Annotated in this window: 101 protein-coding genes (2 of these 101 only partly in view); 53 read left to right on the forward strand and 48 right to left on the reverse strand. The window is 72.6% G+C overall.

What is annotated here, in order from left to right:
* On the forward strand, positions 1–162 hold the end of the coding sequence (locus ACGF5T_RS01655) for an acyltransferase (protein ID WP_366768662.1). The gene continues 927 nt to the left of window position 1, outside the view; only the last 162 of its 1,089 coding nucleotides appear in the window; its start codon lies beyond the left edge, outside the window; it ends in the stop codon at positions 160–162.
* Positions 163–246: 84 nt separating this feature from the next.
* Here the strand turns inward: ACGF5T_RS01655 and ACGF5T_RS01660 are convergent, their stop codons facing one another.
* The 6 genes from ACGF5T_RS01660 to ACGF5T_RS01685 all read right to left on the reverse strand — a co-directional run bounded on the left by ACGF5T_RS01660 (position 247) and on the right by ACGF5T_RS01685 (position 8,830).
* Entirely contained in the window at positions 247–1,602 is a 1,356-nt protein-coding gene (locus ACGF5T_RS01660; RefSeq protein WP_356602015.1) for a polysialyltransferase family glycosyltransferase, read from the reverse strand.
* 3 nt (positions 1,603–1,605) lie between these two features.
* Positions 1,606–2,571: a glycosyltransferase family 2 protein gene (locus ACGF5T_RS01665; RefSeq protein ID WP_356602017.1), complete on the reverse strand. Its 966-nt coding sequence runs from the start codon at positions 2,569–2,571 to the stop codon at positions 1,606–1,608.
* A gap of 153 nt (positions 2,572–2,724) precedes the next feature.
* Positions 2,725–5,073: a polysaccharide pyruvyl transferase family protein gene (locus ACGF5T_RS01670; protein WP_366768661.1), complete on the reverse strand. Its 2,349-nt coding sequence runs from the start codon at positions 5,071–5,073 to the stop codon at positions 2,725–2,727.
* On the reverse strand, positions 5,070–6,335 hold the full coding sequence (locus ACGF5T_RS01675) for a hypothetical protein (protein ID WP_361012547.1): 1,266 nt from the start codon (positions 6,333–6,335) through the stop codon (positions 5,070–5,072). The genes ACGF5T_RS01670 and ACGF5T_RS01675 overlap by 4 nt, the downstream gene beginning before the upstream one ends.
* A 153-nt stretch (positions 6,336–6,488) precedes the next feature.
* Complete coding sequence (locus ACGF5T_RS01680; protein ID WP_366768660.1) at positions 6,489–7,844, reverse strand: polysialyltransferase family glycosyltransferase; 1,356 nt, start codon at positions 7,842–7,844, stop codon at positions 6,489–6,491.
* Positions 7,841–8,830, reverse strand: a complete 990-nt coding sequence (locus ACGF5T_RS01685; protein ID WP_366768659.1) for a glycosyltransferase family 2 protein — start codon at positions 8,828–8,830, stop codon at positions 7,841–7,843. The genes ACGF5T_RS01680 and ACGF5T_RS01685 overlap by 4 nt, the downstream gene beginning before the upstream one ends.
* Positions 8,831–9,028: 198 nt before the next feature.
* Between ACGF5T_RS01685 and ACGF5T_RS01690 the strand changes: the two genes are divergently transcribed.
* The 13 genes from ACGF5T_RS01690 (at position 9,029) to ACGF5T_RS01750 (ending at position 24,833) form a co-directional block, all read left to right on the forward strand.
* Entirely contained in the window at positions 9,029–10,372 is a 1,344-nt protein-coding gene (locus tag ACGF5T_RS01690; protein WP_356602027.1) for a DUF6716 putative glycosyltransferase, read from the forward strand.
* A 128-nt stretch (positions 10,373–10,500) separates the two neighbouring features.
* A complete protein-coding gene (locus ACGF5T_RS01695) occupies positions 10,501–11,778 on the forward strand; it encodes an N-acylneuraminate cytidylyltransferase (RefSeq protein ID WP_366768658.1) in 1,278 nt (425 codons plus the stop codon).
* Positions 11,779–11,792: 14 nt separating this feature from the next.
* Entirely contained in the window at positions 11,793–12,731 is a 939-nt protein-coding gene (locus tag ACGF5T_RS01700; protein WP_356602031.1) for an N-acetylneuraminate synthase family protein, read from the forward strand.
* A gap of 40 nt (positions 12,732–12,771) precedes the next feature.
* Positions 12,772–13,839: a hypothetical protein gene (locus tag ACGF5T_RS01705; RefSeq protein WP_366768657.1), complete on the forward strand. Its 1,068-nt coding sequence runs from the start codon at positions 12,772–12,774 to the stop codon at positions 13,837–13,839.
* Positions 13,840–14,084: 245 nt separating this feature from the next.
* The gene (locus ACGF5T_RS01710; RefSeq protein ID WP_356602965.1) at positions 14,085–15,320 is read left to right on the forward strand and encodes a M20 family metallopeptidase; all 1,236 of its coding nucleotides are present in this window, start codon (positions 14,085–14,087) and stop codon (positions 15,318–15,320) included.
* Between the two features lie 262 nt (positions 15,321–15,582).
* Positions 15,583–16,632 carry a BMP family ABC transporter substrate-binding protein gene (locus tag ACGF5T_RS01715; RefSeq protein WP_356602035.1) on the forward strand — a complete coding sequence of 350 codons (1,050 nt, stop codon included), beginning with the start codon at positions 15,583–15,585 and terminating at the stop codon, positions 16,630–16,632.
* Positions 16,633–17,216: 584 nt separating this feature from the next.
* Positions 17,217–18,266 (forward strand): BMP family ABC transporter substrate-binding protein, encoded by a 1,050-nt coding sequence (locus ACGF5T_RS01720; RefSeq protein WP_356602037.1) that lies wholly within the window; start codon positions 17,217–17,219, stop codon positions 18,264–18,266.
* A 225-nt stretch (positions 18,267–18,491) separates the two neighbouring features.
* Positions 18,492–20,057, forward strand: a complete 1,566-nt coding sequence (locus ACGF5T_RS01725) for an ABC transporter ATP-binding protein (protein ID WP_366768656.1) — start codon at positions 18,492–18,494, stop codon at positions 20,055–20,057.
* The gene (locus ACGF5T_RS01730; protein WP_356602041.1) at positions 20,057–21,178 is read left to right on the forward strand and encodes an ABC transporter permease; all 1,122 of its coding nucleotides are present in this window, start codon (positions 20,057–20,059) and stop codon (positions 21,176–21,178) included. Before ACGF5T_RS01725 ends, ACGF5T_RS01730 begins: the two co-directional genes overlap by 1 nt.
* Positions 21,175–22,440 (forward strand): ABC transporter permease, encoded by a 1,266-nt coding sequence (locus tag ACGF5T_RS01735; protein ID WP_356602043.1) that lies wholly within the window; start codon positions 21,175–21,177, stop codon positions 22,438–22,440. Before ACGF5T_RS01730 ends, ACGF5T_RS01735 begins: the two co-directional genes overlap by 4 nt.
* Positions 22,437–22,829, forward strand: a complete 393-nt coding sequence (locus ACGF5T_RS01740; protein ID WP_356602045.1) for a cytidine deaminase — start codon at positions 22,437–22,439, stop codon at positions 22,827–22,829. Before ACGF5T_RS01735 ends, ACGF5T_RS01740 begins: the two co-directional genes overlap by 4 nt.
* Before the next feature lie 45 nt (positions 22,830–22,874).
* Complete coding sequence (locus tag ACGF5T_RS01745; RefSeq protein WP_356602967.1) at positions 22,875–24,152, forward strand: thymidine phosphorylase; 1,278 nt, start codon at positions 22,875–22,877, stop codon at positions 24,150–24,152.
* Positions 24,153–24,248: 96 nt separating this feature from the next.
* Positions 24,249–24,833: a Uma2 family endonuclease gene (locus ACGF5T_RS01750; protein ID WP_366768655.1), complete on the forward strand. Its 585-nt coding sequence runs from the start codon at positions 24,249–24,251 to the stop codon at positions 24,831–24,833.
* 1 nt (position 24,834) lies between these two features.
* Here ACGF5T_RS01750 and ACGF5T_RS01755 read toward each other — a convergent pair whose 3' ends face one another.
* Positions 24,835–25,755, reverse strand: coding sequence for an AEC family transporter (locus tag ACGF5T_RS01755; protein ID WP_366768664.1), 921 nt, complete (start codon positions 25,753–25,755; stop codon positions 24,835–24,837).
* Between the two features lie 129 nt (positions 25,756–25,884).
* On the opposite strand from ACGF5T_RS01755, the gene ACGF5T_RS01760 reads away from it, so the two are divergent.
* The gene (locus tag ACGF5T_RS01760) at positions 25,885–26,271 is read left to right on the forward strand and encodes an STAS domain-containing protein (protein ID WP_366768654.1); all 387 of its coding nucleotides are present in this window, start codon (positions 25,885–25,887) and stop codon (positions 26,269–26,271) included.
* Here the strand turns inward: ACGF5T_RS01760 and ACGF5T_RS01765 are convergent.
* Both ACGF5T_RS01765 and ACGF5T_RS01770 read right to left on the reverse strand, forming a co-directional pair.
* A complete protein-coding gene (locus tag ACGF5T_RS01765) occupies positions 26,155–27,168 on the reverse strand; it encodes a sigma-70 family RNA polymerase sigma factor (RefSeq protein WP_366768653.1) in 1,014 nt (337 codons plus the stop codon). The genes ACGF5T_RS01760 and ACGF5T_RS01765 overlap by 117 nt on opposite strands.
* Positions 27,169–27,309: 141 nt before the next feature.
* On the reverse strand, positions 27,310–28,611 hold the full coding sequence (locus ACGF5T_RS01770; RefSeq protein ID WP_356602053.1) for an MFS transporter: 1,302 nt from the start codon (positions 28,609–28,611) through the stop codon (positions 27,310–27,312).
* A gap of 63 nt (positions 28,612–28,674) precedes the next feature.
* Between ACGF5T_RS01770 and ACGF5T_RS01775 the strand changes: the two genes are divergently transcribed.
* Complete coding sequence (locus ACGF5T_RS01775; protein ID WP_356602055.1) at positions 28,675–29,628, forward strand: LysR family transcriptional regulator; 954 nt, start codon at positions 28,675–28,677, stop codon at positions 29,626–29,628.
* Positions 29,629–29,691: 63 nt separating this feature from the next.
* On the opposite strand, the gene ACGF5T_RS01780 is transcribed toward ACGF5T_RS01775, so the two are convergent.
* Positions 29,692–30,453 (reverse strand): alpha/beta hydrolase, encoded by a 762-nt coding sequence (locus ACGF5T_RS01780; protein WP_361012520.1) that lies wholly within the window; start codon positions 30,451–30,453, stop codon positions 29,692–29,694.
* Positions 30,454–30,602: 149 nt separating this feature from the next.
* Between ACGF5T_RS01780 and ACGF5T_RS01785 the strand changes: the two genes are divergently transcribed.
* Positions 30,603–31,760, forward strand: a complete 1,158-nt coding sequence (locus ACGF5T_RS01785) for an adenosine deaminase (protein WP_366768652.1) — start codon at positions 30,603–30,605, stop codon at positions 31,758–31,760.
* 138 nt (positions 31,761–31,898) lie between these two features.
* The gene (locus tag ACGF5T_RS01790) at positions 31,899–32,267 is read left to right on the forward strand and encodes an ATP-binding protein (protein WP_356602061.1); all 369 of its coding nucleotides are present in this window, start codon (positions 31,899–31,901) and stop codon (positions 32,265–32,267) included.
* Between the two features lie 132 nt (positions 32,268–32,399).
* Here the strand turns inward: ACGF5T_RS01790 and ACGF5T_RS01795 are convergent, their stop codons facing one another.
* From ACGF5T_RS01795 to afsQ1, 5 genes are all read right to left on the reverse strand, one after another.
* Complete coding sequence (locus ACGF5T_RS01795; RefSeq protein ID WP_053136142.1) at positions 32,400–32,603, reverse strand: PspC domain-containing protein; 204 nt, start codon at positions 32,601–32,603, stop codon at positions 32,400–32,402.
* A gap of 93 nt (positions 32,604–32,696) precedes the next feature.
* Complete coding sequence (locus ACGF5T_RS01800) at positions 32,697–33,248, reverse strand: VanZ family protein (protein WP_366768651.1); 552 nt, start codon at positions 33,246–33,248, stop codon at positions 32,697–32,699.
* A gap of 115 nt (positions 33,249–33,363) precedes the next feature.
* Positions 33,364–33,975 carry a hypothetical protein gene (locus ACGF5T_RS01805; protein WP_366768650.1) on the reverse strand — a complete coding sequence of 204 codons (612 nt, stop codon included), beginning with the start codon at positions 33,973–33,975 and terminating at the stop codon, positions 33,364–33,366.
* The gene (locus ACGF5T_RS01810) at positions 33,975–35,558 is read right to left on the reverse strand and encodes a HAMP domain-containing sensor histidine kinase (protein ID WP_356602067.1); all 1,584 of its coding nucleotides are present in this window, start codon (positions 35,556–35,558) and stop codon (positions 33,975–33,977) included. Before ACGF5T_RS01810 ends, ACGF5T_RS01805 begins: the two co-directional genes overlap by 1 nt.
* Positions 35,555–36,232 (reverse strand): two-component system response regulator AfsQ1, encoded by a 678-nt coding sequence (gene afsQ1, locus ACGF5T_RS01815; RefSeq protein WP_053136154.1) that lies wholly within the window; start codon positions 36,230–36,232, stop codon positions 35,555–35,557. Before afsQ1 ends, ACGF5T_RS01810 begins: the two co-directional genes overlap by 4 nt.
* 270 nt (positions 36,233–36,502) lie before the next feature.
* Here afsQ1 and ACGF5T_RS01820 point away from each other — a divergent pair, with 270 nt between their 5' ends.
* Positions 36,503–37,249 carry a SigE family RNA polymerase sigma factor gene (locus ACGF5T_RS01820; RefSeq protein ID WP_356602069.1) on the forward strand — a complete coding sequence of 249 codons (747 nt, stop codon included), beginning with the start codon at positions 36,503–36,505 and terminating at the stop codon, positions 37,247–37,249.
* Positions 37,250–37,488: 239 nt separating this feature from the next.
* Here ACGF5T_RS01820 and ACGF5T_RS01825 read toward each other — a convergent pair whose 3' ends face one another.
* A complete protein-coding gene (locus tag ACGF5T_RS01825; protein ID WP_383641799.1) occupies positions 37,489–38,091 on the reverse strand; it encodes a uridine kinase in 603 nt (200 codons plus the stop codon).
* Between the two features lie 192 nt (positions 38,092–38,283).
* On the opposite strand from ACGF5T_RS01825, the gene ACGF5T_RS01830 reads away from it, so the two are divergent.
* On the forward strand, positions 38,284–38,697 hold the full coding sequence (locus ACGF5T_RS01830; RefSeq protein WP_356602073.1) for a hypothetical protein: 414 nt from the start codon (positions 38,284–38,286) through the stop codon (positions 38,695–38,697).
* A gap of 100 nt (positions 38,698–38,797) precedes the next feature.
* Here the strand turns inward: ACGF5T_RS01830 and ACGF5T_RS01835 are convergent, their stop codons facing one another.
* The 3 genes from ACGF5T_RS01835 to deoC are packed head-to-tail and all read right to left on the reverse strand — an operon-like array spanning position 38,798 to position 42,118.
* A complete protein-coding gene (locus ACGF5T_RS01835; protein ID WP_366768649.1) occupies positions 38,798–39,712 on the reverse strand; it encodes an aldehyde dehydrogenase family protein in 915 nt (304 codons plus the stop codon).
* Entirely contained in the window at positions 39,705–41,141 is a 1,437-nt protein-coding gene (locus ACGF5T_RS01840) for an aldehyde dehydrogenase family protein (protein WP_366768648.1), read from the reverse strand. Before ACGF5T_RS01840 ends, ACGF5T_RS01835 begins: the two co-directional genes overlap by 8 nt.
* Before the next feature lie 5 nt (positions 41,142–41,146).
* Positions 41,147–42,118, reverse strand: a complete 972-nt coding sequence (gene deoC, locus ACGF5T_RS01845) for a deoxyribose-phosphate aldolase (RefSeq protein ID WP_392886551.1) — start codon at positions 42,116–42,118, stop codon at positions 41,147–41,149.
* Positions 42,119–42,225: 107 nt separating this feature from the next.
* Between deoC and ACGF5T_RS01850 the strand changes: the two genes are divergently transcribed.
* On the forward strand, positions 42,226–42,921 hold the full coding sequence (locus ACGF5T_RS01850) for a PH domain-containing protein (RefSeq protein ID WP_366768646.1): 696 nt from the start codon (positions 42,226–42,228) through the stop codon (positions 42,919–42,921).
* 55 nt (positions 42,922–42,976) lie between these two features.
* On the opposite strand, the gene ACGF5T_RS01855 is transcribed toward ACGF5T_RS01850, so the two are convergent.
* From ACGF5T_RS01855 to ACGF5T_RS01870, 4 genes are all read right to left on the reverse strand, one after another.
* Positions 42,977–44,218 carry a hypothetical protein gene (locus ACGF5T_RS01855; RefSeq protein WP_366768645.1) on the reverse strand — a complete coding sequence of 414 codons (1,242 nt, stop codon included), beginning with the start codon at positions 44,216–44,218 and terminating at the stop codon, positions 42,977–42,979.
* Between the two features lie 283 nt (positions 44,219–44,501).
* Positions 44,502–46,133, reverse strand: a complete 1,632-nt coding sequence (locus ACGF5T_RS01860) for a phospho-sugar mutase (protein ID WP_366768644.1) — start codon at positions 46,131–46,133, stop codon at positions 44,502–44,504.
* A 437-nt stretch (positions 46,134–46,570) separates the two neighbouring features.
* Positions 46,571–47,395: a purine-nucleoside phosphorylase gene (locus ACGF5T_RS01865; RefSeq protein ID WP_356612952.1), complete on the reverse strand. Its 825-nt coding sequence runs from the start codon at positions 47,393–47,395 to the stop codon at positions 46,571–46,573.
* A 92-nt stretch (positions 47,396–47,487) separates the two neighbouring features.
* On the reverse strand, positions 47,488–47,925 hold the full coding sequence (locus ACGF5T_RS01870) for a gamma-glutamylcyclotransferase (protein WP_356612950.1): 438 nt from the start codon (positions 47,923–47,925) through the stop codon (positions 47,488–47,490).
* Positions 47,926–48,009: 84 nt separating this feature from the next.
* On the opposite strand from ACGF5T_RS01870, the gene ACGF5T_RS01875 reads away from it, so the two are divergent.
* Both ACGF5T_RS01875 and ACGF5T_RS01880 read left to right on the forward strand, forming a co-directional pair.
* Positions 48,010–49,458, forward strand: a complete 1,449-nt coding sequence (locus ACGF5T_RS01875; protein ID WP_356612948.1) for an NAD(P)H-quinone dehydrogenase — start codon at positions 48,010–48,012, stop codon at positions 49,456–49,458.
* A 218-nt stretch (positions 49,459–49,676) separates the two neighbouring features.
* A complete protein-coding gene (locus ACGF5T_RS01880; RefSeq protein ID WP_356612947.1) occupies positions 49,677–50,669 on the forward strand; it encodes a DeoR/GlpR family DNA-binding transcription regulator in 993 nt (330 codons plus the stop codon).
* A gap of 97 nt (positions 50,670–50,766) precedes the next feature.
* Here ACGF5T_RS01880 and ACGF5T_RS01885 read toward each other — a convergent pair whose 3' ends face one another.
* Positions 50,767–52,539 (reverse strand): acetyl/propionyl/methylcrotonyl-CoA carboxylase subunit alpha, encoded by a 1,773-nt coding sequence (locus ACGF5T_RS01885; protein ID WP_392886559.1) that lies wholly within the window; start codon positions 52,537–52,539, stop codon positions 50,767–50,769.
* Between the two features lie 374 nt (positions 52,540–52,913).
* On the opposite strand from ACGF5T_RS01885, the gene ACGF5T_RS01890 reads away from it, so the two are divergent.
* Positions 52,914–53,408: a hypothetical protein gene (locus tag ACGF5T_RS01890; protein ID WP_366766028.1), complete on the forward strand. Its 495-nt coding sequence runs from the start codon at positions 52,914–52,916 to the stop codon at positions 53,406–53,408.
* On the opposite strand, the gene ACGF5T_RS01895 is transcribed toward ACGF5T_RS01890, so the two are convergent.
* The 4 genes from ACGF5T_RS01895 to ACGF5T_RS01910 all read right to left on the reverse strand — a co-directional run bounded on the left by ACGF5T_RS01895 (position 53,377) and on the right by ACGF5T_RS01910 (position 56,157).
* Entirely contained in the window at positions 53,377–54,000 is a 624-nt protein-coding gene (locus ACGF5T_RS01895; protein ID WP_356603991.1) for a nucleoside triphosphate pyrophosphatase, read from the reverse strand. The genes ACGF5T_RS01890 and ACGF5T_RS01895 overlap by 32 nt on opposite strands.
* 40 nt (positions 54,001–54,040) lie before the next feature.
* On the reverse strand, positions 54,041–54,169 hold the full coding sequence (mmpB, locus tag ACGF5T_RS01900) for a morphogenic membrane protein MmpB (RefSeq protein WP_356603993.1): 129 nt from the start codon (positions 54,167–54,169) through the stop codon (positions 54,041–54,043).
* A gap of 167 nt (positions 54,170–54,336) precedes the next feature.
* Complete coding sequence (locus tag ACGF5T_RS01905) at positions 54,337–54,546, reverse strand: acyl-CoA carboxylase epsilon subunit (protein WP_356603995.1); 210 nt, start codon at positions 54,544–54,546, stop codon at positions 54,337–54,339.
* Between the two features lie 18 nt (positions 54,547–54,564).
* Complete coding sequence (locus ACGF5T_RS01910; RefSeq protein ID WP_356603997.1) at positions 54,565–56,157, reverse strand: acyl-CoA carboxylase subunit beta; 1,593 nt, start codon at positions 56,155–56,157, stop codon at positions 54,565–54,567.
* 110 nt (positions 56,158–56,267) lie between these two features.
* Between ACGF5T_RS01910 and ACGF5T_RS01915 the strand changes: the two genes are divergently transcribed.
* Together ACGF5T_RS01915 and ACGF5T_RS01920 are read left to right on the forward strand one after the other, a co-directional pair.
* Positions 56,268–57,134 carry a biotin--[acetyl-CoA-carboxylase] ligase gene (locus ACGF5T_RS01915; protein ID WP_366766029.1) on the forward strand — a complete coding sequence of 289 codons (867 nt, stop codon included), beginning with the start codon at positions 56,268–56,270 and terminating at the stop codon, positions 57,132–57,134.
* Between the two features lie 126 nt (positions 57,135–57,260).
* Positions 57,261–58,403 carry an adenylate/guanylate cyclase domain-containing protein gene (locus ACGF5T_RS01920; RefSeq protein ID WP_366766030.1) on the forward strand — a complete coding sequence of 381 codons (1,143 nt, stop codon included), beginning with the start codon at positions 57,261–57,263 and terminating at the stop codon, positions 58,401–58,403.
* A gap of 33 nt (positions 58,404–58,436) precedes the next feature.
* Here the strand turns inward: ACGF5T_RS01920 and ACGF5T_RS01925 are convergent, their stop codons facing one another.
* The gene (locus tag ACGF5T_RS01925) at positions 58,437–59,135 is read right to left on the reverse strand and encodes a hypothetical protein (RefSeq protein ID WP_366766031.1); all 699 of its coding nucleotides are present in this window, start codon (positions 59,133–59,135) and stop codon (positions 58,437–58,439) included.
* Positions 59,136–59,346: 211 nt separating this feature from the next.
* Between ACGF5T_RS01925 and ACGF5T_RS01930 the strand changes: the two genes are divergently transcribed.
* The 3 genes from ACGF5T_RS01930 (at position 59,347) to hutH (ending at position 63,059) form a co-directional block, all read left to right on the forward strand.
* Positions 59,347–60,147, forward strand: coding sequence for an enoyl-CoA hydratase-related protein (locus ACGF5T_RS01930; RefSeq protein WP_356604005.1), 801 nt, complete (start codon positions 59,347–59,349; stop codon positions 60,145–60,147).
* A gap of 101 nt (positions 60,148–60,248) precedes the next feature.
* Positions 60,249–61,397 (forward strand): diguanylate cyclase domain-containing protein, encoded by a 1,149-nt coding sequence (locus ACGF5T_RS01935; protein ID WP_356604007.1) that lies wholly within the window; start codon positions 60,249–60,251, stop codon positions 61,395–61,397.
* A 93-nt stretch (positions 61,398–61,490) separates the two neighbouring features.
* Complete coding sequence (hutH, locus tag ACGF5T_RS01940) at positions 61,491–63,059, forward strand: histidine ammonia-lyase (protein WP_356604714.1); 1,569 nt, start codon at positions 61,491–61,493, stop codon at positions 63,057–63,059.
* A 119-nt stretch (positions 63,060–63,178) separates the two neighbouring features.
* On the opposite strand, the gene ACGF5T_RS01945 is transcribed toward hutH, so the two are convergent.
* Complete coding sequence (locus ACGF5T_RS01945) at positions 63,179–63,496, reverse strand: hypothetical protein (RefSeq protein WP_356604009.1); 318 nt, start codon at positions 63,494–63,496, stop codon at positions 63,179–63,181.
* Between the two features lie 109 nt (positions 63,497–63,605).
* Here ACGF5T_RS01945 and ACGF5T_RS01950 point away from each other — a divergent pair, with 109 nt between their 5' ends.
* The 3 genes from ACGF5T_RS01950 to ACGF5T_RS01960 all read left to right on the forward strand — a co-directional run bounded on the left by ACGF5T_RS01950 (position 63,606) and on the right by ACGF5T_RS01960 (position 69,194).
* A complete protein-coding gene (locus tag ACGF5T_RS01950) occupies positions 63,606–63,959 on the forward strand; it encodes a hypothetical protein (protein WP_356604011.1) in 354 nt (117 codons plus the stop codon).
* Positions 63,960–64,191: 232 nt separating this feature from the next.
* Complete coding sequence (locus ACGF5T_RS01955; RefSeq protein ID WP_356604013.1) at positions 64,192–65,436, forward strand: Ig-like domain-containing protein; 1,245 nt, start codon at positions 64,192–64,194, stop codon at positions 65,434–65,436.
* 386 nt (positions 65,437–65,822) lie between these two features.
* A complete protein-coding gene (locus ACGF5T_RS01960) occupies positions 65,823–69,194 on the forward strand; it encodes a S8 family serine peptidase (protein WP_366766032.1) in 3,372 nt (1,123 codons plus the stop codon).
* A gap of 70 nt (positions 69,195–69,264) precedes the next feature.
* Here the strand turns inward: ACGF5T_RS01960 and ACGF5T_RS01965 are convergent, their stop codons facing one another.
* The gene (locus tag ACGF5T_RS01965) at positions 69,265–70,140 is read right to left on the reverse strand and encodes a helix-turn-helix transcriptional regulator (protein ID WP_356604017.1); all 876 of its coding nucleotides are present in this window, start codon (positions 70,138–70,140) and stop codon (positions 69,265–69,267) included.
* Positions 70,141–70,323: 183 nt separating this feature from the next.
* Here ACGF5T_RS01965 and ACGF5T_RS01970 point away from each other — a divergent pair, with 183 nt between their 5' ends.
* Both ACGF5T_RS01970 and ACGF5T_RS01975 read left to right on the forward strand, forming a co-directional pair.
* Entirely contained in the window at positions 70,324–71,364 is a 1,041-nt protein-coding gene (locus ACGF5T_RS01970; protein WP_356604019.1) for an NAD(P)-dependent alcohol dehydrogenase, read from the forward strand.
* A 158-nt stretch (positions 71,365–71,522) separates the two neighbouring features.
* Complete coding sequence (locus ACGF5T_RS01975; RefSeq protein WP_366766033.1) at positions 71,523–72,338, forward strand: NAD(P)H-binding protein; 816 nt, start codon at positions 71,523–71,525, stop codon at positions 72,336–72,338.
* 9 nt (positions 72,339–72,347) lie between these two features.
* Here ACGF5T_RS01975 and ACGF5T_RS01980 read toward each other — a convergent pair whose 3' ends face one another.
* Positions 72,348–73,367 (reverse strand): aldo/keto reductase, encoded by a 1,020-nt coding sequence (locus ACGF5T_RS01980; RefSeq protein ID WP_366766034.1) that lies wholly within the window; start codon positions 73,365–73,367, stop codon positions 72,348–72,350.
* Positions 73,368–73,632: 265 nt separating this feature from the next.
* Between ACGF5T_RS01980 and ACGF5T_RS01985 the strand changes: the two genes are divergently transcribed.
* A complete protein-coding gene (locus tag ACGF5T_RS01985; RefSeq protein WP_356604716.1) occupies positions 73,633–74,226 on the forward strand; it encodes a TetR/AcrR family transcriptional regulator in 594 nt (197 codons plus the stop codon).
* A 117-nt stretch (positions 74,227–74,343) separates the two neighbouring features.
* On the opposite strand, the gene ACGF5T_RS01990 is transcribed toward ACGF5T_RS01985, so the two are convergent.
* A complete protein-coding gene (locus tag ACGF5T_RS01990) occupies positions 74,344–75,348 on the reverse strand; it encodes a MerR family transcriptional regulator (protein WP_361017670.1) in 1,005 nt (334 codons plus the stop codon).
* Positions 75,349–75,351: 3 nt separating this feature from the next.
* Positions 75,352–76,020 (reverse strand): HEAT repeat domain-containing protein, encoded by a 669-nt coding sequence (locus tag ACGF5T_RS01995; RefSeq protein ID WP_361017672.1) that lies wholly within the window; start codon positions 76,018–76,020, stop codon positions 75,352–75,354.
* Between the two features lie 191 nt (positions 76,021–76,211).
* On the opposite strand from ACGF5T_RS01995, the gene msrA reads away from it, so the two are divergent.
* Positions 76,212–76,724, forward strand: a complete 513-nt coding sequence (msrA, locus tag ACGF5T_RS02000) for a peptide-methionine (S)-S-oxide reductase MsrA (RefSeq protein WP_356604029.1) — start codon at positions 76,212–76,214, stop codon at positions 76,722–76,724.
* Positions 76,725–76,776: 52 nt separating this feature from the next.
* Here msrA and ACGF5T_RS02005 read toward each other — a convergent pair whose 3' ends face one another.
* Positions 76,777–77,895: a hypothetical protein gene (locus ACGF5T_RS02005; protein ID WP_356604031.1), complete on the reverse strand. Its 1,119-nt coding sequence runs from the start codon at positions 77,893–77,895 to the stop codon at positions 76,777–76,779.
* A 97-nt stretch (positions 77,896–77,992) separates the two neighbouring features.
* Here ACGF5T_RS02005 and ACGF5T_RS02010 point away from each other — a divergent pair, with 97 nt between their 5' ends.
* Entirely contained in the window at positions 77,993–79,147 is a 1,155-nt protein-coding gene (locus ACGF5T_RS02010) for a cystathionine gamma-synthase (RefSeq protein ID WP_361017675.1), read from the forward strand.
* Positions 79,148–79,166: 19 nt separating this feature from the next.
* Here ACGF5T_RS02010 and ACGF5T_RS02015 read toward each other — a convergent pair whose 3' ends face one another.
* From ACGF5T_RS02015 to ACGF5T_RS02025, 3 genes are all read right to left on the reverse strand, one after another.
* A complete protein-coding gene (locus tag ACGF5T_RS02015; RefSeq protein WP_356604037.1) occupies positions 79,167–79,424 on the reverse strand; it encodes a hypothetical protein in 258 nt (85 codons plus the stop codon).
* A 39-nt stretch (positions 79,425–79,463) separates the two neighbouring features.
* A complete protein-coding gene (locus tag ACGF5T_RS02020; RefSeq protein ID WP_366766035.1) occupies positions 79,464–79,973 on the reverse strand; it encodes a sigma factor-like helix-turn-helix DNA-binding protein in 510 nt (169 codons plus the stop codon).
* A gap of 197 nt (positions 79,974–80,170) precedes the next feature.
* Positions 80,171–80,677 carry a MarR family transcriptional regulator gene (locus ACGF5T_RS02025; RefSeq protein ID WP_366766167.1) on the reverse strand — a complete coding sequence of 169 codons (507 nt, stop codon included), beginning with the start codon at positions 80,675–80,677 and terminating at the stop codon, positions 80,171–80,173.
* Between the two features lie 162 nt (positions 80,678–80,839).
* On the opposite strand from ACGF5T_RS02025, the gene ilvA reads away from it, so the two are divergent.
* The 3 genes from ilvA to ACGF5T_RS02040 all read left to right on the forward strand — a co-directional run bounded on the left by ilvA (position 80,840) and on the right by ACGF5T_RS02040 (position 84,131).
* Entirely contained in the window at positions 80,840–82,069 is a 1,230-nt protein-coding gene (ilvA, locus tag ACGF5T_RS02030) for a threonine ammonia-lyase (protein WP_366766037.1), read from the forward strand.
* 188 nt (positions 82,070–82,257) lie between these two features.
* On the forward strand, positions 82,258–83,274 hold the full coding sequence (locus tag ACGF5T_RS02035) for an ATP-binding cassette domain-containing protein (protein WP_361017748.1): 1,017 nt from the start codon (positions 82,258–82,260) through the stop codon (positions 83,272–83,274).
* Positions 83,271–84,131, forward strand: a complete 861-nt coding sequence (locus tag ACGF5T_RS02040; RefSeq protein ID WP_366766038.1) for an ABC transporter permease — start codon at positions 83,271–83,273, stop codon at positions 84,129–84,131. Before ACGF5T_RS02035 ends, ACGF5T_RS02040 begins: the two co-directional genes overlap by 4 nt.
* Before the next feature lie 85 nt (positions 84,132–84,216).
* Here the strand turns inward: ACGF5T_RS02040 and greA are convergent, their stop codons facing one another.
* Complete coding sequence (gene greA, locus ACGF5T_RS02045) at positions 84,217–84,714, reverse strand: transcription elongation factor GreA (RefSeq protein WP_356604045.1); 498 nt, start codon at positions 84,712–84,714, stop codon at positions 84,217–84,219.
* A gap of 193 nt (positions 84,715–84,907) precedes the next feature.
* Positions 84,908–85,306 carry a DUF4307 domain-containing protein gene (locus tag ACGF5T_RS02050; RefSeq protein ID WP_356604047.1) on the reverse strand — a complete coding sequence of 133 codons (399 nt, stop codon included), beginning with the start codon at positions 85,304–85,306 and terminating at the stop codon, positions 84,908–84,910.
* A 179-nt stretch (positions 85,307–85,485) separates the two neighbouring features.
* Between ACGF5T_RS02050 and mca the strand changes: the two genes are divergently transcribed.
* Both mca and ACGF5T_RS02060 read left to right on the forward strand, forming a co-directional pair.
* Positions 85,486–86,367: a mycothiol conjugate amidase Mca gene (gene mca / locus ACGF5T_RS02055; protein ID WP_356604049.1), complete on the forward strand. Its 882-nt coding sequence runs from the start codon at positions 85,486–85,488 to the stop codon at positions 86,365–86,367.
* Positions 86,360–86,596 carry a hypothetical protein gene (locus ACGF5T_RS02060; RefSeq protein ID WP_356604051.1) on the forward strand — a complete coding sequence of 79 codons (237 nt, stop codon included), beginning with the start codon at positions 86,360–86,362 and terminating at the stop codon, positions 86,594–86,596. Before mca ends, ACGF5T_RS02060 begins: the two co-directional genes overlap by 8 nt.
* Positions 86,597–86,749: 153 nt before the next feature.
* On the opposite strand, the gene ACGF5T_RS02065 is transcribed toward ACGF5T_RS02060, so the two are convergent.
* Entirely contained in the window at positions 86,750–89,953 is a 3,204-nt protein-coding gene (locus ACGF5T_RS02065) for a tetratricopeptide repeat protein (RefSeq protein WP_366766039.1), read from the reverse strand.
* A gap of 158 nt (positions 89,954–90,111) precedes the next feature.
* Between ACGF5T_RS02065 and ACGF5T_RS02070 the strand changes: the two genes are divergently transcribed.
* The 5 genes from ACGF5T_RS02070 (at position 90,112) to ACGF5T_RS02090 (ending at position 98,845) form a co-directional block, all read left to right on the forward strand.
* Positions 90,112–92,142 carry a thioredoxin domain-containing protein gene (locus ACGF5T_RS02070; RefSeq protein ID WP_356604053.1) on the forward strand — a complete coding sequence of 677 codons (2,031 nt, stop codon included), beginning with the start codon at positions 90,112–90,114 and terminating at the stop codon, positions 92,140–92,142.
* 205 nt (positions 92,143–92,347) lie between these two features.
* Positions 92,348–93,610, forward strand: a complete 1,263-nt coding sequence (locus ACGF5T_RS02075; RefSeq protein WP_356604055.1) for a glycosyltransferase — start codon at positions 92,348–92,350, stop codon at positions 93,608–93,610.
* Positions 93,607–95,256: a phospholipid carrier-dependent glycosyltransferase gene (locus ACGF5T_RS02080; RefSeq protein ID WP_356604057.1), complete on the forward strand. Its 1,650-nt coding sequence runs from the start codon at positions 93,607–93,609 to the stop codon at positions 95,254–95,256. The genes ACGF5T_RS02075 and ACGF5T_RS02080 overlap by 4 nt, the downstream gene beginning before the upstream one ends.
* The gene (locus ACGF5T_RS02085) at positions 95,253–96,434 is read left to right on the forward strand and encodes a glycosyltransferase (RefSeq protein WP_361017687.1); all 1,182 of its coding nucleotides are present in this window, start codon (positions 95,253–95,255) and stop codon (positions 96,432–96,434) included. The genes ACGF5T_RS02080 and ACGF5T_RS02085 overlap by 4 nt, the downstream gene beginning before the upstream one ends.
* Entirely contained in the window at positions 96,431–98,845 is a 2,415-nt protein-coding gene (locus ACGF5T_RS02090) for a galactose oxidase-like domain-containing protein (RefSeq protein WP_366766041.1), read from the forward strand. The genes ACGF5T_RS02085 and ACGF5T_RS02090 overlap by 4 nt, the downstream gene beginning before the upstream one ends.
* On the opposite strand, the gene ACGF5T_RS02095 is transcribed toward ACGF5T_RS02090, so the two are convergent.
* From ACGF5T_RS02095 to ACGF5T_RS02105, 3 genes are read right to left on the reverse strand one after another with little or no spacing between them, the layout of a single operon-like run.
* Positions 98,842–99,573, reverse strand: a complete 732-nt coding sequence (locus ACGF5T_RS02095; protein WP_366766042.1) for a Mut7-C RNAse domain-containing protein — start codon at positions 99,571–99,573, stop codon at positions 98,842–98,844. The genes ACGF5T_RS02090 and ACGF5T_RS02095 overlap by 4 nt on opposite strands.
* A 33-nt stretch (positions 99,574–99,606) precedes the next feature.
* On the reverse strand, positions 99,607–100,242 hold the full coding sequence (locus tag ACGF5T_RS02100; RefSeq protein WP_356604065.1) for a TetR family transcriptional regulator: 636 nt from the start codon (positions 100,240–100,242) through the stop codon (positions 99,607–99,609).
* Between the two features lie 43 nt (positions 100,243–100,285).
* Positions 100,286–100,990 carry a hemolysin III family protein gene (locus ACGF5T_RS02105; protein WP_356604067.1) on the reverse strand — a complete coding sequence of 235 codons (705 nt, stop codon included), beginning with the start codon at positions 100,988–100,990 and terminating at the stop codon, positions 100,286–100,288.
* Positions 100,991–101,276: 286 nt separating this feature from the next.
* Between ACGF5T_RS02105 and ACGF5T_RS02110 the strand changes: the two genes are divergently transcribed.
* Both ACGF5T_RS02110 and ACGF5T_RS02115 read left to right on the forward strand, forming a co-directional pair.
* Complete coding sequence (locus ACGF5T_RS02110; RefSeq protein ID WP_356604069.1) at positions 101,277–103,106, forward strand: phosphoenolpyruvate carboxykinase (GTP); 1,830 nt, start codon at positions 101,277–101,279, stop codon at positions 103,104–103,106.
* Between the two features lie 373 nt (positions 103,107–103,479).
* Positions 103,480–105,222: an Ig-like domain repeat protein gene (locus ACGF5T_RS02115; RefSeq protein WP_366766043.1), complete on the forward strand. Its 1,743-nt coding sequence runs from the start codon at positions 103,480–103,482 to the stop codon at positions 105,220–105,222.
* A 136-nt stretch (positions 105,223–105,358) separates the two neighbouring features.
* Here the strand turns inward: ACGF5T_RS02115 and ACGF5T_RS02120 are convergent, their stop codons facing one another.
* The 4 genes from ACGF5T_RS02120 to ACGF5T_RS02135 all read right to left on the reverse strand — a co-directional run bounded on the left by ACGF5T_RS02120 (position 105,359) and on the right by ACGF5T_RS02135 (position 110,113).
* Positions 105,359–105,781, reverse strand: coding sequence for a hypothetical protein (locus ACGF5T_RS02120; RefSeq protein WP_356604073.1), 423 nt, complete (start codon positions 105,779–105,781; stop codon positions 105,359–105,361).
* Positions 105,782–105,869: 88 nt separating this feature from the next.
* Positions 105,870–107,081, reverse strand: a complete 1,212-nt coding sequence (locus ACGF5T_RS02125; protein ID WP_366766044.1) for a pyridoxal phosphate-dependent aminotransferase — start codon at positions 107,079–107,081, stop codon at positions 105,870–105,872.
* A gap of 121 nt (positions 107,082–107,202) precedes the next feature.
* Positions 107,203–108,813: a D-aminoacylase gene (locus ACGF5T_RS02130; protein ID WP_366766045.1), complete on the reverse strand. Its 1,611-nt coding sequence runs from the start codon at positions 108,811–108,813 to the stop codon at positions 107,203–107,205.
* 10 nt (positions 108,814–108,823) lie between these two features.
* Entirely contained in the window at positions 108,824–110,113 is a 1,290-nt protein-coding gene (locus ACGF5T_RS02135; protein WP_366766046.1) for an amino acid deaminase, read from the reverse strand.
* A gap of 187 nt (positions 110,114–110,300) precedes the next feature.
* Here ACGF5T_RS02135 and ACGF5T_RS02140 point away from each other — a divergent pair, with 187 nt between their 5' ends.
* The 4 genes from ACGF5T_RS02140 to ACGF5T_RS02155 form a co-directional block, all read left to right on the forward strand.
* Positions 110,301–111,422 (forward strand): sugar kinase, encoded by a 1,122-nt coding sequence (locus ACGF5T_RS02140; protein ID WP_366766047.1) that lies wholly within the window; start codon positions 110,301–110,303, stop codon positions 111,420–111,422.
* Positions 111,419–112,204 carry an IclR family transcriptional regulator gene (locus ACGF5T_RS02145; protein ID WP_356604082.1) on the forward strand — a complete coding sequence of 262 codons (786 nt, stop codon included), beginning with the start codon at positions 111,419–111,421 and terminating at the stop codon, positions 112,202–112,204. Before ACGF5T_RS02140 ends, ACGF5T_RS02145 begins: the two co-directional genes overlap by 4 nt.
* Positions 112,201–112,611, forward strand: coding sequence for a RidA family protein (locus tag ACGF5T_RS02150; RefSeq protein ID WP_053136351.1), 411 nt, complete (start codon positions 112,201–112,203; stop codon positions 112,609–112,611). Before ACGF5T_RS02145 ends, ACGF5T_RS02150 begins: the two co-directional genes overlap by 4 nt.
* Positions 112,612–112,743: 132 nt before the next feature.
* Positions 112,744–113,083, forward strand: partial view of a gluconate:H+ symporter gene (locus ACGF5T_RS02155; RefSeq protein ID WP_366766048.1) — the beginning only. It continues 1,148 nt past the right edge of the window; only the first 340 of its 1,488 coding nucleotides appear in the window; it begins with the start codon at positions 112,744–112,746; the stop codon falls past the right edge of the window.

Here is a 113,083-nt window from a genome sequence, read left to right on the forward strand (position 1 = left end):
CTGCTGTTCCTGGAGGCTCTCGCCCCGCGCGTGGTGTCGGCGGACGCCGGCTGGCCGGGTGCCGTCGGCGCGCTCGCGGGGCTGACGGTGGCCACGGTGGTGCTGTCCTTCGCCGCCGCCCTGCTGTGGACGCGGCTGCGGCTGGGCCGCTGGCTGGGTTGAGCCCGGAGGGAAACGCCGGAGCCCCCCTTCCGCCGTGCGGCGGAAGGGGGGCTCCGTTGCCGTCGGCCGCGGCCCGCGCCCGGGTCACTTCCTCCCGGCGCCGCGCCGCACCGCCCTGCGCACCACGCGCCGGGCTCGCCGCACCTGGAGCTTCGCGCGCAGCTGCGGGCGGCTGCCGGGCAGGCCCAGCTCGGTGAGGCGCAGCTCCGGGAAGTAGTAGCCGGGGACGCCCGCCAGGTTGGCCCGCAGCCAGGCCTCCGTCGGCTCGCGCAGCTCGGCGTACGTCTTGGGCTGCATGCAGAACCCGATCGCCCGCACCAGCGGCGACAGCGACGCGGGGGCCGCCTCCACCCGCGCCGGGGCCCGACCGGTCTCGAGGTCGGGCACCAGGTGGTCGACGACGGCCAGCGGCACGCGGTTGCTGTTGGGGTACGGCTTGAGCCGCTCCGTCACCAGCGCGGTCCCCACCCGGGCGATGGGGACGTCGTAGTAGGCCGAGGCGGTCACCATCGCCGTGGAGAAGCAGCCGACGACCAGTTCGGGGGCGCAGTGGTGGTACAGCGTCTCGGCCAGCAGGGGAGCGTCCAGCACGGTGAGCCGGACGCCCGCGTCCGCCGCCGCCTTGCTCAGCGCCGTCGTGTAGCCCGCGGGAGCCGTCGGGTGCGGCTTGAAGACCACGGACCGGTGTCCGGCGCGCGCGGCTCCGGTGAGCATGCGGACGTGGAGGTCCTCCTCCTCCTGCGCACTGAGGATGTTGATGGCCGCGAGGTACTGCCCGAGCAGCACCGCCGTCGGGCGCTGGGCCACCACGGGCGCCAGCCGGGGGTCGTCGGCCGCGTCCCGGGAGATCTCGTCGAGCACCGCGCGGAACGCCGCGTCCGGGACTACCTCGGGCGCCACACCGAACTCGGAGAGCAGCAGCGGCGTCAGACCCGGGATCAGGTCGAGGTGGAGCAGCCGCCGGATGCGGCGCGCGAGGGTCAGCGGCAGCTTCTCGCGGGTCGGGCCGTAGCTCATCAGGCCGTCGGCGTACACGTGCAGGGCGGCCTCGGAGAAGATCGCCGCCAGCGCGCGGGCCGGGTTGACCTGGATCGACTCGACGGCCAGCTCGACCGGCTCCCGCTCGCCGATGCCCCAGGCCAGCCGGAACGCCTTCTGCCACAGCGACACGTCGTTGCCGCGCGGGCCCCAGGCGCTCGGGTGGTGCGGGCGGATCGCCTCGTTCCAGCTGATCACCGAGTCGAAGCGACGGGATATCCGCTCGTAGCCGTGCATCTCGTCGAGCCGCAGCGCGGTCTCGGGTATCGCGGCGTTGTTGGACACCAGCAGGACACGCCGGGCTTCGCCGCGCGGCCCGAACAGGCCCGCGTCGAGCGCCGCGGCGAGGGTGGCCGCCCCGTACAGGGTCGACACCTGGAAGATCTGGGTCTTGTGGGGCATGGGTCAGGCAGCCTTCCGGCCGTCGCGCAGGCGGCTGAGCAACCTGCTCCGAGTGCTGTCGATGGTCCTGAGGGTCTCCTCCAGCACGTGCTGGGGCATGCGGTGCAGCGCCTCCCGCGCCTCGTGCCGCAGCCGCCGCGCCGCCGACGCCTCGTACTCGTCCACCTTGCCGAGGTGGAAGGCGATCATGGCGCAGTACGTCCGTACCGCCTTGGGGAGGAAACGTTCGGCCTCCGGGTCCCGCAGCAGGTCCTGAAGGAGCATGTCGTAGGCCGGGATGAAGTCCAGCTGGCGGGAGTCCTTGATCTGGGTGAGCGAGGTCGCCACGCCCCGCCGGTAGAACACCCCGTGCAGGCCGACCGAGGCGTACGAGGCCGCCTTCAGGTGCAGCCGCCAGATCCACAACCGGTCCTCGGCGGTGCGCAGTTCGGTCGCGAAACGCATCCCGCCGTCGTCGAAGAGGTGCCGGCGGTAGATCCCCGCCCAGACGAAGGGATAGTCGACCATCGTCTCCATGTGGGGCGGCGCTATGCCCTCGCGCGGGTCCATCACGGTGTTGCGCAGGGCGGCCGGGGGCCGCCGGATCACCCGCTCGGTGCCGGTGGCCTGGACGTGGTCGGTGCGGGCGAAGTCGCAGCCCAGCTCGTCGGCGAAGGACACCAGTTCGGCGAGGTAGCCCGGTCCGTACCAGTCGTCGCCGTCGAGGAACGTGACGTACTCGCCCCGGGCCGCGTCGATGCCGCTGTTGCGGGCCTGGGCGATGCCCATGTTCTTCTCGTGCCGGATCACGCGCGCGGTGGGACGTTTCTCCGCCCAGCGGTCGATCGCCCATGGCGTGGAATCCGTGGAGCAGTCGTCGACGAGCAGGAACTCGAAGTCCGGGTCCGCGTTGTTGGCCAGGCTTCTCAGAGTGCTCTCGGCGAAGGCTTCCACATTGTGCATGGGGACGACGACGGACAGTTTCGGCACGCGGGCCTCTCACGCTCGAAGGTTGGAGAGAAAATCGGAGATTGGAACAGGCTAGCTACGCTCCCGAAGCCGGCGGTGTCGAAAAGGGCGCGCGGAGGCGAACTCCGTTCGCAGGGGAAGTGAATTCTCGGTGTGACGGGATGTTCCGGGCGCTCAGGACAGGCCGAAGGTGTTCCGCAGTTCCCCGATGTTCGACCGGGTGGTCCTCCACAGGAGTTCCTGCGCGCCGTGCACGTCGGCCACGGCGGCCGCGTGGTGGTCGAGGATCGCCGACGCCCGCTCCGCGAGCCGGGGACCCAGCTCCCGGTCGTGCACGGACAGCCCCCACTCCGGGCGGCCGATGTCCGACAGGAAGTACGCGAGCTTGGGGTGCGAGACGAGGCTGAGGATCGGGGTGCCGCAGCCGAACGGGATCATCCCGGCGTGCCCGCGCATCCCGATCACCAGTCGCGCGCGCCCGTACAGACCGCGGATGGCGTCGTTCGACATGTCGTACAGCTGCTCCACGGGCAGGGCGATCCCGTGCTCCCGGCGCAGGTCGTGCACGAACTTCTCGTCGGCGGGCATGTGAGCCGCGTACCGTACGTCGGCCCGGTCCCGCAGGCTCCGCAGCGCGGTCGCCAGCTGCGTGAGGAAGTGGCCGTAGTCGTGGCCGAACCGCAGGCCCGCGCGGTCGTAGGCGCAGTTGACCAGGACGGTGTCGGTCCGCTCCACCGAGGCGAACTGCTCCGGGTCCAGGTGCCGGGCCACCGTGGTCGGACAGGGCTGGTAGCGCACCCGGTCGCGCAGCCCCGCGGGGAGCAGCTCGCGGACCCGGTCGATGGAGCCGTGGTTGCGCAGCCCGAAGAACGCCGACCGCTCGACCAGGACCCGCAGGCTCTCCGCGAACCGGCTCCGGCGGTAGAGCTGCCCGTCGAAGACGTTGTAGCCGACCGCGAACACCGCGAGCGGCGCGCTCACGCGGGCCAGCAGGTCGTCCGGGACGTTCCACTGCCAGTGGCTGTTGCCGTTGGGGGAGGTGTCCGGGAGGAAGAGCCCGCCGCCTCCGACGACGATCCCGCGCCGCGCGTTCAGCTGCTCCAGCGCCTCCTCGTCCACCAGCCGGTGCACCGGCTGCCCGTACCAGCGGCGCGGGCCCGTGTAGGTGTCGAAGCAGCTGCGCACCGCCTCGGGCAGGACCTTGTCCCCGGCGTTCTCCTGGCCCTCCGCGAACAGCGCCACGTGCGCGAGCTGCCGCGCGGCGTCGTCGGCGGCGTCCTCCGGTCGTCGCGGCTCGGGCACCCGCGGACGGGTGCGTACGTACCAGCCGTGGCAGCCGCCGTCCGTCGGGTCGGCGTCCAGGCCCTCGCGGGCGTAGGCGTGCGCGTCCGCGTCCCGGCCGCACAGCCACGCCAGGCGGGCGAGCTGGGCGAAGGCACGGGGAGCGACGTCGGGGGAGGCCGCCGCCAGCAGCAGGTGCGCCTCGGCCTCGTCGTAGCGCGACAGCGCCATCAGGCAGACGCCGAGCGTCTCGTGGCAGCGCGGCGCGTCCAGCCGGTCGCCCACGACCGGGGCGAGCACCGCGACGGCCTCGTCGTAGCGGCCCTGCTGACGGTGGACGTCGGCGACCGTGCGGGCGAGGTCGAGGGAGGGGCGGGCGGCGAGCAGGGGCGGCGCGCAGTGCGCCAGCAGGTCGGGGTGCTTGCGGCCGGGCAGGGCGCAGTAGGCGGCCCGGAACTCCTCGTCGCTCAGCTCGAAGCGGCGCCGCGCCTCGGTGGCCGGGCCGTACCCGGGTGCGTCGGTGCCGACCGGTCCGGTGAAGCGCAGGACGGCGACGTGTCCGGGCACCGGGGTGTCGTCGTGGAGGCGGCGGGCGAGGAAGTCGTACCGGGCGTCGAGCTCGACCAGCGCCCCGGTGAGCGTCGGACCGAGGTCGTCGCCGGTGGCGTCGCCGAGCCGGTCCGCCAGGGCATCGTCCACGTCGGCACGCCGGACGACGAGGAGACCGTCCGGCAGTACGGCGCGTCGCTCCCCGGCCTCCCCGGCGCACAGCACCTGCCGCACGGCGCCGACCCCGTGGCGCATCCGCAGCAGCTCGTCGAGGGAGCCGAGGACGACCATGGCCGGGGTGAGGGCGACGACGGTGTCGTACCCCTCCAGCCGGAAGACGTCCCCACGGTCCTCGGCCCGGCGCGTGACGAGGCGCGGGTGCAGCCGCCGGGCCGCGTCGAACGAGGAGTCGGGCAGGCCGGGGTGGAGGACCACGAGATCCTCGCAGACGCCCGGGTTGGACAGCACCAGGCTGCGGATCAGCGTGGCCAGGCCGGGCAGGCCGTCCCGGTCGGTGTGGACGGCGAAGGCGATCCGGCGACGGCCGGTGACGGCGCTCCGGTCGTCCGCGACGGAGACCGGGGAGCCGGGGGCGGAGGCCCCGGGAGCGAGCGCTCCGATGGCGGAGGCCCCGGGAGCGGAGGCCCCGGGAGCGGAGGAGCCGGGACCGGAGGACTCGGGGGAGGGGGTCATCGCAGGGCGATCCTCATCTTGCTGTCGTCGACGTGCGTGGCGCGGTCCATGACCCACTCGGCCTCCTTCGGCCGCAGCCGGCCGGGCAGGGTGAAGCCGATCAGGTCAAGGCGAGGACTGGCGTCCAGGAAGTCCAGGAGCCGCAGGACGGTGAAGGCGGTGGTCGGCGCCGGGCCCCAGCCGTCCTCGCCGAGCAGCGCCGGGTCGCTCAGCGGCCGGCGCAGGGAGGCGTCGCCCACGTGCTCCTGCGCCCCGGGCACGAGCCGCTGCCGGGTGGCGCGGCGCCAGTCGGCGGCCGGGTCGCCGAACACGAGCCGGACACCGGCCCGCTGCGTCCAGGCGGGCCCCTCCCACGGGGTGTCGCCCCGCAGCGAGACGGCGTGCAGCCCGGTCCGCTCGCCGGTGCCCCCGGCACGGATGCGGAACGCGTCGCAGCGCACCACCAGGTCGTAGCGGTCGATCTCGGCGCCGAGCGCGCTGCCGGCCACGTCACCGGCGTTCGCGACCAGGCACACCGTCCGCCCCGCGACCAGTGCCCGCAGCCCGCCGACACCGATCGGCGTGCTGCCGCCCGGCGCCGGGTCGGGGATCGCGGGCCGCTCGACGAGCCGCCGGTAACCGCCGTACAGGTCCAGCAGGCGCCGCACGGAGGGGTCGCCCAGGCCGTGCTCGGCCACCCGCGCCCGCACGTACGCGGCGAACCGGGGCGCGACGACCGCGGTGGTCGTGTCGGGCTGGTCGAGCAGCTCGCGCAGCGGGGCGCCCGCCTCGGGGAAGAGCGCGAGGGCCGCGTCGAGACACGCGCGCCGGCGGCGCAGGGTGTCCGTCCTGCGGGCGACCTCGGGCGCCGGGGCGCCGCCGTTCAGCAGCGCGGTGTAGCGCGCGTAGCACTCCAGCGCCTCGTGGCCGCGGCCCAGCCCGTCCAGGGCCAGGCCGCGCAGCCGCCACGCCCCCTTGGAGCGCTGCCGGATCATGGCCGAGGTCTCGGCGACGCCCAGCGCGAGGACCAGTTCGCGCTCCCCGCCGGCCTCCAGCGCGCGCTCGCCGACCTGGAGGAGGGCGTCGAAGGGGTCGGCCGACGGGCTGCCGAGGGAGGCCGCGAAGACCCCGATGGCCTGGGTGAGCCGGATCTGCGGGGGAGCGGACCCCGCGTCCCGCGCCGCGAGGTGCTCACCGCACAGGCGCATGCCGCGGGCGTACAGCGCCGGCTCGACGGCCTCCTTCTGCCGCGCCTTGAACAGTCCCGCCAAGGGCTTCGTCATGCCTTCCACCGTTCTCCGACCGGAGGCCGAATGTGCCCCAGAGCGACGGGCCGCGGGTGGCTTCCCGGCACACGGCGGGTGAACACTGCCCCTCATGAGGGCGACCGGACTCCCCGCCCGCCCTCACGCGGGGTCCCCCCCGGCGCCCCTGCGTCACCGCCCCATCGAGCGGCGCAGTGCCCGGGCCCGGCGGACCACCCTGCGGGCTGTGGAGTTGCGCGGCAGGAAGCCCAGGCGGGCCGGGATGCCGCCCGGGAGGCCCAGCGAGGTGAGCCGGCGCTTCTTGAAGTAGCGCCAGGTGCGCGCGTCCAGGTGCTCCCGCAGAAACCCCTCGGCCGCCGGCCGCAGCTCCGGCAGCACCTTCGGCTGCATCGCGAACCCGACGGCCCGCACCAGCGCGGCGAGCGTTTCGGTGTCCATGCCCCGCCGGCCCTCGGTGACGGCGACCGGGTCGGCCAGGTCGGGGAGGAGCGCGTCGACGACGGTGGCGGGCACGCGGTTGCTGTTCTCGTACGGCGTCAGCCGGTCCAGCAGCGTCTCGGTGCCGACCCGGGCCACCGGCAGGCCGTACAGCGCGGACGCGGTGAACAGGGCCGTGGAGAAGCAGCCGACGACCAGTGCCGGACGCGTCCGCTGGAACAGCACCTCGGCGAGGACCGGAGTGTCCACCACCGTGAGGTCGACACCGAGCCTCCCGGCCTCCTCCTCCAGGGTCCGGGTGAAGCGGGCCGGCGCCGTGGGGTGCGGTTTGAACACCACCCGCGTGTGCCCGAGCCCGGCCGCGCCCGTCAGCATCCGCACGTGCAGGTCCTCCTCCTCGTCGGCGGAGAGGATGCCGAGCGCCGACAGGTACTGGCCGAGCAGCACCGCGGTCCCGCCGGTGTCCGGCAGCTCCGTGCCGGGGCCCGCCGGCCGCGCGCCGTCACCCGCCAGTTCCGCGAGCACCTTGGTGAACGCCGCCGTCGGCACGACCTCGGGCTCGACGCCGAACTCGGTGAGCAGCAGCGGCGTGAGCCCCGGCACTAGGTCGAGGTGGAGCAGCCGCTCCACGCGCGTGCCGACCAGCGGGGCGAGCTTGGTGCGGGTGGGCCCGTAGCTCATCAGGCCGTCCGCGTAGACGGTCACGGGCGCGTCGGTGAAGATCTGCGCCACCCCGAGCGCCGGGTGCACCTGGATCGACTCCACGGCCAGCGCCACGTCGTCCTCACCCAGCCCCCAGGCCAGCCGCAGGTGCCGCTCCCACATCGGCACGTCCTCCAGCCGCGGTGACCAGCCGCCCGGGTGGAAGGGGGAGACGGCCTCGTTCCACGACACCACGTCGTCGAAGCGGTCCCGCACCCGCTCGAAGCCGGGCATCGCGTCCACGGACGGGGTCGTCTCGGGCGTCGCCGCGTTGTTGGAGACCAGCAGGATCCGCCGGTCGGCCGGTGCGAAGCAGCCGCTGTCCAGGGCCGCGGCGAGCGTGGCCGTGCCGTACAGCGTCGACACCAGGAAGATCTGCGTGGTCACGCCGCCACCCCTCCGTCCGTCCGGTCCGCCGTCGCGCTGCGGCGCAGGCGCCGCAGCCGCGTGGCCCGCTCGGCGTCCATCGAGCCCAGTACCTCGTCCAGCGCGTCCTGCGGCATCCGCCGCAGCGCCGCCGCGCTCCTCGCTCTCAGGGTCCGGGCCACCGCGGGCTCGAACCGCTCGATGGAACCGAGGTGGTGGGAGATGATCGCGCAGTACGTGCGCACCGCCTTCGGCACCAGCCGCCCGGCGTCCTCGTCCCCGGCCGCCCCCGCCAGGACCTCGTCGAAGGCGCGGATGAAGTCGAGCTGGCGGACGTCGCCGATCTGGGTGAGCGAGGACGCCACCCCGCGCCGGTAGAAGACGCCGAGCAGCCCGGTCACCGCGAAGGACTCGGCCTCGCGGTGCAGCTTCCAGATCCACGGCCGGTCCTCGGCCGTGCGCAGCCCGTCGGTGAAGTGCAGCAGGCCCCGTTCGACCAGCCGGCGGTGGTAGACGCCCGCCCACGCGTAGGCGTAGTCGACGGAGGTGGTCCGGTGGGCGGGCAGGATCGCGTCCCGCGGCCGCAGCGCCACGTTGCGGCGGCCGTGCGGTACGCGGTGCAGTGTGCGCACCCGTCCCGTGCACTGCACGTGGTCGGTGCGCAGGAAGTCGACGCCGAGCCGCTCGACCGCCGCCACCAGCCGGTCGTAGTGGCCGGGCGCCAGCCAGTCGTCGCCGTCCAGGAAGGTGAGGTACTCGCCGCGCGCCCGGTCGATGCCGGTGTTGCGGGCGGTCGCCAGGCCGCCGTTGCGTTCGTGTATGACCAGCACCGCCCCCGGCAGCTCCCGTTCGGCCCGCGCGAGGAGGTCCGCGGTCCCGTCGGTGGAGCAGTCGTCGACGAGAATGAATTCGAAGTCGTCCCGCGCGTTGGCGCGCAGACTCCGCAGGGTGTCTGGTGCGTATTGCCGGACGTTGTAGAACGGCACGATGACGGAGAGCTTGGGCACGTCGATGACGTTATGCGGCGGCCCGGGATGCGGCTTTACCCTGGCCTTGATACGGGGTGAACGCGGCGTGGCGAAGCGGTGAAGCGAACGTTTTTCCGGGCGCCGGGCGGCCTGATCACCTATTCGGCGATGTGCTGTTCACCCTTTGTTGGATTGCGGTTGGGCCCGTCCTAGAAATGGCTTCCTAGCGTCTACGGCGTGCCAGCAAGTGCAACGAAGGCCCTGCGAGTCGCCGTTCTGGCGGACTCCGACACCCGGTGGAAATGGGGCGCGCTCACCGCGACCCGTATCTCCCCCGGCGACACGGACATCCGCCTCGACGGCTACCTCCTGCGCGGCCGAGCCACCCCCACCCCCCGCCAGCTGCGGGAAGTCGGCGTCACCGCGGACTCGCTCCGCGAGGTGACCGCCGTCGAGTTCCTGCGCGCCATGGGCGACGCGACGGGCGAGGAGTCCTACGACGTCCTCGTCCTCGCCCTCGTCGGCGGCGGCGTCCAGGCGATGCTGCACGGCCTCGGGCGCATCTGGCAGGACCGCGCCGACCGCCCCGTGGTCGTCACCGGCTACGTCGGCGTCGTCTACGAGAAGCTCGCCGACGGCCTGCTGCTGCGGCACGGCGCGGACCTCGTGCTCGCCAACTCCCGTCAGGACGCGGACCGTTTCCGGGCCGTGTACGAGGGGGTGGGGGCCGACGCCGCCGCGGTGACCGAGGTCGCCCTGCCCTTCCTGGGCGGCGCCGACTACACCGGGGAACCGGACCGCGAGGGCGGGCAGCGTCCCTACACGGTGGTCTTCGCCGCCCAGCCCTCCGTGCCGGACAACCGCCGGGACCGCACGTACCTCCTCGAACGGCTGATCCGCCACGCCCGCCTGCACCCCGAGCGCGAGGTGCTGCTGAAGCTGCGCTCCAAGCCCGGCGAGCACACCACGCACATCGAGGAACTGCCGTACCAGAAGCTCGTGCAGCGGGCCGACCCGCCGCCCAACTTCCGGTTGGTCTACGGGCACATGGGCGAGGTCCTCGACCGCACCGACCTGCTGGTCACCATCAGCTCCACGGCCGCCCTGGAGTCCCTGCACCGTCGCATCCCCACGGTCGTCCTCTCCGACCTGGGCGTGCGGGAGGCGCTCGGCAACCACCACTTCGTCGGCTCCGGCTGCCTCGCCTCCTGGGAGCAGCTCGACGAGGGCCACCGCCCGGTGCCCGACCCCGAGTGGGTCGCCCGGCAGGGAGTCGCGGCCGACGGCGGCTACGAGACCGCCTTCGACGAGGCCCGGGAACGCATCACCGGGCTGCTCGGCCGCCCGGGCGGACTCCCCCCGCTGGCCCCGTACTACACGACGGTCACCGCCCCCGGCTATCTCCCCGGCATCCTCGCCCGCCACCACCTGGGCCCGGACGGCACACCCCTGCCCGGGGCGCCGGCCGCCGACAAGGCCCCGGGCCCGGTCCGCCAGGTCGTACGCCGGGCCGCCCGCGGCGCCTACCGCCACGGCGTCCAGCGGGTCGCCCCGGTGATCCGGCGGATGGGGGAGCTGTGAGCGGCCCGACACCCGGGACCCCCGCGGCCCCGCGGACACCTGCGACCTCCGCGGCCCCGCAGGCATCCGATCCCGCCGCGGTTCCGGTTCCGCAGACCCCCACGACACCGGCGCAAGGAGCAGAACCCATGTCCAACCCGGAAGCGGGCCGGGGCGCTTCGATGCGCCGCGTGCTCGCGGTGATCCCCGCACGCGGCGGCTCCAAGGGAGTGCCCGCGAAGAACCTCGCCCCCGTCGGCGGCGTCCCGCTGGTGGCCCGCGCGGTGCGCGAGTGCCGGGCCACCCGCCTGGTGACGGACGTCGTGGTCTCCACGGACGACCGGACCATCGCCGCCGCGGCCCGCCAGGCCGGCGCCGAGGTCGTCCTGCGGCCCGCCGCCATCGCCGGCGACACGGCCACCTCGGAGGCAGCCGTCCTGCACGCGATGGACGCCCACGAGGCCCTGCACGGCGCGGCCGTGGACGTGGTGCTGCTCGTGCAGTGCACCAGTCCCTTCCTCGTCCGCGAGGACATCGACGGCGTGGCCGGAGCGGTCGCGGAGAACGGCGCCGACACCGCGGTGACGGTCGCCCCGTTCCACGGCTTCGTGTGGCGGGACGGCACCGGCGAGGGCGACGGGGAGGAGGGGGGCGGACACGGCGTCAACCACGACAAGTCCTTCCGCCCCCGCCGCCAGGACCGCCCCCAGGACCTGCTGGAGACCGGCGCCGCCTACGCCATGGCCGCACCCGGCTTCCGCAAGCACCAGCACCGCTTCTTCGGACGCACCGAACTGGTCCGCACCGACCCGGCCCGCGTCCTGGAGATCGACGACCCGCACGACCTGGCCCGCGCCCGCGCGCTGGCCCCCCTCTTCGACGAGGCCCGGCCCGGCACGCCCGCCGCCGGCCGCCTCCCCGCCGCCGCCGACATCGACGCGGTGGTCCTCGACTTCGACGGCACCCAGACCGACGACCGGGTGCTGATCGACTCCGAGGGACGGGAGTTCGTCTCCGTGCACCGCGGCGACGGACTCGGCATCGGGGCCCTGCGCCGCAGCGGCCTGGCGATGCTGATCCTGTCCACGGAGGAGAACCCGGTCGTCGCCGCCCGTGCCCGCAAGCTCCGGCTCCCGGTCCTGCACGGCATCGACCGCAAGGACCTCGCGCTCCAGCAGTGGTGCGAGGAGCAGGGCATCGCGCCCGAACGCGTGCTCTACGTCGGCAACGACGTCAACGACCTCCCGTGCTTCGCCCTCGTCGGCTGGCCCGTGGCGGTCGCGAGCGCCCACGACGCCGTCCGCGGCGCAGCCCGCGCGGTCACCACCGCCCCCGGTGGCGACGGCGCGATCCGGGAGATCGCCGGCTGGCTCCTCGGCCCTTCGCTCGACTCCCTCGAATCCCCCACGATCACCCAGTCCAAGTAAGGAAACCCCCTGTCATGAGCACCGACTCCCGCATCCGCACCTTCGGCACCCGCGAGGCCGGCCCCGGCCGCCCCGTCTACATCACCGGCGAGATCGGCATCAACCACAACGGTGAGCTGGAGAACGCGTTCAAGCTGATCGACGCCGCCGCCGAGGCCGGCTGCGACGCCGTCAAGTTCCAGAAGCGCACCCCGGAGATCTGCACCCCGCGCGACCAGTGGGACATCGAGCGGGACACCCCCTGGGGCCGGATGACGTACATCGACTACCGCCACCGCGTGGAGTTCGGCGAGGACGAGTACCGCCAGATCGACGAGTACTGCAGGACCAAGAACATCGACTGGTTCGCCTCCCCGTGGGACACCGAGGCCGTCGCCTTCCTGGAGAAGTTCGACGTCCCCGCCCACAAGGTCGCCTCCGCCTCCCTGACCGACGACGAGCTGCTGCGCGCCCTGCGCGCCACCGGCCGCACCGTCATCCTCTCCACCGGCATGTCCACCCCGAAGCAGATCCGCCACGCGGTCGAGGTCCTGGGCAGCGACAACATCCTCATGTGCCACGCCACCTCCACCTACCCGGCGCAGGCCGAGGAGCTGAACCTCCGCGTCATCAACACCCTCCAGCAGGAGTTCCCGAACGTCCCGATCGGCTACTCCGGCCACGAGACGGGCCTGCAGACCACCCTGGCCGCCGTCGCCCTCGGCGCCACCTTCGTCGAGCGCCACATCACCCTCGACCGCGCCATGTGGGGCTCCGACCAGGCCGCCTCCGTCGAGCCGCAGGGCCTGACCCGCCTGGTCCGCGACATCCGCACCATCGAGGCCTCCCTCGGCGACGGCGTCAAGAAGGTCTACGACTCGGAGCTCGGCCCGATGAAGAAGCTGCGCCGCGTCTCCGGTGTCGTCGCCGAGGCGGAGATCGCCGCCGCCGCGGGCGAGCCGGTCACGGTCTGACACCCCCACCACGCCCTCACCACGAGACGGTCGTACGCCGATGAGCCCCCGCGCCGGGAATGCCGGCCCCCGCACCCTCGCCTTCGTCGAGAGCCCGGTACAACTGCTGAACGTGCTGGAGTGGGCGCACACGCGCGCACCCGGCGCGGAGCTCACCCTCGTGGTCCTGTCGCCCGTGGATCCGATGACCCGGGGCCAGCTGCGCCGCATGGCGGAACTGGCCCGCAAGGAGGGCCACGAGATCCGGTGGGAGGAGGCCCGGGGCGGCGCCACGGCCCCCTTCCGCACGGTCGGCGGCCTCACGACCGCCCTCCGCCAGGCGGACCGGGTCGTCATGGGCGACCCCTTCTCCCGCTACGTGCAACTGCTGCTCACCATCACCCGCGCCCACGACCTGGTCGTCGTCGACGACGGCACGGCCACGATGGAGTTCGTCACCCAGCTGGCCCACGGCGAGCGCCTGGTGCGCTGGCACCGCAAGGGCAGCCGCCCCGGGCCGCGCGACCTGCTCTTCGCCCCCGTCTCCCGGTCCGCCCGGCACCGGCTGACCCCGGCGGGCGACCGCCGGGTCTCGGTCTTCTCCTCCATGCCGATCGACGACGTCCCGGACGGTGTCACGGTCAGCGCGAACGACTTCGCCTGGACCCGGGCGCGCTTCGGTCCGCCCCGCATCACCAAGGGCGCCGACATGGTCGGCACGTCCCTGGTGGAGACCGGCGTCGTGGACGGCGACCGCTACGTGGACGCCGTACGCGCGCTGGCGAGGACCCACGGCGCGGCCCGCTACTTCGCCCACCGTCGCGAGAACGCGGAGAAACTGCACCGGCTGGCGGTCGAGACCGGCCTGGAGATCGTCCGCCCCGACCTCCCCCTCGAACTGATCGCCCGCCGCGGCCCGATCGGCCGCACCGTCCTCAGCTTCCCGTCCACCGTCGTCCACACCCTCCCCCTGGCCCTGGCCGGCACCGAGGTCAAGGTCGCCGTCTGCGACATCGACCCCGCCTGGCTCACCCAGCACGCCTCGCCCCGCGCCCGCGGCTTCCTGTCGGGCGTGACGGGCTCGGCGCGCGACGTGCACCGGCTGTCGGCGGTGGCGGCCGCCGGGTAGGTGGTCCTGGTCACGTCACGTGGACGGCCCCGGCGTGGTCGGGCCGTACCGTGGTATGGGTGAAAGGAGAAGTGAACAGGAAAGACGGAACCGGGTGCCGAGGCCGAAGCGGGTGAGTGTACCCACCCCCGTTGAAAGCCATGCGCCGTGCGGTCAACTTTTCTTCCCCTAACGGGCTGAACTTTTGTTGATCGTGGGACAGTTGACCGCCCCGGCGTCCTACCCTTCAGAGGGTGAAGCAACTGATGTCCCGAGAGACCGAGGCCGATCCGTCCGGAGAAGCGCTGCTCCCCGGCACCTTGCCGGACGCGCTGCGCGCGGAGCTCGTCGCCTTCCGCCGAGACCTGCACATGCACCCCGAGCTGGGCAACCAGGAGTTCCGCACCACCGCCGCGATCAAGGAACGGCTGGAGCGGGCCGGCCTGAAGCCGCGGGTGCTCCCCGTCGGGACCGGGCTCATCTGTGACATCGGCACGAACACCGACTCGGGACAGTGGACCGGCGGACCCCGCATGCTCGCCCTGCGGGCCGACATCGACGCCCTGCCCATCCCCGACACCAAGAGCGAGTGCGCCTACCGCTCCCAGGTGCCGGACCGCGCCCACGCCTGCGGACACGACGTGCACACCACCGTCGTCCTCGGCACCGGCCTCGTCCTCGCCGCCCTGCACGAGCAGGGCCTGCTGCCCCGGCCCGTGCGGCTGGTCTTCCAGCCGGCCGAGGAGGTCCTGCCGGGCGGCGCCGCCGACGCCATCGAGGGCGGCGCGCTCGACGGCGTGCGCCGCATCCTGGCCGTGCACTGCGACCCCCGGGTGGACGCGGGCAGGATCGGGCTGCGGGTCGGCCCGATCACCTCCGCCTGCGACCGGCTGGAGATCGCCCTCGACGGCCCCGGCGGACACACCGCCCGCCCGCACCTCACCACCGACCTGGTCACCGCCGCGGCACGCGTCGTCACCGACGTGCCGCCGCTCGTCGCCCGGCGCGTCGACAGCCGCAGCGGCCTCGCCCTGACCTGGGGGCGGATCGAGTCCGGCCACGCCCCGAACGTCATCCCGCAGCACGCCGAACTCGCGGGGACCGTGCGCTGCCTCGACCTCGACGCCTGGCGGCAGGCCCCGGACCTCGTGGTCGGCGCCATCGACGAGATCGCCAACCTGTACCGGGCGAAGTCCGAGATCACCTACGTCCGCGGCGTCCCCCCGGTCGTCAACGAGGTCACCAGCACCGAACTCCTCCAGGCCGCCATGGTCGCCCGGCGCGGCACGGACTCCGTCGAGTCCACCGAGCAGAGCCTCGGCGGCGAGGACTTCTCCTGGTACCTGGAGCACGTGCCCGGCGCGATGGCCCGGCTCGGCGTCCGCCCGCCCGGCGAGCGCGTCATCCGCGACCTGCACCAGGGCGACTTCGACGTCGACGAGCACGCGATCACCGTCGGGGTGGAGATGTTCACCGCGGCCGCGCTGATCGACGCCGTGTAGCGCGGCCGGCCCCGCTCCGGCCCGCCGCGGTTGCGGCCGCGGCGGACCGGGGGCAGCCTGATGCACAAGCGCACGAGGTCGCGCGGCGCGCCCGGGTGCCCCCTTCGCTCCCCTTCGCGCCGGTGGTTCACAGGGCCGTAACCGGCCAGCGGCACGAATGGGTAACGGCCCCGGGGAACCCCGTTCCCAGGAGTTTCTACGCGCGTTAATCTGCGCCGAACCGAGCGCCCGCTGCGGGGCTTTGGAGAATGGGGAGCTTCAGATGCGTCGGATATCCAGACTGACCCGCGTCGCGGTGGGGGTCGCGTCGCTCGCACTCGCCGCCACGGCTTGCGGCGGCACCAGCGGCGAGAGCGACAGCGGCGACGGCGGCAAGGACGACAAGGGCCTCGCCATCGCGTACGACATCGGCGGCAAGGGCGACCAGTCCTTCAACGACGCCGCGTACGCCGGCCTGGAGCGGGCGAAGAAGGAGTTCGGCTACAAGACCGCCGACATCGAGCCCACCGAGGGCGAGACCGACGCGGACAAGGAGCAGCGCCTCGCCTCGCTCGCGAAGCAGGGCTACGACCCGGTCATCGGCGTCGGCTTCGCCTACGGCCCGGCGATGAAGGCCGTCGCCGCGAAGTACCCCGACACCACCTTCGGCATCGTCGACTCCGTGGTCGAGGGCGAGAACGTCGCCTCCCTCGTCTTCGCCGAGAACGAGGCCTCCTACCTCGCCGGCGTCGCGGCGGCCAAGGCCACCAAGACCAAGACGGTCGGCTTCGTGGGCGGCGTGGACATCCCGCTGATCCACAAGTTCGAGGCCGGCTACAAGCAGGGCGTCCAGGACACCGACCCGAAGGTCAAGGTCGTCTCGCAGTACCTGACGCAGACCGCCGAGGAGGGCGGCTTCTCCAGCCCCGACAAGGGCCGGGCCGCCGCCGAGGGCCAGATCGAGAAGAAGGCCGACGTCGTCTACCAGGCGGCCGGCCTGTCCGGCCAGGGTGTGATCGAGGCGGCCGCGAAGGCGAAGGTCTGGGCGATCGGCGTCGACTCCGACCAGTACGAGCAGGAAGCCCTCGCGGCCTACAAGGACTCCATCCTGACCTCCGCCCTCAAGGACATCAACGGCGCGGTCTACGCCCTGGCCAAGTCCGTCGAGGACGGCAAGCCGCTGAACGGCACCCGGACCTTCGACCTGAAGTCCGACGGCGTGGGCCTGTCCGACGCCAACCCGAAGTACGCCGAGGTCCCGGGCCTGACGGAGGCCGTGGCCAAGGCGAAGGAAGGCATCATCGCCGGCTCGATCAAGGTCAAGACCGAGTAGACCCCACGGCACGGCACCGGACGACGGAGCGGGCGGGCGCGCGAAAGCCCCGCCCGCTCCGCCGTGCCCGGCCCCTGCCAGCCCCGGACGCCCGCAGCTCGCCCCGCCCCGGATGCCTGTCCCCTGCCTGCTCCGGATGTCCGGCGCCCGCCCCGCTCCGGACGCTCGCCCGCCGCCGCTCCGCCATGCCCGGCCCCTGCCAGCCCCGGACGCCCGGCGCCCGCCCCGCTCCAGCTGCCCGGCGCCCGCCCGCTCGGTGCCCGCCGCCCGCCCCGCTCCACATGCCCGGCGCCCGCCGCCCCGGACGCCTGGCCCCTCCCCGCCCCGGACGCCCGCCCCCGCCCGCCCCGGACGCCCGCCCCCCGCCCGCTCCGCCGTGCCCGCCCCCGGCCCCCGGCGTCACCCTCCGCCACCCTTCGTTCGCGCCCGGCAAGCCCCGGGCGCCCGTACGCCCCGCCTTGCTCACGGGCGGATAACAAGGTGGACAGAAGGGGTTTTCAGGCAGGTCTACGCGCGTTAATCTGCGGCGAAGCCAGCGCCGTACCCGAACCGTCCCCGGCGCTTGTACGACAGGAGCACCAGACATGCGCCGGATTTCCCGGATCACGGTCGCAGGCGCAGCGACCGCCTCCCTGGCCCTCGCCCTCTCCGCCTGCGGTGGCACCTCCACCGACTCCGGTTCCTCGGAGTCCAAGAGCGACAAGGGTCTCGCCATCGCGTACGACGTCGGCGGCAAGGGCGACCAGTCCTTCAACGACGCCGCCTACGCGGGTCTGGAGCAGGCCAAGAAGGAGTTCGGCTACGAGACCGCCGACGTCGAGCCCACCGACGGCGAGACCGACGCCGACAAGGAGCAGCGCCTGGTCTCGCTGGCCAAGCAGGGCTACAACCCGGTCGTCGGCGTCGGTTACGCGTACGCCGCCGCGCTGAAGAGCGCCGCCGAGAAGTACCCCGACACCACCTTCGGCATCGTCGACGACGCCACCATCGAGGCGAAGAACGTCGCGGACCTGGTCTTCAACGAGGAGCAGGCCTCCTACCTCGCCGGTGTCGCCGCCGCCAAGACCACCAAGAGCAAGACGGTCGGCTTCGTGGGCGGTGTGGACATCCCGCTGATCCACAAGTTCCAGGCCGGCTTCGAGCAGGGCGTCAAGGACACCGACCCGAAGGTCAAGGTCGTCTCGCAGTACCTGACGCAGACCGCCGAGGAGGGCGGCTTCTCCAGCCCCGACAAGGGCAAGACCGCCGCCGAGGGCCAGATCGAGAAGAAGGCCGACGTCGTCTACGCGGCGGCCGGTCTCTCCGGTCAGGGTGTCATCGAGGCCGCCGCCGCCAACAAGGTGTGGGCGATCGGCGTCGACTCCGACCAGTACCAGCAGGAAGCCCTCGCGAAGTACAAGGAGTCCATCCTGACCTCCGCGACCAAGGACGTCGCCAAGGCGGTCTACAACCTCTCCAAGTCGGTCGAGGACGGCAAGCCGGAGACCGGTATCGTTCGGGGCGATCTGAAGTCCGGTGAGGTCGGTCTGGCGGACTCCAACCCGAAGTTCGCGGACGACGCCGAGCTCCAGGCAGCCCTCAAGACGGCCAAGGAGAAGATCGTCAGCGGCGAGATCAAGGTCAAGAGCAGCTGAGCCGAGCAACACCTCGAACAGCGTGTAACCGCGGTGGTCGCACCGCTCGACGGGGTACGAGGAGGACGCCTCCGGGCCTCCTCCTCGTACCCCGTCGTGGCGATGTGCCGCCGCCGCTTTTAGATGCCGTAGGGGCGCTACGCGCGTAGACGGCCCCCTTCCCCAGGAGAGTGCGCCATCAACGCGTCCAGCAGCCCTCCGGCCGGAGCGGCGGTCAACGAATCGGTGACCGCCGTCGAGCTCGCCGGGATCACCAAGCGATTCCCCGGTGTCGTGGCCAACCACGACATCCACCTGACCGTCCGCAAGGGCACCGTCCACGCCCTCGTCGGGGAGAACGGCGCCGGCAAGTCGACCCTGATGAAGATCCTCTACGGCATGCAGAAGCCGGACGAGGGCACCATCGCGATCGACGGCGAGCAGGTCGCCTTCTCCTCGCCGGCCGACGCCATCGCCCGCGGCATCGGCATGGTCCACCAGCACTTCATGCTCGCCGACAACCTCACGGTCCTGGAGAACGTGGTCCTCGGCAGCGAGAAGCTGTACGGCATCGGCGCCAAGGCCCGCCGCACGATCAAGGAGATCTCCGAGCGCTACGGCCTCGGCGTGGAGCCCGACCGCCTGGTCGAGGAGCTGGGCGTCGCCGCCCGCCAGCGCGTGGAGATCCTCAAGGTCCTCTACCGCGGCGCCCGCACGCTGATCCTGGACGAGCCGACCGCCGTGCTCGTGCCCCAGGAGGTCGACGCCCTCTTCGACAACCTGCGCGAGCTGAAGGCGGAGGGCCTCTCCGTCATCTTCATCTCCCACAAGCTGGGCGAGGTCCTCTCGGTCGCCGACGACATCACCGTCATCCGGCGCGGCACCACGGTCGGCACGGCCGTGCCCGCCGAGACCACCCCGCGCCAGCTCGCCGAGCTGATGGTCGGCAGCGAGCTGCCCACGCCGGAGACGGCCGAGTCCACGGTCACCGACCGCGCGGTCCTCACCGTCGACACGCTGCGCCTCGCGGCCCCCGGCGGCAAGGCCCTGCTCGACGACATCTCCTTCACCATCCACGCCGGTGAGGTGCTGGGCATCGCCGGCGTCGAGGGCAACGGCCAGACCGAGCTGGTCGACGCCCTCATCGGCCTGCGGCACGCCGACTCCGGCGCCATCCGCTTCCTCGACGAGGACATCACCGCGCTGCCCACCCGCAAGCGCCGCGAGCAGGGCGTCGGCTACATCCCCGAGGACCGTCACCGCCACGGCCTGCTCCTGGAGTCCCCGCTCTGGGAGAACCGCATCCTCGGCCACGTCACCGAGAAGCCCAACAGCAAGGGCGTCTGGCTGGACCCGAAGGGGTCCCAGGAGGACACCCGGCGCATCGTCGAGACGTACGACGTCCGCACCCCGGGCATCGACGTCACGGCCGCCTCGCTCTCCGGCGGCAACCAGCAGAAGCTGATCGTCGGCCGCGAGATGAGCCACAAGCCGCGCTTCCTCATCGCCGCCCACCCCACCCGCGGTGTGGACGTCGGCGCGCAGGCCGCCATCTGGGACCACATCCGCGAGGCGCGCCGCGAGGGCCTCGCCGTCCTGCTGATCTCCGCCGACCTGGACGAGCTGATCGGCCTCTCCGACACCCTCCGGGTGATCTACGACGGCCGCCTGGTCGCGGACGCCGACCCGGCCACCATCACCCCCGAGGAGCTGGGCTCGGCCATGACGGGCGCCGCGACCGGCCACCTGGAACACGAAGAGACCCCCGAGATCCGCAAGTCTCCCGAGGCTCCGGAAGACGAGGCCCGCTGATGAAGAAGTTCGACAAGGAGCGCGTGCTCCTCGCGGTGGCCGGACCGGTCATCGCGCTCGCCGTGGCCTTCGTGCTGAGCGCGATCGTGCTGATCGCCTCGGGCAAGAACCCGGTCGAGCCGTTCGCCCTGATGTTCGAGCAGGCCGGTTTCTCCGACATCCAGGTCCTGATCATCAACCAGGCGTCGATGTACTACATCGCGGCCCTGGCGGTCGCCATCGGCTTCCGGATGAACCTGTTCAACATCGGCGTCGACGGCCAGTACCAGCTCGCCGCCATGATGGCCGCGATCGTCGGCGCCCACGCGAACCTGCCGGCCGCCCTCCAGATCCCGCTGCTCCTGCTGACCGCCGTCCTCACCGGCGCCTTCTGGTCCGGCATCGCCGGTGTCCTCAAGGTGACCCGGGGCGTCAGCGAGGTCGTTGCGACGATCATGCTCAACGCCATCGCGACCTCCGTCATCGGCTACCTCTGGCTGCCGGACGTCTTCGGCGTCAAGATCGGCAACAACAACACCACCGGCGAGATGCACGAGTCCGGCTGGATCCCCGGCATCGACATGGGCGCGGCCGGCGAGGTCTACGGTCTGGTGATCCTGGCCGTGCTGCTCGGCATCGGCTACTGGGTCGTCCTCAACCGCACCCGCTTCGGCTTCGACCTGCGCGCCTCCGGCGCCTCGGAGTCCGCCGCCGCGGCCAGTGGTGTCGACCCCAAGCGCATGGTGCTGACCGCGATGCTCATCTCCGGCGGCCTCGCCGGTCTCGCGGGCCTGCCGATCCTGCTCGGCGGCACCCACACCTACAGCCTCAACTTCCCCACCGGCATCGGCTTCCTCGGCATCGGCATCGCCCTGCTCGGCCGGAACAGCCCCGTCGGCATCGCCTTCGCCGCCCTGCTGTGGGCCTGGCTCGACAAGGCCAGCCCCGAGCTGGACTTCCACGGCTACGACAAGGAGATCGCGGTCATCATGCAGGGCCTGATCGTCCTGTCCGTCGTCGTCTCCTACGAGGCCGTCCGCGAGTGGGGCCTGCGCCGCCAGCAGCGCCGCGTCGGCGCGGAGCTGGCCGCCGGTCACGTCCTCGGCGCCACCGACAACAAGAAGGAGGTGGCCGGCCGATGACCACCGCGACCGACCTCAACCAGCCCACGCTGCAGCCCGCGGCGCCGACCGGCCGCCGCCTGTCCCTGTCCGTCCTGATGCTGGTCATCGCCGGAGCCCTGGCCCTGACCTCCCTGGTGCGCCTGATCACCGGCGCCGACGGCATCACCAACGTCAGCCAGATGTCCACCGCGCTCCAGCTCGCCGTGCCGATCGGCCTCGCCGGTCTGGGCGGTCTGTGGGCCGAGCGCGCGGGCGTCGTCAACATCGGCCTCGAGGGCATGATGATCCTCGGCACCTGGTTCGGTGCCTGGGCCGGCTTCCAGTGGGGCCCGTGGACGGGCGTCCTGGTGGGCATCGTCGGCGGCGCGATCGGCGGCCTGCTGCACGCCATCGTGACGATCACCTTCAACGTCAACCACATCGTCTCCGGCGTGGCCATCAACATCCTGGCGCTCGGCGCGACCCGCTACCTCGCCCCGCTCGCCTTCGAGGGCCACCAGGGCGGCTCCGCCAAGCAGTCCCCGCCGGTGGACTCCCTCGGGCACTTCACCGTGCCGGGCCTCTCCGACGGGCTGGTCGACCTCAACGACAAGGGCTGGTTCCTGATCTCGGACCTCGCCGGCCTGCTCGGCGGCCTGGTCACCAACGTCTCCTGGCTGACCCTGATCGCCGTCGCGCTCATCCCCGCCACCTGGTACATCCTGTGGCGCACGCCGTTCGGCCTGCGGCTGCGCTCCTGCGGCGAGAACCCCGTCGCCGCCGAGTCGCTCGGCGTCAACGTCTACAAGTACAAGTATCTGGCCGTGATCATCTCCGGCGGCCTGGCCGGACTCGGCGGCGTCTTCCTCTCCATCGTGGCCAACCCCTTCTACCTGGAGGGCCAGACCAGCGGCCGCGGCTACATCGGCCTCGCGGCGATGATCTTCGGCAACTGGATGCCCGGCGGTCTCGCCATCGGCGCCGGCCTCTTCGGCTACACCGACAGCCTCAACCTGCGCGGCGGCTCCGCCAACGTGCACGCCCTGCTGCTGCTCGGCGCGCTGCTGCTGGTCGCCGGTGCGATCTGGCTGGTGATCCGCAAGAAGTACGTCAAGGCCGCGATCACCCTGGTCGTCGGCGCGCTGGTCTTCGCCTGGTACGCGGGCACCGACGACGTCCCCAACCAGGTCGTCTCCGCCACGCCGTACGTCGTCACCCTCGTCGTCCTCGCGCTCTCCGCCCAGCGGCTGCGGATGCCCAGGGCGAACGGCATGCCGTACCGGAAGGGGCAGGGCAAGTGACCGACGTCGACTGGGGCGCGCTGCGCACGGCGGCCCGGGAGGCGATGGCCCAGGCCTACGCCCCCTACTCCGGGTACGCCGTCGGCGCAGCCGCCCTGGTCGACGACGGCCGCACGGTCTCCGGCTGCAACGTGGAGAACGCCAGCTACGGCATCGGCCTGTGCGCCGAGTGCGGACTGGTCTCCCAGCTCCAGCTGACCGGCGGCGGCCGGCTGACGCACTTCGCCTGCGTCGACGGCCACGGCGAGATCCTCGTACCGTGCGGTCGCTGCCGACAGCTGCTGTACGAGTTCGGCGGGCCGGACATGCTGCTGGAGACCCCGGCGGGCGTGCTCCCCCTCTCGGAGATGCTCCCGCAGGCCTTCGGCCCCGACCACCTCGGCAAGTAACCCCCCCGCAATCCCGCAATCCCGTAAGGAACGCCAGCCATGGCCATGGACGTCATCTCCGTCATCCGCACCAAGCGGGACCGCGGCGAACTCAGTCACGAGCAGATCGACTGGGTCATCGACGCGTACACGCGCGGCGAGGTGGCCGACGAGCAGATGTCGTCGCTCGCGATGGCCATCCTGCTCAACGGCATGAACCGCGGCGAGATCGCCCGCTGGACCGCCGCGATGATCGCCTCCGGCGAGCGCATGGACTTCTCGTCCCTGTCCCGCCCGACCGCCGACAAGCACTCCACCGGCGGCGTCGGCGACAAGATCACCCTGCCGCTCGCCCCGCTGGTCGCCGCCTGCGGCGCGGCCGTCCCGCAGCTCTCCGGCCGGGGCCTCGGCCACACCGGCGGCACCCTGGACAAGCTGGAGTCGATCCCGGGCTGGCGCGCCCTGCTCTCCAACGAGGAGATGCTGGACGTCCTGGACACCACCGGTGCGGTGATCTGCGCGGCGGGCGACGGCCTCGCGCCCGCCGACAAGAAGCTGTACGCCCTCCGGGACGTCACCGGCACGGTCGAGGCGATCCCGCTCATCGCCTCCTCCATCATGTCCAAGAAGATCGCCGAGGGCACCGGCTCGCTGGTCCTGGACGTGAAAGTGGGCAGCGGCGCCTTCATGAAGACCATCGAGGACGCCCGCGAGCTGGCCTCCACGATGGTCGGCCTCGGCACCGACCACGGCGTGAAGACCGTCGCCCTGCTCACCGACATGGCCACCCCCCTCGGTCTCACCGCGGGCAACGCCCTGGAGGTCCGCGAGTCGGTCGAGGTGCTGGCCGGCGGCGGCCCCTCCGACGTGGTCGAGCTGACCCTCGCCCTGGCCCGCGAGATGCTCGACGCCGCCGGCCTGAAGGACGCCGACCCGGCGAAGGCCCTCGCCGACGGCTCCGCGATGGACGTCTGGCGCCGCATGATCAGCGCCCAGGGCGGCGACCCGGACGCGGCCCTGCCGACCGCGAAGGAGCAGCACGTCGTGAAGGCGGGCGCCTCCGGCGTCCTGACCCGCCTCGACGCCTACGACATCGGCGTCGCCGCCTGGCGCCTGGGCGCCGGCCGCGCCCGCAAAGAGGACCCGGTGCAGGCCGGTGCGGGCGTCGAGCTGCACGCGAAGCCCGGCGACACGGTCACCGAGGGCCAGCCCCTGCTGACCCTGCACACCGACACCCCGGACCGCTTCGCGTACGCCCTCGCCGCGGTCGAGGGCTCCTACGACGTGGCCCCCGCGGGCACGGCCTTCACCGCCTCGCCGGTGGTGCGGGAACGTATCGCCTGACCTGCGCCTTCCTCATTCGGGTGAACGGGACCGGTGGACCTCCACCGGTCCCGTTCGGCATGCTGGGATCGGTGACGCACAGACAGGAGAACCGCCATGAGCGCACTCACGGTGAGCCAGGAGCCCGACCAGAGCTGGGACGACCTCGTCCGGTTCTGGGAGGAGATGGAATGGCCCGAGGGCAGCAAGGTGGAGATCATCGAGGGGATCATCACCGTGTCACCTGCTCCGGGACTGCCTCACAACGACATCACCGATCGCATCCAGCGCCGTCTGTATGCGGTGATCCCCGACCGATGGGGCATCTATCAGACACTCGCGCTCTCGGTGCCGTCCCGCCTGGGAATGCTGATCCCCGACCTGGTCGTGACCCAGCTTCCCGACCACACCGAGTCCGACACCCACATCCCCGCCGCCCTGGCCCAGCTCGTCGTCGAGGTCACCTCCAAGTCCAACGCCCGCCACGACCGCGTGAGCAAGCCCGCCGCCTACGCCACCGCCGGCATCCCGCTCTACCTCCTCGTCGACCGCTGGGCCCCCGGTGGACCCACCGCGACGCTCTACGGCGAACCGAAGGGTGACGTCTACCGGGTGCTGGGCGCCGCCAAGTTCGGCGACCCTCTCCGGCTCCCCGCTCCCTTCGACCTGACCCTCGACACCGGCGAGTTCCCCGAGACCTGACTCACCCCAGCACCGCCGCCACCCCCACCAGCACCGGCACGGACACCACCGTCGACACCAGGACCGCGTCCCGCGCCAGCCGCTCACCCACCCGGTAGGTGGACGCGTACGTGTAGAGGTTCTGGGCGGCCGGCAGCGCCGACGTCACCACCACGTCCAGCAGATGCGCGCCCCGCAGCCCGAACACCCCGGACGCCAGCGCCCAGGCCACCGCGGGCTGACCGACCGTCTTGAGCGCCACCGCCAGCAGCACCGGCCGCCGTTCCACGCCCCGCAACGGCATCGTGGACCCGCACAGCCCGATGCCGAAGGCCAGCAGGACCGCCGGGACGGACATGTTGCCGATCAGGGTCAGCGGGTCCATCACCGCCTCCGGCACCCGCAGTCCGCTCGCGGCGACCGCGACCCCGGCGAGCGAGCCCAGCGCTATCGGATTGCGCACCGGCGTCAGCAGCCGGCGCCACAGCGGGCCCTCACCGCCTCCTCCCGCCAGGTCCAGGATCGTCACCGCCACCGGCGTCACCAGCACCAGCTGGAACAGCAGCACCGGCGCCACCAGCGAGGCGTCCCCCAGCACGTACACGGCGATCGGGATGCCGAGGTTGCCGGCGTTCACATAACCGGAGCACAGCGCCCCGATCGTGGTCCGGCCCACGCCCCAGCCCCGGGCGGCCCCCACCGCGACGAAGACCGCGGCCACCGCCACCGTCGACAACGCCGTGACCAGCAGCCGGCTGGAGAAGACCACCGACAGGTCGGCCGTCGCGAGGGTGGTGAACAGCAGGGCCGGTGAGGCCACGTGGAACGCGAGCTTCGTCAGGACCTCGCGCCCCTGCGGACCGAGGTGGCCGCGCAGACCGAGCACGTACCCGACGGCGATGACCACCGCGATGACCGCGAACCCGGTCAGCACCCCCTGCACGGCCACGCCTCCTCGACGGTCACGACGACGTCCTGCGGCACGGCGGCGGGAGGGGATGCGTGGGGCATACAGCAAACCCTCGGGGGGAGGATGTGCGCACGTCAATGTGATCTCTGATGGCGGGCACCGATGAGTTCCCGGACCGTGCCGGGTCTACCGCACGTGGACGCCGTGACACCCGCCGTACTCGTGCTGCCGGGGCCCGTCTCCCGAAGGGAGACGCCCAGGCTCTGCGACGAGGTGCGCGCGCAGCTGGAAGCCACCCGGGCCGGGGTGGTCGTGTGCGACGTCGGCGGGCTCGGACCGCCGGGGCTCGCCGTCGTCGACCTGCTGGCCCGCCTGGAGCTCACCGCCCGGCGGGCCGGGGGCCGGATACGGCTGCGCGATCCCGACCCCGCCCTACACGCCCTTCTCGACCTCGTCGGACTCCGCTTCGAGACGGAGCGGCAGGTCGAAGAGCGGGAACCACCGCTTGGTGTCGAGGAAGCAGTGGAACCCGGTGATGCGCCCGTCTGAGATCTCCAGCACCTGGACCGCCCACGGCGCGTAGCCACCCGCCTCCGGGTCCGGCTTGTACTGCGCGAAGCCGGGCAGCCCGTTGGCGTTGACCGGCAGCAGCCGGGAGTGCGCGCACGCGGCGCCGAGGGTCGTCATGAAGCCGGTGATGTCCGCCGGACCGGCCAGCCACAGGTCGAACGGCGGCATCGTCATCACCGCGTCCTCGTGCAGCAGCGCCGTCAGCGCCGTCATGTCGTAGCCCTCGAAGGCCGCGACATAGCGGTCCAGGAGCTTCTGCTGCTCCTCGTCCAGCGGGTCGGACACCGCGGCGGCGTCGGCCCGCTCCTCCCGCTCGGCGAGGGTCGCGCGGGCGCGCTGCAGGGCGCTGTTGACGGACGCCACCGAGGTGCCCAGCAGCTCGGCGACCTCGGCGGCCTTCCACGCCAGCACCTCACGCAGGATCAGCACCGCCCGCTGCTTGGGCGGCAGCTGCTGGAGCGCGGCCATGAAGGCCAGCCGCACCGACTCCTTCGCGACGGCGGCCTCGGCCGGGTCGGCGGTCGAGGGCAGCACGCGGGCGTCCGGCATCGGCTCCAGCCAGGTGTGGTCCGGGCGGGGCGACAGAGCGGCCTGCGCGAGGGGGGTGGAGTCCGTGAGGTCCATCGGACGGGCCCGTTTGTTGCCCGCGGTCAGCATGTCCAGGCAGACGTTGTGCGCGATCCGGTAGAGCCAGGAACGGAGGCTGGAGCGGCCCTCGAACTTGTCGTAGCTCCGCCAGGCGCGGACCAGGGTGTCCTGGACCGCGTCCTCCGCCTCGAAGGAGGAGCCGAGCATCCGGTAGCAGTACCCCGTCAGCTCGGTCCGGTGCTTCTCCAGCGCGGCATCCAGCTCCGTCGTCATGGTGCCGTTGCTCATGGTCCACCCACCCCTGGGCCGTCACGTCGTGCGCGTCTTCGCGCCTCGCACTTCGGAAGCTACCGCAGGGGACTGACAATGGCCTGTGCAGTCAAGGAAAGCGCAGGTCAGCGAGTCGGTTCTGATCGGTCCCGAGCCCGATCAGGCGGGCACCGGCGCGGCCTCGGCCGTGCGCCGGGCGGCCAGCGAACCGGCGACCGTGAGCGCCACCACGCCCGCCACCGCCAGCAGGCCGACCCCGACCGTCCCGGCCCAGCCGCCGGAGTGGAAGGCGAGCGCGCCCACCGTGCTGCCCGCGCTGGAGCCGATGTAGTAGGCGGACTGGTACAGCGCCGAGGCCTGGGCGCGGCCGTGGGTGGCCGTCCTGCTCACCGCCGAGGACGCCACCGCGTGCCCGGCGAAGAAGCCCGCCGTGATCAGCACCAGCCCGAGGAGCACCAGGGGCAGGGACGGAGCGAGGGACAGCAGCAGACCCGCCGCCGTCGTGCCCCCGCCCAGGTAGAGCGCCCCGCGGCGGCCGAGGCGGCCCACCAGGCGGCCCGCCGTCGACGCCGAGACCGTGCCGACCAGGTAGACCAGGAAGATCGAGCCGATGACGCCCTGCGGGAGCGAGAAGGGCGCCTCCGTCAGGCGGTAGCCGATCACCGTGTAGACGCCGCCGAACACCGTCATGAACAGCGCGCCGATCGCGTACAGGCGGCGCAGCAGCGGGTCGGCGAGGTGGCCGCGGACCGTGCGGACCAGGACCCGCGGGCGCAGCGAGCCCGGCGTGAAGTGCTTCGGCGCCGGCAGCAGCATCCGGAAGGCCACCGCGCAGGCCACCGCCACGGCGCCGATCACGCCGACGGCGACCCGCCAGCCCCACTCCTGGGCGACCCAGCCGGTGATGACCCGGCCGCTCATCCCGCCCACGCTGTTGCCCGCGACGAACAGGCCGATCGCGGTGACCAGCGCCCTCGGCGTGACCTCCTCCGCGAGGTACGCCGTCGCCGAGGCCGGCAGCCCGGCCAGCGCCGCGCCCTGCACCGCGCGCAGCGCGACCAGCGCGGTCAGCGACGGGGCGAAGGGGACCAGCAGCCCGACGGTCACCGCGACCGCCAGCGACGCCGTCATGACCGTACGCCGGCCGAAACGTTCCGACAGGGCGCTCATCGGCAGGACGAACAGGGCGAGGCCACCCGTCGCGGCGGCCACCGTCCAGCTCGCGTCGCTCGCCGTGACGCCCATGTCGCCGGAGATCAGCGGCAGCAGGGCCTGGGTGGAGTACAGGAGCGCGAAGGTCGCGACGCCCGCGAGGAAGAGGGCGAGACTCATCCGGCGGTAACCGGGACCGCCCGGGGTCATGCGCGAGTCGGAGGTGGCGGTCGCGTCGGAGACGCTGGCAGCGGGGACGGATGCAGCGGCGCCCACGACGGTGGACGCCCCGGTATCGGCGGGAGTCATGCCCCGAAGGTACGAAGCCCCTTACTCATCCGTCCAATGCATGGAATGGCCATAATCGTTCCCATGGTGCATCAGCAAAGCTCACAGGCTCGTCTGTCACCGTCCGGTGACACGGAAGACATCGTCGCGCTGCTCGCGCCCCGCCTCGCGCACTTCGCCGGCGTGGCCCGCACCGAGCACGTCACCCGGGCCGCCCAGGAGATGAACGTCCCCCAGTCGACCCTCTCCCGCGCCCTGGTCCGCCTCGAAGCCGACCTGGGCGTCGACCTGTTCGTGCGCCGTGGCCGCACCCTCGCCCTGACCGTCGCCGGGCGCACCTTCCTCGGCTCCGTGGAACGCGCCCTCGCGGAGGTGGAGCGCGCCGCCGAGGAGGTCCGCGCGGACGCCGACGCGGCCACCGGCAAGGTCGCCTTCGGCTTCCTGCACACCATGGGCGCCGAGACCGTCCCCGGCCTGCTGCACGCCTTCCGGGCCGACCACCCCCGCGTCCGCTTCAGCCTCGTCCAGAACTACGGCGAGGCCATGCTGGAGCGGCTGCGCGCCGGCGAACTCGACCTCTGCCTGACCTCCCCCGTCCCGGACGCCCCCGACCTGGTCGCCCGGCGCCTCGACGAGCAGAAGCTGCGCCTGGTCGTCCCGGCCGACCACCCCCTGGCCGGCCGCCGGCGCATCCGCCTCGCCGAGGCCGCCGACGAGACCTTCGTGACCCTGGAGCCCGGCTACGGCCTGCGCCGCATCACTGACGACCTGTGCAAGGAGGCCGGCTTCCGGCCCCGGGTGGCCTTCGAGGGGGAGGAGGCGGAGACGCTGCGCGGCCTGGTCGCGGCCGGCCTCGGCGTCGCCCTGCTGCCGCCGCCCGCCGTCCCCCGCCCCGGCGTGGTCGAACTGACGGTCACGGCACCGCGCGCGGCCCGCGAGATCGGTGTGGCCTGGCTGGCGGGGCGCACGGACACGCCCCCGGTGGCGGCCTTCAAGAAGTTCCTGCTGTCGCGACGCGGCCACCTGCTGCCGTCCTGACCCGCGCCCACCGCCGCAGCGACCCCGACCCCCGAACCCCCGCCCCGCCCCGCGCACCCGCGCCTACCGCCGCAGCGACCGCCCGAACCCCACCGCCAGCGGCATCCGCAGCCCCAGCGGCGGGGGAGCGGCCAGGGCGTCCTCCAGCGGCCGGGCGAAGGGCTGCCCGAAGAGCGCGCCCAACACGAAGTCCTCGGCCAGCGCGGCCACTTCGTCCCGGTACTGGCGCAGCCCGTGACCGTCGGAGTGCACCTCGAAGCGGCACACCGCGCGGTTGGCCTTCTTCGCGCGCGCGGCCAGCCGGAACGACAACTCGGGGTCGCTGCGCTCGTCGTTGGTGCCGTGCACGATCAGCACCTGGCGCCCGGCGAGCTGCTTCACCGGTTCGGGGGGCGCGGCCACGTCCTCGTCCGGCAGCCAAGGGGCGATCGCGAGCGCCGCGTCGACGGCCTCGTGCCCGGCCGCGCGCAGGGCCGCCCGCCCGCCCATGCCGACGCCGAGCAGGCAGACCGGGACGTCGCCGTAGCGCCGTACGGCCTCGCCGGCGGCCCAGTCGGCGTCGCGGGCCAGGTGGGCCTCGGCGCCGTTCCAGCCGCGGCAGCGGTAGTGCACGACATGCGTGGCCAGGCCCTCGTCCCGGCCCGCGCGGGCGAGCCGGCGCCCCAACGCCCGTACGGACGCGGTCGCCAGCAGCGGGGACGGCCTGCGGCTGGACACCTCGTCGCCCGCGGGGAGCAGCAGCACCACCCCGCTGACCGCCGTCCCCTCCGGACCGAGCGTTCGCCCCAGCCGGGCCTGACGGACCGGCGTCGCTTGCTGTGCCATGACAGAACATTCTCAGAAGACCGGGTGTACGCCACCCGTCTTCGCAGTCACCGTTACATATCGACGGATCCGTACACCCCGGCCGCGTCTCCCGTGCGCGTGTACTCGTCCGACCGCCCTTCTACGCGCGTAGGAGTTAGAGTGCGGAAATGACGAGCCAGAGCACCGCGAAGACTCCGACGCCGGACCAGATCCGCCGGGCGCCGAAGGTTCTGCTGCACGACCACCTCGACGGCGGGCTGCGCCCCGGCACGGTCGTCGAACTCGCCCGGGCGACCGGCTACTCGGGCCTCCCCGAGACCGACGCCGACCGGCTCGGCGCCTGGTTCCGGCAGGCCGCCGACTCCGGCTCGCTGGAGCGGTACCTGGAGACCTTCTCCCACACCGTCGGCGTCATGCAGACCCGCGACGCCCTCGTCCGGGTCGCCGCCGAGTGCGCCGAGGACCTCGCCGAGGACGGCGTCGTCTACGCCGAGGTGCGCTACGCCCCCGAGCAGCACCTGGAGGGCGGGCTCAGCCTCGAAGAGGTCGTCGAGGCGGTCAACGAGGGCTTCCGCGAGGGCGAGCGCCGCGCCCGGGACAACGGCCACCGCATCCGGGTCGGCGCCCTGCTCACCGCCATGCGGCACGCCGCCCGCGCCCTGGAGATCGCCGAGCTGGCCAACCGCTACCGCGACCTCGGAGTCGTCGGTTTCGACATCGCGGGCGCCGAGGCGGGATACCCGCCCACCCGGCACCTGGACGCCTTCGAGTACCTGAAGCGGGAGAACAACCACTTCACCATCCACGCCGGCGAGGCCTTCGGGCTGCCGTCCATCTGGCAGGCCCTCCAGTGGTGCGGCGCCGACCGGCTCGGGCACGGCGTGCGCATCATCGACGACATCCAGGTGCACGAGGACGGCACGGTGAAGCTCGGGCGGCTCGCCTCGTACGTCCGGGACAAGCGCATCCCCCTGGAGCTGTGCCCCAGCTCCAACCTCCAGACCGGCGCCGCCGACTCCTACGCCGAGCACCCGATCGGGCTGCTGCGCCGACTGCACTTCCGGGCCACCGTCAACACCGACAACCGGCTGATGTCCCACACCGGAATGAGCCGGGAATTCGAGCACCTTGTCGACGCGTTCGGTTACACGCTCGACGACATCCAGTGGTTCTCCGTCAATGCGATGAAATCAGCGTTCATTCCTTTCGATGAACGACTGGCCATGATCAATGACGTCATCAAGCCCGGATACGCGGAGCTGAAGTCCGAATGGCTGTTCCAGCAGACGGCCTCCACCAGCGGTTATTCGGAGGGAGAGGGCTGAGCGGCAGCCGACGGTAAACGGAAACGCGGACGGGCTTTCACCATCCGTCCGCATTTCGATGTTTGCCGCGAGGGGTGTCGCGTGTTTACGGTCGAGGACCGCTCACATCCCCGTCATCCCATTTCGAGGACGCATTTCATGAAGCAGTCTGCTGCCAAGACCCTCGGTGTCGCCGCCCTCGGTGCCGCCTTCGCCGCCGCCGGTGCCGGTGCGGCCACCGCGGCCCCCGCACTGCCGGACACCGCGAAGACGGTGGACTCCGTCGCCGCGACGCTGCCCGCGGAGACCCTCTCCCAGGTGGTGCCCGGCGCGGGCAACGCGCTGGAGCAGGGCCGCCACGTCTCCGGCACGGGTCTGACCGCCGCTCAGCCGGTCGTCGAGCAGGTCCTCAACGAGCAGCTCTCCAACGGCCCGACCAAGCCGGTGGCCGGCCTGCTCGGCGGTCTGCCGACGAAGGGCCTGCCCACCTCGGGCCTGCCGGTCAACGGCCTCCCGCTCGGCGGCTGAGTCCCGCCGCCCCCGCACCTCCCCATGCGCCGACGGGGCGCACCCGAAGGCTTCGGGTGCGCCCCATCGGCGTACCGGAGGGGAGGTGCGTCGACCGGGCCGGCCGTGCCGTCCCGCGAGCCGCGCGGGACGTCACCAGGCGGTACGGGCGGCCTTCTCCTCGGACGGCAGCAGGAGCCACAGGGCGAGGTAGAGCAGGAACTGCGGGCCGGGCAGCAGGCAGGAGACCAGGAAGATCACCCGCATCGTGGTCGTGGAGGTGCCGAAGCGCCTGGCCAGCGCGGCGCACACTCCGCCGATCATGCGGCCATGGGTGGGGCGGGCGAGGCGGGACATCGCGGCTCCTTCGTGAGCGGGGGCGGGTCTGCCGGTCGGCTTCCCCTTCATCTGCCCTCCACGCTACGGAGACGAACGGAACAAAGCGTCGCTCTACGGGGCGATACCGACCCTGGGAATCGTCGGGGTCCGACCCTGAGCGGGCTCGTCCCTGGGGACGTCACCCCATCGCCGCTCCTCGGACCTGCGACGGAGCCGGGCACGGCCCACGGGGACCAGGGCGAGGTGGGCGAGGGCCACGCCCGCCGTGTTCAGCAGCAGCGAATCCACGTCGACGAGCTGTCCGGGCACCCCCGTCTGCAACAGCTCGATCCCCAGCGACAGCAGGGCGGCCGCGGCCAGGGTGCGCAGCAGGGAGGCCAGCGGCGAGACGGTCAGCCGGCCGCCCGCCATGGGCAGCAGGACGCCCAGCGGCGCCAGCAGGGCGAGCGAACCGCCGAGCGCCCGGACCGCCGTGGGCCAGCCGAGCGCCAGGTCGGCACGGATCGAGGCGAACGGCTGGAGATTGGGCGGCAGGACCCACGGGACGTCGAGCGGCCGCAGGGTGTACCAGGCGACGAACGCGAGATGTGCGACGAGGAGGACACTTCCTGTCACACGGATGCGGAGCGCGGCGCTGCCGCCGGGAAACCCAAGACGCTGCACGTCCCCCAAGACGCCCGTGCCGCCACGCGCGGTTCCGGTGACTCCCGCGCAAGGGTGAGGCCTGCGCCACACGGCCCCGCCGGGCCGGCGCACCCCCGGAGGCGGAGAGGCGCCGTCAGCCGTCGGTGACCTCGGTGGAGGGCGGCTCGTTGCTGCCCGGCCGGGCGCGGACCTCGTCCGTGCAGGTGTAGCGCCGGGCGGACTCCTCGGCGGGCCCGGCCAGGATGACGGAGCCGTCGCCCTCCGTGGCGGCCGAGTCGGAGAAGGTGCAGACGACCTGGGCGAGGGCGTACGAGGTGAGGTCGCCGGGGGCGGTGCTCAGCCGCAGGGTGTCCTCGGGGTCGCCGGGGCGCGGGCCGGTGACGCCGGTCCCGCGGCGTACGTCCGTGCTGTACCCCGCCTCCTCCTCCGCGGCCGACGGCTCCGCCGTGAGCTGGTCGAGCAGCCCCTGCGCCACCAGCACCCGCCGTCCGGCGTCCGCCGCGCCGTCCGGCACCGGGACCGTCCGGTCCACGGCCACCAGCGACGAGCCGCACAGCAGGAACACCTGCACCGGAAGCCCGGGCGCCGTCCCCGTCGTCCCGCCCGGCTCGGCGAGCGAGCACCGCACCCTCGACGGCGCCGGGCCGTAGTCCGTGGGCACCTCCGTGGCGCGGATGCCGCAGCCGGTGATCAGCGCGGCCAGCACGGCCAGCCCGGGCAGTGCCGACAGGCGGCGTACGGTCATCAGACCTGTCCCTTCGCGTCCTTGCCCCTGCCCCCGTCACCCGCGGCGTCCTCGGCCTCCTCGTCCGCCGGCGGGTCCTGCGGCAGCCGCAGCGTGAACACCGCGCCGCCCTCGGGGGAGTTCTCCGCGGTGATCTCACCGCCGTGGATGTGCGCGTTCTCCAGGGCGATGGACAGGCCGAGCCCGCTGCCCTCGGAGCGCGGCCGGGAGGCGCTCGCCTTGTAGAAGCGGTCGAAGACGTGCGGCAGGACGTCCTCGGGGATGCCGGGCCCGTGGTCCCGTACCCGGATGACGACCTCGTCGTCCGCCCGCGCCACCGACACCCTGACCGGCGATCCGCCGTGCTTGAGGGCGTTGCCGATCAGGTTGGCCAGGATGACGTCCAGGCGGCGCGGGTCGAGCCGGGCGTGGATGCCGCGCTCGGCGTCCAGGTCCACGGCGTCCAGCCAGGCGCGGGCGTCGATGCAGGCGGTGATCTGGTCGGCGACGTCGACGTCGTCGAGGACCAGCCGGGCGGTGCCCGCGTCGAAGCGGGTGACCTCCATCAGGTTCTCCACCAGGTCGTTCAGCCGCCGCGTCTCGCTGACCACCAGCCGTACGGCGGGCTCGATCATCGGGTCGAAGCCGCCGCCCTCGAACTCCAGCTCCTCCTCCAGCACCTCCGTGACGGCGGTGATGGCCGTCAGCGGGGTCCGCAGCTCATGGCTCATGTCCGCCACGAAGCGCCGTGAGGCCTGCTCGCGGCCGGCCATGTCCGCCACCCGTTTCTCCAGCGCCTCGGCGGCGCTGTTGAAGGTCCGGGAAAGGTCGGCCAGTTCGTCGGTGCCGGACACGCGCAGCCGGGTGTCCAGCTTGCCCTCGCCCAGACGCCGCGCCGCGACCCCGAGCCGGTGCACCGGCTTCAGCACGGTCGTCGCCAGGGCCTGTGCGAGCAGCGCCGACCCCAGCAGGGCGAGCGCGGTGGCGATCCCCAGCGACCAGGCCAGCGAGTTGAGGTCCTTGGCCTCAGGCTCCAGCGACTTGAGCATGTAGCCGGTCGGCCCGCCCCCGATCACCCTCGTGCCGGCCACCAGGTAGGGGGTGTCGCCGTCGGTGATCCGCTGCCAGTACAGGTGGTACGGGTGCTTGTTGGCCGAGGTGAGCTTCTGCTCCTTGTTCACCGCCGTGCGCAGCGACTCGGGCACGTCGGCGAGCGCGAAGCCGCCCAGGCCCCCGGAACTGCCGTACACCGTCCGGCCGTCGGCGTCCTCGGCGACCAGCAGCACGCTGAACCGCTGGCTGCTGTTGGCCATCTGACCCGCGGTGTGCTGCAACTCGTCCTGCGCCGGGTGCTCGGGCAGCGCGCCCGCCCGGTTCTGCATCTCCTGCTCGAAGCCGCGCAGCACGGCGTCCTGGGTGCGGGTAAGGACCGCCTCCCGGTTCAGCCAGTACGCGATGCCGGACGCCGAGACGGCGGCGGTGAGGGCGACCAGCCCGAAGACGAGGACCAGTCGCAGGCGCAGACTGGTGAAGCGCAGCCAGGACCAGACTCCCTTGCGCGTCGCGGTCCAGCCGCGTGAACCCCCCCGGTGCTCCTGGGTCACTGAGGCGGATCCAGCCGGTAGCCGACACCCCGTACGGTCCGGATCAGCGTCGGGGACGACGGCACGTCCTCGACCTTGGCGCGCAGCCGCTGCACACAGGCGTCCACCAGGCGCGAGTCGCCGAGGTAGTCGTGCTCCCACACCAGCCGCAGCAACTGCTGCCGGGACAGCGCCTGCCCGGGCCGCCGGCTCAGTTCGAGGAGCAGCCGCAGCTCGGTCGGCGTGAGCTGGAGATCCTCGCCGTTCTTGGTCACGGTCATCGCGGACCGGTCGATGACCAGGCCGCCGAAGCTCGCCGAGTCGCTGGACTCCCGCTCCCCGCGCCGCAGCACGGCCCGGATACGGGCGTCCAGCACCCGGCCCTGGACGGGTTTGACGACGTAGTCGTCGGCGCCCGACTCGAGACCGACGACCACGTCGATGTCGTCGTTGCGCGCGGTCAGCAGGATGATCGGCAGCTGGTCGGTGCGCCGGATGCGCCGGCACACCTCGAAACCGTCGATGCCGGGCAGCATCACGTCCAGCACGATCAGGTCCGGCCGCTGCTCGCGCAGCAGCTTCAGACCGTCCTCACCGCTGGCAGCGGTGGCCACCCGGTGGCCCTGGCGGGTCAGGGAGAGCTCCAGGGCCGTACGGATGGCGTCGTCGTCCTCGATCAGCAACAGGGAAGGCACGGGCTCATTCTGGCCCATGGAGGGGGTGGCGTACGACCCGTGGGTCCCGAAGGGGGCGGACCTCGCCGCCGGACCCTGTGAAGGAACGGTGCGGCAGCCGTGACGGAGCCCTGTGACAGGTCTGTGACAGTCGACGGACACGGCCATGAAGTCACCGCGGCAGGCTTCTCGGCACGGGCAACACAGCGAGTCGCCGGCCGAGCGGGAAGCGGTGAGGCGCCTCGCGGCACAGCACGACGAACACCGGAAGTCCACGACGGGGGGCGCGAGATGAACACGCTGCACGGCACCAGCACCAGCGCAGTGGTCACGCGTCTGCACGACGTGCACGCACACCGGGGTTCCGAGAAGTCCGGTGCCGCTGTGAGCGGACGGGGGTGCGCTCGTGGCACCGGGCGTCAGCACACCGCGTACATGGCGGTGGTCGACGCGCGTCAGGGGGAGACGCACGGGGGAAGTGCGTACGGGGAGGCAGAGGGGGAGCGTCGCTCCCTGTCGGAGGCGGAGTTCACCGCCTACGTCCAGGAGCGCCGCGCCTCCCTGTACGCCACCGCCTACCACCTCACGGGGGACCGTTTCGAGGCCGAGGACCTGCTGCAGAGCGCGCTGTTCTCGACCTACCGGGCGTGGGAGCGGATCAGCGACAAGGCCGCGGTCGGCGGGTACCTCCGCCGCACCATGACCAATCTGCACATCAGCGCCTGGCGGCGCCGCAAGCTCAACGAGTACCCGACCGAGGAACTGCCGGAGACGCCCGGCGACACGGACGCGATGCGCGGCACCGAACTGCGTACGGTCCTGTGGCAGGCGCTGGCCCGGCTCCCCGAACTCCAGCGCACGATGCTGGTCCTCCGCTACTACGAGGGCCGCACGGACCCGGAGATCGCCGGGATCCTCGGCATCAGCGTCGGCACGGTGAAGTCCAGCATCTGGCGGTCGCTCCGCCGGCTGCGCGAGGACGAGGTCCTCAGCTTCGGCCGCGACCGGGAGGACGCCTTCGGCGAACTGGTCGCCTGAAGGTCCGGGGGGACGGAGGGCCCGCGGCGGAACCCGCGAAAAAAAGTACGAGCCGGGGTGTATCAGGGGGCGGGGCCCGGGCTCTTACTCACGGGGAAGCACCACGGGGGAACACCGGGGGGACACGGGGGAACGGGGAACACGGGGGAAGCACGGGGGAGCAGGAAGAGAGCGGGGCTGGAGGGCCGGGGGGTCCGTCCAGTCCCGCTCTCGCGTGCGCGGGGTGTGCGAGGTGCGTGCTACGCCGCCGTACGCACCGCCGGACACCGCCCGGCCGCCGCGGCGGTCAGCCGGCCCATCGCCTCGTCCCGGTCGCAGGCGTGGGCGCCCAGTGCCGTCTGCCGGGCGATGACCGACCGCTCCTGCCGCATCAGCCGCCAGCCGCGGCGCAGCAGGAAGGGCACGGACTTGCGGCTCTCCCTCAGGTCCCGCAGGAAGCGGCGGCGGAAGGTCGTCAGCGGCCCCCGGCTCAGGCAGAGGGCGTCGGCCAGCACGCCCAGGTCCCGGCAGCGGGAGACGAGCTCGGCGGCGAAGATGCCCTCCGCGAGGAACAGCGGGGCCCGCCCGATGTCGATCGCCGACTCACCGGTGCGGGCGCTGAGCGAGAGGTCGTAGACGGGCACCTGGGTACGGCCCGCGCGGCACAGCTCCGTGATGGCCGCGACGGCGGCGTCCGCGTCCCACGAGCCGGGGTGGTCCCAGTCGATGTCGGAACTCTGCGGCACCAGCGGCAGCGTCGGGTCGGTGCCCTCCTTGTAGAAGTCGTCGAGGCGCAGCACCGGAAGGCCGGCGCGGGCGGCGAGGAGGGACTTGCCGGAGCCGGAGGGGCCGCAGAGCAGCACGACTCGCGTCGGTATGGGCGGATGGGTGGTCACGGGACACCAGTCTGAGGCATCGGCCGCCCGCCGTACGACCCCGCGGGCCGACTTTGGAACGCGCGTCACACGTCGGTCGCGGTGTGCGGTGACCTGATCACCGTCCGCACGGTTAGCACGGTAGTCCGTAGCAACCCACACCAAGAGGTGGTAGCAGCGATGGCCCGACACGCGTCCCCCCGCATTCCGCACGCTCCGCACGCCCAGCGCGCCCTGGTCGCCCTCGCGACCGCCGGGGCGGCCCTGGCCGCGGGTGCCGCGACGGCCTCAGCGGACGGTGGTGAGGCGATCGGCGGCCTGGCGCACACCCGTCCGTCCTCGCTGGGGAACATCGACCCGCAGGCGGGCCTCCAGGCCGTGACCGGCACGGTCGGTTTCGTCACCGGGCCGGTCGCGGACCTCAAGCCCAACCCGCTGGCCGGCACCGGCGTGGACCCGCTGGACAACGGCGTCGGCACGAAGGTCGCCGACTTCCAGCCGCTCACCTCGACGGCACTGACCGGTCCGGTGGCGCAGGCGCAGTCGCTGGGCGGTGTGCCGGTGGTGGGCCAGGCGACGCGGCTGCTGCGCTGACGGCCGTCCCCGGTGCGCGAAGAACCGCGCCTTCCCCGGACGGAGGGAAGACGCGGCTCGCTCGTGGGTGCCCCGCCGCGCGGCGGGGCCTTGGGGTGTCTCAGTACGACGAGCCGGACGCGCCGAGCGCGCCCGTCGGGTGCCAGACCGTCTTGGTCTCCAGGAACGCCGTCATGCGGTCGGTGCCCGGCGTCGCGGACCAGTCGGCTCCGTCCACAGGCTGTGGACGGAGGACGCGCTTCAGGTTGTCCGCCGCCGCGATCTCCAGCTCCTTCGCCAGCGTCTCGTCGGCGCCCGTGAGGTCGATCGCGTTGACGTCCTGGTGCGCGGCGAGGGGGGCCGCGATCTCCGCCGTACGGCCGGACAGGACGTTGACCACGCCACCGGGGAGGTCGGAGGTGGCCAGCACCTCGCCCAGGGAGAGGGCCGGGAGCGGGGACCTCTCGCTCGCGATCACGACCGCCGTGTTGCCCGTCGCGATCACCGGGGCGACGACCGAGACCAGGCCCAGGAACGACGACTCCTGCGGGGCCAGGACGGCGACGACGCCCGTCGGCTCCGGGGAGGACAGGTTGAAGAAGGGGCCCGCGACCGGGTTGCCGCCGCCGACCACCTGGGCGATCTTGTCGGTCCAGCCCGCGTACCAGACCCAGCGGTCGATCGCCGCGTCGACCTGGGCCGCCGCCTTCGACCTCGACAGGCCCTCCGCGTCGGCCACCTCCGCCACGTACTGGTCGCGGCGGCCCTCCAGCATCTCGGCGACGCGGTAGAGGATCTGGCCGCGGTTGTACGCCGTCGCGCCGGACCAGCCGCCGAACGCCTTGCGCGCGGCGACCACCGCGTCGCGGGCGTCCTTGCGGGAGGAGAGCGGGGCGTTCGCCAGCCACGTGCCCTTAGCGTCTGTCACCTCGTACACCCGGCCGCTCTCGGAACGCGGGAACTTGCCGCCCACGTACAGCTTGTAGGTCTTGAAGACCGAGAGTCGCGGTCCGGTCTTTTCGGTCTTCTCAGACATCGAGGTACGCCTCCAGGCCGTGGCGGCCGCCCTCGCGGCCGAAGCCCGACTCCTTGTAGCCGCCGAACGGCGAGGTCGGATCGAACTTGTTGAACGTGTTGGACCAGATCACGCCCGCGCGGAGCTTGCTCGCGACCGCGAGGATGCGCGAGCCCTTCTCCGTCCAGATGCCCGCCGAGAGGCCGTACGGCGTGTTGTTGGCCTTGGCGACCGCCTCGTCGGGCGTGCGGAAGGTGAGGACGGACAGGACCGGGCCGAAGATCTCGTCGCGGGCCACCGTGTGCGCCTGGGTGACGTTGGTGAAGAGCGTCGGGGCGAACCAGTACCCGGAGGTCGGCAGTTCGCAGGCCGGGGACCAGCGCTCGGCGCCCTCCGCCTCGCCCTGGTCGGCCAGCGCGGTGATCCGGGCCAGCTGCTCGGCGGAGTTGATCGCGCCGATGTCGGTGTTCTTGTCCAGCGGGTCGCCCAGGCGCAGGGTGGTCAGCCGGCGCTTGAGGGAGTCCAGCAGCTCGTCGTGGATCGACTCCTGGACCAGCAGACGCGAGCCCGCGCAGCAGACCTGGCCCTGGTTGAAGAAGATCCCGCTGACGATGCCCTCGACGGCCTGGTCGACGGGGGCGTCGTCGAAGACGATGTTGGCGCCCTTGCCGCCCAGCTCCAGGGTGAGCTTCTTGCGGGTGCCCGCGACCGTGCGCGCGATCTGCTTGCCGACGGCCGTCGAGCCGGTGAAGGCGACCTTGTTCACGTCGGGGTGGGCGATCAGCGCCGCGCCGGTGCGGCCGTCGCCGGTGAGGATGTTGACGACGCCCTTGGGCAGGCCCGCCCGGCGGCAGATGTCCGCGAAGAACAGGGCGGACAGGGGGGTCGTCTCGGCGGGCTTCAGCACCACCGTGTTGCCGGTGGCGAGCGCCGGGGCGATCTTCCACGCCAGCATCAGGAGCGGGAAGTTCCACGGGATGACCTGGCCGGCGACGCCGAGGGGGCGCGGGTTCGCCCCGTATCCGGCGTGGTCGAGCTTGTCGGCCCAGCCCGCGTAGTAGAAGAAGTGCGCGGCGACCAGGGGGAGGTCCGCGTCGCGGGTCTCCTTGATCGGCTTGCCGTTGTCGAGGGTCTCCAGGACGGCCAGCTCGCGGCTGCGCTCCTGGATGATGCGGGCGATGCGGAAGAGGTACTTCGCACGCTCGGAGCCGGGGAGCGCCGACCACTTCTCGAAGGCCTTGCGGGCGGCCAGGACGGCGCGGTCGACGTCCGCCTCGCCGGCCTCGGCGACCTCGGAGAGGACCTCCTCGGTGGACGGGGAGACGGTCTTGAAGACCTTGCCGTCGGCCGCCTCGGTGAACTCGCCGTCGACGAAGAGGCCGTACGACGGCGCGATGTCGACGACCGTACGGGACTCGGGCGCCGGCGCGTACTCGAAAACAGGTGCCATGGTGATCAGTCCACCGTCACGTAGTCGGGGCCGGAGTAGCGGCCGGTGGCCAGCTTCTGACGCTGCATCAGCAGGTCGTTCAGGAGCGAGGAGGCGCCGAAGCGGAACCAGTGGCTGTCCAGCCAGTCCTCGCCCGCGGTCTCGTTGACCAGGACCAGGAACTTGATCGCGTCCTTGGCGGTGCGGATGCCGCCGGCCGGCTTCACGCCGACCTGGACGCCGGTCTGCGCGCGGAAGTCGCGCACCGCCTCCAGCATCAGGAGGGTGTTGGACGGCGTCGCGTTCACCGCGACCTTGCCGGTGGACGTCTTGATGAAGTCGGCGCCCGCCAGCATGCCGAGCCAGCTCGCGCGGCGGATGTTGTCGTACGTCGACAGCTCGCCGGTCTCGAAGATGACCTTGAGGCGGGCCGACGTCCCGCAGGCCTCCTTCACGGCGACGATCTCGTCGTACACCTTCATGTAGTGCCCCGCGAGGAACGCCCCGCGGTCGATGACCATGTCGACCTCGTCCGCGCCCGCCGTCACGGCCTCGCGCACGTCGGCCAGCTTCACGGCGAGGGACGCGCGGCCCGCCGGGAAGGCGGTGGCGACCGAGGCGACCTTCACGTCGGAGCCGGCGACGGCCTCCTTGGCGGCGGGCACCATGTCGGGGTAGACGCAGACGGCCGCCGTCGCGGGGGCCGTGCGGTCGGTCGGGTCGGGGCGGACCGCCTTGGCGCCGAGCGCCCGGACCTTGCCCGGGGTGTCCGCGCCTTCCAGCGTCGTCAGGTCGACCATCGAGATCGCGAGGTCGAGGGCGTACGCCTTCGCGGTGGTCTTGATCGAACGGGTGCCGAGCGAGGCGGCGCGCGCCTCCAGGCCGACCGTGTCGACGCCGGGCAGCCCGTGGAGGAAGCGGCGCAGCGTGCTGTCGGACGCGGTGACGTCGGCGAGTCCGTGTGCGGGTGCAGCGGATGCAGTGGTGGGCATGGTCACCAGGCGAGCATATCTACGCGCGTAGCGGCTGTACAGCCCCGTGCGTCCGTTCCCCGCGGTGACACCGCCCATGAGCGCCGCGCGGGCCGTCGGGCACAATCGGCACCATGACGACCCCGGAGTCCCAGTCACCACCGCCGCAGCCGCCGGTACCCGTGTCCAAGGACCGGATCTACCGTTCGCCCGCGGGCCTCGCCGGCGGCGTCCTGCTGCTCGCCCTCGCTCTGTGGCTCGGCATCGACGCCTTGGTCACGGGGGAGGGGCGCACGCCCTGGACCGCGCTCGCGGCGCTGCTCTTCCTCGCGCCGCTCATCGCCGCCTACACCGTGCGGCCCGCGGTCTTCGCCAACGACGACCGGCTGCGCGTGCGCAACCCGTTCCGCGTGATCGTGCTGCCCTGGGGGCAGGTCGCGTCCTTCCGGTCGAGTTACTCCAACGAGGTCTTCGCCGAGTCCGGCGACAAGTACCAGCTCTGGTCCATCCCCGTCTCCCTGCGTGGCCGGAAGAAGGCCGCACGGCAGGAGGCACGGCGGGCCTCCGGGGGCGGCCGCGGACGCGGTGGCCTGCTCGGGGGCCTCGGCGGGGGCGGGGCGCGGGCCGACGTCGCCGCTCGGGGCGCCGTCGTCGAGGGACCGGTGCGGGCGGAGACCGACAAGGTCATGGACGAACTGCGGGAGCTGTTGGAGGCGCGGAAGCCGGCCAACACCTCGCAGGGCGAGGTGACGGTGCGGTGGGCCTACGAGATCCTCGCGCCGGTGGCCGCCGGGGTGGTACTGCTCGCCGTGCTGCTGGGGACCGGCTGACCGGACGCGGGGCGCGGTGGCTTCGACGGTGCGGCCTCGTGCTGTCGCGGGGTGTTCACGGGGCCGCTGACCAGGCCACCAGCATGTACCCGCCGCAGTACGCCGACCCCAGCACCGCCGCCGACAGCGCCAGCGCGCGGTGGCGCCGTGAGGCGCGGGACAGGTGCACGGCCAGCGGCAGCAGCAGCGGGAAGGCGGGAAGCAGGAAGCGCGCCCGCGGGAAGTACACGCCTCCGCTGCCCAGGACGATCGCCAGCATGACCCCCGTGAAGACCAGCAGCGCGGCGGGCTGGCGGTCCCACGCGGACAGGCCGAACAGCACCACCGAACCGAGCAGCGTGAGCGTCACCATCACCAGGAACAGGTGCGGTGTCGGGTCGCGCCACAACAGCCACCGGATCTGGTGCAGCGTCCGCAGGCCGCCGTCCAGCTCGTTGTACCAGAGCCGCTGTACGGCGAAGTAGCCGTCCCAGCGGCCCAGGCGCAGGCCCACCCAGGCGAGGTACGCGCACCAGCCGAGCGGCGCCAGGGCCGCCGCCGCCAGGACGCGGGGCAGGAGCGCGCGGTGACGGGCCAGGTGCAGCAGCGCCGTCACCGTGACCGCCGCCGCCACCGCGATGCCGGTCGGACGGGTCAGCCCCGCCAGCGTGGCGAAGCCCGCCGCACCCAGCCAGCGTTCCGTCAGCACCGCGTACAGCGCCCACGCCGCGCAGGCCGTGAACAGGGACTCCGTGTACCCCATCCACTGCACCGCGCCGACCGGGAACGCCGCCCACAGCGTGGTGAGCAGTACGCCGACGCGGCGGCCGTGCAGCCGGTCGCCCACCGCGAAGATGCCCCACGCGGCGACCAGCGAGGCGACGACCGCGAGACCCAGGCCCGTGGAGGCGCGGCTGCCGGGGGTGAGGACCGCGACCGCCTTGACCAGGACCGGGTAGAGCGGGAAGAACGCCAGGTTGTTGGCGTTGGGAGTGGTGCCGAGTTCGCGGGCGTAGCCGTGCTCGGCGATGCCGAGGTACCAGTCGGAGTCCCACTGGGCGGCCAGGTTCACCCAGAGGTCCTGGTGGCGGCGGGGCGCCCAGACGGCGAGCACCAGCAGGCCCGTGAGGCGCACGGCCAGGTAGGCGCCGAGGGCGGGCGCGGCGTGCTGCGCGGCGCTCAGGAGACGTCGGGCGTGGGCTCGGGCACGGTCGCGGGCGCCGCCTCGCGGGGACGGTGCGGTGGGGATCGCCGGGCGGGGGCGGCGGGTGCCGGGGATGTGTCCGCTGGGGGTGGTCTTGGGCGCGGTCGAGGACACGGCGGCTCCCTGGGTGGCTCTCGGCGGTGCGGTTTCCGGTCCACCGTTGCCCGGAGGGGAGCCAGGTAGGGGGAGGGTGGGTCAACCGCATGCCGGAAATCACCCGATGGGGTGCCGCCGGGTGGGGTGCCGCTGGGGGGAGGCGTCCGGCCCGTGGGGGGTGCGGGTCCGGGGCGGGGTGCCGGTCCGTGGCGGGTGCCGGTTCGGTGTGGGTGCGGGTCCCTGGTGACGGCCGGGGCGGTCCTGGTGGCGGCCACCTCGTGCGGGGCAGCCACCAGGTTCGTCAGATGCCCGCCGCCGCGGAGAGGTCTCGCTTGAGGGCCGTCAGCAGGGCGTCGGCCTGGGCGCGGGCCTCCGGGAGGGCGGAGTGACCGGCGACCGGGACCACCACCTCCAGGTAGCACTTCAGCTTCGGCTCCGTACCGCTCGGGCGGACGATCACCCGCGCGCCGTCCAGCGTGTAGCGCAGGCCGTCCGTGGGCGGCAGGCTCTCCGTGCCCCGCGTGAGGTCCTCCGCGCGCGTGACGGGCAGGCCCGCGAGGCGGGTCGGGGGCTGCTCGCGCAGGCGGTGCATCGCGGCCGCGATGACGGAGAGGTCCTCCACGCGGACCGAGAGCTGGTCGGTGGCGTGCAGGCCGTGCTCCACGGCCAGGTCGTCGAGGAGGTCCAGGAGCGTGCGGCCCTTCTCCTTGAGGGCGGAGGCCAGTTCCGTGATCAGGAGGGCCGCGGTGATGCCGTCCTTGTCGCGGACGCCCTCCGGGTCGACGCAGTAGCCGAGGGCCTCCTCGTAGCCGTAGCGCAGGCCCTCGACGCGGGCGATCCACTTGAAGCCGGTGAGGGTCTCCTCGTACGGGAGCCCCGCCTTCCCGGCGATGCGGCCGAGGAGGGAGGAGGAGACGATCGACTCCGCGAACGTGCCCCGCGCGCCGCGGGTGACCAGGTGCGCGGCGAGGAGGGCGCCGACCTCGTCGCCGCGGAGCATGCGCCAGTCGCCGCCGGAGGGGACGGCCACCGCGCAGCGGTCCGCGTCCGGGTCGTTGGCGATGACCAGGTCGGGCTCGGTCTCGCGGGCCCGCGCGAAGGACAGGTCCATCGCGCCGGGCTCCTCCGGGTTGGGGAAGGCCACGGTGGGGAAGTCCGGGTCGGGCTCGGCCTGCTCCGTGACGAGGACGGGCTCCGGGAAGCCGGCCCGGGCGAAGGCGGCCAGGAGGGTGTCCTTGCCGACGCCGTGCATCGCGGTGTAGACGGTGCGGGCGGTGCGGGGGGAGCCGGCGGAGAGGACCGCGTCCGTGCGGGCGAGGTAGGCGTCCAGGACGGAGTCGTCGAGTGTCTGCCAGCCGGTGGTGGGGCGGGGGACGTCGTCGAGGGAGCGTACGGCGCCGATCTCGGCGGCGATCCCGGCGTCGGCGGGGGGCACGATCTGGGAGCCGTCGCCCAGGTACACCTTGTAGCCGTTGTCGCGGGGCGGGTTGTGGCTGGCGGTCACCTCGACGCCCGCGACGGCGCCGAGGTGCCGGATGGCGAAGGCGAGGACGGGAGTGGGGAGGGGGCGGGGGAGGACGGCCGCGCGGAGGCCGGCGCCGGTCATGACGGCGGCGGTGTCGCGGGCGAAGTCCTCGGACTTGTGGCGGGCGTCGTAGCCGATGACGACGAGACCGTCGCGGTGGCCCTGGCCCTTCAGGTACGCGGCGAGGCCGGCGGCGGCGCGGATGACGACCGAGCGGTTCATGCGCAGGGGGCCGGCGCCGAGTTCGCCGCGGAGGCCCGCGGTGCCGAACTGGAGGGTGCCGGAGAAGCGTGCGGTGAGTTCGGCGTGGTCCTCGGCGTCGATGAGCGCGGCGAGTTCCGCGCGGGTGTCCGCGTCGGGGTCCTCGGCCAGCCATGCCTTGGCGCGTGCGAGGAGGTCGTCGTGCACGTCGGTCAGCCTCTCGTGTCTGCGGGGGCCTGCGGCGCCTTTGCGGGGGTGCCTGCGGCGGCCTCGGGGGGTTCGGTGGGGGGTGCGGGTGCCTGCGGGGGCCTCCGGCGGGGGCGCGGGGTGCCTGCGGCGGTCTGTGCGGGTTCGGTGGGGGTGCGCGTTTGTGCGTGCGGTGGTCTGTGGGTCGGGGCCGGGCCGGGGGGTGTCCGTCCTCGGAACGGCGCGGAATCGGTCGGGTAACGGGGTGCCGTTCGTTGACGCGCCAACCGCTGCGGGCGGACACCCCCCGGCCCGGCCCCTTCTCGCCGTGCGCGGGTGCGGGTCCTCGCCCGCTCGGCTCGGGTCTTCTCGCCGTACGGGACTGCGGGTCCCCGGCTCGGTCCTTCTCGCCGTGCGTCGTGCCGGCCCGCGCCGGGCGCGGGCCGGGGTGACCTTGGTCAGAGGCGGCCGAGGACCTGCGTGAGGAGGGAGCCCATCCGGGTGGCGGAGTCGCGGCCGGCCTGGAGGACCTCCTCGTGGTTGAGGGGTTCGCCCGTCATGCCCGCGGCGAGGTTGGTCACCAGGGAGATGCCCAGGACCTCCGCGCCGGCCTCGCGGGCCGCGATCGCCTCCAGGACCGTCGACATGCCCACCAGGTCCGCGCCGATCACGCGGGCCATGCGGATCTCGGCCGGCGTCTCGTAGTGCGGGCCGGGGAACTGGGCGTAGACGCCCTCCTCCAGCGTGGGGTCGACCTCCTTGCAGAGGGCGCGCAGGCGCGGGGAGTAGAGGTCGGTGAGGTCGACGAAGTTGGCGCCGACGATGGGGGAGGTGGCGGTGAGGTTGATGTGGTCGCTGATCAGGACCGGCTGGCCGGGGCGCATGCCCTCGCGCAGGCCGCCGCAGCCGTTGGTCAGGATGATGGTCTTGGCGCCGGCCGCGACGGCCGTGCGGACGCCGTGCGAGACGGCGGCCACGCCGTGGCCCTCGTAGTAGTGGGTGCGGCCCAGGAAGACCAGCGCGCGCTTGTCGCCGATGGAGTACGAGCGGACCTTGCCGCCGTGCCCCTCCACCGCCGGCTTGGGGAAGCCCGGCAGGTCGGTGACCTGGAGATCGGCCTCGGGGGCGCCCAGGGCGTCCACGGCCGGTGCCCAGCCGGAGCCCATCACGAGGGCGACGTCGTGGGTCTCGGCGCCGGTGAGTTCGCGCAGGCGGGCCGCGGCGGCGTCGGCGGCGGCGTACGGGTCGCCCTGGATGTCGTCCGGAAGAAGAGATGCGTTCACGCCGAAGAGGGTAGCCGGTTTACGCCTACGCGCGTAGATGACGGAGCTCACGGGATTGCGATTGTTGTTTTGTTGTTTCTGACGAGGGCGGCTCAGCAGGGGCGCTTGCGGAGTCCCATCACGTAGTCGTGGGGCGCGCCGGCCGACTCGGCCGCGTCCGCCACCTCGCCCAGGTAACGGGCGGAGGGCAGGCCGCCCTCGTACGCGTTCAGCACGTACGTCCACGCGCCCTCCTCGCCCTCCAGGGTGTGGATGCGGACGCGGGTGCGGCGGTATATGTCCATGCCCACGCCCTCCCAGCGGTCGAGCGAGTCCTCGTCCATCGGGGCGATGTCGTAGAGGGAGACGAAGACCTGCGAGATCGGGTCCTCGACGAGCGTCGCGAGGGCGCCCTCCCAGCCCATGTGCTCGCCCCCGAAGGTCAGCCGCCACCCGTTCAGCCAGCCGGTGGCGCGCAGCGGCGAGTGCGGGGCGCGGCGGGTCATCAACCGCGCGTCGAGGTTGCCGGCGTACGCGGCGTAGAGCGACATGGGGGGAAGGGTACGGCAGCGGTGCGGCGTCACTCGTGTAACAGGTGTGCCCCCGGGCGGCCGCCCGTTGAAGGGTGCGGGACAATGGAGTACGTGACTCGGATCGTGATCATTGGCGGCGGACCCGGCGGATACGAAGCGGCGCTGGTGGCCGCCCAGCTCGGCGCGGAGGTGACCGTCGTCGACTGCGACGGCCTGGGCGGGGCGTCGGTGCTGACCGACTGCGTGCCGTCCAAGACCCTGATCGCCACGGCCGAGGTGATGACCACCTTCGACTCCTCGTACGAGGAACTGGGGATCATCGTCGCCGACGACACCCCGCCCATGGAGCAGGCCGCCCGGGTGGTCGGGGTCGACCTGGGGAAGGTCAACCGGCGGGTGAAGCGGCTGGCGCTGGCGCAGTCGCACGACATCACCGCGTCCGTGACCCGAGCGGGCGCGCGGGTCGTGCGCGGGCGCGGGCGGCTGGAGGGCATGCAGGCCCTGGACGGGTCGCGCAAGGTCGTGGTGCGCGCCGCCGACGGGAGCGAGGAGACGCTCACCGCGGACGCCGTGCTCATCGCCACCGGCGGGCACCCGCGGGAGCTGCCGGACGCGCGGCCCGACGGCGAGCGGATCCTGAACTGGACCCAGGTGTACGACCTGGACGAGCTTCCCGAAGAGCTGATCGTGGTCGGGTCCGGTGTGACCGGTGCCGAGTTCGCCGGCGCCTACCAGGCCCTCGGTTCCAAGGTCACGCTCGTGTCGTCCCGCGACCGGGTGCTGCCCGGCGAGGACCCCGACGCCGCCGCCGTCCTGGAGGACGTGTTCCGGCGGCGCGGCATGAACGTCATGGCGCGCTCGCGGGCCCAGTCCGCCAAGCGGGTCGGCGACCGGGTCGAGGTGACCCTCTCCGACGGGCGGGTCATCACCGGGTCGCACTGCCTGATGGCCGTCGGCGCCATCCCCAACACCGAGGGGATGGGGCTGGAGGAGGCCGGGGTCCACCTCAAGGACTCCGGGCACATCCGCACCGACCGCGTGTCGCGCACCTCGGCCCCCGGTGTGTACGCCGCCGGTGACGTGACGGGCGTCTTCGCCCTCGCCTCGGTCGCCGCCATGCAGGGGCGCATCGCGATGTACCACTTCCTGGGCGACGCCGTGACCCCGCTGAACCTGAAGACGGTCTCGTCCAACGTCTTCACCGACCCCGAGATCGCCACCGTCGGCTACTCGCAGGCCGACGTCGACGCCGGCAAGATCGACGCCCGGGTCGTGAAGCTGCCGCTGCTGCGCAACCCCCGCGCCAAGATGCAGGGCATCCGGGACGGCTTCGTCAAGATCTTCTGCCGGCCGGGCACCGAGATCGTGGTGGGCGGGGTCGTGGTGGCGCCGCGGGCCTCGGAGCTGATCCACCCGATCTCGATCGCGGTCGACAACAACCTGACGGTCGAGCAGATCGCGAACGCCTTCACGGTGTACCCCTCGCTGTCGGGCTCGATCGCGGAGGTGGCGCGGCAGTTGCACTCCCGGAAGGGCGCCGGCGACGCGTAGCGTGTCCCGTGAAGCGTCAAGTGGCGTGGATCGCGGGTGGGTTGAGGCCTGCGGCCGGAAGTCGACCGTCCGTGGTCACGGTGCGTCGCGGCGTGTGCGGGCGGCATAGTCGGCCGGAGTAGGCGCGTATACCACCTCCGGGTGTGCCATGCGAACAACTTCTGTTATTCGGCGCATACTGCTGAAAGCAGACGGTCGTTGGGGTTACTGTCAGTTTCGTGTTCGCTGCAGAACGTCGCCAATTGATCCTCGAAATGGTGCGAGCGAACGGAGCCGTGTCGCTCCGTGAGCTCGCCCGCGTCGTCCAGACCTCCGAAGTGACCGTACGGCGGGACGTGCGCGCACTGGAGGCAGAAGGACTCCTCGACCGCCGGCACGGCGGTGCGGTACTGCCGGGCGGATTCACGCGAGAATCCGGCTTTCCGCAGAAGTCCCATCTCGCGACCGCCGAGAAGACGGCCATCGCCGACCTCGCCGCGGGCTTCGTGGAAGAGGGCGAGGCCATCGTGGTCGGGGCCGGGACCACCACGCAGGAGCTGGCGCGCCGGCTCGCGCGGGTGCCCGGGCTGACCGTCGTCACCAACTCGCTGCTGGTGGCCCAGGCCCTCGCCCACGCCAACCGGGTCGAGGTCGTGATGACCGGTGGCACCCTCCGCGGGTCCAACTACGCGCTCGTCGGGTCGGGGGCCGAGCAGTCCCTCCAGGGGCTGCGCGTCTCCAAGGCCTTCCTGTCCGGGAGCGGGCTGACGGCGGAGCGGGGCCTGTCCACGTCCAACATGCTGTCGGCGTCGGTCGACCGCGCGCTGGTGCAGGCGGCCGCCGAGGTCGTCGTCCTCGCCGACCACTCCAAGCTGGGCACCGACACCATGTTCCAGACCGTGCCCACGGACGTCATCACCCGCCTGGTCACGGACGAGCCGCCCGCCCACGACGACCGTGCCGGCACCGAGCTCCAGGCGCTGGCCGACCAGGGCGTGCAGATCGCGGTGGCGGGAGCGTCGGGGGGTGGGGCAGGGGCCCCGGGAGCGCCGGTGGCCCCGGTGGCGGGCGGTGAACCTGCCCCAGCGCGCCAGCAGCGCCGGGACGTACCGCTGCCGGGGCCGCGCCGACAGGTCCCGGGCGCCGCGGCGGGCCTGCGTTCGGCCGCGGCCCTGGGGGAGCAGAACCCCGGAGCCGACCGGGCGCGGGTCGCGGATCTGCGCCGACGCTGAGCCACCGCGCGGTCCGTCGAGGCCCGGCACCGAAACGGGGCGCCCGGCGGACCGGATGATCGGTCCGCCGGGCGCCCCGGTCGTGTCGTACGGGCGCTCAGTCCTTGATCTCGCAGATCGCGGCGCCGGAGGTGACGGAGGCGCCGACTTCGGCGCCCAGGCCCTTGATGGTGCCGGCCTTGTGGGCGTTGAGGGGCTGTTCCATCTTCATGGCTTCCAGGACGACGATCAGGTCGCCTTCCTGGACTTCCTGGCCTTCCTCGACGGCGATCTTGACGATGGTGCCCTGCATGGGTGAGGCGAGGGTGTCGCCGGAGGCGGCGGGGCCGGACTTCTTCGCCGCGCGGCGCTTGGGCTTGGCGCCGGCCGCAAGGCCGGTGCGGGCCAGGGACATGCCCAGGCTGGAGGGCAGGGAGACCTCCAGGCGCTTGCCGCCCACCTCCACGACCACGGTCTCGCGGCCGGTGTCCTCGTCGGTGTCGGTGTCGGCGACGGCGGTGAAGGGCTTGATGTCGTTGACGAACTCGGTCTCGATCCAGCGGGTGTGGACCGTGAACGGGTCGGTCGAGCCGGTCAGCTCGGGGGCGAAGGCGGGGTCGCGGACGACGGCGCGGTGGAAGGGGATGGCGGTGGCCATGCCCTCCACCTGGAACTCCTCCAGGGCGCGGGCGGCGCGCTGGAGGGCTTCCTTGCGGGTGCGGCCGGTGACGATGAGCTTGGCGAGCAGGGAGTCCCAGGCGGGGCCGATCACGCTGCCGGATTCGACGCCGGCGTCCAGGCGGACGCCGGGGCCGGTGGGCGGGGCGAAGGCGGTGACGGTGCCGGGGGCGGGCAGGAAGCCGCGGCCGGGGTCCTCGCCGTTGATGCGGAACTCGAAGGAGTGGCCGCGCAGGACGGGGTCGTCGTAGCCGAGTTCCTCGCCGTCGGCGATGCGGAACATCTCGCGGACCAGGTCGATGCCCGCGACTTCCTCGGTGACGGGGTGTTCGACCTGGAGGCGGGTGTTGACCTCCAGGAAGGAGATCGTGCCGTCCATGCCGACGAGGAACTCCACCGTGCCGGCGCCGACGTAGCCGGCCTCCTTGAGGATCGCCTTGGACGACGCGTACAGCTCATCGAGCTGCGCCTCGGAGAGGAAGGGTGCGGGGGCCTCCTCCACCAGTTTCTGGTGGCGGCGCTGGAGGGAGCAGTCGCGGGTGGAGACGACGACCACGTTGCCGTGGGTGTCGGCCAGGCACTGGGTCTCCACGTGGCGGGGCTTGTCGAGGTAGCGCTCGACGAAGCACTCGCCGCGGCCGAAGGCGGCGACCGCCTCGCGGACGGCGGAGTCGTAGAGTTCGGGGACCTCGTCGAGGGTGCGGGCGACCTTCAGGCCGCGTCCGCCGCCGCCGAAGGCGGCCTTGATCGCGATGGGCAGGCCGTGTTCCTTGGCGAAGGCCACGACCTCCTCGGCGCCGGAGACGGGGTCGGGGGTGCCGGCGACCAGGGGGGCGCCGGCGCGTTGGGCGATGTGGCGGGCGGCGACCTTGTCGCCGAGGTCGCGGATGGCGTGGGGCGGCGGGCCGATCCAGGTCAGACCCGCGTCCAGGACCGCCTGCGCGAACTCGGCGTTCTCGGAGAGGAATCCGTACCCGGGGTGGATGGCGTCCGCGCCCGACTCGCTCGCCGCTCTGAGGACCTTGGAGATGTCCAGATAGCTGGCCGCGGGGGTGTCACCACCCAGGGCGAACGCCTCATCAGCGGCGCGGACATGCAGGGCGTCCCGGTCCGGGTCCGCGTAGACGGCCACGCTCGCGATCCCGGCGTCCCGGCAGGCCCGGGCCACGCGGACAGCGATTTCGCCACGGTTGGCGATGAGCACCTTGCGCACGATTGAGGCTCCCTCCTTGAAACAAGCCGAGTTTAGGGACTGCCGACACGGCACTTCGACCCGTCCCCAATGGTGAGCTTGCCCACACGGAGCGTGATTCGAGGCTCACTCGACCCGCGAAATCCCTTGTAGTGCCGCGAAACACGGCACTCCTCGGGCAAACCCTAGCCCTCCTGTGTGGGCAAGGTCTCTGTAAGAGGGTGCTGCGGGCCACTCCGTTTCTTTGTGGAGTCCCTACGAATGGCCCAATGATTCTTTGCCCGCGCCAGACCCCTTGTCGCGAGGTTTACCCGTTAGTAACGTGCCGGATGTCTCGGACGTACTTGGGGTAACAGCTGTCCCGTGCGGCAGCGGTCGAAAGTGGGTGGGGACCGGTGACAGTGCGCAGGCCGGTGGCGTGGACCGTGGCGGTCGTGCTCTTCGTGGAGGCGGTCGGCGTCGCGGCGCTGAACTGGTTCCTCGGGATCGTCGTCGACCGCCAGGACATGTCCCTGGCCAGTCTCGACCCGGACATGATGTCCGTGTCCTCGAAGATCGGCGGAGTCGTCTTCGGGCTCTACTTCGCGCTGTGCGGGCTGGTGGCCCTGCTCGTGGCGGTGCGGGACCGCCCGCCGGCCGGAGTCGGACGGGTGCTGCTCGTCAGCGCGGCCGTGGTGCACGCGCTGCTCGGCGCCTTCGGCTGGGGGCTGGTGGGCTGGCACGCCTTCCTCTTCATGGTCCTGGTGCTGGCCCTCATCGTGCTGCTGCTGATGACCTACGACACCCGGACCGGGCCCGCTGCCGGTGCACCGGCGGCCCGCGGGCCCGAGGACGGCAAGGGCGGCGACGGCGCCCCCGTCAGCCCGCCACCGGCGCCCACAACTCCGTGATGCCGACCCCGAGGTCGGCCAGGAGGCGGCGCAGGAGGGGCAGGCTCAGCCCGATCACGTTCCCGTGGTCGCCCTCGATGCCCTCGATGAACGGGGCCGAGCGGCCGTCCAGGGTGAAGGCCCCGGCGACGTAGAGGGGCTCGCCCGAGGCGACGTAGGCGGCGATCTCCGCGTCGGTCGGCTCGCCGAAGCGGACGACGGTGGAGGCGGTCGCCGAGACGTGGCGGCCGGAGGCGGTGTCCCAGACGCAGTGGCCGGTCTGCAGGGTGCCCGCCCGGCCGCGCATCGCCTTCCAGCGGGCGGTGGCCTCCTCGGCGTCCGCCGGCTTGCCGAGGGCCTGTCCGTCCAGGTCGAGCACCGAGTCGCAGCCGATCACCAGGGCGCCGCGCACCTCGGGCTTCGCGGCCACCACGGAGGCCTTGGCCTCGGCGAGGGCGAGGGCCAGCTCGGCGGGGGTGGGCGCGGTGACCGCGTCCTCGTCCACGCCGCTCACCAGCACCTCGGGGACGAGCCCGGCCTGGCGCAGCAGCCCGAGCCGGGCCGGGGACTGGGAGGCGAGGACGAGGCGGCGGCGCGGCTGCTGATCTGTCATGCCGTCCAGCGTATCGGCGGTGCCGGGCGGACCGCCCGCGCTATCCGAGCCCGATGACGATCATCGCGAGAACCATCGCCAGCGCCAGGAAGACGCTCAGCCGCCGCAGCCTGTTCTGCATGTCGCGCAGTTCCTCGGGCGGCTCGTTCTCGGGATCGGACCACAGCATTCCACCAGCGTGCGGCCTGCTGAGGGGGCGGCGCGTGAGTACGGGTACTCATTCCGGGGCAGCGCCTGCCGAGGGCGCGGATTCCAGGGGCGCGGAGTCTCCTCCGCCGTGCGCCCGCGCGGCGGAGCCGCACGGCGACCGGGCCCCGCGCCCCTGGGCGGCGGTCCCTAGCCCGGCCAGTAGGTGCGGCCCCAAGCCGCGGGGCCCGGCTGCGGCAGGTGGGCCGACGCGATGCGCGACGGGTCGGACCACGCGTCGCGCGGTCCCCGGGCGCCGGACGGCTCCTCCTCCGCCGCCACGGCGCGGGCGCGGACCACCGCCAGGGCGGCGGCCAGCTCCTCGGGGGTCGGGTTGCCCCGTACGACCTTGATGGTCACAGCGGCTCCTTGCAGGACTCAGAGGGGGATGTTGCCGTGCTTCTTCGGGGGAAGGGTTTCCCGCTTCGTGCGCAGCTGACGCAGGCCGCGGACGATGTGGCGGCGGGTGTCGGACGGCATGATCACGGCGTCGACGTAACCGCGCTCGGCCGCCGTGTAGGGGTTGAGGAGGGTGTCCTCGTACTCCTGGATCAGGCGGGCGCGGGTGGCCTCGGCGTCGTCACCGGCATCGGCGATGGTGCGGCGGTGCAGGATGTTGACCGCGCCCTGTGCGCCCATGACGGCGATCTGGGCGGTGGGCCAGGCCAGGTTGAGATCGGCGCCCAGGTGCTTGGAGCCCATGACGTCGTAGGCGCCGCCGAAGGCCTTGCGGGTGATGACCGTGATCAGGGGGACGGTGGCCTCGGCGTAGGCGAAGATCAGCTTGGCGCCGCGGCGGATGATGCCGTCGTGCTCCTGGTCGACGCCGGGCAGGAAGCCGGGGACGTCCACGAAGGTGATGACGGGGACGTTGAAGGCGTCGCAGGTGCGCACGAAGCGGGCCGCCTTCTCGGAGGCCGTGATGTCCAGGCAGCCGGCGAACTGCATCGGCTGGTTGGCGACGATGCCGACCGGGCGGCCCTCGACGCGGCCGAAGCCGGTGAGGATGTTCGGCGCGAACAGCGCCTGCGTCTCGAAGAACTCGGCGTCGTCGAGGACGTGCTCGATGACGCTGTGCATGTCGTACGGCTGGTTCGCCGAGTCCGGGACGATCGCGTCCAGCTCGGCGTCCTCGTCGGTGAGGGCGAGGTCCGCCTCCTCCGGGAAGGCGGGCGGCTCGGAGAGGTTGTTGGACGGCAGGTACGACAGCAGCTGCTTGACGTACTCGACGGCGTCCTTCTCGTCGCCCGCCATGTGGTGCGCCACGCCGGAGGTGGAGTTGTGGGTGCGGGCGCCGCCCAGCTCCTCGAAGCCCACGTCCTCGCCGGTGACGGTCTTGATGACGTCGGGGCCGGTGATGAACATGTGGCTGGTCTGGTCGACCATCACCGTGAAGTCGGTGATCGCGGGCGAGTACACCGCGCCACCCGCGCAGGGGCCGACGACCAGGCTGATCTGCGGGATGACGCCGGAGGCGTGCGTGTTGCGGCGGAAGATCTCCCCGTACGCGCCGAGGGAGGCCACGCCCTCCTGGATGCGGGCGCCGCCGGAGTCGTTGATGCCGATGACCGGGCAGCCGGTCTTCAGGGCGAAGTCCATGACCTTGACGATCTTCTGGCCGTAGACCTCGCCCAGCGCGCCGCCGAAGACGGTGAAGTCCTGCGAGAAGACGGCGACCGGACGGCCGTCGACCGTGCCGTATCCGGTGACGACGCCGTCGCCGTAGGGGCGGTTGGCGTCCAGGCCGAAGTTGGAGGAGCGGTGCCGGGCGAACTCGTCCAGCTCGACGAAGGAGTCCTCGTCGAGCAGGAGGTCGATGCGCTCACGGGCCGTCAGCTTGCCCTTGGCGTGCTGCTTCTCGACGGCGCGTTCCGAACCGGCGTGTGTCGCTTCCTCGATACGGCGCCTGAGGTCCGCGAGCTTGCCCGCGGTCGTGTGGATGTCGGGCTGCTGCTCTTCCGGCTCGGACATCGGGATGCGGCTCCCTGCCTGCTCAAAAGGGGGGACGGTTACTCGTTCGTAGAGTAGTGGGGGGCCTTCCGATCGGCAGTGCGGTGTTTCCCACACCTAGGGTGGGTTGCATGACGCCCCGAGATGCCTCCGACCCCTCGCGCAGCCCCTGGTCCGACCTGAGCCGGCCGCCCCTCAGCAGCACGGCCCTGCGCCGGGGGCTGGTGCGGGAGGACGGGCTGTGGCGGCAGGTGGACGTGGTGCGGCGCACCGGCTCCACCAACTCCGACCTCGTGGCCCGTGCCGCCGCGGGGGAGGCGGGCGAGGGCGCGGTGCTGGTCGCCGAGGAGCAGACGGCCGCCCGCGGACGCCTCGACCGGCAGTGGACGGCACCCGCCCGCTCCGGGCTCTTCTTCTCCGTGCTGCTGAACCCCGCCGAGGTCCCCCTCACCCACTGGGGCTGGCTGCCGCTGCTCACCGGCGTGGCCGTGGCGACCGGGCTGTCCCGGACCGCGGGTGTCGACACGGCGCTGAAGTGGCCCAACGACCTGCTGGTCACGGTCGGCGACGAGGAGCGCAAGGCGGGCGGCATCCTGGCCGAGCGGGCCGGCGACGCCGGGGTCGTCGTCGGCGTCGGCGTCAACGTCACCCTCCGGGCGGACGAGCTGCCGGTCCCCAGGGCCGGGTCGCTGGCGCTGGCCGGGGCGGTCAACACCGACCGGGACCCGCTGCTGCGGGGCGTGCTGCGGTCGCTGGAGGACTGGTACGGGCGCTGGCGCGCGGCCGGGGGCGACCCGGCGGCCAGCGGGCTCCACGAGACGTACGCGGCGGGCTGCGCGACGCTGGGGAGGATGGTGCGGGCGGAGCTTCCGGGAGACCGGGCGCTCGTGGGGGAGGCGGTGGCCGTGGACGGGGAGGGGCGGCTGGTGCTGGCCACGGAGACCGGCGTGCAGCAGCCGGTGGGGGCGGGGGACATCGTGCATCTGCGACCGGCGTGAACGCGCCCGCCCCGCCGGCGCCGGGGTGCCACCGCGGACTCCGCGTGACGGAGTGAGCTGGGGCACACCTGACGTAAAGTTGGGGCCGGTCGAACCTGACCGCGGCAGATCGGAAGGGCAGCAGGCGTGACCGTCGACGACACGGGCTCCGGCGCGGACGGGGACGGCCGGGTGGACCCCGAGCCCGACCCGGACTCCGCCGACTCCGGCGAGGACCCGCTCGCGCTGCGCCTGGAAGGGCTCATCCTGGGCGCCGAGCGCCGCTACACCCCCTTCCAGGCCGCCCGCAGCGCGGGCGTGTCCATGGAACTGGCGTCCCGTTTCTGGCGGGCCATGGGCTTCGCCGACATCGGCCAGGCCAAGGCGCTCACCGAGGCCGACGTCCTCGCGCTGCGGCGGCTGGCCGGTCTGGTGGAGGCGGGGCTGCTCAGCGAGGCCATGGCGGTGCAGGTGGCCCGGTCCACGGGACAGACCACCGCCCGGTTGGCCGAGTGGCAGATCGACTCCTTCCTGGAGGGGCTCACCGAGCCGCCGGAGCCGGGGATGACGCGCACCGAGGTGACGTACCCGATCGTCGAGCTGCTCCTGCCCGAGCTCCAGGAGTTCCTCGTCTACGTGTGGCGGCGCCAGCTCGCCGCCTCGGCCGGCCGGGTCGTGCAGGCCGGTGACGACGAGGAGATGGTCGACCGGCGGCTCGCGGTGGGCTTCGCGGACCTGGTCGGCTTCACCCGGCTGACCCGTCGGATGGAGGAGGAGGAACTCGGCGAGCTGGTCGAGGCCTTCGAGACCACCGCCGCGGACCTGGTCGCCGCACGCGGTGGGCGCCTGATCAAGACCCTCGGCGACGAGGTGCTCTACGCGGCCGACGACGCCGGTACGGCCGCCGAGATCGCGCTGCTCCTCGTCGAGACGATGGCGAACGACGAGACCATGCCGGAACTGCGCGTGGGCATCGCCTTCGGCACGGTGACCACCCGGATGGGCGATGTCTTCGGCACGACCGTCAACCTGGCTTCCCGGCTCACGTCGATAGCTCCCCGGGACGCCGTCCTCGTCGACTCGGCCCTCGCCGAGGAGCTGGTCCGTACGCGGGACGCCCCCGAGTCGGAGGCCGTGGCGGCCGAGGAGGCCGCCGCCGCAGAGAAGGAGGGCGAGGCGCCGCCGGCGTACCGCTTCGCGCTCCAGCCGATGTGGCAGCGGCCGGTCCGCGGCCTCGGCGTGGTGGAACCGTGGCTGCTCACGCGGCGGAGCGAGGACGGGGAGTCCTGACGGGGGCGTCGGCCTCGTGTCCCCGGGCGCCCGTCAGCGGTTGCCGCCGAGCAGGTCCACGCACAGGCCGATGACCGGCACGCACAGGCCGTCCGGGTGGTCGTGGCCCGGCGCGGGCGTGCCGCGACCGGGTGGCGGGTCGGGTGTGGGGCGCGGTGCGGGCGCTCCCGGCCGGGGCGGCGGGGAGGACCGGGGCGGCGGTGCCTGAGCGGGCGGGCCCGCTTCGTCGACCGAGGAGCCCGACGAGCCGGGGACGTCCGACGAGCCGGGGACGTCCGAGGAGCCCGTTGTCCCCGACGAGCCCGACGAACCCGAAGAAAGCGACGAGCCCGAAGCGTCCGTTGGGGTCGTCCCGGAGGGGAATGCGGCAAAGGGCGTGCCCCCGTCCGGCCCCGGTATGAGTCCCGGGGCCGGGAACGCGCCGAGGCCGCCCATGGCCGAGGTCGCCGACGGACTCACCCGCGGCGGGCCCGCTGTGCTCGCGGCGGGGGACGTCCGGTCGGCCGTGGTGCCCCCTGCGTGCTCCGTCTCCACGCGGGGCCCGGCCTCGGCACCGAACCCATGCGCGTCGTCCCCGCCGGGCTCGGCCAGCAGGTGTACGAGGCCCAGGGTGCCGGCCGCGAGGGCCAGGCCGCCGGCCGCGACCATCGCCCCGCGCGGGCGGGGCCGGCGGTGCCTGCCGCGGCGGCTCCGTCCGTACCGCTGATCCGTCGGTGTGCCGGTCGTCGTCATGTTCCCTCCCCGGTGCGCACGCGTCCCCGTCGCGGTGCGGCGGGGCGACGCTATGTGCTGCCGTCCGCGGAGGCGGGACGGTCGGCCGGATGTCACTCGAACGGGTAAGCGGGGTGCTCCGGGAAACGGACGCGCCCGGCCTTTCCCCGTGCGGGTCCGCCTGCGATGATCGGGCGGTCCAGTTGTTAACCCGCGTTAACCGGAGGGTGTCATGAGCGAGGAGCGGTTCGGAGAGTTCGTCCTGGTGCGGCGGCACACGGACGGACATGTCGCGGAGCTCGCGCTCGACCGGCCGAAGGCCATGAACGCCGTCTCGACCGCGATGGCCCGGTCCATCCGCGCGGCGTGCGCGGCGCTGGGCGAGGACCGGAGCGTGCGGGTGGTGGTGCTGACCTCGACACACGAGCGGGCGTTCTGCGTCGGGGCCGACCTCAAGGAGCGCAACTCCTTCTCCGACGCCGACCTGCTGCGCCAGCGGCCGGTGGCGCGGGGCGCCTACACCGCGGTGCTGGAACTCCCGGTGCCGACGGTCGCCGCCGTGCACGGGTTCGCGCTGGGCGGCGGTTTCGAGCTGGCGCTGTCCTGCGACGTGATCGTGGCCGACCCCACGGCGGTGGTCGGGCTGCCCGAGGTGTCGGTCGGGGTGATTCCGGGCGGCGGCGGTACGCAGCTGCTGCCGCGCCGGGTGGGGGCGGCGCGGGCGGCCGAGCTGGTGTTCACGGCGCGGCGGGTGGAGGCCGCGGAGGCGCGTGAGCTGGGGCTCGTGGACCAGCTGGTGGACGAGGGGCGGGACCGGGAGGAGGCGCTGGAGCTGGCCGCCCGGATGGCCGCCAACTCGCCGGTGGGCCTGCGGGCGGCCAAGCGCGCGCTGCGGCTCGGGCACGGGCTGGACCTGCGGGCCGGTCTCGAGGTCGAGGACGCGGCGTGGCGGTCGGTGGCGTTCTCGGGGGACCGGGCCGAGGGGGTCGCGGCGTTCAACGAGAAGCGCGCCCCGCGGTGGCCCGGGGAGTAGCCCCGGCCTGGCGAGACTTACGCCGGGCGAGGGATACGGCCCGGCGACCCTTTCGCCCTGCTTGAGTGACGTTTCTCCCTGAATCTCCCTAGCCTGGAGCGATGGGTGAGGACAGTCGGCTCGCGGCCGTCGTGGCGCTGGCGCAGGGCATGGCCGCCGCGCAGGGCTCGCGCGAGGCGTGGCGGGCGGCCGCCGTCGGCGCGTGCAAGGCGCTGGGCGGCAGCTTCGCCGCGCTGTCCGTGTGGGAGCGCGAGCTGGGCCGGCTCCGGGTCCTGGTGAACGTCGGCCGGCGGGCCGAGGACGAGGAGGAGTTCCCGGAGGACGAGTCCTATCCGGTGCACCAGTTCGCGGAGATCACCGAGTTCCTGCACGAGCGCTGGGCCGGCGGTGGGGAGCCCGACGCCTGGGTCGAGACCGCCGAAGGGCCCGCCGCCGGGCGACCGGGCTACGTCCACCAGCGCGTCGCCGCCCTGCGCCGCCGCGGACGCGGCTGCTGCGTGGTCGCGCCGATCGTGCTGCACGGCCGGGCCTGGGGCGAGCTGTACGTCGCCCGCCCGGTCGGGGAGCGGGTCTTCGAGCGGGCCGACGCCGACTTCGCCACCGTGCTGGCCTCGGTGGTGGCCGCCGGGATAGCGCAGACCGAGCGGCTGGAGGAGGTCCGGCGGCTGGCCTACACCGACGCGCTCACCGGTCTGGCCAACCGCCGCGCGGTCGACTCCGCGCTGGACGAGGCCGTCGAGCGGCACCGCAGGGAGGACGTGGTCGTCAGTCTCCTCGTGTGCGACCTCAACGGCCTCAAGCAGGTGAACGACACCCACGGGCATGCCGCCGGGGACCGGCTCCTGGAGCGCTTCGGGTCGGTGCTGTCCCTGTGCGGGGCGATGCTGCCGGGGGCGCTCGCGGCACGGCTGGGCGGGGACGAGTTCTGCCTGCTCGCGGTCGGGCCGGCCGCCGACGCCGTGGTCAAGGCGGCCGAGGAGCTGTGCCGCCGGGCGGGCGAGCTGGAGCTGGGCGAGGGCGTGGCATGCGGGGTGGCGTCCACGGAGGACCCCGTGGGGCCGGTGCGCTCCGCCCGGCGGCTGTTCCGGCTCGCGGACGCGGCCCAGTACCGCGCCAAGGCCGAACGGTCGGCGGGACCGGTCGTCGCCGGCCGCGAGGGACCCGACGACCCCGTGGTCCGGCTCGCGGACGAGCCCTCCCGCGAGGAGGACGGCGAGCGCAGGCGGTTCCGGGGGCGGCACTCGCCGTGAGGCGGACGCGGTAAGGGGCGAAACCGGTGCCCGGTGGTGACCTACCCCCTCGTGACATCATCGAATTCAGTGCGTACGCTCCTGAATATGGATATGCACAGTGTGATGGTGGGGACCACCGGAGTCACCGCGTCCGACGTCCTCGCCGTGGCGCGCGGCGGCGCCCGGGTCGAGCTCTCCGACGAGGCGGTGGCCGCCCTGGCCGCGGCCCGCGAGATCGTGGACGCGCTGGCCGCCAAGCCGGACCCCGTGTACGGCGTGAGCACCGGGTTCGGCGCCCTGGCCACCCGGCACATCAGCCCGGAACTGCGGGCTCAGCTCCAGCGCAACATCGTGCGCTCGCACGCCGCCGGGATGGGTCCGCGCGTCGAGCGCGAGGTGGTCCGCGCGCTGATGTTCCTGCGGCTGAAGACCGTCTGTTCCGGGCACACCGGCGTCCGGCCCGAGGTGGCGCAGACCATGGCCGACGTGCTCAACGCCGGGATCACCCCGGTCGTGCACGAGTACGGCTCCCTCGGCTGCTCCGGCGACCTCGCCCCGCTCTCGCACTGCGCGCTCGCCCTCATGGGGGAGGGGGACGCCGAGGGCCCCGACGGCACCGTGCGGCCGGCCGGCGAGCTGCTCGCCGAGCACGGCATCGCCCCCGTCGAGCTGCGCGAGAAGGAGGGCCTCGCCCTGCTCAACGGCACCGACGGCATGCTCGGCATGCTGGTCATGGCCCTCGCCGACCTCGACACCCTCTACAAGTCCGCCGACGTCACCGCCGCCCTGACCATGGAGGCCCTGCTCGGCACCGACCGGGTACTGGCGCCCGAGCTGCACGCCATCCGCCCGCACCCCGGGCAGGCCGCGAGCGCCGCCAACATGCTGGCCGTGCTCAAGGGCTCGGGCCTGACCGGGCACCACCAGGACGACGCCCCCCGCGTGCAGGACGCCTACTCGGTGCGCTGCGCCCCGCAGGTCGCGGGCGCCGGACGCGACACCCTGGCCCACGCGACGCTGGTCGCCGAGCGCGAACTGGCGTCGGCCGTGGACAACCCGGTGGTTCTGCCCGGGGGTACCTCCCAGGCCTTCGGCACTGAGGGAGGCCGGGTGGAGTCCAACGGCAACTTCCACGGCGCCCCGGTCGCCTACGTCCTGGACTTCCTCGCCGTCGCCGTCGCCGACCTCGGCTCCATCGCGGAGCGGCGCACCGACCGGCTGCTGGACAAGAACCGCAGCCACGGCCTGCCGCCGTTCCTCGCCGACGACCCCGGCGTCGACTCCGGCCTGATGATCGCCCAGTACACGCAGGCCGCCCTGGTCAGCGAGTTGAAGCGGCTGGCCGTACCGGCCTCGGCGGACTCCATCCCCTCCTCCGCGATGCAGGAGGACCACGTGTCGATGGGCTGGTCGGCGGCGCGCAAGCTGCGCACGGCCGTCGACAACCTGACCCGCGTGATCGCCGTCGAGCTGTACGCCGCCACGCGCGCGATCCAGCTCCGCGAGGGCCTCACCCCCGCGCCCGCCTCGCAGGCCGTCATCGACGCCGTACGGGCGGCCGGCGTCGAGGGTCCCGGCCCGGACCGCTACCTGGCGCCGGACCTCGCCGCGGCCGACGCCTTCGTGCGCGGCGGGCACCTGGTCGCGGCGGCGGAGACGGTCACCGGGCCGCTGCGCTGACCGGGCCGGACGTGAAGAGGGGCCCCGCCGGGAGGACGGGGCCCCTCTCCCGTGTGCGTACTCGCGGCGGACTCACCGTCTCCCGACGGTCAAGAACGCCAAAAGAACGTCAAGTTTCCTCAAAAGTCGAGGCGTTCCCGACGCACCGAGTAGCCCACGAAGCCCGCCCCGAGACCGAGGCAGAGGGCGCCGCCGACGACGTACGGAGTGCTGTCGAAGCTGCCGGTGTCGGCCAGCCGGGTGGTGCCCTCGCCGGAGGCGGCCGTACCCGTGGATACGGCTCTGGCCTGCTCGGTGACCTGCGGAGACGGGGTCGCGGCGGCGGACTGGAGTACCTGCGTGTCGGGTGTCGCGTTCGCGGACGGGACGAACCACAGGGCACACAGCAGACCCCCCGCGGCGGCGGCGGTCAGCAACGGACGGCGAGCGGATGACACGGAATATCGATCCCCTTGTGGCGCTGGCGAATTGGCCGTGTGGGCAGATGTTAGTGAAAGGCGCGGGTCACGGGAAAGTCACGGGAGGGGCCGGCCTTACGCTCCGGACATGAGCACTCCAGAGACATCACGCTTTGTACGGGTTCGCGTCGACCTCGTCCTCGCGATCGACGACGAGGAGGCCGTCACGGGGGCCGCGCTCCAGGCGCTCGCCGACGACGCCGACCTGCCCGACGGGGAACGCGCCCAGGCCGAGCGCGCCGTGACGGAGGACACCGCCGAGGCGCTGGCCCACCTCGTCGACCCGTTCGACCTGGTCAGCGCGGTGCCCGGGGTGGAACTCCAGCAGGCCTCCTGGAGCAGCGAGCAGATCGACTACGACCCCGATTCGCCCGAGTGGGACCTCGGCGAGGATGATGGCGACGAGAACGACCCGGAAGACGAGGAAATGACGGTCGGCTGACGCGGTGTGGGAAAACTTCTGACCCCGGGCGGCAACCACCGCCCGGGGTTTCGTCGTCTCAGGGGGCGCGCACGACCCGCCCTCCCGTCGCACGCCACCGTCCGCCTCGGCGCAAACGTGGCATGCCCCACACCGGGCAGCGATGGGGAACGGGACGAACCGGTCGTAGCGTTGAACGTCCTGACGGGGAATCTCGGGGTTTCCGGAATCGGCAACGATGGAGAAGCGTGTGATGACGGACGGTAAGCGGCGCAAGGGCCTGGCGGCCGCGTCCGCACTGCTCGGCGGTGTGCTGGTGCTCTCGGCTTGTTCGGGCAGCGACGCCGAGACCTCCGGTGGTGGGGACAGGACCTCGCAGGCCGAGGCCGACGCGGCGGCGGCCAAGGAGTCGTCCGAGGCTCAGATCAAGATCACCCCCGACGACGGCTCGGACAACGCCTCCATCAACAACTCGGCCGGCGTCACCGTGAGCAAGGGCACGCTCACCCAGGTGAAGATGACCGCCACGGACGGCACCGAGGTCAGCGGCCGGATATCGTCCGACAAGACGAGCTGGAAGCCCACCGGCCAGCTGGAGCGGGCCACCACCTACAAGCTGACGGCGACCGCGCAGGACTCCGAGGGCCGCGCCGCCCACGAGAACGCGTCGTTCACCACGGTCTCCCCGAAGAACAGCTTCATCGGCACCTTCACCCCGGACGACGGCAAGACCGTCGGTGTCGGCATGCCCGTGTCGATCAACTTCGACAAGGAGATCACCGACAAGGCCGCCGTCCAGAAGGGCATCACGGTCAACACCACCAGCGGCCAGGAAGTCGCCTGCCACTGGTTCAGCACCCAGCGCATGGACTGCCGCCCCGAGGACTACTGGCAGGAGGGCGCGACCGTCACCCTCAAGCTGGCGCTCGACGGTGTCGAGGGCGCCCAGGGTGTCTACGGCGTCCAGCAGAAGACGGTCAGCTTCAAGATCGGCCGCAACCAGGTCTCGTACGTCGACGCGAAGACCAAGCAGATGAAGGTCACGCAGGACGGCAAGACCGTCAAGACGATCCCGATCTCCGCGGGCTCGCCGGAGAACAAGACCTACGAGGGTCAGATGGTGATCTCCGAGAAGTACAAGGAGACCCGGATGGACGGATCGACGGTCGGCTTCACCGACGACGACGGCAAGGGCGAGTACGACATCAAGGACGTGCCCCACGCCATGCGGCTGAGCACCTCCGGCACCTTCATCCACGGCAACTACTGGGGCAAGGGGATCTTCGGCCAGGCCAACACCAGCCACGGTTGCGTGGGTCTGGCCGACGCCAAGGGCGCCGGCGACCCGAACACGCCGGGTGCCTGGTTCTACGACAACTCCATCGTCGGTGACGTGGTCGTCGTCCAGAACACCGGCGACAAGACCATCGCCCCGGACAACGGCCTCAACGGCTGGAACATGGACTGGGCCCAGTGGAAGGCGGGTTCGGCGGTCTGACGGACGGCGGTCCGGCGGTGTGACGCCGAACGGCCCGCGGTCCCACGCGACTTCGCACCGGGCGCCCGTCGCTCCCCACCGGGGGGCGGCGGGCGCCCGGCGTCGCGCGGCGTCCCGTCCTCGGCGCGAAGGGTCGGGCAGGCCCCTGGTTCGCCGGCGGGCCGCGCCAACCCGTCGACCATGTAGTCGCGCCAACCCGTAGACCACGTAACGGACTTCGCGCGGCCCCGTTACGACGGCCCGGCGGTTTGCCCACCTTCCGCGGAACCGTTGAGCGGATGATCTCCCCTCGGCATACTCCGAGTTCCGGGGGGAGCACGCGCGTGCGAGACCGCCCCCGGCCGGGTGAACGGGGAATTCTCCCGGTACTTCCGCAAGGGGGAACGTTGCGCAGACATGTGAACAGGGCCGGCGCGGCCACCGTCGCCACGGCGGCGGCCGTCGCCCTCACGGCGGGCCTGACCAGCCCGGCCGTGGCGGCCGGGGACCGGACGCCGGCCTCCGAGGACGGGACGCGGACCGCGTCCCCGGCGAGGACCGGTGCCGCACCGGCCGCCTCCGGCGCGGCCAGGCACCGGGTCACGCTGATCACCGGCGACCGGGTCGTCGTGGACGCCAAGGGCCGCGTCGTCGGACTGGAACGGGCCGCGGGGCGGGAGCACATACCCGTCCAGGTCCGCAGGGCAGGCGGGCACACCCTCGTCGTCCCGGCCGACGCGGCCCGTCTGGTCGCCACCGGCAAGCTGGACCAGCGCCTCTTCGACGTCACCGAACTGAGCAGGGCCGCCACCCGCAAGGCGCAGCGGAACGGCCTGAAGGTCATCGTCGGCTACCGGGGCACCGCGGGGGCCACCAAGGCCGACGTCCGCGAGGCGGGCACCCTGCGCCGCACACTGGCGTCCCTGAACGCCGACGCCGTGCAGACCCCGCACGAGGACGCGCCCGAGCTGTGGGACGCGGTGACCGACGGCGAGAGGACGGCCGCCGGCATCGCGCACGTGTGGCTCGACGGCGTCCGCCGGGCCAGCCTCGACCGGTCCGTCCCGCAGATCGGCGCCCCGAAGGCGTGGGCGGCCGGCTACGACGGCAAGGGCGTGAAGATCGCCGTACTGGACACCGGCGTCGACGCCACCCACCCCGACCTGAAGAACCAGGTCGTCGCGGAGAAGAACTTCTCCGTCTCGACCGACGCCACCGACAGGTACGGCCACGGCACGCACGTCGCCTCCATCGCGGCCGGCACCGGCGCCAAGGCGGGCGCCACGTACAAGGGCGTGGCCCCCGGCGCCCAGCTGCTCAACGGCAAGGTGCTCAGCGACGACGGCTTCGGCGACGACTCCGGCATCCTCGCCGGCATGGAGTGGGCGGCCGAGCAGGGCGCCGATATCGTCAACCTCAGCCTCGGCGGTGGCGACACCCCGGCGATCGACCCGCTCGAAGCGCAGGTCAACAAGCTCTCCGCGGAGAAGGGCATCCTCTTCGCCATCGCCGCCGGCAACGAGGGCGAGTTCGGCGACCGGACCGTCGGCTCGCCGGGCAGCGCCGCGGCGGCCCTCACCGTCGGCGCGGTCGACGACAAGGACCGGCTCGCCCCCTTCTCCAGCACCGGCCCCGGCCTGGACGGCGCGGTCAAGCCCGACGTGACGGCCCCCGGCGTCGACATCACCGCCGCCTCCGCCAAGGGCAGCCTCATCGCCCGGGAGGAGGGCGAGAAGCCCGCCGGATACGTCACCATCTCCGGTACGTCGATGGCGACCCCGCACGTCGCGGGCGCCGCGGCCCTCCTGAAGCAGCAGCACCCCGACTGGACGTCCGCCGAGCTGAAGGGCGCGCTGACGGGGTCGGCGAAGGGCGGCGCGTACACACCCTTCCAGCAGGGTTCGGGCCGCATCCAGGTCGACAAGGCCGTCAAGCAGACCGTGATCGCCGACCCGGTGTCGCTCACCTTCGGCACCCAGCAGTGGCCGCACACCGACGACAAGCCGGTCAGCAAGCAGCTGACCTACCGCAACCTCGGCACCGAGGCCGTCACGCTCAAGCTGACGTCCACCGCCACCGACCCCAAGGGCAAGGCGGCCCCCGCCGGCTTCTTCAAGCTGGGCGCCGGCTCGGTCACCGTCCCGGCGGGCGGCAGGGCCTCCGTGGCCCTCACCGCGAACACGAGGCTCGGCGGCACGGTCGACGGCGCCTACGCGGCGTACGTCACGGCGACCGGCGGCGGGCAGACCGTCCGCACCGCCGCCGCCGTGGAACGCGAGGTGGAGTCGTACGACGTCACCCTGAAGGCGCTCGGCCGCGACGGCCGGCCCACCGCGCACTACGAGACCGACCTGACCGGTGTCTCGGGCCTCGCCACGGACACGTGGCTCACGCCGTACGAGGCCGACGGCACCGTCACCGTCCGGGTGCCCAAGGGCGGTTACATCCTCAACTCCTCGATCCACGTGAGCGGTGACCCGGAGGTGTGGAAGGGCGCCGACTGGATCGCCCAGCCCAAGCTGAGCGTCACGAAGAACACCACCGTCACCCTGGACGCCCGTACCGCCCGGCCCGTGAACGTCACCGTCCCGGACAAGGCGGCGAAGTCGGCGTTCGTGTCGGCGGACTACACGGTCGAGGCGTCCGGCAACTCCTACAGCTACGGCTGGTGGCTGGACTCGTACAAGGGGCTGCGCACCAAGCACCTGGGCCCGCGCACCACCGACGGCTCGCTCAGCCAGCAGTGGGACGCGCACTGGACCAAGGGCGCCAAGGAGCAGTACGACACCGTCACCGGCGGCCCGGTCCAGCAGCTCGCCACCGGCTACACCCGGCACTACAAGGCCGGCGAGCTGGCCACCCTCAAGGCCGGCCTCGGCGCCTCCGCGAGCGGCAAGAAGGGTGCCATCTCCGCGACCGGCTGGCTGCCCGGCGGCATGGGCGGCTCCTCGATCGGCATCGAGCAGGCTCTGCCCGGCACCCGCACCCTGCACCTGTCCACCGGGAACGGCGTGACCTGGGACCTCGGCTTCGAGCAGTACGGAGGCCGGGACGCCGACGGCTTCCCGGTGCTGGAGGCTGACTACGTGTCCGACGCCGCCCAGCGCTACAAGGCGGGCAAGAGCTACTCGGCGACGTTCAACACCGCCGTGTTCGGTCCGCGCCTCACCAAGGACTCGGGCCTGTACCGGGACGGCGACTCCCTCACCGGGATTCTCCCGCTCTTCGCCGACGGCAAGGGCCACCCGGGCTCCTCGGTCTTCACGTCCGTCGCCACCACCCTCTACCGCAACGGCACCAAGGTCGGCTCCCACAAGGACCCGCTGTTCGGCGAGGCCGAGTTCAAGGTCCCGTCAGGTGACGCCGGGTACCGGCTGACGACGTCCGTCAAGCGCTCCGCCAAGGTCGCCGCGGCCTCCAGCCGCATCGACGCGAGCTGGACGTTCCGCTCCAAGAAGACGACCACCCTCACCAAGCTGCCCGCGTCCACCGCGCGCTTCGCCGCCGCCACCGGCCTGGACAGCAAGGTCGCGGCGGGCAAGACGGTCACCGTCCCGGTCACCGTCGAGGGCGCGGCCGCCGGCCGCAACCTCAAGTCCCTGACCGTGCACCTCTCCTACGACCACGGCAAGACCTGGAAGAAGGTCACCGTGAAGAAGGGGAAGATCAGCGTCAAGAACCCGGCGAAGGGGAAGTCCCTCTCCTTCCGCGCCAAGATCATCGACAAGAAGTCGAACGAGTCGCTGATCTCGATCTACGACGCGTACTACGGCAAGTAGGCCGCGACACCACCACCAGGACCCGGCCGGAGCCCTCGCGGTTCCGGCCGGGTCGTCCCGCCCGGCCGGGTCACCTCGGCAGGGACGCCGCCGCGTCCGACCCCCAGCTCGCCAGCAGGCGCAGGCCCTCCGCCGACGGGGAGCCCGGCTCGGCGTGGTACGTCACGAACGCCTGCTCCTCGTCGTCGACCAGGCGGAACGTCTCGAACGACAGCGTCAGGTCGCCGACCAGGGGATGCCGCATCCGCTTGACGCCGTAGGACTTCTCCTTCACGTCGTGCGTCGCCCATCGCCGCCGGAACTCCTCGCTCTTCACGGACAGCTCCCCGACCAGGGCCGACAGCCTCGGGTCGTCCGGGTGCCGGCCCGCGTCCATGCGCAGGAAGCTCACCATGTCGGACGCCTTCTGGTCCCAGTCCACGAAGAGGTCGCGGTAGTCGGGGTTGAGGAAGACCAGCCGCGCCCAGTTCCGCTCCTCGGCGGGCAGCTTGCCCCAGTCGCCGAAGAGGGCCGCCGCCATCCGGTTCCAGGCGAGGATCTCCGACCGCCGGCCCGTCACGTACGCCGGCACCGTCTCGATCGACTCCAGCAGCTGGAGCAGCGCCACCCGCACCGGCTGCTGCGCCCGCGCGCCCGCCGTCCGCCTGCGCTGCTGCTTGGGCTTCGCGAGGTGCGTCAGGTGCGCCTGCTCGGCGTCCGACAGCCGCAGGGCCCGGGCGATCGCGTCGAGGACCTCCGCCGACACGTTCCGTCCGTTGCCCTGCTCCAGGCGCGTGTAGTACGCCACCGACACCCCGGCCAGCTGCGCCAGCTCCTCCCGCCGCAGGCCCGGCACCCGGCGGTGCCGCCCGAACGACGGCAGCCCCACGTCCTCCGGCTTCAGCCGGGCCCGCCGGGTGCGCAGGAACTCGCTCAGTTCGGCACGCCGGTCCAGCTGTCCATCCATGCTCTCCAGTATTGCCGCTCGTATTCCCGGTCGTACGCACCTGAGCCTGTCCTTGCCAGTGGTACGCACGCCGGTCGTACGCAAAGGCGTGGCCTGGGTGAACGTCCCGATCGGAGGCACTCTGGAAGGACCACCCAGACCGCCGTCACGAGACCTCGTCTCGGGAATTCCGGAGAACCCGGCATGACCACTGTCGCCGCATACGCCGCACCCGCCGCCAAGGCTCCGCTGGAGCGGACCACCATCGAGCGGCGCGAGGTGCGCGAGCACGACGTCCTGATCGACATCAAGTTCGCCGGCATCTGCCACTCCGACATCCACCAGGTGCAGGAGGGCTGGGGCGAGGCCATCTTCCCGATGGTCCCCGGCCACGAGATCGCCGGCATCGTCTCCGAGGTCGGCCCCGGCGTCACCAAGTACGCCGTCGGAGACCGCGTCGGCGTCGGCTGCATGGTCGACTCCTGCCGCGAGTGCGACAACTGCAAGGCCGGCCACGAGCAGTACTGCACGGGCGGCAACGTGATGACCTACAACGGCGTCGGCAAGGACGGCGAGCCCACCTACGGCGGCTACTCGCAGAAGATCGTCGTCGACGAGAACTTCGTCCTCGGCATCCCCGAGGGCATCGCGCTGGACGAGGCCGCGCCCCTGCTCTGCGCCGGCGTCACCACCTACTCGCCGCTCCGGCACTGGAACGCCGGCCCCGGCAAGAAGGTCGCCGTCGTCGGCATGGGCGGCCTCGGCCACATGGCCGTCAAGCTCGCGCACGCCCTGGGCGCCGAGGTGACCGTGCTGTCGCAGTCCCTGCGCAAGAAGGACGACGGCCTCAAGCTGGGCGCCGACCACTACTACGCCACCAGCGACCCGGCCACCTTCGAGCAGCTCGACGGCACCTTCGACCTGATCGTCTCGACCGTCTCGGCCCCGCTCGACTTCGGCGCCTACCTCGGCCTGCTGCGGACGGACGGCGCCCTGGTCAACGTCGGCGCCCCCGAGGAGCCCGTCTCCCTCAACCTGTTCACCCTGCTCGGCGGCCGCAAGACCCTCGCCGGGTCCATGATCGGCGGCATCCGGGAGACCCAGGAGATGCTGGACTTCTGCGCCGAGCACGGCATCGGCGCCGAGATCGAGCTGATCGCCGCCTCCGAGGTCAACGAGGCGTACGAGCGGGTCCAGGCGAGCGACGTGCGGTACCGCTTCGTGATCGACACGGCGACGATCTGACCGGATCACGGGCTCGGGGGAAGCCGGGAAAATCTCTTCCCCGTTCCTGTCACACGGCCGCGACGCCGCGGGTCACACCGCCGTAGACATGACGGCGGACGCCCGGGTGGGCAGGTCTCGCACCTGTCCGTCCGGGCGCCCAGACCCCGGGAGCAGCCATGACGTACCCCTCGTCCACCACCACCCCCCTCCTGGTCACCGGCGGCACGGGCACCCTGGGCCGCCACGTCGTCCCGCTGCTGCGGGCGGCCGGCCACCGGGTGCGGGTCCTCAGCCGGCGCCCCCGCCCCGCCGCGGACGGTGTCGCGTACGTCACCGGAGACCTCCTGACCGGTGCGGGCGTCGCCGCCGCCGTCGACGGTGTGCACACCGTCCTGCACCTGGCGGGCGGCCCCAAGGGCGACGACGAGGCGACCCGCACCCTGGTGCGGGCCGCGTCCGGCGCCGACGTGCGGCACCTCGTGTACATCTCGGTCGTGGGCGCCGACAGCGTGCCGCTGGCGTGGCTGCGCACCAAGCTGGAGTCGGAGCGGGCGATTGCGGACTCCGGCATCCCGTGGACGGTGCTGCGGGCGGCCCAGTTCCACGAGCTGACCCTGACGATGGTCGAGAAGATGGCGAAGCTGCCGGTCCTCCCCGTCCCGGGCGGAATGCGCCTCCAGCCGGTCGACTCGCGCGAGGTGGCGGGCCGCCTCGCCGAACTGACCCTCGCCGCCCCGTCGGGCCTGGTCCCCGACATGACCGGCCCCGAGGTCCTCGACCTGGCCGCCCTGACCCGGTCGTACCGCGCCGTCCACGGCGGGCGCCGGCGCCCGCACCTGCCGGTCCGCATCCCGGGCAAGGCGGGCCGCGCCTACCGGGCGGGGGCCAACCTCGCGCTGGCGGGGGCCCTGACGGGCCGGCTGACGTGGGAGGAGTTCCTGACGGAGCGGGCGGGACGCGGGACGGCTACGGCCGCCGGGCGCCCTTCGTGACCCGGGTGTTCAGCGGCGCCGCAGGGACGGGTCGAGCAGCGCGGGCGGGGTGTCGAACTTCTCGTGCGCGGCCAGGTCGGTGCCCGGAGCGACGATCGCGTCGATCGCGTCGAGGACGTCGGCGGACAGCACGGTGTCGGCGGCGGCCAGATGCGCGCGCAGGTGCTCCGCGGTGCGGGGTCCGGTGAGCGCGCTGGTCACGGCCGGGTGCGCGGTCACGAAGCCGAGCGCGAGCTGGATCAGGGTCAGGCCGGCCTCGTCGGCCACCCGGGCCAGCTGTTCGACGGCGTCCAGCCGGGCCCGGTTGGCGGGCAGCGAGAGGTCGAAGCGCTCCGGCAGGACCGCCGAGCGGTGGGTGGCGACATCGCGCCCCGCGCGGACCGCGCCGGACAGCCAGCCCGAGGCCAGCGGGCTCCACACCAGTACGCCGAGGCCGTACTCCCCGGCCACGGGGAGCACGTCGCTCTCGATGCCGCGCTGGAGGATCGAGTAGCTGGGCTGCTCGGTGACGTAGCGGCTCAGACGGTGCTCGCGGGCGGCCCACTGCGCCTGGACGACGCGGTACGCGGGGAAGGTCGAGGAGCCGAAGTAACGGATCTTCCCCGCGCGCTGCAGGTCGGTCAGCGCCGACAGCGTCTCCTCGTCGGCGGTGGTGGGGTCCCAGCGGTGGATCTGGTACAGGTCGACGTGGTCGACACCGAGCCGGCGCAGGCTGTTGTCCAGCTCGGCGACCAGCCAGCGGCGGGAGGCGCCGCGGTGGTTGCGCTCGTCGCCCATGGGCATGCAGGCCTTCGTGGCCAGCACGATGTCGTCGCGGCGGCCGGCGACGGCCTTGCCGACCATCTCCTCCGACTCGCCCTCGCCGTACATGTCGGCGGTGTCGATGAGGTTGATCCCGGCGTCGAGGGCGGCGTCGACGAGGGCGGTGGCCTCGTCCTGGGTGGTGCCTCCGATACGGCCGAAGTTCATGGCGCCGAGTGCGAGCGAGCTGACCTGCACGCCGGTGCGGCCCAAGGTGCGGTACTGCATGACGGTGGTCCTCCGTTGTGGGTGGGACGGGGTGAGGGAAGCGGGGTGCGCGACCTGCGGGCACAGGTGTGCATCCGCGTCTGGATGCATGTGCTCATGCGTGCGCCCATGCGGGCGTTGAGATGACGAGGGCATGCCCATGAAGCGTGGATGCCGATGGTGACGGGGGCCGTGCTCTGGCATGATGTCCAAGTGGGACGCTGTCCCGCTTTACGATACGGAACGGTGTCCCGTTTAGCAACCGTGCAGCGGAGGGAACGACGTGGTGAAGGACGGCGACGAGGCCGCGGAGCACGCGGCCCGGCCCAGGCGGGCGGACGCCCGGCGCAACCAGGAGACCCTGCTCGACGCGGCCGCCGCGGTCTTCGTCGAGTCGGGTGTCGAGGCGCCGGTGCGTGACATCGCGGCCCGGGCCGGCGTGGGGACCGCCACCATCTACCGCCACTTCCCGACGCGCGCCGACCTCATCATCGGCGTCTACCGGCACCAGGTGGAGGCCTGCGCCGAGGCCGGCCCGGCCCTACTGGCGAGCAGCCCGACCCCTTACGCCGCCCTCGTGCGGTGGATCGACCACTTCGTGGACTTCCTCGTCACCAAGCACGGCCTCGCCGCCGTACTGCAGTCCGACAACGCCGGCTTCGAGGCGCTGCACGCCTACTTCATCGACCGCCTCGTGCCCGTGTGCACCCAGCTACTCGACGCCGCGACCGTCTCCGGCGAGATCCGCACCGACGACCTGGAGGCCATCGCCTTCATGCGCGGCGTCGGCAACCTCTGCATCGGCGCGGAGAACGACCCCCGGTACGACGCCCGGAGGCTGGTCGGACTGCTCGTCGCGGGACTGCGTCGAGCGGACTGAGCGCGGGGTGCGCGTCGGCGGCGGTACGGCTCCTCACCCGGTCTCCGCGTGCCGTGCAGCCGTCCGGGATACGTGGCGGTCTCCGCGGGCCGTGCAGCCGTACGGGGTTCGAGGCGGTCACCGCCCCTCGCGCAGCCGGACGAGGTATGTCGCGGTCACCGCTACGGCACGGTCGTCGTCGTGGACGAGTTCCGCGAGGGTGCGTGAGGCCGTCGGGCCCGGGATGTCCGCCAGCGCCTGGGTCAGCCGTACGCGGCCGGGCGCTTCGGTGGCGTCGTCGGCGAGGCGCTCGACGAGCCCGCCCGCGATCCGCTCCGCCGTCGCGTCGTCGCCGGCCAGCATGCTCAGCGCGTCGGCCGCGTCCGTGTCGTTCCGCCCCTCCACGACCATGTCGGTGAGCGTGGGCACGGCATCGGCCACCCCCCGCGTCCCGAGCGCCAGAGCAGCATGGCCGCGGACCACCACGTCCGGGTGCGCGAGGGCCTCCCGCAGCCGGACGGTGGCCCCCTCACCGGGCAGCTCGGCGAGGCACTGGACGGCGCGTTCCCGCACCGCGGCCGCCGGGGAGGCGAGGCCTTCCGCCAGCAGCGCCGTGCCGGCGCCGCCCGACCGGGCCAGCGCCCACCGCAGGGCGCCAGCGACATTCGTGTCCGTCTCGCTCAGCACCGCCTCGACCAGGGCCTCCACCGGCACCGGCACCTCGTCGACCGAGGAGAGGGCTGCACGCTGGCGCGCGGCGGCGCTCTTCGACCCCAGGGCCTGGAGGACCGAGACGGCCTGGAGCACGTCCTCCCAGTCGGCGGGCCCCACGGCTCCGATCCGGCTGAGCCGCGTCAGCAGTTCGGTCTCGGCCGCGATGCGTTCACGGGTCTGGCGGATGAGGTCGTCGACGAGCGCCGAGGGCGCGAAACCCGGATCGTCGAGCGCTCGCCCGATCTCCCGCAGCGACAGCCCCAGCGACCGCAGGCTCTCGATGTGGAAGATCCGCCGGATGTCCTCGGCGGCGTACTCCCGGTAGCCGGAGCCGGTACGACCCGAGGGCCGTAGCAGGCCCAGCGACTCGTAGTGCCTGAGCATGCGGGCACTGACCCCGGACCGCCGCGCCACCTCACCGATCAACACCTCCTATCGTCCCTCCTGGCCGGAGCCGCCGAGGGCCACCAGGCGCTTCGCCTCCTCGATCGCCGCCTCGAAGGCGGTGTCCGGGTCGCGCAGCAGCCGCTCCGTGGCGAGCGCGTGCGCCCGGACGCCTTCGTCCGGGGCCGCCGCCGCGGCCCGCAGCGCCGGCGGCACGACGTCGCCCAGCGCAACCAGCGCCCGGCTGAGACTCCGCTGTGTGTCCCGCTCGCCGCGCCCGAGCTGCGTCGCCAGCGCCGACGCCAGGGCGGCCTCCTCGCCCTCCGGGACGAGCACGACGGCCGCCCGCCAGGCGCTCCGGGCCACTTCGTCGTCGGCGTCGGACAGGAGGGCGCCGGTGATCGCCGGCCACGCCCGCCGGTCCCCGATCTTGGACAGGGTGTGCAGCGCCTGGCTCCGGGCCTGCGCCCGCTCGGACTCCACCTCCCGGAGCAGCAGGGGAAGCGTCGAGGACACCGGATGCCGGGTGAGCGCCCAGGTCAGCATGTCGCGGACGAAGAACTCGGGCTCGACGGCGCAGCGCTCGACCAGCGTGCCGACGCATCGCGGGTCCGGGGTCGTGCCGACGGCCAGCGCCGCCCGCAGCCGTACGGACGGACTGTCGTCCGCCAGGGCCCGCAGCGCGCGGGGCGCGTCCGGGGCCGGTGTCGTGGTCATGGGGAGAACCACCTCCTGGCGGACAGTGAAGGCCTTGTCACCGTGTCAAGGTCAACCCCGCCGCGCGGCCCCCCACCGGCGGACGGGTGCGGAATCACGCGGAGCCCTCCCGTGTTGACACAGGTCGGACGGGATGCGGGCGTGTGCTGTGCAACCCGAGTGACCCGGCTGACAGGAATGGGAGGGCCGCAATGGCTGCGCAGACACAGAGGGCCGTACTCGCGGGCGGATGCTTCTGGGGCATGGAAGAGCTGATCCGCCGGCTTCCGGGCGTGACCGCGACCCGGGTCGGCTACACCGGCGGCGACGTTCCGAACGCGACGTACCGCGACCACGGCACGCACGCGGAGGCCATCGAGATCCTCTACGACCCCGAGCGGACCGACTACCGCGCGCTCCTGGAGTTCTTCTTCCAGATCCACGACCCGAGCACGAAGAACCGCCAGGGCAACGACATCGGTCTCAGCTACCGCTCGGCGATCTACTACGTGGACGACGAGCAGAAGCGGATCGCCGAGGACACGATCGCGGACGTGGACGCTTCCGGCCTGTGGCCCGGCAAGGTCGTCACCGAGGTGGAGCCGGTCGGTCCCTTCTGGGAGGCCGAGCCCGAGCACCAGGACTACCTGCAGCGCTACCCCGAGGGGTACACCTGCCACTTCCCGCGCCCGGGATGGCGGCTGCCCGCCCGCGCCGAGGGCTGACCGCCGGGCGGCCCGGCGGGCGCTCCTCCGGGGGCCGCCCGCCGGCGCGCCCTCAGTGGGGGAGCGTCGCCGGGCTGCCGCCGTTCGCCTCGTAGCCCGCCACCGCCATCGCGCGGTAGACCGCGAACTCCCCGGCCGGATCGGGTGACAGGGTCCAGGGGAGGGCGCCGACGTGGCCGTCGATGACGACTATCTGGTTCATGGCCTCGGCCCAGCGCTCGCCGCGGACCAGGAAGAACACCAGCAGATGGCGGACGTGCGCCTGCATCGGGTCGTCGGGGCGGGCCGAGTGCACCGCGTGCAGGGCGCCGTGGACCGCCTTGGTGACGACCTCGCTCTGGTAGAAACCGCTGACCAGATTGACCTCGGGCAGGTGCTCGAAGACCGCGAACAGGGGCATCGCCGCGAGGAGTGAGCCCTGCGGCGCGCGGGCCGCGGCGGCCTCCGCGAAGGAGTACGCCAGCTCCCGGGAGCCGTGCCACTTCTCGCACCAGTAGTGCAGGGCGGCCAGGTGCGCCCCCATGTGGTTCGGAGCGCGGTCGAGGATCTTCAGCCAGAGCTGCTCGAACTCCTCGCGCGGATAGCCGAGGCCGCGGGCCACCGACAGCTCCACGATGTACGGGATCGGGTCGCCGGGGGCGAGCAGCGCCGCCTCCGAGCAGGCCGCCCTGGCCTCCTCCATGATGATCCGGAAGTCGTCCGTACCGGGCGTCGCCGTCCGCCACGCCTGCTGCACCAGGAACTCCGCGTGCACGGCCGCGCCGCCCGCGTCCTTCGGGACCTCCGCCCGCCACACCCGCAGCCACTGGCCGCCCGGTGCCTCACCGACACCGCCCGGCCGCCGCGACAGCTCCAGGGACGCGGCACCCGCGAAGGCCTGCACCCGCTGCCAGCGCCGCTCGCCCTCGGCCTCCGTACCGGCCAGGAGCTGCTGCGCCCCCCGGTAGTCCTGCGTGCGCTGCACCAGGTCCAGGACGTCCAGCAGGTCGTGGTCGGGGCCGGGCATGCGGATGTCCAGCTCCTCCTCGCGGGCGAAGCCGTAGTTCGCGGGGTCCGCCGCGTCCGGGTGGCCGGGGGGCACCAGGCCGACCGCGCTCCGCCGGCGCCGCGAGATTTGGAGCAGCACGAAGCCCAGCATGACCAGCGCTATCAGCACCCAGAGAATCTCCATGTCTCAAGCGAACCAGACGGCGCCGACAATTGGCCAACCTGCGCCCCGACCCTGTGGAAAACGCGCGGAGGCGTCCGCGCCGCTACCCTCGGTGCCCATGAGCGACAGGCACATCAGTCAGCACTTCGAGACGCTCGCGATCCACGCGGGCAACACCGCCGATCCGCAGACCGGCGCGGTCGTCCCGCCGATCTACCAGGTGTCGACGTACAAGCAGGACGGCGTCGGCGGGCTGCGCGGCGGCTACGAGTACAGCCGCAGCGCCAACCCGACCCGCACGGCCCTGGAGGAGAACCTCGCCGCCCTGGAGGGCGGCCGTCGCGGCCTCGCCTTCGCGTCCGGACTGGCGGCCGAGGACTGCCTGTTGCGTACGCTGCTGCGTCCCGGCGACCACGTGGTCATCCCGAACGACGCCTACGGCGGCACGTTCCGGCTCTTCGCCAAGGTCGCCACCCGGTGGGGCGTGGAATGGTCGGTGGCCGACACGAGCGACCCCGCCGCCGTGCGGGCCGCCCTCACCCCGAAGACCAAGGCCGTGTGGGTGGAGACGCCCTCCAACCCGCTGCTCGGCATCACCGACATCGCCGCCGTCGCCCAGGTCGCCCGCGACGCCGGCGCCCGGCTGGTCGTCGACAACACCTTCGCCACGCCGTACCTCCAGCAGCCGCTGGCGCTCGGCGCGGACGTCGTCGTGCACTCCCTGACCAAGTACATGGGCGGCCACTCCGACGTCGTCGGCGGTGCGCTGATCGTGGGCGACCAGGAGCTGGGGGAGGAGCTGGCGTTCCACCAGAACGCGATGGGCGCGGTCGCCGGGCCCTTCGACTCCTGGCTGGTCCTGCGCGGCACCAAGACGCTCGCGGTCCGCATGGACCGGCACAGCGAGAACGCCGCCAAGGTCGCCGACATGCTCAGCCGGCACGCGCGCGTGTCGAGCGTGCTGTACCCGGGACTGCCGGAGCACCCGGGCCACGAGGTCGCCGCCAAGCAGATGAAGGCCTTCGGCGGCATGGTGTCCTTCCGCGTCGAGGGCGGCGAGGAGGCGGCCGTCGAGGTGTGCAACCGCGCGCAGGTGTTCACGCTGGGCGAGTCCCTGGGCGGTGTCGAGTCGCTGATCGAGCACCCGGGCCGGATGACGCACGCCTCGGCGGCCGGCTCGGCCCTGGAGGTCCCCGGCGACCTGGTGCGCCTGTCCGTCGGTATCGAGAACGTCGACGACCTGCTCGCCGACCTCCAGCAGGCGCTCGGCTAGGCCGTCGCCCCCAGCGGGCTCACCAGCCCTCCCAGCCCGTCACGGGTGGGGTCGTCTCCGACGGCGGCTCCACCCAGGGCCGGACGGTCAGCGCCCACACCGCGAACGCCACGGCGGCCGCGCACAGCACCAGCCACAGCAGACGACGGACGGCGGTCCTGCGCCGCAGCATCCGCCCGCCCCGGCGCACGGCGTCCGCGTGCAGTCCCGGCGGCACCCGCGGGGGCGACTGCTCCATGATCCGCCGCGCCGCGGCCTCACGCTGCGGGCGGTTCACGGGCGCCTCCCGATGTTCCTCCGACGCGCGCGCTGCCCGTCACGGCGTCGCCGCCTTCGCTTCCGCCGGCACCGGGCGGGCCGGTGCGGCGGGCGGGTGCAGCAGCGTGGCCGTCGCGCGGTCGCAGATGGTCCGGACGCGATCCACCGGCAGGCCCAGCAGGGCGGCCGCCTGTTCCTCGGCGACGCCTTCGTAGAGCCTGAGCACCAGGATCAGGCGCTCCTGCGGGGCGAGGCCGCTCAGCGGGCCCGCGGGCGGCCTGCGCTTCCGGCCGAGGCCGCCGCCGTACCGGTGCCGGAGTTCGTGGGCGAAGCGGCCGGCCAGGTACTGGCGGGCCCGGTCGTAGGGGTCCTCGCCGCGCGGCCGGTCCCAGTACGCGTACGTGTGCGCGAGGGAGAGCGCCAGCAGGCGCCGCGCGCGCGGGTTGTCGGCCGGCGGCTCGGCCGTGAGCAGGGTGGCGGCATGCAGCAGCCGTCCCGCCGCGCCCGCGACGAACGCCTCGAACTCCCGGGCCCGGCGGGCACCCTGCGAGGCCTGCCGTTCTCGCACCGCGCCTCCCGCCCGGGGGCGGCTCCGAGTCCCGTACGACGACCCCCTGGGTCTCATATCAGGCCAGGGGCGGCACACCGGTCAAGGGTCCGGTACGAACGGTCCGGGAAAGGCGCTGCGGACCGGTGGGAGCGGATGAGGGCCGTTGGTGGCGGCTACGGGCGGGTGGAAGCGGATGAAGGCCGGTGGACGGCGGCTCAGGAGGCCATCGGCGCCTCCTGGCCCGCCGCGCCCGTCGGGGCCATACGGGCGGACAGGGCGCCGTTGAAGCGCGTCAGGAGCGTGCAGAACGCCTCGCGCTCCTCGGGAGCCCAGTCGTGGGTCAGTTCGGCCATGAGCAGGCGCCGGGAGGACCGGACCTCCTCCAGCCGCGACTCACCGCGCGGGGAGAGCTGGAGCACCACCGCGCGCCCGTCCTCGGGGTGCGAGGTCCGCTTGACGAGCCCGGTGTCGACGAGCGGGGCCACCTGCCGGGTGACCGTCGAGGAGTCGATCCCCATGCTCGCGGCGAGCGCCTTGACGCCCATCGGGCCCTCTTTGTCGAGGCGGTTGAGCAGCAGGTAGGCGGCGCGGTCCATGGAGTTGCGCACCTGGCCGACCCCGCCGAGCCGGGTCTGTTCGGCACGTCGGGCGAAGAGCGCCACCTCGTGCTGGAGCGTCTCGAGAAGACCGGTGTCACCGGCGGTCGTCATGTCCATCGACATTTCAGGTGTTGTGGGCATGGCCGGGGGCTCACTTCGTGGAGGGCTGCTAATTGGGGGACAGGGTACGCGGCCGGGCGGCGAGGCGTACCGGCGCTGGGCAAAGCGGGTCTCGGAGGTTGGTCACAACGGTCTCCGGCGCCCGTGGACTGCGATGCTGGAGGTATGAGCTACAGCACGGCCGCCCTCGTCGGACCCGTCACCCTCGACGACGTGCGCGGGGCACAGAAGATGCTCTCGGGCGTGGCGCGGGTGACGGCGATGGAGGGCAGCAGGCACCTGTCCCAGCTGGTCGGCGCGCCCGTCCACCTCAAGTGCGAGAACCTCCAGCGGACGGGCTCCTTCAAACTGCGCGGCGCCTACGTCAGGATCGCCGGGCTGCTGCCCGAGCAGCGGGCCGCCGGAGTGGTCGCGGCGAGCGCGGGCAACCACGCGCAGGGCGTGGCCCTGGCCTCCTCGCTGCTCGGAGTGCGTGCCACGGTGTTCATGCCGGAGGGCGCCCCGCTGCCGAAGATCAGCGCGACCCGGGAGTACGGCGCCGAGGTGCGGCTGCACGGCCAGGTCGTCGACGAGACGCTGGCCGCCGCGCAGGAGTACGCGGAGCACACCGGCGCGGTGTTCATCCACCCCTTCGACCATCCGGACGTCATCGCGGGCCAGGGCACCGTCGGGCTGGAGGTGCTGGAGCAGTGCCCCGAGGTGCGGACGGTCGTGGTCGGCATCGGCGGGGGAGGTCTGGCGGCCGGGATCGCGGTCGCGGTGAAGGCGCTGCGGCCGGACGTGCGGATCGTGGGCGTGCAGGCCGAGGGCGCGGCGGCGTACCCGCCGTCCCTGGCCGCCGGGCGGCCGGTGGCCGTCGAGCATCCGGTGACGATGGCCGACGGCATCAAGGTGGGGCGGCCCGGCGACGTGCCGTTCGGGATCGTCGGCGACCTGGTGGACGAGGTCCGTACGGTCTCCGAGGACGAGTTGTCCACTGCTCTGCTGCTCTGCCTGGAGCGGGCCAAACTGGTCGTGGAGCCGGCCGGGGCGAGTCCGGTGGCGGCGCTGCTCAGCGCCCCGGACGCCTTCGAGGGGCCCGTGGTGGCGGTGCTGTCCGGGGGGAACGTGGACCCGGTGCTGATGCAGGGCGTGCTGCGGCACGGCATGGCGGCCCAGGGCCGCTACCTGGCGGTCCGGCTGCGCCTGACGGACCGGCCGGGGGCGCTCGCCACGCTTCTCGGGGTGCTGTCCGTGGTCGACGCCAACGTCCTCGACGTGAGTCACGTACGGACCGATCCGCGGCTCGGGCTCACGGAGGCGGAGGTCGAGCTGCATCTGGAGACCAAGGGCCCGGAGCACTGCGCCGAGGTCGGCCGGGCGCTGCACGAGGCGGGCTACCCGGTCATCGGCTGACGCCCGGGCGACCGTCCTCGACCCGGCGTTCACTCGTTCGAGGCAGCTCGTCCCCAAGCCTGGTCGGACGCGATACATCGCGTTATGGTGGGTCGTAATTCGGTCGCTGAGCGCGGCGAACCGTACAAACCTAGGCTTTGCGAAGAATCCCCGACGACCCCGACGACCCCGACGACGTGGAGACTCATATGCCGGGCGCCATCTACGCCGAAGGCCTGGTGAAGACCTTCGGTGACGTAAGGGCTCTGGACGGCGTCGACCTGGACGTCCCCGAGGGGACGGTCCTCGGTCTGCTCGGACCGAACGGCGCGGGCAAGACGACCGCCGTGCGCTGCCTGACCACCCTGCTCCGCCCCGACAGCGGCAAGGCGGTCGTCGCGGGCATCGACGTGCTCAGGCACCCCAACGAGGTGCGGCGCTCGATCGGCCTCTCCGGCCAGTTCGCCGCGGTCGACGAGTACCTGACCGGCCGGGAGAACCTGCAGATGGTCGGCCAGCTCTACCAGATGCGCGCCAAGGCCGCGAAGGTCCGGGCCCGCGAGCTGCTCGACCAGTTCCACCTCACGGACGCGGCCGACCGCCCCACGAAGACCTACTCGGGAGGCATGCGCCGCCGGCTCGACCTCGCGGCGGCCCTGGTCGTCTCCCCACCCGTCATGTTCATGGACGAACCGACGACCGGCCTCGACCCGCGCAACCGGCAGGAGCTGTGGGAGGTCATCAAACAGCTCGTCTCCGGCGGGACCACCCTGCTGCTGACCACGCAGTACCTGGAGGAGGCCGACCACCTCGCGCACGACATCGCGGTCGTCGACCACGGCCGCGTCATCGCCCGCGGCACCTCCGACCAGCTCAAGGCCCGGACCGGCGGCGAGCGCGTCGAGGTCGTGGTCCACGAGCGGGCACACATGTCGACGGCGGCCGAGGTGCTCGCCGGCTTCGGCAAGGGCCCCACCACCGTCGAGGACCACACCCGCAAGCTCACCGTCCCCGTCACCGGCGGCGCCAAGCTGCTCGCCGAGGTCATCCGCGAACTCGACGTCCGCGGCATCGAGATCGACGACATCGGCCTGCGCCGCCCCACCCTCGACGACGTCTTCCTCTCCCTCACCGGCCACGTGGCCGAGACCGGGACCGCCGGGGACGGCGACCAGGGCCCGGCGTCCGGCGCCGGCCACGCGGACCGGAAGGAGACCGCCCAGTGAGTACCGCCATCACCGACACCGAGCAGCTCGCGGCGACCACCCACCCGATCGGCCAGTCCGTCCGGGACTCCCTGGTCATCGCCCGCCGCAACCTGATCCGGATGACCAGGATCCCCGAGATGGTCCTGTTCGGGGTCGTCCAGCCGGTGATGTTCGTGGTCCTGTTCACGTACGTCTTCGGTGGCTCGATGCGCATCGGGAACACCACCGACCCGGAGGTCTACAAGGACTTCCTGATGGCGGGCATCTTCGCGCAGACCGTCACCTTCGCCACCGCGGGATCCGCGGCCGGTATCGCCGACGACATGCAGAAGGGGCTCGTCGACCGCTTCCGCTCCCTGCCCATGGCCCGCGGCGCGGTGCTGACCGGCCGCACCGTCGCCGACCTCGTGCAGACCGCCATCACCCTGCTCGTGCTCGCGATCGTCGCGCTGATCGTGGGGTGGCGCACCGGCTCAGCCGAGCCGACCACCGCGGTACGCATCCTCGCCGGCTTCGCCCTGCTGCTCCTCCTGGGCTACGCCTTCACCTGGATCGGAGCGCTCATCGGCCTGTCCGTGCGCACCCCGGAGGCGGCGACCTCGGGAGGGATCATCTGGCTGTTCCCGGTGACGTTCGTCTCGAACGCCTTCGTGGACTCCAGCCAGATGACCCCCTGGCTCCGGCACATCGCCGAGTGGAACCCCTTCAGCGCCACGGTGCAGGCCTGCCGGGAACTGTTCGGCAACCCGGGTGTCGTGCAGTCCGACGCCTGGCCCATGCAGCATCCCGTCTGGGCCTCGGTGATCTGGTCCGTCCTGATCGTCGTGGTCTTCCGGACGCTGGCGGTGCGCAAGTACCGGTCGGCCTCCGCATGACGAAGTCCGCATGACGAAGCCCCCGGCGTCATCCGACGCCGGGGGCCGTCGCGGACGGGCCGGGGACACCGGCCGGGCCGCCGGGTCAGCCGTTGTAGGGCTCGGCCTTCAGGATCTTCACGGAGGCCGGCTTGCCGTTGGGCAGCTCGTACTGCGCGTCATCGCCGACCTTGTGGCCGATGACGCCCGAGCCCAGCGGGGACTGCGGCGAGTAGGTCTCGATGTCCGAGCTCGCGTACTCGCGCGAGGCGAGCAGGAAGGTCAGCGTGTCGTCCTCGTCACCGTCGAAGGCGATCGTGACGACCATGCCGGGGGCCACCGAGCCGTTCGCGGCCGGGGCCTCGCCCACCTTGGCGCTCTCCAGCAGCTGGGTCAGCTGGCGCACACGGAGCTCCTGCTTGCCCTGCTCCTCCTTCGCCGCGTGGTACCCGCCGTTCTCGCGCAGGTCCCCCTCCTCACGCGCGGCGGCGATCTTGGCAGAGATCTCGGTGCGCGCGGGACCAGTAAGGTATTCAAGCTCCTCCTTGAGCTTGTTGTACGCCTCCTGGGTCAGCCAGGTGACGTTCTCGCTGGTCTGGGTCACGGGTGCTCCTCGTTGGTACAGGGAATACAAATCAACGCCCTACCCAGAAGGATGTTCCTTCACGGAAGGGCGAAACCACGAGCCTAACAATTCAGTGGCCAAAGGGGGAGGACATAAGCCACCAGATTCCTGTCATCGCAGGTCAGTGGCGGTGTATTTGTGCGGGCGGGCCTCGCGCAGTCAGTCTGCGCGGTCAGCCCGCGTGGCAGCCGAGCAGCTCGGCGGACGTGCCCGCGGCCTTCGTCCGCAGCGTGACGACCCGGTCGATGCGCGTGTCGTCCCCGTCGAAGCGGAAGTCGGCCCGGCCCACCTCGTCGCCGTCCTCCGCCTGGGAGCGGACGGTGCAGTAGCCGGTCACCCCGGCGTCCTTGCGGACCTCCAGGTGCACCTGCACCGAGTCCTCGGCGAGCTCGAAACCGATCAGCTCACCGCTGATCTTGTTCTGGCCGACGTAGTGGTAACCGAACCAGCCGATCACCGCGAGCAGGACGACGCCGAGCACGGCGCCGACGATCTTGAGGGTGCGGTCGGCCCGTTCGTCCGAGGAGCGGCCGTAGCGGCTCTCGGGCGTGCGTGTGCTCGCCGTGCTCATGATCGTCCTCTCGGCGGGAGCCGGACCTGCCGGGCTCCGGAATTATTCCGCCCCCGATTCGGTCACTATAGAAGCCGCCCGCCCGCCCCCGACCGCCGCCCCTCGACGACGCCCCCGCGGGGCGGCACCCATTGGATTGCGCCGACCTACACGGGCGCCGACCGACCGAGGAATGAGTCTTGACTGACCAGCTGCGACTGATGGCCGTGCACGCCCACCCCGACGACGAGTCGAGCAAGGGCGCGGCCACCATGGCGAAGTACGTGTCCGAGGGGGTGGACGTGCTGGTGGTGACCTGCACGGGCGGGGAGCGCGGCTCCATCCTCAACCCCAAGCTCCAGGGGGACGCCTACATCGAGGAGCACATCCATGAGGTGCGCAAGAAGGAGATGGACGAGGCCCGGGAGATCCTGGGCGTCAAGCAGGAGTGGCTCGGCTTCGTCGACTCCGGGCTGCCCGAGGGCGACCCGCTGCCGCCCCTGCCGGAGGGCTGCTTCGCCCTGGAGGACGTCGACAAGGCGGCCGGGGAACTGGTGCGCAAGATCCGCTCCTTCCGCCCCCAGGTGATCACCACCTACGACGAGAACGGCGGCTACCCGCACCCCGACCACATCATGACCCACAAGATCACGATGGTGGCCTTCGAGGGCGCGGCGGACACCGCGAAGTACCCGGAGGCGGAGTACGGACCGGCGTACCAGCCGGTGAAGGTGTACTACAACCAGGGTTTCAACCGCCCCCGCACCGAGGCGCTGCACAACGCGCTGCTGGAGCGCGGCCTGGAGTCCCCCTACGGGGACTGGCTCAAGCGCTGGTCGGAGTTCGAGCGCAAGGAGCGCACGCTCACCACGCACGTGCCGTGTGCCGACTTCTTCGAGATCCGGGACAAGGCGCTGATCGCGCACGCCACGCAGATCGACCCCGACGGGGGCTGGTTCCGGGTGCCGATGGAGATCCAGAAGGAGGTCTGGCCCACCGAGGAGTACGAGCTCGCCAAGTCCCTCGTGGACACTTCCCTCCCCGAGGACGACCTCTTCGCGGGCGTCCGGGACAATGCCTGACATGAGTGCAAGCGCAAGCCTGGCAATGACGCACCTCGTCACCCTCGCCGAACTCGACGAGGACAAGGTCACCCCCGGTGTCCTCGGCTTCATCGTCTTCGCGGTGATGGCCCTGGCGGTGTGGGGCCTGATGCGGTCCATGAGCCGCCACATGGGCAAGGTGGACTTCAAGGAGGCACCGGACCCGGAGGCGGAGGCCTCCGGCCGGGCGGAGCCGCAGAAGGGCTGACGCGGCGGCGCTGCCCGACGCGGCCGGGGTGCCCGACGCGGGCGGAGTGCCCGACGTCGGCGTGAGGCGCGCTCCCACCCCGGCCCGGGTCCCCCCGGGCCCGGGCGGGGGACCGACCCGCCACCGCCGAGCCGGTGCCGGCACCGCCCGCGGTCACACCGGCACTGCCACCCCCATCACCTCGCGGGCCTGGCGGCTGGGCACCATGCCCAGCCGCCAGGCCTGCCAGCCGTCCTCCAGCTGCACGCCCCGCTCCAGGAGGAGCCGGTACGCCTCCACGTAGTCGTCCAGCTTCCCGTCCCGAGCCGGGTGGCCGGCCCGCGCCAACTGGGCCAGCTCCTCCTGCGCCACCGCCGTACCCACCTCCACGCCCCCCGGCGCGGCGTACGGCAGCAGGGTGCAGCGCAGGAAGCGGGCCCAGTCGTCGCCCCGCCGGTCGCCGTACGCCGCGAAGAGCGCCGCGGCCTCGTCGCACAGCGCCAGCGCCTGCGGCGTACGCGCGTTGCCCGCGTCCACCACCGCCAGCTCCAGACAGGTCCACGCCTCCCCGTGACCGACGCCGATGCGCTGGAAGTCGGCGCGCGCGTCGACCAGGAGCTGACGGGCGAAGCCGGAGTTGCGCAGCGACCCCGTCCGGGCGGCGCGCTGGTCCCGCGTCACCCGCGCCGAATGGTGCCGGGCGCAGGCCAGACCGTAGACGTCCCGCATCCGGGAGAACATCGTGCGGGAACGCTCCAGCTCACGGACCGACTGGTCCAGCGCGCCCGTCTCCTCCAGCGCCTGGCCCACGTAGTACACCGTCCACGCCTCGCCCCGCGCGTCCTCGTTCTCCCGGTGCCGGGCCGCCGCCCGCCGCAGCTCGTCCAGCGCCTCCGCCGCGTCGCCGTCCACCAGCCGCGTCCGCGCCAGCTGGGTCAGCGCCCAGGCCTCACCGCGGGCGTCCTGGGTGCGGCCGTACAGCTCCAGCGCCGTCCGCAGATCCGTCTCCGCGCGCGGTACGTCCCCCATGCGCAGACGGAGCTGACCGAGCTGGAAGTGGGCCCAGGCCTGCCCGTGCACCGACTCACCCGCCCGGTGCAGCACCAACGACTCGGTCAGCAGCTCCAGCGCCTCCGCCAACCGGGCCCGGTCCCGCTGCACCGCCGCCAATGCGTGCAGCGTCCACGCCCGGTCCGTGTCCAGCTCGGGCGGGGCCTGCAGGTCCAGCGCCTCCCGCAGCTTCGCCGCCGCCTCGGTCAGATTGCCCTGGTGGTGCAGCGTGATGCCCAGCGAGCACAGGGCACGCGCCGCCCCCGCGTCATGGTGCGCCTCCCGGTACAGGTCCACCACGGAGGTCAGCGTCGTCCGCGCCTTGTCCAGCTCGCCGAGCTGCCGGGCCGCGATACCGGTGCGCCACTGCACCGAGCGCACCAGCAGCCCCTGGTCCACGGACTGCGCCAGCTCGCTGATCTCACCCAGCCGGTACAGGTCGCCGCGCAGCAGGCAGTAGTCGCACAGCGCGCCCAGCAGGTTCAGCACCGCGCGCTGGTCCACGCCCTCCGCGTGTCTCAGCGCCGCCGTGATGAAGCTCGACTCGTCGTCCAGCCAGCGCAACGCCTCGTCCAGGGACGTGAAGCCGTGACTCCCGAACCGGTCGGAGCGGGTCGACACGTTGCCGTCGATCAGGCGCAGCACCGAGTCGGCCAGCTCGGCGTAGTTCGCGATCAGCCGCTCCTGCGCCGCCGCCCGCTCGCCCGGCTCCTCCTCGTCGGCGAGCCGGGCCCGCGCGAAGGCGCGCACCGAGTCGTGCAGCCGGTAGCGGCTGCCGCGGACACGGTCGATCAGACCCGCCCGGGCCAGCGCGTCCAACTGCCGGGCCGCCTCCGTCTCGTCCGTGGCCAGCAGCGCGGCCGCCGCCGGATTGCCGAGCGAGGTGCGCCCCGCCAGCGCCAGCCGGCGCAGCAGCCGCCTGGCCGGCTCCGGCTGGTCGGTGTAGCGCAGCCACAACACCCGCTCGACCGGCTCCACCGGCCCGTACGCGCCCAGATCGGTCGCCAGGGCGCGCGGCGAGCGCGGCCCCAGCGACGACCCCGCGATGCGCAGCGCGAGCGGCAGCCCACCGCACAACTGCCGCACCAGATCGGCCGACTCGGCGTCGTAGGGGCCTGAGGTGTCCTGCGCGGCGGCCCCCAGCAACTCCTCCGCACCCGCCGCGTCCAGCGCCTCCACCGGCAGGTGGTACGCCCGGGCGGGCAGGTCGGCCGGCAGCTCCAGCGCCTCCCGCGCGGTGACCAGCACCAGGCTGTCCGACCGCTCCGGCACCAGCGCGCGCACCTGCTCGGCGTCCTTGGCGTCGTCCAGCACGACGGCCACCGGCACCCCGGTCAGATGCTGGTGGTACAGCTCGCTGAGCCGCTTGACCTGCTGGTCCGCCGAGGACCGCTCCCGGAACAGGAGTTGCTCGCGGGGCGCCCCCAACCGGTTCAGCAGGTGCAGCAGGGCGTCCCGGGTGCTCAGCGGCGACTCACCGTCCGGCCCGGGACCGTCCCCGCGCAGGTCCACCACGCAGGCCCCGCGGAAGTAGTCCCGCAGCTCGTGCGCGGCGCGCACGGCGAGCGTCGTCCGGCCGCTGCCGGGCGCCCCGTGCAGCACCACCACCGTCGGCTTCGTCTCCGTGCTCGCCCGGGCCGCCTGCACCCACTGCCGCAACCGCGCCATCTCCTGCCGCCGGCCGGCGAAGGTGCCCCGGGGCTCCGGCAGTTGCGCGAACGACTGCTCCAGCGCGCTGCGTCCCCGCGCCGCGGCGCTCTTGTCGGCACCCCGCAGCTTCGGCCCCGCCTTCTTCGGCCCGGTGGACGCGGCCAGCATCCGCTGCTGGTCCAGGAAGGGCCGGATGCCGCGCACCTCCAGCGCCGTCAGCCACTGCAGCCGCAACTGCTCGGGCCCGCCGGGCTGACTGACGGCCCCGGCGCGGTGATGCGCGGCCGGCACGTGCGAGCCGACCACCTTGACGACGGTCGCCGCGGCTCCCACGACGCCGACGGCCACGCCCGCGCCCACCGCCGTGCCGGTGCCGGTGCCGAGCGCCATGTCGGCCACCACCGCGGCGACCGCCGCCACGCCGGCCACCAGCAGAGGGGTGCCGGCGCCCTCCCGGGCGTACCGCTGCCGGAAGGTGAGCTGTCCGGCCTCGGCCTCGTCCAGGGCGTGCGTGTAGGCCGCGTACTCCTCGGCCGCCGCCCCCGCCATCGCGTCGAGCGACCCGCGCGCCCGGGACAGCAGCACGTTCCCGTCCGAGCGACCGCCCGACCGCCGCACCTCCTCCTCCACGGCCTGCCGCAACAACCGCTCGGCCTCCACCCGATGCCCGTCCCGCATGTCGCGTCCCCCTCCGGCGGCAGCCCTGTCGGCAACTCCCTGATCCACCAGTGTCCTTCGGACCGGGGGGCAGCGCGAGGGGGCGACGATCACCGGATGCCGACGGCGGCCCCCGTGGCGTACGGGCGGGGCCCGGGCGGGTGCGTCAAGATGGAGGTATGCCCAATCGACTCGCGCAGGCCACGTCCCCGTACCTCCTCCAGCACGCGGACAACCCCGTCGACTGGTGGCCGTGGGAGCCCCAGGCCTTCGAGGAGGCCCGGCGGCGGGACGTCCCCGTCCTGCTGAGCGTCGGGTACAGCGCTTGTCACTGGTGCCACGTCATGGCCGCGGAGTCCTTCGAGGACGAGGCCGGTGCCGCCTACCTGAACGAGCACTTCGTGGCCGTCAAGGTAGACCGCGAGGAGCGCCCCGACGTGGACGCCGTGTACATGGAGGCCGTGCAGGCGGCGACCGGGCAGGGGGGCTGGCCCATGACCGTGTTCCTCACGCCGGACGCCGAGCCCTTCTACTTCGGCACCTACTACCCGCCCGAGCCCCGGCACGGGATGCCGTCGTTCCGGCAGGTGCTCCAGGGCGTGCACCAGGCCTGGGCGGAGCGGCGGGACGAGGTGACCGACGTCGCCGGGAAGATCGTGCGGGACCTCGCGGGGCGGGAGATCTCCTACGGGGACGCGCAGGCGCCCGGCGAGGAGCAGCTCGGGCAGGCGCTGCTCGGGCTGACCCGGGAGTACGACCCGCAGCGCGGCGGGTTCGGCGGGGCGCCGAAGTTCCCGCCGTCCATGGTGGTCGAGTTCCTGCTGCGCCACCACGCCCGCACCGGCGCGGAGGGCGCGCTCCAGATGGCGCGGGACACCTGCGAGCGGATGGCGCGCGGCGGGATCTACGACCAGCTCGGCGGCGGTTTCGCGCGCTACTCCGTGGACCGGGAGTGGGTCGTGCCCCACTTCGAGAAGATGCTGTACGACAACGCCCTGCTGTGCCGGGTCTACGCGCACCTGTGGCGGGCGACCGGCTCGGACCTCGCCCGGCGGGTCGCCCTGGAGACCGCCGACTTCATGGTGCGGGAGCTGCGCACCGCCGAGGGCGGCTTCGCCTCCGCGCTGGACGCGGACAGCGACGACGGGACGGGCCGGCACGTCGAGGGCGCGTACTACGTGTGGACGCCCGCGCAGCTCACCGAGGTGCTCGGCGCCGACGACGCCGCGCTCGCCGCCCGGTACTTCGGCGTGACCGAGGAGGGCACCTTCGAGCACGGTTCCTCCGTGCTGCAGCTGCCGCAGCAGGAGGGCGTGTCCGAGGCGGAGCGGATCGCCTCGGTACGGGAGCGGCTGCTGGCCGCGCGGGACGGGCGCCCCGCCCCGGGCCGGGACGACAAGGTCGTCGCCGCCTGGAACGGCCTGGCGATCGCCGCGCTCGCCGAGACGGGTGCCTACTTCGAGCGCCCCGACCTGGTGGAGGCCGCCGTCGCCGCCGCCGACCTGCTGGTGCGGCTGCACCTCGACGAGCAGGCGCGGCTCTTCCGTACCAGCAGGGACGGCCGGGCGGGCGCCCATGCCGGGGTGCTGGAGGACTACGCCGACGTGGCGGAGGGCCTCCTCGCGCTGGCGTCGGTCACCGGGGAGGGTGTCTGGCTGGACTTCGCCGGGCTGCTGCTCGACCACGTCCTCACCCGCTTCACCGACGACTCCGGCTCCCTCTACGACACCGCGGCCGACGCCGAGCGGCTGATCCGCCGCCCGCAGGACCCCACGGACAACGCGACCCCGTCCGGCTGGAGCGCCGCCGCCGGGGCCCTGCTGTCCTACGCCGCCCACACCGGCTCCGTACCCCACCGCACCGCGGCGGAGCGCGCCCTGGGCGTCGTGAAGGCGCTCGGTCCGCGGGTGCCGCGTTTCGTCGGCTGGGGGCTGGCCGCCGCCGAGGCGTTGCTCGACGGGCCGCGGGAGGTGGCCGTCGTGGGGCCGGCCCCGGACGACGGTGCGACGAGGGGCCTGCACCGCACGGCGCTCCTGGGGACGGCTCCCGGCGCGGTCGTGGCCGTGGGCACGGTGGGGAGCGACGAGTTCCCCCTGCTGGCCGACCGGCCGCTGGTGGACGGGGCGCCGGCCGCGTACGTCTGCCGGAACTTCACCTGCGACGCCCCGACGACCGATCCGGAACGGCTGCGTGCGCGGCTGAACAGCTGAAAGGGCACAAAGGGAAACGATCGGTACGGATCTCGACGGCATTTTGTTCAGACCCGGTCCTCATGGTGAGGAAACACCCTCTTCATCGAAAGAGCTGATGAGCTTCACGAAAACCCCCTAACCTCGTCACCGTGCCGCGGCGGATCGGCCGCCCGATTCTGGGTGCGCCGCCGCGGCCGGGGGATTTCAAGATCTGGGGGGATCTTTGCTGACGTCCGTCTTCATCGCTGCCGTTTCCCTGGCGCTCTTCTGGATGGCGGCGTTCACGCTGTGGTGGCAGATGCACGCCTGGCGTACGCCGGAGGTTCTCGCCTCCACCCGGTTCAGCAGTCCGGACGGGGACGAGCACGTGTCGTTCTCGCTGCTGCTGCCCGCGCGGCACGAGCAGGCCGTGCTCGACCACACCATCCAGCGGCTGCTGACCTCGTCCCACACCGACTTCGAGATCATCGTGATCGTCGGGCACGACGACCCGGGGACCACCGCCGTCGCCGAACGGGCCGCGGACCGTGACCCGCGGGTGCGGGTCGTCGTCGACACCCACGAGAAGAAGAACAAGCCGAAGGCCATGAACACGGCGCTGCCGCACTGCCGCGGCGACGTCGTCGGGGTCTTCGACGCCGAGGACCAGGTCCATCCGGAGCTGCTCGCCCACGTCGACCACGCCTTCCGCACCACCGGCGCCGACGTCGTGCAGGGCGGGGTCCAGCTGATCAACTTCCACTCCAGCTGGTACAGCCTGCGCAACTGCCTGGAGTACTTCTTCTGGTTCCGTTCCCGGCTGCACCTGCACGCGCAGAAGGGGTTCATCCCGCTCGGCGGCAACACCGTCTTCGTGCGCACGGACGTGCTGCGGGCGGCCGACGGCTGGGACCCGGACTGCCTGGCCGAGGACTGCGACCTCGGGGTCCGGCTCTCCAGCATCGGCAAGAAGGTCGTCGTCGCCTACGACTCCGACATGGTCACCCGCGAGGAGACCCCGGGCACCCTGGTCTCCCTGCTGAAGCAGCGCACCCGCTGGAACCAGGGCTTCCTCCAGGTGTACCGGAAGAAGGACTGGCGGCAACTGCCCACCTTCACCCAGCGGCTGCTGGCCCGCTACACCCTGATGACGCCGTTCCTCCAGGCCTTCACCGGAGTGATCATCCCGCTCAACGCGGCGGTCGCGCTCTTCCTGGACGTGCCGGTCGGCATCGCCTTCGTCACCTTCCTGCCGGCCGTCACCGCGCTGGTCACCTTCGTCTTCGAGGTGGTCGGCCTGCACGACTTCGGCAAGCAGTACGGCCTGCGGATCCGCTTCACGCACTATCTCAAGCTGATCGTCGGCGGCCCCTTCTACCAGGTCCTCCTCGCCGGGGCCGCCGTCCGCGCCGTGTGGCGCGAGCAGCGCGGCCGCAACGACTGGGAGCTGACCAGCCATGTCGGCGCACACCTCACGCCCGTGGACCGAGAGGACGTTCCCGCGTGACCTCCACCCTCCCCGCGGCGACCGGCACCAAGGTCCCCGCGCAGCGCAGACCTGCCCACGACACCGGCCCGGCCACCGCACCGAGCACGCCACCGGGCCGCCTGCGGTCGGCCCGCCCGGACCTGCTGCTGTGCGGCACGCTCCTCGTCGCCATCCTGCTCGTGCAGGGCTGGAACATCTCCGACTACCCGACCCTCAGCGACGACGAGGGCACCTACCTCGCCCAGGCCTGGGCGGTGCAGCAGGGTGAGGGCCTGGCCCACTACACGTACTGGTACGACCACCCGCCGCTCGGCTGGATCCAGATAGCCGTGCTGACCTGGATCCCCGCGCTGATCAGCCCCGAGTCGATGACCGTCGGCGCCATGCGCGGCGTGATGCTGCTGATCAGCGCGGTCTCCGCGGTCCTCGTCTACGTGATCGCCCGCCGGCTGTCCCTGCCGCGCTGGGGTGCCGGGCTCGCCATGGTGCTCTTCGGGCTCTCCCCGCTCTCCGTGGTCCTCCAGCGGGAGATCTTCCTCGACAACCTCGCGGTGATGTGGACGCTGCTGGCGTTCGCGCTGGCCGCCTCGCCGAACCGGCACCTGTGGCACCACTTCGGCGCGGGCATCGCGGCCGCGACGGCCGTGCTCACCAAGGAGACGATGCTCGTCGTCCTGCCCGCCCTGTTCGTCACCGCCTGGCGGCACAGCCACCGCGACACCCGGAAGTTCGCGCTGACCGGTGCCGTCACGGCCTGCGCGCTCATCGGGTTCTCCTATCCGCTGTTCGCGCTGCTCAAGGGCGAGCTGCTGCCGGGCAGCGGGCACGTCTCGCTGTGGGAGGGCGTCGAGTACCAGCTCACCCGGCCCGGCTCCGGCTTCATCCTCGACGAGGGCTCCGGCTCGTGGGGCGTCCTGCAGTCCTGGCTGTACTACGACCGCGTGCTGCCGCTCGGCGGCCTGGCCGGGGCGCTGCTCCTGCTGGCCACCTGGCGCTGGTCGGTCACCGCGCGGGCGCTGGCCGGCCCGGCCCTGACGGTGGGCATCCTCGCCGCCCTCGCCCTGCGGCCGAGCGGCTACCTGCCCGCGATGTACGTCATCCAGGCGCTGCCCTTCCTCGCCCTGGTGCTGGCCGGCGGCACCGCGAGCGTCGCCCACGCCGTGCTGCGCAGACGCCGTACCCGGGCCGAGAGACGGGGTCTGACCTTCGGCCGGTACGCCGTCGCGGGCGCCCTGGCGCTGGCGGCCTGCGCCTACGTCGTCCCCCGCTGGTACGACGGGGCCCGCACCGCCGTCACCGCCGACGCCAACGCGCCCTACGAGGCCGCCGCCAACTGGCTGGACACCGAGGTCGAGGACCCGGCCGGCACCCGCGTGCTCGTCGACGACGCGCTCTGGCTGGACCTGGTGCACGCCGGGTACGAGCCGGGGCTCGGCGTCATCTGGTTCTACAAGGCCGACCTCGACCCGGCCGTGACGAAGACGATGCCGGGGGGCTGGCGCGACATCGACTACGTGGTCGCCTCCCCGACGGTGCGGCGCGACGCGGTCGACCTGCCCAACGTCCGGGCCGCCATGAACCACTCGACCCCGGTCGCCGTCTTCGGCACCGGCGCGGACCGCATCGAGATCCGCCGCGTCCAGTCCTCCGGAGGCGCCCGATGAGTCACGAGTACACCGTCCCCGGCGAGCTGGGCCATCCGGCCGTCGGAGCCTCGGAGGTGCCCGAGCCGGGCGCCGTCACCATCGTCGTACCGACCTTCAACGAGTCCGGGAACGTGCGGCGGTTGCTGCATCTGATCACGGAGTCCGTGCCCGCCCGGCTGCCCTGCGAGGTCGTCTTCGTGGACGACTCCACCGACGACACCCCGGACGTGATCCGCGCGGCGGCGCTCGACTGCCCCTTCCCGGTCACCGTCCTGCACCGCGAGGAGCCGTCCGGCGGGCTCGGCGGCGCGGTCGTCGAGGGCATGAAGGCGGCCGGGTCGGACTGGATCGTCGTCATGGACGGCGACTGCCAGCACCCGCCCTCCCTGGTGCCGGAGCTGGTCGCGACCGGCGAGCGGGCGGGCGCCGGACTCGTCGTCGCCTCGCGCTACATCAAGGGCGGCAGCCGCGCCGGGCTGGCGGGCAGTTACCGGATCGCGGTGTCCCGGGCGGCGACCTGGCTGACCAAGGCGCTCTTCCCGCGCCGGCTGCACGGCGTCAGCGACCCGATGAGCGGCTTCTTCGCCATCCGCCGCAGCGAGGTCACCGCCGAGGTGCTCAAGCCCCTCGGTTACAAGATCCTCCTGGAACTGGCGGTGCGCAGCCGTCCCCAGGCGGTCACCGAGGTGCCGTTCGTGTTCGAGGAGCGGTTCGCCGGCGAGTCCAAGTCCTCGGCACAGGAGGGCCTGCGCTTCCTGCGCCACCTGACCGGACTGCGCACCGCCTCGCCGCTGGCCCGCATGGTCGTCTTCGGGCTGATCGGGCTGAGCGGTTTCGTGCCGAACCTGGCCGCCCTGTGGGCGCTGACCGAGGCCGGGCTGCACTACCTGCCCGCCGAGGTCCTCGCCAACCAGTTCGGCGTGGCCTGGAACTTCCTGCTCCTGGAGCGGCTGCTCTTCCGCGACCGGCGCCGGCACCGGCACTGGGCCGACCGGACCCTGCGCTTCACGCTGATCGCCAACGCCGACCTGGTGCTGCGCATACCGCTCATCGCCCTGCTGGTCGGGCAGTTCGGGCTGACCGTGCTGCCGGCCACCGCCCTCGCCCTCGTCATCACCTTCGTCCTGCGGTTCGCCGGGACGGAGGCGCTGGTGTACCTCCCGCGCAGGCGTCGTACGTCAAGGAGTGCCGCATGAGAAGAGCCCGAAGGAGAACCTCCGCCCTCCTGGCGGTGTCCGCCCTCACCGGCGGCCTCCTGCTCACCGCACCGCAGCCCGCCTCCGCCGCCAACCTGATCACGAACCCGGGCTTCGAGACCGCCGGCACCGGCGACATGCCGTACTGCTGGTCGAAGTCGGGCTGGGGGGACAACGACTTCACCTTCGAGACGGTCGCCGACGCCCACTCCGGCGACAAGGCGATGAAGGTCGAGCTGACCCGCCGGGCCGACGGCGACCGCAAGGCGCTGATCACCGAGTCCACCGCGTGCGCGCCGGTGGTGACGGTGGGCAAGCAGTACGACCTCTCGCTCTGGTACAAGACGACGACCCCGGACGCGTCCCTCACGCTCTTCCGGCACGACGCCACCGCGGGCTGGCAGTACTGGACCGACCTGAAGACCCTGGACCTGGCGGCGGGCTGGACCGAGGCGAGCGTCCGCACCCCCGAGGTCCCGGCCGGCACCGACCGCATCAGCTGGGGCGTCTCGGTCTACGGCACCGGTTCGGCGACCACCGACGACTACACGATGGAGCAGGTCGCCGACCCCGTCCCGGACCCGGAGTGCACGGGGACCGCCGAGGAGTGCGCGAACGGCCGCTGGGACGTGCTGCCCACGCAGAACCCGGTGCGCTCGATGCACTCGGTCGTCCTGCACAACGGCAAGGTGCTGCTGATCGCGGGCTCCGGCAACGACCCGGAGATGTTCGAGGCGGGCACCTTCACCTCGGCCGTCTACGACCCGCAGACCGGCACGTACGAGACGATCCCGACGCCCAAGGACATGTTCTGCGCCGGGCACGTGCAGCTCAAGGACGGCCGCGTCCTCGTCATGAGCGGCAACAAGGGCTACCCGTCGGCGGACGGCACGGTCGGCTACCAGGGCTACAAGGACTCGTACCTCTTCGACCCGGAGACCGAGACCTACACGAAGACCAACGACATGAACGACGGCCACTGGTACCCGTCGGCGACGATCCTCGGCAACGGGGACGTCATCTCCTTCGGCGGCCTGCGCGAGGACTCCACCGGCTCGGTGACGGCCGACCTGTGGTCGGACGAGCAGCAGAAGTGGCTGCCGACCTGGCAGGTCAACCAGACCTGGTCGTACTGGGGCCTGTACCCGTCGATGATCCTGATGCAGGACGGGCGGCTCTTCTACTCGGGCAGCCACGTCTTCGGCAACAACATCCCGGGCACCGGCTCGGCGATCTACGACTACGAGGCCAACACCATCACCCAGGTCCCGGGCCTCCAGGACAAGGACGTGCGCGACCAGTCCGCCAGCGTGCTGCTGCCCCCGGCGCAGGACCAGAAGGTGCTGACGGTCGGCGGCGGCAACATCGACTCCAACCCGGACGCCAACCGCCTCACCGACATCATCGACCTCAAGCAGCCCAACCCGGCGTACGTGGCCGGGCCGCCGCTGCCGCAGGGCACCGTCGACCTCGGCAACGGCCCGGTCCCGCAGACCGGCGGCCAGGGCAAGATGTACCTGTCCACCGTCCTGCTGCCCGACGGGAAGGTCCTGGAGACCGGCGGCGCCCTGCACAACCGGGCGGACCCGGTCTACGAGACCTCGCTCTTCGACCCGCAGACCGAGACCTTCGACCCGGTCGCCCCCGACCCGGAGGCCCGCGGCTACCACTCCTCGGCCTTCCTGCTGCCCGACGGCCGCGTCATGACCACGGGCGACAACCCGGGCAACGGCTCCTGGAACCACGACGTGTCGGTCTACACCCCGCCCTACCTGCTCAAGGGCGAGCGTCCGGCGATCACCTCGGTCATCGACACCGAGTGGACCTACGGCGACACCCAGCGGATCACCGTCGACCGGCCGATCGCCAAGGCGGAGCTGATCCGCCCGGCGGCCGTCACCCACTCCTCGGACCCGAACCAGCGGTTCGTGGACCTGCCCCTGTCGGTGGACGGCGCCAACGTCGACCTCAACGTCACCAGCAACCCCGACCTCGCCCCGCCCGGCTGGTACATGCTCTTCGCGGTCGACGCGAACGGGGTGCCTTCGGTGGCGAAGTGGGTGCACCTCGACGGTCCGCGGGCGCTGAGCACCAAGGACGCCTCGGCGCACGTGCACTCCTTCGCCGACGCCCCGCGGGGCAAGGTGACCAAGCCCGGCAAGAAGCGCACCTCGCAGCCGGTCGCCCCCACCGTCTCGGGCTGCGACCGCCACTACGGTTCCGCCAACGTCTGCGTGCCGACCGCCTTCCCGGCCGAGGTGAAGAAGACGACGGCCGCCCGCTGCGACTGGCTGAAGCGCAACGAGTACGGCCGCCTCGCGGTCAACGGCAAGGACGATCCGCTGCGCCTGGATCCGAACGGGGACGGCGTCGCCTGCGGCAAGGGGGACGTGGTCAAGAAGCGCCGCTAGCGCCCCTGGGCGAACTCGGCGAGGGCGCGCTCCACGACGGCTTCCAGCTGCTCGTGGTGCGCGCCCTTCCAGTACGCGCGTCCACAGGCGCGGCACTGCGCGAACACGTCGTACGACCGCTCGGTGCCGCCCTTGAGCTGGTCGGCCACCTCCTCCTTGGTGGCCTCCTTCAGCAGACCGTTGCAGGCGGTGCACCGGGTCCACGGGCGCAGTTCGGGGCGGAACCGGGCCAGGACCTCCCGGAGCTGGTCCTCGGGGCGGGTGCTGTAGACGTAGCCGCCGGCCCACAGCTCACGGCGGCGCAGCAGGCCGCGGTCGCGGCTGAGCAGGACCCGCTTCTCGGCCGCCGACAGCGCGGCGAGCGCCGGGTCGCCGAGGTCCGTCGACTCGTACGCCGTGTCCACGCCGAGCAGCCGCAGCCGGCGGGCGAGCGTGCCGAGGTGCACGTCGAGCAGGAAGCGCAGGGGAGCGCCCGGGACCTTCTGGGGGTGTGCGACGGGCCGTACGCCGACCGACTCGCCGCCGGTGGGGACGTGTCCGCGCGCCACCTCGCGGCCGTCCACGAGGAGCGTGCCCACCTCGGTCAGCGGAACGCCGAGGGACTCGACGACGTGGCCGAGCGTGGAGACGCCGTCGGTGGCGGCGCGGACGGTGCCGGTGGGGCGGGCCCTGGGGACGAACAGGCGCAGCTCGGGGGCGAATTCGACGTAGATCTCGGGTCCGTTCACCCGGTCAGGATGCCACGGCGCGAGGCCGTGGCCTCAGCTTTTTCCGGGGGCGGGCAGGCCGTGCTCCAGGACGTCCAGGGCGCGCTCCACCAGGCCGGCCAGGTCCTCCTCGTGGCCGTGCTCGGCCCAGTACCGGGTGACCTCCATGAGGCCGCCGGCCAGGGACATCGACAGGACCCGCACCTCCAGCCCCTCCGGGTCGAGACCGGTGCGGTCGGCGAGGGCGCGGCCGAGCAGCCGTCCCGTGACCGACATGCTCTCCAGCATCCGCGACCGCACGGCGGGCACTTCGGCCAGCAGCCGGGTCCGCAGCCGGGTCAGCTCGGCCTCCTCGCCGACGCCGCGTTCCACGGCCGTGCGCAGGGCGTGCCGCAGGGCGGTCGGCCACGGCTCGTCGCCGGGCCGGGCGGCCAGCTCCGCCGCCATGACCGGGTCGTACGCGTCCGTGAGGACGATGTCCTCCTTGACCGGGAAGTAGCGGAAGACGGTCGACGGCGACACCTCGGCCCGGTCGGCGATCTGCTCGATCGTCGTCGCCTCGTAGCCCTGCTCCTGGATCAGCCCGTAGGCCGCGGCGCGGATCGCCTGGCGGGTCCTGGTCTTCTTGCGCTCCCGCAGGCCCGGCCGGGGGCCGTCGGCGCGGGAACGGCGGGATGGTGCGGCCGTCATGGGGTCATTGTCGGCCACACCGTCCCGCGGGGGAGCGGCCCGTCTAGTAGGCGACGAGCGAGATGCCGATGTAATGCGCGATGAAGGCGGCCAGGGTGAAGGAGTGGAAGACCTCGTGGAAGCCGAACCAGCGGGGTGAGGGGTTGGGGCGCTTGAGGCCGTAGATCACGCCGCCCGCGCTGTAGAGGAGGCCGCCCACGATCACCAGGACCAGCACCGCGACGCCGCCGGCCCGCATGAACTCGGGGAGATAGAAGACGGCGGCCCAGCCCATGGCGAGGTAGCAGGGCGTGTAGAGCCAGCGCGGGGCGCCGACCCAGAAGACGCGGAAGAGGATGCCGGCCACGGCGGCGGCCCAGATGCCCCACAGCAGCCACTGGCCCTTGGCCTCGGGCAGCAGCAGCATCGTGAGCGGGGTGTAGGTGCCGGCGATGATCAGGAAGATGTTGGCGTGGTCGAGGCGGCGCAGGATGCCGTCCATGCGCGGGCTCCAGTCGCCCCGGTGGTAGAGCGCGCTGACGCCGAACAGCAGACAGGCCGTCAGGACGTAGATCCCGCAGGCGATGCGGGCCTCGGACGACTCGGCGAGGGCGGTGAGCACCACGCCGGCGATGAGCACGGCCGGGAACATGCCGAGATGCAGCCAGCCGCGCAGCTTCGGCTTGACGGGGTGCGGCAAGGAGAGCGCCACCGGGCCGTGGCCTGCGGCCTGCGTGTCCCTGGGCGCGTCGGAGGCGGACGCAGTCATGCACTCATCGTACCTACGGGACCGTAAGTTACGCATCAGTACAGGGTCTTGCCAACAGGGAGTGGCCAGCATCTCACGGGGGGTCCCGTCCCGCATCCCGATCTTCCGGACGTGGCGATCCTCACGCCGCTCAGGTGTGACGCCCTCTGGACAGATGGGCGCTCTCGTCGGATGATCAAATGAGTGCGGTCGACACCGGATGAGCGCCCAAGAGGACGACGTCACGCATCCGGGTCGCAGCCCCCACGGGGCCTCCCAACAAAAAACCCCTCATTTAGGAGCAATCGTGGCGCGCGACATCGCTGCTCCCCCCGTCCCCACCGACCATCAGGAGCTGATCTCGTGGGTGAACGAGATCGCCGAACTGACCCAGCCGGACGAAGTGGTCTGGTGTGACGGATCCGAGGCCGAGTACGAGCGCCTGTGCGAGGAGCTCGTGGCGAAGGGCACCTTCCGCAAACTCGACCCCGTCAAGCGCCCCAACTCCTACTACGCGGCCTCCGACCCCTCCGACGTCGCGCGTGTCGAGGACCGGACCTTCATCTGCTCCGCCAAGGAGGAGGACGCCGGCCCGACCAACCACTGGAAGGACCCCGCCGAGATGCGGGAGATCTTCCGGGGCACGGGCGGCGAGGGCGGTCTGTTCCGCGGCTCCATGCGCGGGCGGACCATGTACGTCGTGCCCTTCTGCATGGGCCCGCTCGGCTCCCCGCTCTCCGCGCTCGGCGTCGAGATCACCGACTCCGCGTACGTCGCCGTCTCCATGCGCACCATGACCCGCATGGGACAGCCGGTCCTGGACGAACTCGGCGACCAGGGTTTCTTCGTCAAGGCCGTGCACACCCTCGGCGCCCCCCTCGCGGCGGGCGAGGCGGACGTGCCGTGGCCGTGCAACAGCACCAAGTACATCTCGCACTTCCCCGAGGACCGCGAGATCTGGTCCTACGGCTCCGGCTACGGCGGCAACGCCCTGCTCGGCAAGAAGTGCTACGCCCTGCGCATCGCCTCCGTCATGGCCCGCGACGAGGGCTGGCTCGCCGAGCACATGCTCGTGCTGAAGCTGACCCCGCCCACCGGCGCGCCCAAGTACGTGGCCGCCGCCTTCCCGTCGGCCTGCGGCAAGACCAACCTCGCCATGCTGGAGCCCACGATCTCCGGCTGGACGGTCGAGACCATCGGCGACGACATCGCCTGGATGCGCTTCGGCGAGGACGGCCGCCTGTACGCCATCAACCCCGAGGCCGGCTTCTTCGGCGTCGCGCCCGGCACCGGCGAGCACACCAACGCCAACGCGATGAAGACCCTGTGGGGCAACTCGGTCTTCACCAACGTCGCCCTCACCGACGACAACGACGTGTGGTGGGAGGGGATGACCGAGGAGACGCCCGCCCACCTCACCGACTGGAAGGGCAACGACTGGACGCCGGAGTCGGGCACCCCGGCCGCGCACCCCAACGCCCGCTTCACCACCCCCGCCGCGCAGTGCCCGATCATCGCGCCGGAGTGGGAGGACCCGAAGGGCGTGCCGATCTCGGCGATCCTCTTCGGCGGGCGCCGCGCCACCGCCGTACCGCTGGTCACCGAGTCCTTCGACTGGAACCACGGCGTCTTCCTCGGCGCCAACGTGGCCTCCGAGAAGACCGCCGCCGCCGAGGGCAAGGTCGGCGAGCTGCGCCGCGACCCCTTCGCCATGCTGCCGTTCTGCGGCTACAACATGGGCGACTACATGGGGCACTGGGTCGACGTGGCCAAGGACAAGGACCAGTCCAAGCTGCCCAAGATCTACTACGTCAACTGGTTCCGCAAGGACGACGAGGGCCGTTTCGTCTGGCCGGGCTTCGGTGAGAACGGCCGCGTCCTGAAGTGGATCGTGGAGCGCCTGGAGGGCAGGGCGGACGGCGTCGAGACCCCGATCGGTGTGCTGCCGACCAAGGAGTCCCTCGACACCGACGGCCTCGACCTCGCCGACGCCGACCTGGACTTCCTGCTCAGCGTCGACAAGGAGGTGTGGCGCGAGGAGGCGGCGCTCGTCCCCGAGCACCTGAACACCTTCGGCGACCACACGCCCACCGAGCTGTGGGACCAGTACCGGGCGCTGGTGCGGCGCCTGGGCTGAGTCCGCACACCGCCAGACTCCGTGGCCGGTCCGACTAGCCCTGACCCGCGAAGTCGTCACGAAGGCCGGTCACGAGGGGGGCTCCCCGTGCTCCAGTAGCTCGCAGTACCCCGGAGCGCGGGAGGTTCCCGCTCGGGCCGGGTCACCGCACAACGGCGTGCGGAGGACCCGGCCCTTCGGCATGTCCCGCCCGCGACCCCACCGGACAGAACGCGCCGTTCCTCTTGCGCCACGCCGCGGAAACCACGCCGTGCCGCCGGGCGGGCCGGGGTACGCTCCCGATCTTGCACGACCCGAACGGCTGTTCCCCGCCCCGCGGGGGAGGGGGCGCCGTGGTCCGTCGGGTCGCCGACACAGCCTGTGGGGGGCACAGTTGAACACGTTACGAGGTACCAGACGCACCGCACGTCTCGCGGCCACGCTGCTCACCGCCGCGCTCGCCGCCGGCGGGCTGACCGTCGCCGCCGCACCCGCCGCGCACGCGGCGGCCTCCGACGTCGTGGCCAAGCTGCCGATCTCCTCGTTCTCGGCGCTGACCGTCGACTCCGCGCACCAGCGGGTGTACGTCGCCGACAGCAACCTGGGCTACTACGAGAACAGGGGACTCGTCGCCGTCTACGACTTCTCCGGCGAGCGCGTCACCACCCTCACCACCCCGCGCCACGTCTCCGGCCTCGCGCTGAACGCCGACGGCAGCGTGCTGCACGTCGGCGGCCGGGACGGCATCCTGCGGTACGACACCAGCACCTACCTGCCGGTCAGCTCCGCGGTGGCGGGCACCGACACCTGCGGCCGCAGCATGGCCTTCGCGGGCGGCAGGGCGTACCACACCACGCCGTACGCCAACAGCATGTCCGACTGCGAGACGACGCTGACGTACCTGGACTACAACCAGGCCGACAACACCTGGCAGCGCAGCGGCTGGCAGGACAACGGCAAGCTCCAGCTGGAGGCGGGACCCGGCGACCGGCTGATGCTGGGCCAGCCGTCGAACGCCAAGGCTCCCAACCCCTTCCTCGCGGTGTTCGACGCGAGCGGGACGACCCCGGTGCGCACGGCCGAGCGCCGCTTCGCCGACGCCGAGGGCAAGGGCGCGGCGAACCTCAAGGACATGGCCTTCTCCGCGGACGGCACCCAGGTCGCCGTGGCCGACGCGGCCGCCGGTACCCGGCTGCTGGACACCGCCGACCTCTCCGACGCGGCGACCGGCTACCCGGCGCTGCCGGAGGGTGCCGTCTCCTCCGCCGTCGCCTTCAGCGGGGACGGCAAGTACCTCGCGCGCGGCGCCTCGGCCACCGGTGCGACGCCCGACCTGCTGCTCTCGCCCGCCGTCCCGGCCGACGGGACGCCCGCGCTGGAGTTCGCCTTCGAGGGCAGCCTCGACGGCGACCGGGTCGCGCCGCGCGGACTGGAGTGGTCCGCCGACGGCTCCCGGCTGTTCGCGGTGACCACCAACGCCACCGGAGGCCAGTACTGGCTGCACGTCGTCCAGCCGCCGGCCGTCCAGTACGACACCCGCTTCACGGGCGGGCTGACCCACAGCCCCGCCCAGGCGGTCGCGGGTGAGGCGCTGGCCGTGCGCGGCCGGCTGGAGCTGGACGGACCGGCTCCCGCCGAGCCGCTGAGGGTGACGGCGACCCGCACCGACGCGGGCGGCACGCACCGGCTCGGCACGGCGACCGTCAAGGCGGACGGCACCTTCAGCGTGCTCGACGAGCCGGACCTGGTCGGCGAGGCCACGTACACCGTGTCGTTCCTCGGCGACCTCACCCACCGCCCGGCCACCGACGTCACCCACACGGTGTCCGTGGGCAGGGCGGCCACCTCGATCGCCCTCACCGCCCCGGCCGAGGCGGCGATGAGCACCGGCGTCCACATCACCGGCACCTTCACCGCCCAGGGGAAGGCGCTGCCCGAGCGGGCGGTGCTGAAGGTGGAGCGCACCGACCGGCTCGGCACCGGGACCCTCTCGTCGGTGACGGTCGCCGCCGACGGCACCTTCACCGTCGACGACCTGCCGCGCGCCCGCCGCAACACGACCTACACGGTCAGCTGGCCCGGCGACGACCTGCACGAGGGGTCGACCGCGTCGGCGACGGTCCGCGTCACCCGCTGATCACGCACCCGCGGGCGGGGCACCGGGGGCGGGCTGCCCTCGGTGCCACCGCCCGCGGAGTGGGGTGAGTGGCGCCCGGTCCGCGCGTCGCTGCGGGTGCGCGCGGACCGGGGCCGTACGGGGGAGCCCGAAGGGCTCAGCGGGACGCCAGCTCGCGCGGCTCCAGCGCCGCGGCGTGCGCGTCCATGCGCTCGGCGGTCAAAATCGCGACCGCCGTGTCGGCGTTGGAGGCCGCCACCACCAGGGCGCGGCTCGCCAGGGTGTGCGCCCGCCGGTGCAGGGCCGCCAGGTGCGGCTCGGGGTGCGCGGCGGTCAGCGGCGCGCGGAGCGCCGCCCGGCCTCCCCGCAACCGGGCCACCTGCTCGGCGAGCCGGTCGGCGGCGGTGTCCAGGTCGGGGGAGGGGGCCAGCGCGCGCAGCTCGTCCGTGGCGGTGAGCAGCGCCGCGAGATGGCCCGCGAGCTGGATGTCCAGCTCCTCCTCACGGGACCGGTGCGGGAAGTCCGAGGTGCTGCCGCCCGTGGTGGTGTGGACGGACCTGGTGCGGATCGGTTCGTACATGGGACGGCCTCCTGAGTGCTTCAGGAAACCATCCTACATTGGATTCAATCTAAAGTTGAGAAGGATCGGAGACTGGCTCGGTTCGACCTCAGGGTTGGCCGTAACCGTCCAGGAAGTTCCCGATCCGGCCGACCGCCTCGCGCAGGTCCCCGGCGGTCGGCAGGGTCACCACCCGGAAGTGGTCGGGTTCGGGCCAGTTGAAGCCGGTGCCCTGGACGACCATGATCTTCTCCTGGCGCAGCAGGTCGAGGACCATCCGCCGGTCGTCCTTGATCTTGAAGACCTTGGGGTCCAGCCGTGGGAAGAGGTACAGCGCGCCCTTGGGCTTCACGCAGGTCACCCCCGGGATGCTGGTCAGCGCCTCGTGGGCGGCGTCCCGCTGCTCCCGCAGCCGCCCGCCCGGGAGCACCAGCTCGTTGATGGTCTGCCGCCCGCTGAGCGCCGCGACCACGCCGTGCTGCCCCGGCATGTTGGCGCACAGCCGCATGTTCGCCAGGACCGTCAGGCCCTCGATGTAGGACTCGGCGTGCGCGCGCGGCCCCGAGATCGACACCCACCCGACCCGGTAGCCGGCCACCCGGTACGCCTTCGACATGCCGTTGAAGGTGAGCGTGAGCAGGTCCGGGGCGATCGCGGCGGTCGGGGTGTGCGTGGCCTCGTCGTACAGGATCTTGTCGTAGATCTCGTCGGAGCAGATCAGCAGGTTGTGCCGACGGGCGATGTCGGTCAGTCCGCGCAGCATCGCCTCGTCGTAGACCGCGCCCGTCGGGTTGTTCGGGTTGATGATCACGAGCGCCTTGGTGCGGTCGGTGATCTTCCGCTCGACGTCGGCCAGGTCCGGCATCCAGTCGGACTGCTCGTCGCAGCGGTAGTGCACCGCCGTGCCGCCGGACAGGGAGACGGCGGCCGTCCACAGGGGGTAGTCGGGCGCCGGGACGAGGACCTCGTCCCCGTCGTCCAGCAGGCCCTGCATCGCCATCACGATCAGCTCGGAGACGCCGTTGCCGATGAAGACGTGCTCGACGTCCGTCTCGATGCCGAGGGTCTGGTTGTGCATGACGACGGCCCGGCGCGCCGCCAGCAGGCCCTTCGCGTCGCCGTAGCCGTGGGCCGTCGACACGTTGCGGAGGATGTCCTCCAGGATCTCCGGCGGGCACTCGAAGCCGAAGGCGGCCGGGTTGCCGGTGTTCAGCTTGAGGATGCGGTGCCCGGCCGCTTCCAGCCGCATCGCCTCCTCGAGCACCGGGCCCCGGATCTCGTAACAGACGTTGGCGAGCTTGGTCGACTGGATCACCTGCATGTCCGTGAGCTTACGACCCGACGCCGTGCGGTGGGCCGTGTCTTCCGCCACGTGAGACGTGTGGTTCGGGTGGATTTCCCCGAGCCGCAGCGGAGGCGGCCGGGGAAACCACCCGGGAGGGCTACCGGGGGGTCCGCCGCACCGAGCGCCCCGCCAGCACGTCCGTGCGCAGCCCGTCCCGCATCACGAACCGCCCGTCGACCAGCACGTGCGGGATGCCCGTCGGCAGCACGCGCGGGTTCTCGTACGTGCTGCCGGCCGCGACCGTCGCCGGGTCGAAGAGGACCAGGTCGGCCCGGTAGCCCTCGCGGACCAGCCCGCGGTCGGGCAGCCGCAGCCGGGCCGCCGGGCGCGAGGTGAGATGGGCGACGCACTCCGCCAGCGACAGCACGCCCAGCTCGCGCACGTAGTGGCCGAGGTAGTGCGGGAAGGTGCCGTAGGCGCGCGGGTGGGGCTTGGTGCCCTGGAGGATGCCGTCCGAGCCGCCGGTGTGCACGCGGTGCCGCATGATCGCGCGCACGTTCTCCTCGTGGCCGACGTGCTGGAGGATGGTCGGCGCCAGCCGGTCGGCGAGCAGGAGGTTCCGGGCGACCGTCCACGGGGTCTCGCCGCGCCGCCGGGCCGACTCCAGGACCGTACGGCCGACGTACTCCCCGAGCGCGGGGTCGCCCGTGCCGGAGATCTCGATCGTGTCCCACTCCATGCGCACGCCGTGGCAGCCGTCGGAGCCGATCTCCTCGATGTGGTGCCGGATGCGCTCGGCGGTGTCGTCGTCCGCCAGCCGCTTCATGATCTGCTCCGGGCCGCCCTCGCTCGCCCAGCTCGGGAGCATCGCGACGAGGGTGGTGCAGCCGGGGGTGTACGGGTACGTGTCGAGGGTGATGTCGGCCCCCGCGGCCAGCGCGTCGTCGAGCAGCGTCAGCAGTGCGGGGGCCTTGCCCTTGTTGACGCCGAAGTTCATGGTGGCGTGCGCCAGGTGCAGCGGGCAGCCCGCGTCCCGGGTCAGCTCGACCATCTCCTCGTACGCCCGGAGCGCCCCGGCCCCGTACGAGCGGTGGTGCGGGCAGTAGTAGCCGCCGTACGACGCCACCACCCGGCACAGCTCGGTCAGCTCCGCGTCCTTGGCGTACATGCCCGGCGTGTACGTCAGCCCGGACGACATGCCGACCGCGCCCTGCTCCATGCCCTCGGCGACGAGGCGCCGCATGTGCTCCAGCTCGGCGTCGGTCGCCTCCCGGTCGTCCCAGCCGACGGCGAGGGCGCGGACCGTGCCCTGCGGGATCAGGTAGGCGGCGTTGACGGCGATGCCCCCGTCGAGCCGGTCCAGGTACTCGCCGACCGAGCGCCAGTCGAAGTCGATGTCGTCGCCGGGCCCGTTCCACCCGGCGATCGCGCGGCGCACCTCGGCGAGGGTGCGGTCGTCGACCGGGGCGTACGACAGCCCGTCCTGGCCGATGACCTCCAGCGTGACGCCCTGTGCGGCCTTGGCGCTGTGGTCGGGGTCCCGCAGCAGCGCCAGGTCGCTGTGGGCGTGCATGTCGATGAAACCGGGGGAGAGGACCAGGCCCTCGGCGTCCAGTTCCTGGCGGGCGCTCGGGCGCTGGCAGCCCGCGGCCGCCGCCTCCTTGACGATCGACACGATCCGGCCGCCGTCGATCACGACGTCGGCGCGGTAGGAGTCGGCGCCGGAGCCGTCGACGACGTCCGCGTCCCGGATGACCAGCTCTTCCATGGGGGACCTCCTAGAAGAACGTACGGATGTAGTCGACGACCGTCCCGTCCGCTTCCGCGACCGGGATCAGCTGCCACTTGTCGAAGGACGTGCACGGGTGGGACAGGCCGAGCCCCACCCAGTCGCCGACCTCCAGCTCCGCCTCCGGGGCGGTGCGCAGCCAGGCGTGCTGGTCGGACAGGCCGGTCACCGTGATGCCGGTGGCCGGGCGCTCCGGCCCCCCGTCGGCCGGGCGGACCGCCTGGGGGAGGGGCAGGTCGAGGTCGTAGGCCGCGTCCCGCTTGCCGGCGTTGGCGAAGGCCTGCTCGGCGGAGGGGCGGGAGACCACCTGGGTCCACAGCCGGAAGGCCGGCTCGAGGGCGCCCTCGGCGGGGACGCGGTTGAAGGGCGTCACCTCGCGGTAGTGCCCGTCGTCGTGCGAGACGTACGCGCCCGAGCGCAGCAGTTTCAGCACGGGCAGGGAGAGGTCCGGGACCCCGGCGAAGACGTCGGCGACCGCGTCGAACCAGGCGCTGCCGCCCGCGCTCAGTACGATCTCGTCCAGCCCCGCGAAGCGCCCGGCCTTGTCGAACTCCACGGTCAGCGCGACCAGCCGCCGCAGCCACGCGCGCACCTTCTCCGGGTCGGCGTCCGGCACCTCGCCCTCGTACCCGGCGACCCCGGCCAGCCGCAGCGTCCGCGTCCCGGCCACCGCGTCGGCGACGGCGGCGCACTCTTCCTCCGTGCGCACCCCGGTGCGGGCGCCCTCACCGGCGGCCAGCTCGACCACGACGTCCACCGGGCGGCCGGCGCCCGCCTCGGTCAGCGCCGCGTCCATCAGCGCGACGCCGCGCACGGAGTCGACGTAGCAGACGAAGCGGAAGTCCGGGTCGGCGTCCAGCTCCGCCGCGAGCCGGCGCAGTGCGGCGGCGTCGACCAGCTCGTTGGCGAGGAAGATCCGCCGGATGCCGAAGGCCCGCGCGACCCGCACCTGGTGCGGCACCGCCAGGGTGATGCCCCAGGCACCGCGCTCGATCTGGCGGTGGAAGAGCTGCGGGGCCATGGAGGTCTTGCCGTGCGGCGCGAAGGCGAGGCCGTGCCGGGCCGCGTAGGTCTCCATCAGCGCGAGGTTGTGCTCCAGGCGCTCGGCGGACAGGGCCAGCACCGGCGTGGTGAAGCCGCCGGTGAAGAGGTTGCGGCGCTGACCGGCCAGCTCGGCGACGGTCAGGCCGTCGGCGTCCGGCGGCAGGCCCTTGAAACGGTGGTCGACGTGCTCCTCGGCCAGGCGGGCGAGGGCTTCGGTGCCGGTGTCGAGGGCCATGGAGCCTCCATGAGGTGCGGTGTCGCGTCGGGTGCCGCGACAGGTGAAGCGTCGGGGTACGGCCACTCGTTGCATTGTGTGCAACGGGCATTGCGTATGTCGCTTACTGCTGTCTAACATCTCGGCCAACGCGGGGTCAACGGATCCGCCGAGGCCCGCGAAGAGCCGCAAGGGAGCCCTCACCATCGTGACCGCCACCGGACCCACCAGCACCGCCCCCGGCGTCGTGGACGTCGTCGCGCTCGGCGAGTCCATGGTCACCTTCCTCCCCTCCCGTCCCGGGCGGCTCGCCGACGTCCCCTCCTTCGACCGGGGCATCGGCGGCGCCGAGTCCAACGTGGCCTGCGTCCTGGCCGCCGTCGGCCACTCCGCGCGCTGGGTCGGCCGGGCCGGCACCGACGGCTTCGGCGACCACCTCGTCGAGGCGATCGGCGCGTACGGCGTCGACGTCTCCGCCGTGCGCCGCGACCCCGACCGCCCGACCGGCGTGTACTTCCGCACCGCCGGGGACCGGGCCACCGACGCCCACGAGGTGGCGTACTACCGGGCAGGCTCGGCGGCCTCCGCGATGTCGCTGCGGAACATGGACCTCGACGCGATCCGCGCCGGACGCGTCCTGCACCTCTCCGGCATCACGCCCGCCCTCTCCGCCGACTGCCTGGACCTGATGCGCGAGCTGACCGCCCGCCGCCCCGGCCGGCCCCTGGTCTCCTTCGACGTCAACCACCGCCCCGGGCTGTGGCGCGGGGAGAGCGACGGCTCCCGGGTGCTGCTGGAGCTGGCCCGCGGCGCCGACCTCGTGTTCGTCGGCGACGACGAGGCCTGGGGCCTGGGCAGCCCCGAGGCCGTACGCGCCGCACTGCCCGAACCGGAACTGCTCGTCGTCAAGCAGGGCGCGACCGGCGCCACCGCCTTCCACGGCACCGAGGTCACCTCGGTCCCCGCCCTCACCGTCGACGTCGTCGCCGCCGTCGGCGCGGGCGACGCCTTCGCCGCCGGGTTCCTCTCCGCCACCCTGCGTGGACTGCCCGTGCGCGAGCGCCTGCGCCACGGCCACCTGATGGCCGCCGCCGCCCTCACCGTCCCCGGTGACCTCGCCGTCCCGCCCGCCCGTCACCCGGCCGCCACCCCTGACGGAGCCTCCCCCAGTGCCGAAGGCCTGGGGGGACCCCCGGCGCGGCGCCCCTCCTGGTTCGACCACGCCGACCGCCTCGCCGCCCTCGACGACGCCGCGTGGGGGAGACTGCGACTCGGCCCCGGCTGGACACAGGCCGCCGAGCGGGCCGAGGAGGAGGTACGCACACCATGAGCCAGACCGTCGACCGCGCGCTGAGCATCCTGCCGCTGCTCGCCGAGGGCCCCGCCGACCTGGGCCGGGTCGCCGACCGCCTCGGCGTCCACAAGTCCACGGCGCTGCGCCTGCTGCGCACCCTCCACGAACACGGCTTCGTCTACCGCCAGTCCGACCAGCGCTACCGCCTGGGCGCCCGGCTGATCGCCCTCGCCCAGGAGGCGATGGAGAACCTCGACGTCCGCGAGATCGCCCACCCCCACCTCGTACGCCTCAACGAGAGCTGCGGACACACCGTCCACCTCGCCGTCTACGAGGAGAACGAGGTCCTCTACATCGACAAGGTGGAGAGCCGCTACCCGGTCCGCATGTACTCGCGGATCGGCAAGCCCGTCGCCATCACCGTCGCCGCCGTGGCGAAGCTGCTGCTGGCCGACCTCCCCGAGAACGAGCGTCGCGCCCTCGCGGAGAAGCTCGACTACCCCCTGTACACGGCCCGTTCGACGCCGAACGCCGACAGTTTCGTCAAGGAGCTGGCCAAGGTGCGCGAACAGGGCTGGGCCACCGACCTCGGTGGCCACGAGGAGTCCATCAACTGCGTCGCCGCGCCCATCCGGGGCGCCGACGGCCGGGTGGTCGCCGCGATGTCGGTCTCCGCGCCGAACGTCGTCGTCACCGCCGACGAACTCCTCACCCTGCTCCCGCTGGTGCGCCGTACGGCGGACGCGATCAGCGGCGAGTACTCCGGCAGGACCCCCGTGCAGCACCCCGAGCACCACCCCGAGAAGGACACGGTATGACCGACAAGACCGCCCTCACGCCCGCGACCCACACCGTCCCGCCGGCGAAGTTCTCCCACGGCGTGAAGAAGGGCAACATCCTCCAGGTCGCCGGCCAGGTCGGCTTCCTCCCCCACGAGGAGGGCAAGGCCCCCACCCCGGCCGGCCCGACCCTGCGCGAGCAGACCCTCCAGACCCTCGCCAACGTCAAGGCGATCCTGGAGGAGGGCGGCGCCTCCTGGGACGACGTGATGATGATCCGCGTCTACCTCACGGACGTGGACCACTTCGCCGAGATGAACGAGATCTACAACGCCTACTTCGAGGAGCAGGGCCTCACCCAGGCCCCCGCCGCGCGCACGACCGTCTACGTCGGTCTGCCCGCCGGCCTCCTCATCGAGATCGACGCGCTGGCCGTCCTGGGCTGACCCTTCCCCGGTCGCCCTTCCGTTCCGTCTGCCTGTCTGTCGCACGGCATGGTGCCCCCACCCCCTCCGGGGGCGCCGTGCCGCGCCCCGCCCTGCCCGAAAGCAGTATGTGTTTACCCAGAGGACCCCCGTATGTCCTACCCGTCCCTCCAGCTCGCCGCCTCCGCTCCGGCTCAGACACCGCCGCACACCGGTGGCCTGCTCCACCTGATCGACGGCACGGCGGGCCTGCTGACCGTCGCCGCGATCGGCATCGCGCTCCTGCTCTTCCTCATCATCAAGGTGCGGCTCCAGCCCTTCGTCGCGCTGCTCGCCGTCTCCATAGCCGTCGGCCTGCTCGCCGGCCTGTCGGTCACCGAACTCTTCGGCACCGTCCAGAAGTCCGACGCCGTCTCCACCATCGAGTCCGGCATGGGCGGCATCCTCGGCCACGTCGCCATCATCATCGGCCTCGGCACCATGCTCGGCGCCA

This window comes from Streptomyces sp. NPDC047853, assembly GCF_043204535.1.
Classification (GTDB): domain Bacteria; phylum Actinomycetota; class Actinomycetes; order Streptomycetales; family Streptomycetaceae; genus Streptomyces.

What these genes read in the sequence shown, in the direction of transcription:
- ACGF5T_RS01775 (WP_356602055.1), top strand. Translation starts at nt 28,675, where the DNA reads ATGGTGCATCAGCAAAGCTCACAGGCTCGTCTGTCACCGTCCGGTGAC.
- ACGF5T_RS01670 (WP_366768661.1), bottom strand. Translation starts at nt 5,073, where the DNA reads ATGACCCCCTCCCCCGAGTCCTCCGGTCCCGGCTCCTCCGCTCCCGGG.
- msrA (WP_356604029.1), top strand. Translation starts at nt 76,212, where the DNA reads ATGGCTGCGCAGACACAGAGGGCCGTACTCGCGGGCGGATGCTTCTGG.
- ACGF5T_RS01965 (WP_356604017.1), bottom strand. Translation starts at nt 70,140, where the DNA reads ATGGATGGACAGCTGGACCGGCGTGCCGAACTGAGCGAGTTCCTGCGC.
- ACGF5T_RS02105 (WP_356604067.1), bottom strand. Translation starts at nt 100,990, where the DNA reads ATGACTGCGTCCGCCTCCGACGCGCCCAGGGACACGCAGGCCGCAGGC.
- ACGF5T_RS01830 (WP_356602073.1), top strand. Translation starts at nt 38,284, where the DNA reads ATGGCCCGACACGCGTCCCCCCGCATTCCGCACGCTCCGCACGCCCAG.
- ACGF5T_RS01790 (WP_356602061.1), top strand. Translation starts at nt 31,899, where the DNA reads ATGAAGCAGTCTGCTGCCAAGACCCTCGGTGTCGCCGCCCTCGGTGCC.
- ACGF5T_RS01915 (WP_366766029.1), top strand. Translation starts at nt 56,268, where the DNA reads ATGACGCCCCGAGATGCCTCCGACCCCTCGCGCAGCCCCTGGTCCGAC.
- ACGF5T_RS01765 (WP_366768653.1), bottom strand. Translation starts at nt 27,168, where the DNA reads ATGAGCAACGGCACCATGACGACGGAGCTGGATGCCGCGCTGGAGAAG.
- mmpB (WP_356603993.1), bottom strand. Translation starts at nt 54,169, where the DNA reads ATGCTGTGGTCCGATCCCGAGAACGAGCCGCCCGAGGAACTGCGCGAC.
- ACGF5T_RS01975 (WP_366766033.1), top strand. Translation starts at nt 71,523, where the DNA reads ATGACGTACCCCTCGTCCACCACCACCCCCCTCCTGGTCACCGGCGGC.
- ACGF5T_RS01660 (WP_356602015.1), bottom strand. Translation starts at nt 1,602, where the DNA reads ATGCCCCACAAGACCCAGATCTTCCAGGTGTCGACCCTGTACGGGGCG.
- ACGF5T_RS01850 (WP_366768646.1), top strand. Translation starts at nt 42,226, where the DNA reads ATGACGACCCCGGAGTCCCAGTCACCACCGCCGCAGCCGCCGGTACCC.
- ACGF5T_RS01970 (WP_356604019.1), top strand. Translation starts at nt 70,324, where the DNA reads ATGACCACTGTCGCCGCATACGCCGCACCCGCCGCCAAGGCTCCGCTG.
- ACGF5T_RS01835 (WP_366768649.1), bottom strand. Translation starts at nt 39,712, where the DNA reads ATGTCTGAGAAGACCGAAAAGACCGGACCGCGACTCTCGGTCTTCAAG.
- ACGF5T_RS01875 (WP_356612948.1), top strand. Translation starts at nt 48,010, where the DNA reads ATGGAGTACGTGACTCGGATCGTGATCATTGGCGGCGGACCCGGCGGA.
- ACGF5T_RS01760 (WP_366768654.1), top strand. Translation starts at nt 25,885, where the DNA reads ATGAGTTCCCGGACCGTGCCGGGTCTACCGCACGTGGACGCCGTGACA.
- ACGF5T_RS01895 (WP_356603991.1), bottom strand. Translation starts at nt 54,000, where the DNA reads ATGACAGATCAGCAGCCGCGCCGCCGCCTCGTCCTCGCCTCCCAGTCC.
- ACGF5T_RS01720 (WP_356602037.1), top strand. Translation starts at nt 17,217, where the DNA reads ATGCGCCGGATTTCCCGGATCACGGTCGCAGGCGCAGCGACCGCCTCC.
- ACGF5T_RS02100 (WP_356604065.1), bottom strand. Translation starts at nt 100,242, where the DNA reads ATGACGGCCGCACCATCCCGCCGTTCCCGCGCCGACGGCCCCCGGCCG.
- ACGF5T_RS02085 (WP_361017687.1), top strand. Translation starts at nt 95,253, where the DNA reads ATGAGTCACGAGTACACCGTCCCCGGCGAGCTGGGCCATCCGGCCGTC.
- ACGF5T_RS01745 (WP_356602967.1), top strand. Translation starts at nt 22,875, where the DNA reads ATGGACGTCATCTCCGTCATCCGCACCAAGCGGGACCGCGGCGAACTC.
- ACGF5T_RS01710 (WP_356602965.1), top strand. Translation starts at nt 14,085, where the DNA reads ATGTCCCGAGAGACCGAGGCCGATCCGTCCGGAGAAGCGCTGCTCCCC.
- ACGF5T_RS01955 (WP_356604013.1), top strand. Translation starts at nt 64,192, where the DNA reads ATGACGGACGGTAAGCGGCGCAAGGGCCTGGCGGCCGCGTCCGCACTG.
- ACGF5T_RS01995 (WP_361017672.1), bottom strand. Translation starts at nt 76,020, where the DNA reads ATGACCACGACACCGGCCCCGGACGCGCCCCGCGCGCTGCGGGCCCTG.
- ACGF5T_RS02025 (WP_366766167.1), bottom strand. Translation starts at nt 80,677, where the DNA reads ATGTCGATGGACATGACGACCGCCGGTGACACCGGTCTTCTCGAGACG.
- ACGF5T_RS02050 (WP_356604047.1), bottom strand. Translation starts at nt 85,306, where the DNA reads ATGAGCACGGCGAGCACACGCACGCCCGAGAGCCGCTACGGCCGCTCC.
- ACGF5T_RS02090 (WP_366766041.1), top strand. Translation starts at nt 96,431, where the DNA reads ATGAGAAGAGCCCGAAGGAGAACCTCCGCCCTCCTGGCGGTGTCCGCC.
- ACGF5T_RS01750 (WP_366768655.1), top strand. Translation starts at nt 24,249, where the DNA reads ATGAGCGCACTCACGGTGAGCCAGGAGCCCGACCAGAGCTGGGACGAC.
- ACGF5T_RS01925 (WP_366766031.1), bottom strand. Translation starts at nt 59,135, where the DNA reads ATGACGACGACCGGCACACCGACGGATCAGCGGTACGGACGGAGCCGC.
- ACGF5T_RS01770 (WP_356602053.1), bottom strand. Translation starts at nt 28,611, where the DNA reads ATGACTCCCGCCGATACCGGGGCGTCCACCGTCGTGGGCGCCGCTGCA.
- ACGF5T_RS01695 (WP_366768658.1), top strand. Translation starts at nt 10,501, where the DNA reads ATGTCCAACCCGGAAGCGGGCCGGGGCGCTTCGATGCGCCGCGTGCTC.
- ACGF5T_RS02060 (WP_356604051.1), top strand. Translation starts at nt 86,360, where the DNA reads ATGCCTGACATGAGTGCAAGCGCAAGCCTGGCAATGACGCACCTCGTC.
- ACGF5T_RS01870 (WP_356612950.1), bottom strand. Translation starts at nt 47,925, where the DNA reads ATGTCGCTCTACGCCGCGTACGCCGGCAACCTCGACGCGCGGTTGATG.
- ACGF5T_RS01980 (WP_366766034.1), bottom strand. Translation starts at nt 73,367, where the DNA reads ATGCAGTACCGCACCTTGGGCCGCACCGGCGTGCAGGTCAGCTCGCTC.
- ACGF5T_RS01675 (WP_361012547.1), bottom strand. Translation starts at nt 6,335, where the DNA reads ATGACGAAGCCCTTGGCGGGACTGTTCAAGGCGCGGCAGAAGGAGGCC.
- ACGF5T_RS02130 (WP_366766045.1), bottom strand. Translation starts at nt 108,813, where the DNA reads ATGGAAGAGCTGGTCATCCGGGACGCGGACGTCGTCGACGGCTCCGGC.
- ACGF5T_RS01730 (WP_356602041.1), top strand. Translation starts at nt 20,057, where the DNA reads ATGAAGAAGTTCGACAAGGAGCGCGTGCTCCTCGCGGTGGCCGGACCG.
- ACGF5T_RS01735 (WP_356602043.1), top strand. Translation starts at nt 21,175, where the DNA reads ATGACCACCGCGACCGACCTCAACCAGCCCACGCTGCAGCCCGCGGCG.
- ACGF5T_RS02010 (WP_361017675.1), top strand. Translation starts at nt 77,993, where the DNA reads ATGAGCGACAGGCACATCAGTCAGCACTTCGAGACGCTCGCGATCCAC.
- ACGF5T_RS02035 (WP_361017748.1), top strand. Translation starts at nt 82,258, where the DNA reads ATGCCGGGCGCCATCTACGCCGAAGGCCTGGTGAAGACCTTCGGTGAC.
- ACGF5T_RS02070 (WP_356604053.1), top strand. Translation starts at nt 90,112, where the DNA reads ATGCCCAATCGACTCGCGCAGGCCACGTCCCCGTACCTCCTCCAGCAC.
- ilvA (WP_366766037.1), top strand. Translation starts at nt 80,840, where the DNA reads ATGAGCTACAGCACGGCCGCCCTCGTCGGACCCGTCACCCTCGACGAC.
- ACGF5T_RS01950 (WP_356604011.1), top strand. Translation starts at nt 63,606, where the DNA reads ATGAGCACTCCAGAGACATCACGCTTTGTACGGGTTCGCGTCGACCTC.
- ACGF5T_RS01910 (WP_356603997.1), bottom strand. Translation starts at nt 56,157, where the DNA reads ATGTCCGAGCCGGAAGAGCAGCAGCCCGACATCCACACGACCGCGGGC.
- ACGF5T_RS02065 (WP_366766039.1), bottom strand. Translation starts at nt 89,953, where the DNA reads ATGCGGGACGGGCATCGGGTGGAGGCCGAGCGGTTGTTGCGGCAGGCC.
- ACGF5T_RS01700 (WP_356602031.1), top strand. Translation starts at nt 11,793, where the DNA reads ATGAGCACCGACTCCCGCATCCGCACCTTCGGCACCCGCGAGGCCGGC.
- hutH (WP_356604714.1), top strand. Translation starts at nt 61,491, where the DNA reads ATGCACAGTGTGATGGTGGGGACCACCGGAGTCACCGCGTCCGACGTC.
- ACGF5T_RS02120 (WP_356604073.1), bottom strand. Translation starts at nt 105,781, where the DNA reads ATGTACGAACCGATCCGCACCAGGTCCGTCCACACCACCACGGGCGGC.
- ACGF5T_RS02005 (WP_356604031.1), bottom strand. Translation starts at nt 77,895, where the DNA reads ATGGAGATTCTCTGGGTGCTGATAGCGCTGGTCATGCTGGGCTTCGTG.
- ACGF5T_RS01935 (WP_356604007.1), top strand. Translation starts at nt 60,249, where the DNA reads ATGGGTGAGGACAGTCGGCTCGCGGCCGTCGTGGCGCTGGCGCAGGGC.
- ACGF5T_RS02125 (WP_366766044.1), bottom strand. Translation starts at nt 107,081, where the DNA reads ATGCAGGTGATCCAGTCGACCAAGCTCGCCAACGTCTGTTACGAGATC.
- ACGF5T_RS01780 (WP_361012520.1), bottom strand. Translation starts at nt 30,453, where the DNA reads ATGGCACAGCAAGCGACGCCGGTCCGTCAGGCCCGGCTGGGGCGAACG.
- ACGF5T_RS01930 (WP_356604005.1), top strand. Translation starts at nt 59,347, where the DNA reads ATGAGCGAGGAGCGGTTCGGAGAGTTCGTCCTGGTGCGGCGGCACACG.
- ACGF5T_RS01705 (WP_366768657.1), top strand. Translation starts at nt 12,772, where the DNA reads ATGAGCCCCCGCGCCGGGAATGCCGGCCCCCGCACCCTCGCCTTCGTC.
- ACGF5T_RS02135 (WP_366766046.1), bottom strand. Translation starts at nt 110,113, where the DNA reads ATGGCCCTCGACACCGGCACCGAAGCCCTCGCCCGCCTGGCCGAGGAG.
- ACGF5T_RS01795 (WP_053136142.1), bottom strand. Translation starts at nt 32,603, where the DNA reads ATGTCCCGCCTCGCCCGCCCCACCCATGGCCGCATGATCGGCGGAGTG.
- ACGF5T_RS01805 (WP_366768650.1), bottom strand. Translation starts at nt 33,975, where the DNA reads ATGACCGTACGCCGCCTGTCGGCACTGCCCGGGCTGGCCGTGCTGGCC.
- ACGF5T_RS02145 (WP_356604082.1), top strand. Translation starts at nt 111,419, where the DNA reads ATGAGCCAGACCGTCGACCGCGCGCTGAGCATCCTGCCGCTGCTCGCC.
- ACGF5T_RS01715 (WP_356602035.1), top strand. Translation starts at nt 15,583, where the DNA reads ATGCGTCGGATATCCAGACTGACCCGCGTCGCGGTGGGGGTCGCGTCG.
- ACGF5T_RS01820 (WP_356602069.1), top strand. Translation starts at nt 36,503, where the DNA reads ATGAACACGCTGCACGGCACCAGCACCAGCGCAGTGGTCACGCGTCTG.
- ACGF5T_RS02150 (WP_053136351.1), top strand. Translation starts at nt 112,201, where the DNA reads ATGACCGACAAGACCGCCCTCACGCCCGCGACCCACACCGTCCCGCCG.
- ACGF5T_RS01785 (WP_366768652.1), top strand. Translation starts at nt 30,603, where the DNA reads ATGACGAGCCAGAGCACCGCGAAGACTCCGACGCCGGACCAGATCCGC.
- ACGF5T_RS01840 (WP_366768648.1), bottom strand. Translation starts at nt 41,141, where the DNA reads ATGGCACCTGTTTTCGAGTACGCGCCGGCGCCCGAGTCCCGTACGGTC.